This window comes from Caballeronia sp. ATUFL_F2_KS9A (genome assembly GCF_023630765.1).
Taxonomy (GTDB): Bacteria; Pseudomonadota; Gammaproteobacteria; order Burkholderiales; family Burkholderiaceae; genus Caballeronia; species Caballeronia zhejiangensis.
Genome location: NZ_JALQEK010000032.1, coordinates 401,450 through 504,528 on the forward strand (window position 1 = coordinate 401,450; position 103,079 = coordinate 504,528).

Genomic DNA, 103,079 nt, shown 5'->3' on the forward strand with positions numbered 1-103,079 from the left:
GGCTTCGTACGACAAGGTTATCGAGCCGCTCGCCGCGCGCTTTCTGTGAACGCCGAAGCCGCGCACATGCCGCGCGGCTTTGGCGTCGTTCTTCGCATTCCATCGACGAGGTAGGTTCATGCACGACCAGTGCGCGCACGCGGCGCGGCGTCTTTCAGAAGGCTGGCAATGCGTGAGCACGCCAGCGGGTTCATGCGCGATGCCCGCATCGCTCGACACCGTCACGCAATGGATCGACGCGCCCGTGCCGGGCACGATCGCATCCGCATTGCGCGCGCAAGGCGTCAGCGATGAAGCGCTCGCGCAGCCGTTCGCGTATTCCGATCATTGGTATCGCGTGAAGCTCGCGGGCGACGGCAAGCGGCGCTTGCGCTTCAATGGGCTCGCGACCGTCGCCGAAATATGGCTCGACGATCGCAAGCTGCTCGAATCGGATTCGATGTTCGTCGCGCACGATCTCGACGTCGAACTCAACGGCGAGCATACGCTTCATCTGTGCTTCCGTTCGATCGCGCCCGCGCTTGCCGCCAAACGCGGACGTGCGCGCTGGCGTCCGAAGCTCGCGCAACCCGCCACGTTGCGCAACGTTCGCACGACGCTGCTCGGGCATATGTCCGGATGGTGTCCGACGATTCAACCGGCGGGTCCGTGGCGCCCCATCGAATTGATCGGCGAAACGCGCGCGTGCATCGACAACGTGGATCTGCGCACGAGCATCGACGGCAACGATGGCATGCTCGATGTCACCGTGCGCTACTTTCATGCACAGGAACAGGCGCCGGTTCGCATCGAATGTGGCGACGCGCACGCCACGCTGGAATGGCACGACGCGCGCACGCTCAAAGGCCGCGTGCGCGTGCCCGATGTGCGCTTGTGGTATCCGCACACGCATGGCGAGCCATCGCGCTATGCCGTGAAGCTCGGCGATATCGATCTCGGCGAAGTCGGCTTTCGCACGATAGAAGTCGATCGTGGTGTGGACGGCCGAGGCTTTCAGCTCGTCGTGAACGGCGTGCCTGTATTCGCGCGCGGCGCGTGCTGGACATCGGCCGATATCGTCGCGCTCGATGCGCCGCGCGAGAAACTCGAGAACGTCTTCCGCCTGATTCGCGATGCGGGCCTGAACATCATTCGCGTGAGCGGCATCACGCTCTATGAATCCGACACGTTCTACCAACTCGCCGACGAAAACGGCGTGCTCGTGTGGCAGGACTTCGCGTTCGCGAACCTCGATTATCCGGACGACGAAGCATTTCGTGCGAGCGCGCAACGCGAAGCCGAGCAGTTCCTTTCACGCACGCGACGCTTCGCATCGCTTGCGGTGCTGTGTGGCGGAAGCGAAGTGCATCAGCAGGCGGCGATGCTCGGCCTGCCCTTCGACGCGTATCAGCAGCGCCTCTTCACCGAACTCTTGCCGAATGCGATTGCAGCGCAGCGGCCCGACGTCGCGTATGTCGTGAACTCGCCGAGCGCGGCGCCCGGCGACAAGGAGTCGATGCCTTTCGGCACGCGCGGCGGCATTACGCATTACTACGGCGTGCCGGCGTATCAGCGCCCGTTCGACGATGTGCGTCGCGCGCAAGTGCGCTTCGCCTCCGAATGTCTCGCGTTCGCCAACGTTCCCGACGATGTCGCCCTGCGCGCGATACCGAATGCGCGCGCGCACGAACCGCGCTGGAAAGCAGGCGTGCCGCGCGATCCCGGCTCGGCGTGGGATTTCGACGATGTGCGCGAGCATTACATGCGATCGCTCTATCGCATGGACGTGCCGCGTTTGCGCTATGAAAATCCCGAGCGCTATCTGGAACTGTCGCGCGCGGTCGTCGCGGATGTGATCGGCGCGGTGTTCTCGGAATGGCGTCGCGAAGGATCGAGTTGTGCGGGGGGCATCGTATGGAATCTGCTCGATGTGCGTCCGGGCGCGGGCTGGGGCATCATCGACGTTCTCGGCGCACCGAAGAGCGCGCTGCATGGACTCGCGCGCGTGCTTCAACCCGTGCAGGCGTTGATCCTCGATGAAGGTCTCGACGGACTCGACGTTCATCTCGTCAACGATACCGCGCGCGAGATTCGCGCGCGCGTCGAACTGGCGTGCCTGCGTGAAGGCGCGATCAAGGTGGCGAGCGGTTCGCGCGATGTCGTATTGCAACCGCGCAGCGTACAACGTGTGTCTTCGAATGCGCTGATCGGCGCATTCTTCGATATCGCATATGCGTATCGCTTCGGCCCGCGCGCGCACGATGCGACGCATGTCGTTCTGCGCGACGCGGACACGAACGAAGTGCTGTCGGAAGCGTTCCACTTCCCCGATCCGTCGATCGGCGAGCGGCGCGATATCGGCTTGAGCGTCACCGTCGAGAAGGACGACGAGGGCTTCAGTCTCATTGTCGAAACGGCGCAGCTCGCGCGCTGGGTGCATATCGCCGATCCGAACTACTTCGCACGCATCGACTGGTTTCATCTCGCGCCGGGAAGCACGCGTCGCATTCCGCTCGTCGCGCGGCACGGGAACGTGAGCGCCGCGCCCGAGGGCGATGTATTCGCGATCAATGCGATTCGAAGCGCGACGTATCGCGCTTCGTGATGCGCGCGCGTCAGCGGCCGAATGCTTCCGTTTCGATGCGCCGTCCGGTGAGGAATGCATCGGCGACGAGTCGCAGCGGTCGCACATCGACATCGCTCGTTTTCGTTTCGATGAGCGTGTGAAAGTGCTCGTACAGCGCGGGATATTCGCGCTCGGCTTCGACATCGATCTCCTTGCCCGCGATCGACAGACGCTTGCCGCCTTCGCGCATCGAGAGGCGGCCCGCGTCCGTTTCGATGTCGATGTCCCATTCCTCGACGGGACCGTGACGCCAATCGAACACCGCGCGCACCGGCGCGCCGTTCGTCGCGACGCAATCGAGTTCGGCGGCGATCGGCGTGGATGTATCGGCCGGCATCGTGAGCGTGGCGGCGCGCAGCGCGACTTCATGCGGCAGGATGCGCGTGACGATCGATAGCGCGTTGATGCCCGGATCGAATACGCCGAGACCGCCCGGCTCCCAGATCCATTGCTGCCCCGGATGCCAGCGCCGCACGTCTTCCTTCCATCGCACTTCTACCGAGCGAATCGCGCCCGGTTCCTTCGACGCGAGCCAGGCGCGCGCCGGTTCGACTGCGCTCGCCGCGCGCGAATGCCACGAGGCGACGAGCGTGCAGCCGTTCGCGCGTGCAACGTCGCGCAATGCTTCGACTTCGCTCACGCTCGCGCCTGGCGGCTTTTCGAGCATGACGTGCTTGCCTGCGTCGAGTGCGACGAGCGCTTGCGCGTAACGCACTTGAGGCGGCGCGCAGAGCGACACTGCATCGATCGACGGCTCGGCGGCGAGCAGCGCGCCGATATCCGGATAGTTGCGCACGCCTTCGACGCTTGCATTGCGGCTCGCGCACGCGACGAGTTCGAACCCCGGCTGCGCGGCGATCGCGGGCAAGTGCTGATCCCGCGCGATCTTGCCGATGCCGACGACGGCGAGCTTGTGTACGGCTTTCATGCGAATGTCTCCTCCTTTCCGTGGAACCGAATCACGTTCCCGCGTGACCGCGGCCGAACAGCGTGGCCCAAAGCGTTTCATGCTTCGGCTTCGTTATTTCCAGAAATAAACCCTCTACGCAAATCTGCGCCAGATTCTCATCGACCCCGATGCCCGTTCCCGTGACCGTTTGCATCGAACGACGTCTCGATATGCGGCGTTTCCTGAACCGCGCCGCGCAAAGGCAGCGAGCATGCAACCCACTTTTCGGGATTTGTGTAGAGGTCGAACCCCTTGAGACGCTTATCCAAATCTAACACCATCGATAGCGTTCCCGCAGTAATGACATACACCGGCGGATGGATATCGCAGCGCCGGTCGATCTCTTCGCTTAGGTTGACCGTCTTGCGACGGAAGTGGACAAAGCCGCATACTCGATTGCGCAGCGCACAGTGAAGCAATCGCTGTCCCATTGCACTGTCGCACTGGAATCAATATGCGCCGTGGTATGAACGGTGGGCTGCTTCATAGGATGTGTCTGTAAGCGAAGTGAAGAATGGTGTAGTCGCGCTCTCGAACGACGGTAAGCGGCGACTCTATACGCCTCTCGCTTATCGCGATTCGCCCGTCGAGCGCATAGATGCGCGATACGCCCGCGTATTCCTCGCGATAGTCAATGACGGCATCCAGCTCCGCGTCATAGATTGGCTTCGCATTGAAGGGCACGGACGGTGGACGGATTTCGAAGCGACCCACCTCAATCGGCTTCTTTGCAGGCTTGCAATCGAACGACGGCTCGTCTCTGCTATACGGCAACGACGATTGCATATTCTGACTCTCGAACATAGCGAGCCAACAGAATACTTTGCCATCCGAATTGATTCGCCACCTGAAGTTACGGTGACGAATCCGCGATACAGCTTCCGATTCGTCACCTCGCGATACCCTATCGCCCGCTCACGCAGTCGCCGCCACCTCCACCGGCGCGCGATAACTTTCGATCAACCGTTCGCGCTTCTTCGCGACGGCCGCGATGTTGCGCTCCTTCACATGCCCGAAGCCGCGGATTTCATCAGGTAGTTTCGCAAGCTTCAACGCGGCATCGCATCGTTGCGCATCGAGCGTCGCAACGAATTCATCGACGAGCGCAATGTAATCCGCGATCATCCGGCGTTCGGTGCGGCGCTCTTCCGTCTTGCCGAACACATCGAACGATGTGCCGCGCAAACCCTTCATCTTCGCGAGCACGCGAAACGCCGGCAGCATCCACGCACCAAAACGCTGCTTCACGAGATGGCCATGCTCGTCGCGTTTAGCGAAAAGCGGCGGCGCGAGATGGAACATCAGCTTGTAATCGCGGCCCGGTTCGCCCTCGAACTGCTCACGCAGCTTGTCGAGATACGCGGGATCCGCATAGAGACGCGCAACTTCGTACTCGTCCTTATAAGCCATCAGCTTCGCGAGATTCACCGCGACGGCGCGCGTAAGGGGTAACTTCGCGTTCAGCAGTTTTTCCTTCTCGCGAATGCGCTCGACGACATCGCGATACGAACGCGCATACGCTTCGCTCTGATACGCCGCGAGCAACGCTTCGCGCGTCGCGATCACGTTCTCCAGCGACTCCGGCATCTTCACGATGACCGCGTGCTGCGTGGACTTGAGCAGATCGCCGGCGCCGTTCTGCGCAACGAAGCGGCCCCAGTTGAACGCGAGCACGTTCTTGTCGACGGCCACGCCGTTCAGTTCGATCGCGCGCGTGAGGCTCGCGAGTTCGAGCGGCAACCAGCCCTTCTGCCACGCGAAACCAAGCAGCAGCGGATTCGAATAGATCGTGTCGCCGAGCAGTTTCAACGCGAGCGCATTGGCATCGACGAACTCGCATCCCGCGCCGATGCTCTCCGACAACGCCTGCTCCGTCTGCGCAGCGGGAAAGGTCCATTGCGCATTCGTGACGAACTCGGCGGTCGGCGTCGCGCCGCTGTTGATCGCCGCGTGCGTGATGCCGTGACGCGTGCGCGACAGCACATCGTTCGATGCTGACACGATCGCATCGCAACCGATGACGAGCCGCGCTTCGCCCGTTGCGATGCGTGTCGCATGCAGCGCTTGCGGCTTCGGCGCGATCTGCACGTGACTCAGCACCGCGCCGCCCTTCTGCGCGAGACCCGCCATATCGAGCACGGTCACGCCCTTGCGTTCGATATGCGCGGCCATGCCGATCAATCCGCCGATCGTCACCACGCCCGTGCCGCCGACGCCCGTCACGAGAATGCCGTAAGGCTTCGACAAGCCAGGCAACGAAGGGATCGGCAGATCATCGAAGTCCGGCTTCACGCCTGCGGCCGCCTTGGGCTTGCGAACCTGCGCGCCTTCAGCGGTGACGAAACTCGGGCAAAAGCCCTTCACGCACGAGAAATCCTTGTTGCACGAAGACTGGTTGATCTTGCGCTTCGTGCCGAGCGGCGTGTCCATCGGCTCGACCGACAGGCAGTTCGATTGCACCGAGCAATCGCCGCAGCCTTCGCAAACCGCATCGTTGATGAACGCGCGACGCGCCGGATCGGGATACGTGCCACGCTTGCGGCGACGGCGCTTCTCCGTCGCGCAAGTCTGGTCGTAGATGAGGATGGTCGTACCTTGCGTATCGCGCAACTCGCGCTGAATGTGATCGAGCTCATCGCGATGATGCACGTTCACGCCCTGGGGCAACGCAACGTTCGCATCGTATTTCTGCGGCTCGTCGGTCACGATGACGATGCGCTTCGCTCCTTCCGCATAGACCTGATGCGCGATCTGCGGCACCGTCAATACGCCGTCGACGGGCTGGCCGCCTGTCATAGCAACCGCATCGTTATAGAGAATCTTGTACGTGATGTTCGCGTTCGCCGCAATCGCCGCGCGCACCGCGAGCAGGCCCGAATGGAAGTATGTGCCGTCGCCGAGATTGACGAAGACGTGTTTATCGCCGGAGAAATGCATCTGGCCGATCCACGCGACGCCCTCGCCGCCCATCTGGCTGAACGTCTCGGTCTTGCGGTCCATCCACATCGACATGTAATGGCAGCCGATGCCCGCGAGCGCGCGCGATCCTTCGGGCACGCGCGTCGATGTGTTATGCGGACATCCCGAGCAGAACCATGGCTTGCGCTCGACATCGACGCGCGGCTTGGTCGCCTCGCGCTCTTTCGCTTCGATCGTTTCGACGCGCGACAACATGCGCGCACGCACGTCTTCGGGAACATCCGCGCGCGCGAGACGACGCGCGATAGCCTTCGCGATCAACGCGGGCGATAGCTCGTAATGCGCCGGCAGCAACCAGTCGCCGCGCGGCACGGACCATTCGCCGCCTTCGTTGTCGCGCTCGTCGAACTTGCCGTAGATGCGCGGGCGCACGTCTTCACGCCAGTTATAAAGCTCTTCTTTCAGCGCGTATTCGAGAATCTGCCGCTTCTCTTCCACGACGAGAATCTCTTCGAGACCGGTCGCGAACGCGCGTGCGTCCTGCGCATCGAGTGGCCACACGCAGCCCACTTTCAGCACGCGCAGGCCGATCTGCGCGCAGGTGTCATCATCGAGACCGAGATCGACGAGCGCCTGACGCACATCGAGATACGCCTTGCCCGCCGTGATGATGCCGAAGCGCGGCTTGTCCGAATCGATGACGACGCGATTGAGCTTGTTCGCACGCACGTAGGCCAGCGCCGCGTACCACTTCTCGTCGAGCAGACGCGCTTCCTGCGCGAGCGGCAAATCTGGCCAGCGAATGTTGAGGCCGCCTTCGGGCATCGCGTAGTCGTCCGGCGTGACGATCTCCACGCGATCCGGATCGAGATCGATCGATGCCGTCGATTCGACCACATCGGTCACGCATTTCATCGCGACCCACAGGCCCGAATAGCGGCTCATCGCCCATCCGTGCAGACCGTAGTCGAGATACTCCTGCACGTTCGACGGATACAGCACCGGAATGCCCGCCGCGATGAACGCATGATCCGACTGATGCGCGACCGAGGACGACTTCGCCGCGTGATCGTCGCCAGCGAGGACAAGCACGCCGCCATGCTTGTCGGTGCCTGCGGAATTCGCGTGCTTGAAAACATCGCCGGTGCGATCGACGCCCGGTCCCTTGCCGTACCACATGCCGAACACGCCATCGCGTGTCGCGCCCGGCCACAGATTGATCTGCTGCGTGCCCCAGATCGACGTCGCCGCGAGATCCTCGTTCACGCCCGGCTGAAACACGATGTCGTTATTCTTCAGATGCGCCTTCGCCTTCCATAGCGACTGATCGAGCGCACCGAGCGGCGATCCGCGATAGCCCGAAACGAAGCCCGCCGTGTTCAGCCCCGCCTTGCGGTCTCGCGCTTTCTGCAACATCGGCAGACGCACGAGCGCCTGCGTGCCGCTGATATAGACGCGGCCTTTCTCCAGCGTGTATTTATCGTCGAGCGTTACGGTTGCAGCGGCTAGTGCGGCGCGATCGGGTGCGTTCATGAGGGCATGTCTCCGGAATTCGGGAATTAGTTTTTTTGCCGAGTATAGGAAGCCGATTTGCGATCGTAAAATCGCGAATACACAACTCCGGTATCTGAAAATCAGATGGCGTTCGATCTCACGCTCAGGCAGTTGCGCTACTTCGTCGCCGCCGCGCAAACGGGCCAGTTCTCGATGGCGGCGGCCAACGAACACGTATCGCAGTCGGCGATCACGAATGCGGTGCTCGCGCTCGAAAGCGCGCTCGGCACGAAGCTGTTCGAGCGCCTGCCGCAAGGCGTCGCGCTGACGCCCGACGGTCAGGATTTTCATAACCATGCGCGCCGCGTGCTCGACGCCGCGCGCGATGCGATGCACATGCCGCCGTTTCGCGCGCACGACATGCGCGGCGTCGCGCGAATCGCGGCGTCCTATACGGTGCTCGGGTATTTTTTGCCGGAACTGCTCGCGCGCTTTCGTGCGACGTATCCGTTCATCGATTTCGATCTGCGTGACATGGAGCGGCCGCAAATCGAAGAAGCAGTCGCGAATGGCGATGTCGATATCGGCGTGGTGCTGCTATCGAATCTGCAGCGTCCGAATCGTTTCGACAGCCAGGTCTTGATGCGTTCGCGCCGGCAACTGTGGGTCGCGCCGATGCATCCGCTCGCGCAGCAGCACGCGGTATCGTTGAAGGATATCGCCGTGCATCCCTACATTCTGATTACCGTCGATGAAGGCGAGCAATCGACGATGCGCTACTGGCACAAGAAGCGCATCGAACCGAACATCGCGTTTCGCACGAGTTCGATGGAAGCGCTGCGCGGACTCGTGGCGCATGGCTTCGGCGTCACGGTGCTATCGGATATGGTGTTTCGGCCGTGGTCGCTCGAAGGCAAGCGCATCGAGGCGCGGCCCGTCAACGACGCGATTCCTCATATGGAAGCAGGCATGATCTGGCGCAAGGGCGCGACGTTGAGCGCCCCGTCGACCGCCGTGCAGCAGTTCCTGATTCATGCCTGTGGTGCTTAGTTCGAACTCAATGCGAAATGCTTTCGAGCGATCGCCCGAGCGTGCGCGGTCCCATCGATCCGATGCAGATCATCACGATCAGCATCGCGCCCGCGATGAAGCCGAACACGCCGGTCACGCCCGCTTCCTTCAGCACGAACGCGATCACGAACGAACTGAACACCGCCGATAGCCGGCTCCACGAATACACGAAGCCGACAGCGCGTGCGCGGATCGTCGTCGGATAAAGCTCTTGCTGATACGTGTGATACGTGAACGAGATGATGTTGCCCGCGAGCGTGAGCAACACGCCGAGCGTGACGATCGTCACCGCCGCCGACGCCTGGCTGAACAGCAGGCCCGCGACGATATTCACGGCCGCCATGAACACGATCACATGCTTGCGTTCGAAACGATCGGCGATCCAGTAGCCGAGCAAGGGACCGATGGGCGCGGCAAGCCCGATCACCGTCGTATAGAGCAGGCTCGACGTGACTGTCACGCCCTGCTTGACGAGCAGTGTCGGCACCCAGTTCGCGAAGCCGTAGAAACCGACCGTCTGACAGATATGAAAGACGATCAGCATGAGCGTGCGCTTGCGATACGGCGGCTTCCACATATCGGCGAACCCGGCCTTTCTTGCAATGGGATCGGAAGGACCCGGCGCGGGCAACGGCTTGCCGTACTGAAGCGCGACCGTGTCTTCGAGACGGCGCAGCACTTCGTCGGCTTCGTCGATGCGGCCTTTGCTCGCGAGCCAGCGCGGGCTTTCCGGCAGATTGCGCCGGAAGTACCAAACGAACAGCGCACTCACGCCCCCCGCCAATGCGACCCAGCGCCAGCCATCGAAGCCGAACGGCGCGCGCGGCACGAGCAGATACGAAAGGAACGCGACCACCGGCACGGCGGAAAAGCCGATCGCCTGACACACGGCGAACGCCCTTCCACGCAGATGTTTCGGCGCAAGCTCGGACATATAAGTACCGATGGTCACGAGTTCCACACCGATGCCGAGCCCCGACACGAAGCGCCAGAAGTTGAGCCACAGTGCCGTGTCCTGAAACGCCATCACGGTATTCGCCGCGACGTACCAGAGCAGCGAATACGTGAAGATCGCGCGACGTCCGTAGCGATCGGCGAGAAAGCCGCACGCGATCGTGCCGATGAACAAGCCGCAGAACAGCGCGGCGATGAAGCTCGCGACGCCCGTCGTGCCGAAGAGACCCGCGGTCGTCGATGTGAGAATGCCGCTCTTCACGAGACCCGGCGCGATATAGCCGGTGAAGAGCAGATCATATAGCTCGAAGAAGAAGCCGAGGCTCAGCAGAAAGACGAGTTTCCACACCGCGCGCGTGGCGGGAAGCCGGTCGAGGCGTGCCGAGATGCCCGCCGTGTCCGCGATGGCGGGCGCGTCCGTGAACGCGCTGCCGGCGGCGTCGTGCAGACGCGAAGTGCCCTGCATGATGGCCATTGCTTGTCTCCTGAATGTATTTTGAAGCCGCATCGATGGCGGCTCTGTCATGCTGCGTGCTTACTGCGTGAAGCGTTCTTGCAACTCCGCGAACGATGCGATGCGGCCGATAATTGCACTTGCAACTACCGTCGGCGGGCTTGCGAGCCATACTTTCCCCGGACCCGAGCGGCCCGGAAAATTGCGATTGATCGCGCTGATGGTGACTTGTTCGGCCTGTGTCGACGAACCTGGTCCGCAGTTCGCGCACGCACCGCACGACGGTTGCAGCAGAATCGCGCCGACGCGCTCGAACGCATCGACATAGCCTTGCGCGATGCAATAGTCGCGCACGTCCTGCGTGCCGAATTGCAAATAGAGCGTCACATTGCCGGGCACGCGCAAGCCGCGCTTCGCCGCCCACGAAAGCACTTCGTGATAGTGATCGAAGTCCTCGCGCTTGCCTGCCGTGCACGAACCGCCATACGCGATATCGATGACCGGCCTTTCATCGAGCGCTTCAAGCGCGATGCCGTTGCCCGGATCGCCGGGCGCGGCGAGCATCGGCGTGAGACCCGAGCAATCGATGGCGATGACATCGGCGTAGCGCGCGCCTTCATCGCTCCGCATCCATGGCTCGATCTTGAAGTCGATGCCGCGCCGCGCCTTCAGAAAGCGCACGGTTTCATCGTCGGGAGCGACGATGCCCGTGAAGCCGCCCAACTCGGCCGTCATGTTGGTGAGCGTCGTGCGCTCATCGGTCGAGAGGCTCGCGATGGCCGTGCCCGCGAACTCGAACACCTTGCCGACGCCCGCGCCCGCGCGTATGCGCGAATCGGCAAGCAAGTGAAGCACGATGTCCTTCGCGGTGACGCCCGCGGGAATCGGTCCCGATAGTTCGATGCGCAACGATTGCGGCACCGTGATGCGAACCGCGCCGGTGACGAATGCGTTCGCCATGTCCGTCGTGCCGACGCCGAACGCGACACATCCGAGCGCGCCGCTATGCGGCGTATGCGAATCGGTTCCGACGATCACGTGGCCGGGCAACGCGTAGCGCTCGGCCATCATTGCGTGCGAGATGCCTTCGGAGCCTTCGTCGAGCTCGCTGTTCGCTTCGCTCAGATAGCCGTGATTGCGCACATCGTAGTCATGCGCGAACGTGCGATGCGCGTCCGATAACTCGCGCACGTTCGGCAGCAGCCCGTTCCCGATATGCAGTTCGCTGCGATGCGAATACGACAGATGATCCTCGAACGCGAGCATGCTGCGCGGTTCGTGCAGCGTCAGCGGGCGGCCGAATGCCGCGTGCAGCATATGCGCGGCCATGCCCGTGTAGTACTCGTGGATGAAGCGCCAGTCCGCGCGCACGAAGATGCCGTTGCCCGCTTCGAGCGATGCGTTGGTCACATCGGTCGTCAATGTGTGACGCGCGAGAATTTTCTCTACGAGCGTGCGCGGCGCTTCATCGTGCGATGCTTCGCCGATGCTGACTCGTTGCATATGCAACTTTCCATAGCGCAACAGTCCGCCGCTCGTAAGGATCGCCGCCGCCAACGGATCGCGATCCGCAACGAGTTCATCGATATCGATAGCCTCGCCGCGCCGGATGCGTTCGATCAGGCCGAAATCCGTCGACGTGAAAAGCCCGAGATTGTCCGCGTTCTGCCGATAGATGCGTTCGAAGCTCCGCGCGATCACGAGCCGTATGCCCGCGTGATATTCGGCGAGCGGGCTATGTTCGCGCGACGAGCCTTTGCCATAGCGATTGCCCGCGACCGTCACCTGAAAGCGGCCCGCGCGCACGGCATCGTGGCCGATCGGATTGCGCCCGTCCGCATGAAACCCGACATACGGGCATTGACCGAGCCGCTCGTCGAAACGCGTGAGCACGCTGATCGGCGTGATTTCGTCGGTGGACACATCGTCGCGCAGTGCGCCCGCTTCATCGAGCGTGAGATCCTCGCCGGCGAGTTGCTGCTCGACCTTCGCGGCGTCCGCGCTCAGAAACAGGATTCGTCCGCTTACATTCAGATTGGCCATCGCATTCTCCTCGACGCCAATCTAGACGCACCCGCGCGCGCGCATGAAGTGTTCGTTCGGCACTGGGGCCATCGCGAGACGCGATGTCCGTGTTAACCCTCGCCGATGAGCGTATCGATCAGCGCCTGCACCGCCTTCAGCCGCGAAGACTTGCGCGGCGCATGAACGCGCAGGCATCGTCCGCTGCCCCACGTTTCGCGCAACGGCACGCGCACGAAATTGCGCGAACCCGCGAACGCCGACGCCGCGCTCGTCGGCACGATGCCGATGCCGAGTCCCGCTTCGACCATGCGGCATTGCGCATCGAAGCTGTTGACGGTGACGGTCACGTTGAGCGGCACGCGCGCGGCATCGGCGTGTTCCTTCAAGGTCTGATCGAGCGAGCCGCCTGCCTGCAACGCGACGAGCGGAAAGCGCGTCACTTCGGCGAAGCTCAGCGCGTCTGCTTGCGCGAGTTCGTGACCGGGCGGCAGGACGACCATCAGCGGATCGTCGACGAAGCGCCATGTATCGAGACCCGCATGCGCCTTCGTGCTCGCCGATATCCCGACATCCGCGCGATCGTCGAGACACGCGCGAATCACTTCATCGCTGATCTGTTCCGTCAACGCGATCTCGACGAGCGGATAGCGCGCCTTGAACGACGTGAGACGTTCAGGCAGAAAGCCGACGATCGCCGACGCATTGGCATAGAGACGCACGACGCCCGCGATCTGGCCGCTCATCGACTGAACTTCGCGCGCCATGCTCTCGAGCTGTCCATGAATGGAACGCGCGCTCGCATAAGCATGCTGCCCCGCTTCGGTCAGTTGCACGCCCGAGGACGAGCGAATGAGCAGCGCGACGCCGATGGCCGCTTCGAGATCGGCGATGCGCCTGCTCAACGCCGACGGCGCGATGTGACTGCGGCTCGCGGCGCGCGCAATCGATCCCTCCTCGACGACCGCGATGAAGAGTTCGAGACTGTAGGGATCGATTCGCATGGCTGTCGTGTTTATCGTCCGCCGGATAACGACGTGATGATTGCATACGCCGCCTTCACACGCTCTTCGTTCGGGATGTTCCTGTTCGCGAGCATCACGATGCCCACGCGCGCTTTCGGCACGAACGCGATATAGGCGCCGAAGCCGTTGGTCGAGCCGGTCTTGTTGATCCACACGTCGTCGCGCGGCGCTTGCGGCGGATCGATGCGCGTGACGGGCGTCGCGTTCAGGATCATCGACGACGAGTTTCCATCGAGCAAAGGCTGTAACGCGACCGGATACGGATACTGTTCCCAGATGAGATCCTGCGTCATCGGGCCGGCCTGGAAATAGCCCGTGTGCGTGGCATCGACGGCGCGCTGAAACGCCGGATCGATACGCACCAGGTTCATGTTGATCTGCAGGAAGCGCGTCATGTCCGCAGCCGTCGATCTCACGCCATAAGCCTCCGGCGAAAGCACGCCGCCTTTCATGCGTATCGGCGCGTCGTCTTTCGTATAGCCTTGCGCGTAATCGCGCTGCTTCGAAGCGGGCACGTTGATGTAACTCTGCTTCAGTCCCAGCGCGGGAAAGAGACGCGTCTCCATCAGCGCTGCGAAGTCCTGCTTCATGCTCTTCGCCGTGATGAGGCCGAGCGTGCCGATGCCGGGATTCGCATACGTGCGGATCGTGCCGGGCGGCCGGGCCGGACGCCATGTTTTGAAGTACTGCATCAGTTGCTCGTTGTCGTGAATCTCGTCGGGCACTTGCAGCGGCAAGCCGCCCGGCGTGTGCGTGCCGAGATTCAGCAACGTCACCTTGCCGAACTCCGTCCCATCGAGCGATGGAAGATACTTGCTCACCGGATCGTTCAAGGAAAGATCGCCTTCGATCTGCGCATACGATGCGAGCGTCGCGGTGAACGTCTTGCTGATCGAGCCGAGTTCGAAGAGCGTATCGCGCGTGACGGGCTGCTTCGTCGCCTTAGACGCCACGCCGTACTCGAACACATAAGGCTTGCCGTCGACGACGACGCCCACGGCCATGCCGTGAATGCCGTGCAGCGCCATCAACGGCTCGATGGTCTGATCGACGGTCGACTTGATGCTCGCTGCATCGTCGGCATAGGCGGCGCCGGACATCGCGCCAAGAGAAAAAATGGCTGCTGCCAAAAGACTCAGCGCGCGAAACTTCATTGTCTTGATCCTTCGTTCTGGTTTGCATGATTGGAACGAAGCGAAATATCCGCTCTTTTTCGCGCCTCGACAATCGAGGATAATTTGCCGCTGGCAATAGAAAAACTTATGCGAGCCATGCGACCTCATCTTCCCCTGAATGCGTTGCGCGCGTTCGAAGCGTCGGCGCGGCATCTGAGTTTCACGCGCGCCGCGCAGGAATTGAACGTCACGCAGGCGGCCGTCAGCCAGCAAGTGCGCGCGCTGGAGGAACGGCTCGGCACGCCGCTTTTCAGACGCCTCCCGCGCGGCCTCAGCGTCACCGACGAAGGGCGCGCGTTACTGCCCGTGTTGAGCGATGCGTTCGGCCGCATCGAAGCCGTGCTCAAGCAGTTCGAAGGGGGCCACTTTCACGAAGTGCTGACGGTGGGCGTGGTCGGCACGTTCGCGGTCGGCTGGCTGATGCCGCGCATGAAGGCGTTTCGCGAGACGCATCCGTTCGTCGAGTTGCGGCTCTTCACGCATAACAATCTCGTCGATCCCGCGTCCGAAGGGCTCGACTTCGCCATCCGCTTCGGCGCGGGCGTCTGGCCGGCGACGCATAACGCGCTGCTGCTCGATGCGCCGCTCGCCGCGCTGTGCGCGCCCGACATCGCGCGGCGTCTTTACACGCCATCCGATCTCGTCAATGAAGTGTTGCTGCGCTCCTATCGCGCGGACGACTGGAGCGACTGGTTCGACGCCGCGGGCCTCGACGCATGGACGATGAACGGTCCCGTCTTCGATTCGTCGCGCCTGATGGTGGAAGCCGCCGTGCAAGGCGCGGGCGTCGCGCTCGCGCCGCCGCGCATGTTCGTGCGCGAGTTGCAGGCCGGGCTGCTCGTGCGTCCGTTCGATGTCGAAGTGAGAACCGGCAGCTACTGGCTCACGTGGCTCAAGTCACGGCGTCTTTCGCACGGCATGAAGCTCTTTCGCGACTGGCTCGTCAGGGAGGCGGCCGAGGCCGTTTAGCGGCGCAGGCGGCGTCTGCCTGCCGCGAGATCGTCCGCGAGCGGCACGGACGAGAACAGCAGCAGCAACGCGGCGAGCGGCACGGTCGTCGCGAAGCCGAGATGCGCGAAGCCGATCGCGCCCGCGAAACCGCCGAGCATGAACATCGCGAAGAGCGAACTCAGCAGCGCGAGACGCGCGTGATTCGCGCGCACATAAGAGGCATCGTCGCGCGCGACGCCGCGGTTCCAGTAAAGGCTCTTGCCGATCTCGATGCCGATGTCCGTCACGAGACCCGTCACATGCGTCGTGCGGATCTCCGCCTTCGATATCTTCGTGATCATCGCGTTTTGCAGGCCCATCACGAAGCAAAGCAGCGCGACGGTCAACGGCACATCCCACACGCGATGCATCTCCAGATTGGCGCCGAGCATGCCGAACACGAGCAGAAGCGCCGCTTCGAGCAAAAGCGGCGTTGCGAACACGCTATGCGCGCGCCGCTGCCGTCCCCAGTTGATGAGCACCGCGGAAGTCGCCGCGCCGCCGAGGAACGCGCCGACCGCGCCGATCGCGGAAAAGACCAAGGCGATCTGGCCGAGCACGAGGTTATCGGCGATCGATGAAACGAGCCCCGACATATGGGACGTGTATTGTCCGACCGCGAGAAAGCCGCCCGCGTTCGCGGCGCCCGCGACGAAGGCGAGCGCGCAGCCCAGACGCCGGTTGGCGGAATCGGTGCGGCTGGGCGAAGTCAAGCCACGGATATAGGCAATCGGCATGGCGGCTCGGGCAGGATGATCGAGCCGAAAAGATAGCACGCCAATTTGCCTCTCCGGCATGCCTACCGTACGCAATCTGAAAGAAAAAACATAAGTCGATAGCATGCTAACGAATAGAGTTCTCGCTATAATCCCGCCGCATGACTCATCTCGACTTTCTGCGCCGCTCCGTGAGCAGCACGCTCGTGCTTGCCGCGCGACGCTGGCGCCGCACGAGCCACGGCGTGCTCGCCTCGTACGGCGTGTCGGAAGCATGCGCCGTGCCGCTGCTCACGGCCAACCGGCTCGGCGAGGCGGTGCGTCAGGTGACGCTCGCGGAGCATGTCGGCATCGAAGGGCCATCGCTCGTGCGGCTGCTCGATCAGCTTTGCGCGGCCGGACTCGTGCGCCGTGACGAAGATCCCGAAGACAAGCGCGCCAAGACCATCACGCTTACCGACGAAGGCCGCGCCGTCACCGCGCGCATGGAAGAGCGTCTCGTCACGCTGCGCGCGCGGTTATTGAAGGGCGTGAGCCGCGAAGACCTGGAAACGACATTGCGCGTGCTGAACGTATTCAGCGCGTCGCCGGATGCGAAGCTGCTCGCGGCACTCGAAGCCGGCGATCAAACCGCAAAGCCGGCGCGGTCCGCCGCAAAGCGCGGAGCATAGCGCCATGTCCTTTCCATCCGCGCGCGAGTGGCTCTTTTCCGCCAAGACCTTCGCCGCCGCGATGATCGCGCTCTACATCGGCCTCAGACTCGAATTGCCGCGTCCTTATTGGGCGATGGCGACCGTCTATATCGTGTCGAATCCGTTCGTCGGCGCGACGCGCTCGAAGGCGCTGTATCGCGCGCTCGGCACCATGATCGGCGCGGCGGGCGCGGTGTTGATCGTGCCGCCGTTCGTCGAATCGCCGTATCTGTTCAGCGTGATCGTCGCGTTGTGGACGGGCACGCTGCTCTTTCTCTCGATGTTCGACCGCAGCGCGCGCAGCTATGTGTTTCTGCTCGCGGGCTACACGCTGCCGCTGATCGCGCTGCCCGCCGTCACGAATCCGACGGCCGTCTTCGATCTCGCGATCACGCGCACCGAAGAGATCCTGCTCGGCATCGTGGTGGCGAGCGTCGTCGGCAGCGTGGTGTTTCCGAGCCGCCTCGCGCCGACGCTCATCGAACGAACGGACGCATGGTTCCGCGACGCCGCCTTCTACGCGAGCGAAACGCTCTCGGGGCATATCGCGGGCGCCTCCATATCGGCGGCGCGGCAGCGGCTCGCGGCGACCGTCAACGGACTCGAATTCCTGCTGAGCCAATTGACCTACGATCACACGCGGCCCGACATCATCCGGCGTGCGCGCGCGTTGCAGGGACGCATGCAGATCTTTCTGCCGCTCATTTCATCGATGGCCGATCCGCTCATCGAACTGATCGGGAAGCACGGCAAGCATCCTGAAGGGCTCGAAGCGCTGTTGAAGGACGTCGCCGCGTGGGTCGGCTCGCCCACGCCGCGCGCCAAAGAAGATGTCGCAAACGACCGCGCGCCCGATGCCTTCCGCGAGCGCATCAATGCGATGCGTCCGCCCGTCGAAGCGCTCGCGAGCGCGGACGGCGCGCTGCTCTCGAATGCGCTGTGGCGTCTCGGTCAGGTCATCGACGTATGGCAGGACATTCGCGCGTTGCGTGCGGCCATTCTCAACGAGACGAGCGAATGGCGTCCGCACTTCCGTCACTGGCGTTTGGGCGGCACCGCGCGCTTTTTCGATCGCGGCATGATGCTCTTTTCGACCGGCGTCGCGGTGAGCGCGATCATCGTTGCATGCGGGTTGTGGATCGAATCGGGATGGAACGACGGCGCGGCCGCCGTGACGCTCGCCGCCGTCGCGTGCTGCTTCTTCGCCGCGCTCGACGAGCCCGCGCCGCAAGTGTTCACGTTCTTTCTCGCGACGTGTCTGAGCGTCGTGCTCGCCGGACTCTACGTGTTCGCCGTCTTGCCGCACGTACACGATTTCCCGATGCTCGTCGTGATTTTCGCGGTGCCGTTCCTTATTATCGGCACGCTGATTCCGCGCCCGCGCTTCACGCTCGTCACGATGCTCACGGCCGTGAACACCGCAACCTTCATCAGCATCCAGAGCGCCTACGAAGCGGACTTCTTCGTGTTCGCCAACAGCAATCTCGCGGGCGTCGCGGGCCTGCTCTTCGCATTCATCTGGACGCGCATGACGCGTCCGTTCGGCGCCGAACTCGCGGCCGCGCGTCTCACGCGCTCGGCGTGGGCCGATATCGTGCTGAGCGCGTCGCCTTCGGTGCTGATCGCGGATCAGCGCAATCTCTACGCACGCATGCTCGACCGTCTGATGCAGCTCTTGCCGCGTCATGCCGCGACGGACTCGCATCGTCATCCATCGATCGAAAGCTTTCGCGATTTTCGTGTCGCGCTCAACGCACTCGATCTGCGCCGCACGCGCCGCAAGCTGCCGCTGGACATACAGACATCCGTCGACGATACGCTCGACGCACTGCGCCGTTACTTCGAATCCTGCATCGCGCGGCGCGCACGACAGCCGGTGCCGCCCGAGCTGATTCGCAGCATCGATGTGACGAGCGCTCAGGTCACGTCGCGCGCGCTCGAGCAGTCGCAGAATGCGGCCGCGGAAAGATGGCTGCGCGACACGCTGCACGCGCTCGTCGGCATGCGGCTCTCATTGCATCCGCCCGCGACGCAGGAAGAGCCGGCATGATCTTCGTCACTCATTCTTCATCGGAACGCCATACATGATCGGCGAAATCGACATTCTCGGCGTCTTCGTGCCGGCCGTGCTCGTGCTGATGTTCATCGCCTATCTGTTGAATCTGGCGATTCGCAACGTGCTCGCGCGCGTCGGCTTTTATCGTTTCGTGTGGCACCGTTCCATCTTCGATCTCGGCATCTATGTTCTGGTGCTGGGCGTTGTCGTCATCGTTTCGCAGCGGCTCATCTCGTGAAAAAAACCTGGTTCTCTCTCGGACAGATTCTGCTTACGCTCATCGTCGTCGCGATTGCGTGCGTCGTGTTGTGGAAGCTCGTCGATTACTACATGTTCGCGCCGTGGACGCGCGACGGCCACGTGCGCGCCGATGTCATTCAAGTCGCGCCCGACGTGTCCGGCCTTATCACCGACGTGAAGGTCGCCGACAATCAGCAGGTGAAGAAAGGCGACGTGCTCTTCGTGATCGATCAGGCGCGCTACACGCTCGCGCTGCGCAATGCGCAGGCGACCGCGCAGCAACGCCGCGCCACGCTCGATCAGGCGCGTCGCGAAGATGCGCGCAATCGCGCGCTCGGCAATCTCGTCGCGCGCGAAGTCGTCGAGGAAACGCATTCGCGCGTCGAGCAGGCGACAGCCGCCCTCGCCGATGCCGAAGTCGCCATCGATACCGCGCGCCTGAATCTGCAGCGCACGGAGATCGTGAGTCCCGTCGACGGTTATCTCAACGATCGCGCGCCGCGCACCGGCGAATTCGTGTCGGCGGGACGCGCGGTGCTGTCGGTGGTGGACATGCAATCGTTCCGCGTCGAGGGTTACTTCGAAGAAACGAAGCTCGGCGGCATCGATATCGGCCAGCCCGTCGATATCAAGGTCATGGGCGAAGCCAACATTTTGCGCGGTCATGTGCAGAGCATCGTCGCGGCGATCGAAGACCGCGACCGTCAGCAAAGCCCGAGTCTCCTGCCGAACGTGAACCCCGCGTTCAGTTGGGTACGTCTCGCGCAGCGCATTCCGGTACGCGTCACGCTCGATGAGATCCCCGCCGACTTCCGCATGATCGCGGGACGCACGGCGACGGTTTCGGTGCGGGGCATCGGGCCGAAGATCGGCAAGCGCGCGGCGTCGGAGACGTCGCCCGCATCGGCGCCCGCGCCGACTTCGAGCACGTCGGGCACATCGCGATGAACCGCACGCGCATCATGAAAGCGATCGCCATCGCGGCTTCGTCGGCCTTCGCGCTCTTCGGCTGCACGACCCTCGGACCGAACTACACGCTGCCCGATAACGCCGCGATCAAGGCGCCCTACGCGAACGCGGCCATCGACGGCGCGGATCGCGCGCCCGTCACGCAAGGCGAAGTGCCCGCGAAATGGTGGCGTCTCTATGACGATCCCGTCGTCGATCAGCTCGTCACGCAGGCGCTCGCATCGAATACGGATTTGCGCATCGCCGCCGCGAATCTCGCGCGTTCGCGCGCCGAAGTCGAGTTCGCGAACAAGCAAGGCGGATTCTCCGGCAAGACCTCGGCCGCGTTTCAGCGCGCGCAGGAATCGGCCGAGCAATATCTGTTGTCGGAGAAGCTTCCGGTCGTCAACGAAGGCGCGCTCGATCTGTCCATTTCCTACGAGATCGATCTCTTCGGCAAGCTGAAGCGCGGTGTCGAAGCAGCGAACGCGGACGATGAAGCCGTCGAGGCCGCGCAGGATCTCGCGCGCATCACGGTGGTCGCGGATGTCGTGCGCGCGTATGTCGAATCGTGCTCCGCGGGCGAAGAGCTGGAGATCGCGCAGAAGTCGTTCAACCTGCAGAAAGAGCGCGTGAAGCTCACGCAGCGTTTGCGCGACGCGGGCCGCGGCAATCAGTCGGAAGTCACGCGCGGACAGACTCAGGCCGATACGCTCGCCGCCGACATTCCGCGCTTCGTCGCGCGCCGCCGCGTCGCGCAGTATCGGCTCGCGATGCTGCTCGCGCGCGCGCCGTCCGACTTGCCCAAAGCCGCGCTCGCCTGCAAGAAGCTGCCGAAGCTGCGCGCGCCGATTCCGGTCGGCGATGGCGCTGCGCTGCTGAAGCGCCGTCCCGATGTGCGTCAGGCCGAACGGCAGCTCGCGTCGTCGACGGCGCGCATCGGCGTCGCGACGGCGGCGCTGTATCCGTCGGTGAGTCTCGGCGCATCGGTGGGTTCCGTCGGCATTGCGGAAGACTTGTTCGGCGCGAACACGAACCGCTGGGCGTTCGGGCCGCTCATCAGCTGGAGCTTTCCGATCAACGGTCAGCGCGCGCGCGTGACGCAGGCGGAAGCATCGGCGAGCGGCGCGCTCGCGCATTTCGACGGCGTCGTGCTGAAGGCGCTGCAGGAAACGCAAAGCAGCCTCGCGACCTACGCATCCGACACCACGCGCGCTGATGCATTGCGCACCGCGTATAAATCGGCGATCGAATCCGCCGATGAGACGAATCGCCTGTATCGCGCGGGACGCGAGTCCTTCCTCAACGATCTCGATGCGACGCGCACGCTCACCGGCGTCGCGGCGCAGGTCGCGGCCGCCGAAGGTCAGGTCGCGATCGATCAGGTCAACCTCTTTCGCGCGCTCGGCGGCGGCTGGGAAACCGACGAAGCCATCGCGCAGAATTCAAAGGGCAAATAGCGCGCGCGAGCCACGGCTAAGGGTCGCATAAGTTTCGCCGAATACGATCGGCCGGATCATCGTAACCAGCGAAACTGCCGCATGAATGCACTCGAAGCGCTCAACCGCGCGTGGTTCCTTGCGATCAACGCGCGAGCCGCCACGCCGCTATGGCAAATCGACGTTGCCATCGCCATCGCCGAAGATCTCGTTTATCTCATTCCCGCGCTGCTCGCGTTCATGTGGCTCTTCGGCGGCCGCCTTCAACGCGGCGCGGCCGTGCGCGCGTGCTGCGTCACGTTCCTCGCGCTCGGGCTCAATCAGCTGATCGGCATGCTGTGGATGCATCCGCGGCCGTTCATGATCGGCCTCGGCCATACGTTCATCGAGCATGTGCCCGATTCGTCGTTTCCGAGCGATCACGGGACGCTCTTCGCCAGCGTCGCGCTGACATTGCTGCTTGCGCGTCTCTGGCATGACGGCCTGCTTGCCGCGCTCGCGGGCGTCGCGGTCGCGTGGGCGCGAGTCCGCATCGGCGTGCATTTTCCGCTCGATATGGCGGGCGCAATCGGTGTCGCGTGCATCGCGTATGCGCTCGTCGCGCCGCTCTGGGCGCGTGCCGGAGAAGCGCTGATGCGCTTGCTGATTGCGCTCTATCGCAAGGCCGCGTCGTGGCCGATTCGCCGTGGCTGGCTCGCGCCTTGAGTTTCAAAAGCGCGGACGCGCGTTCGTCTTGATCGCGTAGCCCGCGCGGAAGGCCCGCGCATCGCTCATCGACGTTCGCCAACCATGACAAGCCTTCAAGGTAGCCCCATGCGATTCGATCTCGCCAGCTTCACCGATCCGGGCGGTCGCAACAGCAACGAAGACCGGCTCGTGCTGGTCGCGCATCGCCGGCTGATCGCGGGCATCGTCGCCGATGGCGCGGGCGGTCTCGGCGGCGGCGACGTCGCGGCGCAACTCGTCGTCGACACCATGCGCGACGTGCTGCGCGATTGCGCGACGCGCGGCGAGAGCGTCGAAACGGGACAACTCGCCGATGCGATGCTCGCCGCGAACCGCGCGATCGTCGATGCGCAATCGGCCGGCGGCACGCGCGAACGCATGCGCTCGACCGCCGCGATCCTCACGATCGACCCGCAAGGCGCACACGCGAACTGGGCGCATTGCGGCGACACGCACATCTACTGTTTCAGGAACGGACGCATCGTCCTGCAGACGCTCGATCAGGGCAGCGCGCAGCCATACCGGCTGCGCAGCGTGATGCACACGGCGCTCGGCACCGACGACGAACTGAAGATCGAAGCCGCGCGCGTGCCCTTTCCGATCGAGGATGGCGACGCGTTTCTCGTCTGCAGCGACGGCTTCTGGGAACATCTCGACGAAGCGTCGATGATCGATTCGATCGACGATGCCGGCGACGCCGCAAGCTGGCTCGCCGCGCTCGCGGCTCGTGCGCGCCGCAACGCGCCCGCCGGCGCGGACAATCTGAGCGCGATCGCGTTGTGGGCGGGCGCGCCGCGCGTCAGCCGATAGGCGCGGCGCAGGCGCGGCCGGACGCGACGATCCGTCCCGCCATGCTGCTCAAGAAGCCCGGAAGTTCCGCCGCGGGCATCGGCCGGCTCAGCAGAAAACCCTGCATCTGATCGCATTCGAGTTCGCCGAGCGTGCGGAATTGCGACTGCGTTTCGACGCCTTCCGCGACGACCTCGATCTGCAACGCGCGCGCGAGCGTCACGACCGCCGACAGCAACGCGCTGCCGCGCTGCCCGGACGAATCGAGATCGCGCACGAATGAGCCGTCGATCTTGATCTGATCGAAACGAAAGCGCTGCAGATAACAGAGGCTCGAATACCCGGTGCCGAAATCGTCGATGGCCACGGCGTAGCCGCGCGCTTGCAGCGCCTCGATCGTGCGGCTCGTCCGTTCGATGTTCTGCATCGCCGTCGATTCGGTGATCTCGAACATGAGGCGCGACGGATCGACGCCGGACGCGGCGATCAGCGCATCGACGCGCGCGACGAGATCGGGCACGTTGAACTGGATCGGCGACAGATTCACCGAGACCGAGATCGCCGGCAGGCCGTCCGCGTCCCATCGCGCGATGTTGCGGCACACTTCGCGCAACACCCAGTCGCCGATTTCGACGATGAGGCCGGAGCGCTCGGCGATCGGAATGAATTCGAGCGGCGCGATTTCGCCGAGCTCCGGATGACGCCAACGAATCAGCGCCTCGACGCCCGTCACCGATTGCGACGCGACGCTGAACTTCGGCTGAAACGACAGGCTCAACTGGTCGTCGCTCAACGCGCGATGCAGGTCACGTTGCAGGATCAGCGACCTGAGCGCCGTGTGATTCATCTGCGGCTCGAACACGCGGACCGTATTGCGCCCGCTCTGCTTCGCGGCGTACATGGCGGCGTCGGCGCTGTGGAGCAGTTCGTCGGCGTTCGCGCCGTCGCGCGGATGAAACGCAATGCCGATGCTCGCGCTCACGCGCAGCGGCAAGCCGTTGACGACGATCTCCTGCGAGAGACGCCCCAGCACGCCATTGGCGACCGTCATTGCCGCCGAGGTGTCCGCCGCGTTCCCGACCACGATCACGAATTCGTCGCCGCCGAGCCGCGCGACCATGTCGGTATGGCGCAAATCCTCGCGCAGACGCTCGGCGCATACCTGCAGCAGATCGTCGCCGACGCCATGACCGAGCGAATCGTTGATCGACTTGAAGCCGTCGAGATCGATGAAGAGCACCGCGAACGGCGACGCGCGGCGCGCGCCGTCTTCGATCGCCTGCGCGATGCGCAGCGTGAGTTGCTGGCGGTTCGGCAACCTCGTGAGCGCGTCGTGCGTGCCGAGATAGCGCAGTTGCCGGTTCGCGCGCTTCAGCGAGATCGACAGGCTGCTCGTGTGGAGCGCGAACAGCGCGAGCGTGCCGACGAGCACGGTGAACGACATCGCCGTGACGACGAGCGCGAGCCAGTTCGCGTCGAGTTTGGCATCGGCGAGGCAGAGGCTGCCCGGCGCGAAATTGGCCGCGTCCATGCCCAGATAGTGCATGCCGGTGATGGCGACCGCCATGATGATCGCCGCGCCGAGCCGCTTGACGACGCGGTTCTCCACGTTCGACGCGCGCAGCGTGAACGCGAGCCAGAGCGCGGCCATCGACGCGAAGATCGCGACCGCGACCGACAGCGCCACTTTCCAGACCGTGTAGTCGATTCCCGGCGACATCTCCATCGCGCGCATGCCGGTGAAGTGCATCGCCGCGACGCCGACGCCCATGATCGTGCCGCCGACGACGAGGCGCGGCCACGATAGCGCGCCCCGGCTCGCGGTGGCGAGCGCGATGAACGACACGCCGATCGCGAGCACGAGCGACGCCGCCGTGATGGACACGTCGTAGCCGACGGGAATCGGCAGCGAGAACGCGAGCATGCCGATGAAGTGCATCGACCAGATGCCGACGCCCATCGACACCGCGCCGCCGGCAAGCCAGGCGGGGCGGCGTTTCGCGCTCGCAAGCGCATTCAGGCCGCCGGACAGCTCCATCGCCGTGTAGGACGCGAGGAACGCGACCACCAGCGACAGGCAGACCAGCAGCGGATTGTAGACACCAGTCATCGGCCCTCTCTCGTTTCTTGTCAGTCTTTTGCGACTGCTTTTTCTTGCGGTTCGACCGCCTCAGGCCCACGCCGAGATGACGCCCGGCGCTCGATTCCTCATGCGCTATCGGCCGGTCAGCCGAGAACTTTATGGCCATCCCCTTTCTACGACTTTCGATGTAGGCCATCCAGCCGATTTTGCGCGCGCCCCGCCGTGACTAATTTGAAAGCGCCGGCTCGCAGGAACGGCTGAAAAGCCGACACGCCTCGGGCCACGCGCCGGGCGGCGCAGCAAACGCAGGAGGGGCCATGTTCACGCACAGAGGATTCAGGGGAACGGGAGCGTCATCATGGACGCGCTGACTCATCGCGACGCAAGCGCCTTCGCGCTCGAAACGTCGACGCTCGCCGAACTGTGGCATCGCCGGACGAGTCTCTCCGACAGCGAAATCGGCCAGATCTACAAGCTGGTGTTGGCGGCGCTGCGCGGCTATTACCCGTCGGAGTTGCGCGGACTGCCCGAGGACAAGGAGGAGCTGATCTCGCAATTCTTCTTCTCGCGCGTGTTGCGGCTCGACTTCGAGCAGCGTCCGTCGCACGCGTCGCCGGAGAGCGCGCCGTCCACGGCGCATGCGCTGTGCGCGTACTTTCGCCGCTTCCTGATCGACTGTCTGCGCAGCGCGAGCCTGCAGCGCAATCTGTCGATCGAGATCGACGGCGTGCAGGCCGAAGTCGATTCGCGCGCGCACGCTCCCGACGATCCGGTGGCAGCCGCGCTCGCCGAATTCGGTCTGAGCGAGGCGGACGTGCGCGGTCTCGCGCGCGCGTTCGTCGCGGCGCTCGATGCGCCGGACCGGATCGTCCTCGCGGGGAGTCTCGGCGCGTGCGGCGAACGCAAGGGCGGGCTCAAGGCCGTCGCGGACCGGTACGAGGTGCCGTCGTATCACTATCGCGCCCGCAAGCTCGGCGTGACGATGAAGAAGAAAGCGACGCCGAAATCCTTCGCCGCGACGAAAATCGGCCGCTGGATGGAGGACACGCTCGGCATCGCGATCGCGCCGGAGAACCGCGACGCGATCCTGATCGTGCTGAATCTGCTCGCGCTAGAAGCGCACGAATGAGCGGGCGTCAGCGGTCTTCGATGTCCGTCGGCGGCGTTTTCACGATGCCCGCGCCGACGTTGCCCTGCGACACGCGCCGGCCCCGCTCGTCCGCGTCGAGCTTGCGGCCTTGCTCGGTGACGCCGGCGGACGTGATCGTCTGCAACGTCGCCTTGTTGCGCGTGTCTTGACGGGGCGTCGTCGAAAAGGTGGCGCCCTGGGGCGGCGACACCGCGATCTTGCGCAGGATTTGCGGCGCGGCGGCGCTCGTGCCCTCGAACGCAAGCGCCGAGCCGCTGCGCGTGCCCGCCGCCATCACGCCTTTGCGGATGATCGAGCGATCCGATACGGCGGCCACGTCGGGCCCGGCGCGATCGGGCGGCTTGCCCGCGCGGTCGAAGCCCGACGAGGAGTAAGGCGCGGTGGCCAGGTCCTGCTTGCGATAGCCCCCGACGACGCACGTCTGAAAGCCCGTCGCGATCGAACTGAGCGTGCCCTCGCGACGGATCCAGCTCGGCGGATCGGGGCCGTCGTAGTCCTGCGGCGCGGTGTATTTGTCGAAGCGCACGTAAGCATCGTCGTCGAAGCGGGACTGGCGTCCGCGTACGGGGAAGCCGAAGGGCGTCTCGTTGCGCTGCACCCAGGCTTGGACTTCGATGTCACTGTTCTGGTTGGCATTCTTCAGCTCGATCATCCAGTCGCCGCTCGGCGCGGGACGCCGGTTCGGGTCGCGCGTCATCGTCGGCGCGAGCGCGACGAGAATCATCGGCGGTTTGCCGCGCGCGCCGCGGCCGAGATGCACGACCGTGCACAGGCGCTCGCTGCCGAGCGTCCAGGCGGCGACGCTGCCGGGCTGGATTCCCGCGCTCGCGCCGCCGCCGGGCGGCCGCACCGCGACTTCGATGTTCGAATCTCCTATATCGGGCAGCCAGATTTCGACGAAACTCGGCGTCAGACACTCGGGCAACACGCGCCAGCGCAGTTCTTCTGTCGCGTCCTTTGCGATGGACAGCGTGCCGTGACAGCGGTCGAGATTGCTGTTGCCCGCCGGGAGCGTGATCGAGCAGGCTTGCGTTTGCGAGAGCTCGTCCATCGCGCATTCGAGCATCGACGTGCCGTCGTGCGGACCGGCGAAATAGCCATAGCTCATATTGATGAACGCGCGGCTCACATCGCCGGCAATGTCCCGCGTGCGCGCGATGATGTAGCGCAACGCATCGAGCGCCTTCGCGTCGAGCCAGAGACCGGACGTGTCGCGCACGGTCCGGCCCGGCTGACGGAATTGCACGGCGACCAGTTCGGGCGGCGGATCCGGCGCTCCATTCGGATTCGGCGCCGAAAGATCGGGCCGCCGCAAATCGACGCCCGCGGCGAGGTCCAGCGTCGCGGTGCCGTGCGTCCATCCGCGGGCGAGCGCCGTCGCGCCCGCATCGCGATAGAGCGCCTCTTCGTCGATGACGCCGTCGCGCCGCACGTCGTTCATCCGCTTGTGAATGTCCGCCGAGAGGAACTCGCGCCCATATCCGAGCCCTTGCGCGTCGTTGGCCGGATCGTCCTGATTCCAGAAACAGCGCACGCGCGAGTCCGTGCCGGCCGCATCGGCGTAGAAGTGCGCGTGCGCGAACGCGATGGCGTCGTCGCATGCGCCGACCACGACGACCTTGGGCGCGCCATGGCGACGCGGCGCGTGAGCGAGCTTGTCCTGATTCGTGACCGGCACGGGATCGCTGCGCGGCGGCTCGCCGGCCAGCACCGGCATCGCGAGCGTGAAGCGCTCGATCATGCCGGCGAGATCGGTCTTCAGATGATCGAGAAACGCCGCCGTCACGAATGCGGTGCAAAAGCGCGTGTTTTCGAGACCCGCGGCCGGATGACGATAGAGCGCCGACATCCATATCCCGCTCTTGCCCTGCACCGTCTCGGCGAGCTTGCGCGCCGTCGTGCCCTGCGCCGTCTCGATGGCGATCGGCACGAAGCCCGGCGGCGGGCCGCCCAGGTCTGCGAATCGCGTGAGAACGGCCCACACGAGGTATGGATCGGCGCGCGTTACGCCCAGCACGCCGGCTTCGGTTTCGTCCAGCAGCGGCGTGGCATCCGAATGGACCTGCCAGATCGCGTTCATGTCGGCACGCGATTTCCGCTCAAGCCCTTGCCGTTCCACTCGTTCTTCGCCTCGTTCCATAGCCAGGCGAGAATCGGCGAGCCTGCGCCCGTCGGCTTCGGCTTGCCGAGCCAGATATGCGGGTAATCGGGGGACACCATCGTCGGCGGATCGGTCTGCTGCGCGGCGGTGGCGTTGGCGGGCCAGAGGAGCGGCTCCTGATCGTTGAAGTCCTCTTCGCCGTCGAACTGGTCGCCCCGGAACGTGCGCGGCGTGAAGGTGCCCCGATCGCCGTCGATCTTGCAGCGATGCACGAAATACTCCGCGAGCGTCGTCCCGAGCAGATGCCCCGCCGCCGTGTCCACCGGGAAGTGCACGCCCGCGATCGTGCGGTTGAGCGCGACGCGCCGCGCCTGCGCGTAAAGCTGCGTGTGCAGCGCCGTCGACGGCTGCGCGCCGGTCGCCATCGGCGCGTTGCGTAAATCTCGGAAGAAATCGTTCATCACGCCCGCGACGATGTACGCCTGCGTCGAATGTCCGCTCGGCAGCGAGCCGTGGCCGGGCGTCGGGATCATCGGCTGAACTTGCGGCGAATAGTCGATCGCGCGGCTGCACGCGAGCGCGTGCTTGAAACGCATTTCCACGGCGATCGCGAAACGCACCGCCGTCCCGAGCAGTTCGAGCGTCTTCGGCGTGCGCTGCGGACTCAGGAAAAGAATCGAGCTCCAGAAGGCTGCTTGCGGTCCCATCTGCAGCAGCGTTTCATTGGCCCGTTCGGCGCGCAGGTCGGAGTAGCGATCCATGAACGTGAGCTGCTTGACGAACACGTCCTTGCCCGGCCGATGCATCTGAACGATCAGCTTGGGCGGATCGAACTTGGGCGCGGTGTCGTTCGGGTCGATCCTGAAACCGCGATCCCACAGCGTCACGCCGGTCCCGCCAGCCTCCTCTTCCGCATCCTTTGGCGAGAGCGTGAAGGCGAGATTCGACACCAGTTCGAAGTCGAACACGCTCGCCCGCACCCAGTCGTCCCAGCGCCAGAGCTGGCCGTTGTCGTCGAGATTGCGAACGGGATTGCCGTTCGCGTCCGTCCGGAATTCGTCCTCTTCGGGATTGATCCCAAACGGCTGACCCGGCTGCCACGGCCCGCAGATGCCGTCGCGATGGCCGATGAGACCCATCGTCTGCGATTCGGCGCCGCCGAGCATGTCGGCGCTGCCGACTCCGCCGACGCCTCCCACTCCCCCGACGCCGCCCACGCCACCGACGCCGCCCACGCCACCGACACCACCTACGCCGCCCACTCCGCCGAGAGTCGCCATTTGTTCACCTCTTTGCTTCGTCAGGAATGCCTGCGGGCTACTGCAACGGCAAACCCGCGCGCCGCAGCGCGTCCGACCAGATGCGGCCCGTCTCGAACGCCGCGCTCGGCGAACGCTCCAGAAAGCCGCGCACGGTGAGATGCGGCTCGATCGCGAGCACCTTGCGGATCGTGAGCCGCGCATCGTCGACGAGACCGAGTTCCGCCTGCGCGATCGCGAGCGCGCGCAAGGTCGACGTGTTATTCGGCCCGTTGCGCAGCGAATGCTCCGCGAGTTCGATCACGCGCTCGTACTGGCGCGCGGAAAGCGCCGCCGTCGCGCAGAGCGACTCGTAGAAACTCTTCAGCGGGTCGAGCGGCGAGAGCGCGAGCGCATGTCCCGTCGCCGCGACGGCTTCGTCGCCCTCGCCCTTGAATGCATGAAGCGTTCCCTTGAGCAGCCACGCGAGCGAATCGTTGGGATTCGCCTCCAGCGCGCGCTCGTAGCAATCCTCGCCGGCATCGAGCTGCTTGAGCAGATTCGTGCGGACGAAACCTTCGACCGCGAGCGCCATCGACGAGCGCGAATCGGCGTCGAGCGCGCGCCGCGAGCAGGCGAGCGCGGAATGCGCCTCGCCGACGCGGTCCGTCGTCCAGCCGCGATTGAAGCGCAGCACGTGCCATTTTGCGAGCCATGCGTAAGGCGTCGCCTGGCCGCGCGCGCGTTCCGCGAGCACGTCGAGCATCTGGCCGGCGCGCTCGAATTCGTCGCGCACGCCGCGATGCATCAGCGCAATCGAGCCGAGCAGCAAGGTCGAGCTTTCGAGCGTCGGCAGCGACTGGCTGCGCGTGCGTTCGAGCTCGTGCGCCACGATCCGCGTGCCAACCGACGTATGAATGTGCGCGACGAGCGTGCTTTCGCCCGCGATGACGGCGTCGATGCTGTCGGTGAGCGTTTCGCCCCAGACGACGCAAGCGAGTTTGGTATCGGCGAGTTCGACGGCGAGCACGATCTTGCCGCCATGCGTGCGATACGCGCCCGACAGCACGTAGCGCGCATCGAGCAGCGCGCCCGCCTGCGACGCGTTCGCGCTCCGGTCGCGCAACGCGCTCGTGGATAGCCGAGAGATCACGCGCAGTTCGTCGCTGCCCGAGAGACCGATGATGATGTCGTCGGCGAGAATCTCCCCGAGCACGTCATGGCTCGCGTCGAGGCAGCGCGACGCGAACGGAATCACCGCGATCGAAGGCCGCAGCACCGCCGCGCCGATGGCGTTCGGCGCGATCACCGGACGCGGCCCCGGTCCGCCGAGACGGAACGCGTGCACCGGATGCGCCAGATGCCGCAGATGACACTCGCCGAGATCCTCGATGCACGCGTCGAAAACGCCCGCGAGCCGCGCCTGCACGCAATCCGACATCACGATTTCGCCGGGTCCGGCGAGGTTGTAGAGACGCGCGGCCAGATTCACGCCGCGTCCGTAGACGTCGCGCTCGTCCGCGAAAAGCTCGGTCTCGTGCAGACTCTCGCGCAACATGAGCGGCTCGGCCGCGGCGTTGCCGTCGCCGCGATCGGCCGCGCTCGCCCTGCACGCCGCCTGAATGTCGAGCGCGCAACGCGCCGCCGGCAACGCGTGCTCGAACAGCATCATGAGGCCGTCGCCTTCGGTGCGGATCAGCCGCCCCTGATGCTCCGGCACGATGCGGTTTTCAATGACCGCGCGCAGATTGCGCCAGCGCGCGGCCGTTCCCGCTTCGTCCGCTTCGGCGAGCCGGCACGACTCGACGAGATCGGCGAACAGGATCGTACGCACGACGCGTTGCAACACATTGGCCGTACCGGCAAGTTCCGCGTTCATACTTTCAAGACCGATCGACGGCGCGTCCGTTCGATAACGGATGGCCCATGCTCTCACCGAGGGATCGCATCAAGCGCAGCAGGACGGCAGACGCGGGTCTCGCGCGGTGTTTGATGATGATTTGAATGGCCGCGACGCCCGGCATCTTTTACTCGCGTCCGATGTTTCGGGTCACGAAATGTCTGCCGCACACCATAACGTAGTCATTGCATCGGTGAATAGCAAGGCGCCTTTTCCGCACTATGTACGGAAGCGTTCCTAAGCGCCTCGATCCTTGTCGGCCTGTAGCCGGCTCGCGATGAGCTGGACCAGATAAAGCGCGAATTCGGGCTCCTGATAGTAGAGCCGAATGGCATCGGCGGCGGAAACGGTTCGCATCTCGCAGTCCGTCTTGCAGATCACCGTCGACGTGCGCCGATGCTCCGGCGAAAAGAGCCCGATTTCGCCGAGCACCGTGCCCGCGCCCAGTTCGATGCCGAGCTCCGAAAGCCGCACCGTGCCCTTCTCGACGTAGAACATCTGGCCGCTCGGATCGCCTTTGCGAAACAGCACTTCGCCGGGCCGGAAACGCTGGCTTTCCATTCTGGCGAGCAGGCGCGCGACCGGAAGCTGACCGCTGATGGCGTGATCGACCTGCGTCTCGCGGATCTTCGCCATGCGCGCCGCAACCGCGCTCGCTTCGCCACGGCTCGATACGTTCAGCGCCTTGAATATCGTCGTGAGATGCGTCTTGACCGTGGCCTCGGCGACATCGAGTTCGCGCGCGATCGTCTTGTTGGAGCGTCCGCGAGCGAGCAGCGCGAGCACTTCGAGCTGACGCGGCGTCAGATGCAGGTTCGGGTCCGGCGCGACGTTTCCGGACGGCATGCGCAATTCGCTTCTCTCCGACGAAAGCAGCGAGCGCGGCAGCGAAACGCCGCCTGCCAGCACGAGGCCGATCGCACCAAAAAGAAGCTCTGCCGAAGCGGATTTCTCGACACATCCCGCGACGCCCGTCGCGATCAGTTCATCGACTTGCTCGCGCGTGGCCATGCTCAACAGCACGATCACGGGCGTCGTTCCGACACGTTCGCGCGCGGCGTCGAGTTGCGCGCGGACATCGTTCAGACGATCGCCGTCCATGACGATGCAATCGGGCTTGCGTTCGTCCGGCCATCGATCGCGAAGACGGTCGGCCGCGTGCACTTCGGCATCCTGCGCGAATCCCCGCAGGAGCGCCGCGACGCCCTCGCGAAACAGCCCCGCCGGACCGGTCAACAGTATCTTCATGCGATGCATGCTATACCGACTCGCGCGCTCATGCGCGATGGTCGAACGTTCGTCATGCGAAGCGCGCAGGCCGTGCGCAAATTGTAAGAGCGTGCTGCGCTGCCTATACTGCATTCGCCATCGGCACACTGCGAGGCCACGCATATGACAGGCAAAAGCAAGCACGCATGGCGGGCGATTCATGCGCTGCTGGTCGCGCAAGCCTGCATCGCCGATTTCGCCGCCGCGCAGCAGCGCGTGCCCGACAAAAGCCTCGTGTACTGCTCCGAAGCCAGCCCCGCCGGATTCGACGATGCGCAATTCACGTCGTCGATCGAAGCGAGCGCGGCGGGCTATACCGTCTACAACCGGCTCGTGGAGTTCGATCGGGAAAACGGCGATATCGAGCCGGGGCTCGCGCAGTCGTGGGAACGCTCGCCGGATGGCCTTCAATACACGTTTTATCTGCGCCACGGCGTCAAGTTTCATACGACTGGCTACTTCACGCCGGCGCGCGAATTCAACGCCGACGACGTCGTGTTCACGTTCGAGCGCATGCGCGATGCACAGCATCCGTTTCGCCGCGCTTATCCCGTGTCGTTTCCGTATTTCCGCGACCTCGGTCTCGCGACGAACATCGAGCGCATCGACGCGCCCGATCCCTATACGGTGCGCTTCACGCTCGCACGAATCGATGCGCCTTTCCTGCAGAAAATGGCGATGCCCTTCGCGTCGATACTCTCGCGCGAATACGCCGACAAGCTGCTCGCCGCGGGCCGCGCGAGCGACATCAACTGGCATCCGGTCGGCACCGGTCCTTTCGTGTTTATCGACTACGCGAAAGACGCGACGATCCGCTTCGCGGGCAACACGCAATACTGGAAGGCGAACATCGTCCGGCTGAAATCGCTGACGTTTTCGATCACCACCGATCCGATGGTGCGCCTGCAAAAGCTCAGGCAGGGCGAATGTCAGGTGATGAGCTATCCGCGTCCCGCCGACATCGCGTCGATCAGGAAAGACGCGCGCCTGCAAGACGTGAATCAGCCGGGCTTCAATCTGGGCTATCTCGCCTACAACACGTCCAGAGCGCCGCTCGACGACGTGACCGTGCGCCGCGCGCTCGACATGTCGATCGACAAGCACGCGATACTCGACGCCGTCTATCAAGGCACCGCGCGCGCCGCAACCAATCCGATGCCGCCGATGCAATGGGGCTACGACTTCGGCATTCGCGACGCGCCGTACGATCCGGCACGCGCGAAAGCGTTGCTCGCGCAAGCGGGTCACGCGAACGGACTCAAACTCAGGCTATGGGCGATGCCGGTGCAACGCGCGTACAACCCGAACGCGCGGCTCATGGCGGAGATGATTCAGGCGGACTGGGCGAAGATCGGCGTGCAGGCGGAGATCGTCACGTACGAAATGGGCGAGTACGTACGCCGTGCGCGCGCCGGCGAGCATGACGCGCTACTCATCGGATGGAGCGGCAACTATGGCGATCCGGACGACTGGCTCGGCGTGCTCCTCGGCTGCGACGCCGTGAAGGGCGGCAACTTCGCGAAGTGGTGCTACAAGCCCTACGACGATCTCATCAAGGAAGCGCGGGCCACGCTCGATATCGATGCACGCACCGCGCGCTATCAGCAAGCGCAGAGAATCTTCAAGGAACAGGTTCCGTTCACGCCGATTGCGCACGCGACCGTTTATCAGCCGGTCGCGCGCAATGTGACGGGCTTCAGGATCGATCGATTCGGCATGACGCGTTTCTGGGGCGTCGGCATCGACTGATTTCGTCTGACGAGTTCAGGACGGTGTCAGCTCATCGAGCACCGACGCGAGAATCATCGCGCCCGCATTGCCCGGAACCGGACGCGGATTCGGCGCATAAACACGATCGCCGCGACGAATCTCGACGCCGCTCATCGCGCATACGCCGACGGTGCGCGCGCGCATCGCACGCCACACCTGATCGCCATAACAGCAGCGCGTCGAGTCGCGCCATTCGATCGTCGCCGTCGTGCTCGATGGCCGCTCGATCAGCTTCACCGCGACGCGTTGATCGCCGCCTTGCGCAAAAGGACGCCTCGGCGAAGGCGCTTCGAAGCTCGCGCCATCACTCAACGATGTCAGCAGGAAGATCGTTCGCGCCCACGGATCGAGGGCGAGTGCAGCTTCAGCCATGTTCGGCTCCTTGTCGAAGAAATGCGTGGAATCGGCATCGCCACTCCAAGGTAATGAAACCGAAATCGCGCGCCAACTGCCCGATGGTTGCGCCGGCCTATATCAAGGTTTAATGCGCGCGGCGGCTGCGCCCGCGAAAGCTAACACCTTCGTATGAGTGCATCAGACAGACGGCTGGATTCACGGCGCGCACGCCACGCGAACGTTTAATCGATGCATCGAAGGTTGGTGCACGCACGCTCCTTCGTAGGTGTAGTCGAGTCGTTCCGTGGCCGATACAGTGTCGTCAAGGTCGAAACGCGAACGCAGACCAACGGCCTTATCGAGGGAAACCGAAGAACATCGTTATTTCGGATACCCGATCAATCGCATCACTCAATCTACCTTGGAGTCGATCATGAACAAGTACCTCGTCAGCCTCTCTCTCGTTGTCGCCACGCTCGCCGCGCCCGCGATCGCATTCGCGCAATCGAACGGCCCCGTTACGCGCGCTCAAGTCCGTGCCGATCTCGTCGCCGTCGAGCAAGCCGGCTATAACCCCGCGATTGCGAGCGATCCGTATTACCCCGCGGACATTCAGGCAGCGGAAGGCAAAATCGCCGCGCAACACACCGACGCATCGCAAGCCTATGGCGGCGTACGGACCGGCACGAGCGCATCGGCAGCGAGCCCGTCGAAGCATGCCGCGATGAACAACGCGTGCGTCGGTCCGGCCGACTTCTGCCAGCCGTTCTTCGGCAGCTGATCCATCGTTCGCACTAGCGGAGTCTTTCATGAAGCGAATTTTGCAAGTCGCGTCGGCACTGGCGTTATCGGCTGGCGTGTTGGCATCGGCGAATGTATCCGCGCAAACGCATGCGCCGATCAAGAACATCGTCCTCGTGCATGGCGCATGGGTCGACGGCTCGGGATGGAAGCCGGTCTACGACATCCTGACGCGCGACGGCTATCACGTCACGATGGTGCAGGAGCCACTCACCTCGCTCGACGCGGACGTCGCCGCGACCAAGCGCGTGCTCGACCTGCAGAACGGTCCGACGATTCTCGTCGGTCATAGTTACGGCGGGTCGGTCATCACGGAAGCGGGCGTGCATCCGAACGTCGCCGGGCTCGTCTATGTCGCGGCGCATGCGCCGAACGTCGGCGAGGACGAAGGCGCGCTCGGCAAGAAGACGCCGAGCTTCCTCGCGAAGCAGACGAACGCCGTCGAAAAGACCGCGGACGGCTACACGTATCTGAATCCCGCCGTCTTCCCGAAAGACTTCGCCGCCGATCTTCCGCTCAGGCAAGCGACGTTCGAATCGCGCTCGCAGATCCTGACTGCGGCGCAAGTCTTCACGACGCCGCTCTCCGCCGCGGCGTGGACGACGAAACCGAGTTGGGGCATCGTGGCGGGCGGCGACAAGATCATCAATCCGGATCTCGAACGCTGGTACTACGAACGCGCGCACAGTCACATCACGGTCATTCCGGGCGCGAGCCATTCCGTGTACGAATCGAAGCCGCAGCAGGTCGCGGCCGTGATCGAAGATGCCGCGAAGCATGCGGTGCAGTAGGTGAAAATCGCGCGGCGTCGTGCAGCACGCATGACGCCGCGCGCATTCGTCTGGGGTTTGCGCTTCTTGCCGTATCCGCCGTCCATGGCTTATATAGTGTGTGGCCGCGCGTGTCGCGCACGAGGCGTCGAATGACCAGACGGAGGAAGCGATGGTTCGGCTCGTGATGATTCTTCTCGGCGTCGACTATCTGCGCACGCGCTGGCGCTCGGTGATGACGCTCGGCCTGCTCAGCATCGCGCTCGGCGGCGTCATCTTCATCGACGCGCTCGACGGTTCCCTGTACTTTCCCATCGTCCCCTTCGTGCTGCTGATGCTGCTCGAAGGCCTCGCCACGCTGGCCGTCGCGTGGACCGGCATGGGCGGCCAGCGCAAGCTGCGCTACGTGAAGGGCGCGACTTTCTGCCTCTCGGCGCTGCTCGTGCTGTTCGGCGGCGAGCACGGCAATTTCGTGCTGTCGCTCATCTTCGGCACGCTTTTTCTCGTCGATGGCGCGCTCCAGATCATTTCCGCGCGCGTGGTCCGCTTTCGCAAATGGCGTATCGCGATGGCGGGCGGCGTGCTCGAGATCGCCATCGCGATCTTCTTCTATCAGCCGTATCCGGATCACTATGCGGGCACGGTCGCGTATTGCGTCGCGTTCGGGCTTTTCTTCGGCGGCTGGAACATGATCCTGCTCGCAGCGCGCGTGCGGCGCATGGCGGCGAATCCCGCCGTCGATGACGGTGCAACCAACTCCGCTCACGACGACGCGAAGCCCGCCGCGCCATCGTTCGCAGGCGCGGTCTGGGACGGCCCGCCCGCGCCCGGCGAAGCCGCGCTGACGGTGCATGTGTGGACGCCCGTCGGCACGGCGAAGTCGCAACCGCGCAGGCAATTGATCATCGATCGCTATATCGCCGCCGTCGACAGGAACGGCACGATCTCGACCGGCCATGCGGCGCTGGAGACGCCCGAGGGCGTGTACATCAGCCTCTATCCGGCGGTCGAAATCGACCGGTCGCCGGACGAATTCTCACGCACGTTGCGCGCGACGCGCGAGAACGACGTGCCCGGCCTCTTTCAGCCGGACTACGAAACGGAATCGAAGGCGTGGTGTCCGTCGACGCAGCAGGTGCGTATCCGCAATTACGATCCGGCGCGGCTCGCGCGCTTCTGGCAGGAGTATCGGCGCGACACGACGTACAACCTCACGTACCGCAACTGTTCGAGTTCCGTGGCGCGGGCGCTGGAAGCGGCGATCGAAGGCGCGTCGGCGCGCGTGTGGGGCAAAGGCGGCGGATGGAAGCCGCTCGTGCGTATCATGACGACGCCCGAGTTGTGGGTCGCCGCGCAAGTTCGCAAACGCGCTGCGACGATGGCCTGGACGCCCGGCCTCACGCTCGACTATGCGCGCGCGCTCAGCATGCTCGCGGACCCGCGTCACTCGGGCTGGGTGAAGATGGCGCGCATCGCGGTCGCGACGATGTATCGCTCGCGGCAGCGCTGGCGCGCCGAAGAGCACGCCGCCGTGCGCGTTCAAGAGCAAGATGCGTCGGCGACGGCGGAGCAGCGTACCGGCTGACGCGCCGTGGCATCACGATTCGACCGGCTTGTCGGCAGTCTTGCGCGAGCGGTTGCCCCGCGCTGACGGCTTGCGCGATGGCTTCTCCGCCTTCGCTTCGGCATCGGGCTCGGCGACGGGCGCGGCGCTTTCATGCGGCACGTCGGCGGCGGCGCTTCGTTTCGCCGCGGTCTTGCGCGACCGGCGCGGCGCGGCGGGCTTTTTCGGTGCAGGCTCGGGAGCGGACGCGTGTTCCTGCGACGGCTCGGGCGTTTCGACCTCGACGGGCGCCGGCGCTTCTTCGACGACGAACACAGGTTCGGGCGCCGCCACGCGTGCAGACTTTCTCCCGCCGCGTTTCTCCTTGCGCCGGCCGTTCGCCGCTCCCTCGTGTTCTTTAGCGGGCGCGACCGCTGGCGGTTCGCTCGGTCTCACGTCCATCGGCGCGACCTGAGCCGTGTGAGCAGAACGAAACACGAACGCGCCGGATTTATCGTCGCGGCCGACTTCAAGCAGACCGCGAGATTGCGCTTCGTCGAGCAGATTGCCGAACGCGCGAAAGCCGTATTGCGTCTCGCTGAAACCCGGCTTGCGGCGCTTGATGGCGCTCTTCAGCACCGATGCCCAGATCTTGCCGCTCTCGCCGCGTTCCGATGCGAGCGCCTCGAAGGTCTCGACGGTAATCGCGATCGCGTGCGACTTGCGCGATTCCATCTCCTGCTTCGGTTGCCGCTCTTCGTCGGACGCGCGCTTCGCATCGCGCTGTTCGCGCTTGGCGATGGCGCGTTGCTGCTCGCGCACGAGGTCGTCGTAGAAGATGAACTCGTCGCAGTTCGCGACGAGCAGATCCGACGTCGATTGCTTCACGCCCACGCCGATGACTTTCTTCGCGTTCTCACGCAGTTTCGACACGAGCGGCGAGAAGTCCGAATCGCCGCTGATGATGACGAACGTATCGACGTGCGCTTTCGTGTAGCAGAGATCGAGTGCATCGACGACGAGACGGATATCGGCGGAATTCTTGCCGGACTGACGCACGTGCGGAATCTCGATCATCTCGAAGCTGGCCTCGTGCATCGCCGATTTGAAGCCCTTGTAGCGGTCCCAGTCGCAATAAGCCTTTTTGACGACGATGCTTCCCTTCAGCAGCAGGCGTTCGAGCACGGGTCTGATATCGAATTTTTCGTACTTCGCATCGCGAACGCCGAGCGCGACGTTCTCGAAGTCGCAGAACAACGCCATGCTGACGCTTTCCTGAGGTCCAGCCATATGGTTCTCCAGCCCGTGCGGCATGTTTGGAATGACCACATGATAGCTTGCCGGCGTTGACTGGAAGGGATACGCGAAAATCAGCGCTTGCCGTAACGGGCCGCAAGCGCGGCGAGATCGCGGCGGACCCAGTCGGCGTCGGCGGCGAATGTGTCATCGGACATGCCGGGCTGGCGGAACAGCGTGAGCGCGATATCGGCGCCCGCGCCGTTCTGATACACGCGCAACGGAACGTAGACCTCGCCGCCATCCGGCAGACCGACGCGATGATCCATGATTCCGAACGCGTTGTGCTCGGTGAAGCGGATCGTCACTTCGCCTGCCGGACCGCGTGCGCGCCAGTGATCGCCCATGTCTTCGAGCGTCGACTGCGCCAGTCCGGACGCCCACGTCGGGAAGACTTCCGGACGCCAGATCGCGTCGTAAAGCTCGCGCCAGTCGCGATCGACGGTGACGGTGAGGGTCCGCGTATGCATCGTCACGCCGATGTCACGTTTCGATCTTCGACATCACCGCCGTGGCCGGATCGTAGCGATAGCCCTTCTGCGCGAGCTGTTGCGCCATCTTGTCGCCGATCAGCTTCTGCTGCGCCTCGCGGAACACGAGCTCGTGATCGGGCTTCAGGCGCTCCAGTTCGACCGCGAGCCGCCGCATCAGCGCGACCTCGCCGGTGCTGCGGGCATCGATGAAAAGGATCTTCTCGTTCGCCACGTCGAGGCGCTGGCGCAAGTCCTTCGCGTACGTGACCCACTGCTCGGCATTGGCGCGAAGGTCCTCGTAGGCCTTCGAATGCGCCTTCGCCTGCGCCGCCACCTGACGCTGCAGCGATGCCAGCTCGGACTCGTCGCCCTGCTCCTTTTCGACGAGACGCTTCGCGAGATCGGTCGCGTTTCTCTCGGCGGCTTCGGCGCGTTCGCGCAACGCGTTGACATCGTTCGATACGCGCGCGAGTTCCGCGCCCTGCTCGGCCTTTTCTTCCATCAGCGCGCTGACCTGCTTGCGGGCTTCGTCCAGCTCGGCGCCGATGCGCTCGGCATGTTCCCGCTGCGCCGAAACTTCCGCGCCGCGCGCAGCCGCGCTTTCGCGCTCCGCTGCCAGTGCGCTGCGCGCGTCGTTCAGTTCCGCTTCCAGCGCGGCGATCCGGGCGAGGTTTTCGCTCGCCTGCGCTTCGGCGGCCTGCGCGCGCGTATGCGCCGCGTTGAGGTCCTGCAACAGGCGCTCGGCTTCCGCCGATTTTTCCTGCGATACGAGGCCAAGCGCTTCATGCTGCTGACGCGCCTGATCGCGCTCCTCGGCGATGCGCGCGAGTTCTTCATCCTTGGCCGCAAGCGACGCGCTCAACTGCTCGTGCTGCTGACGCGCCTGATCGCGCTCTTCCGCGATACGCGCGAGTTCTTCATCCTTGCCCGCGAGCGACGCGCTCAACTGCTCGTGCTGCTGACGCGCCTGATCGCGCTCTTCCGCGATGCGCGCGAGTTCTTCATCCTTGCTCGCAAGCGACGCGCTCAATTGCTCGTGCTGCTGCCGTGCCTGATTGCGCTCCTCAACGATGCGCGCAAGCTCCTCGTCCTTGCCCGCAAGCGACGCATGCAGATTCGCCTGCTGCTCGCGTGCCTGATCGCGCTCTTGCGCGATGCGCGCGATGTCCTCGTCCTTGGCCGCCAGCGCCGCGTTCAGCGCTTCTTTCGCCCGCCGCTCTTCTTCGAGCGATGCGTTCACGGTTTCCAGTTGGGCCCGCTCCGCCGACGCGCGCTGCGCCGCTTCCTCGATGTGCGTCTCGGCGGTCTGCGCGCGTATCGTGGCTGCATCGGCCTCTTCGCGCAGTCGAACGACCGATTCCTCGGACGCCCGCAATGCGCTCAGCATTTCCATCATTTGCTGGCGGTTCTTCGCGGCCTCGTCGCCGGTCTTCTGGAATTCGGCGAGCGCCTCGTCGCGCTCCGCAAGCGCGGTCGTGAGCCGCTGGCTCACGGCGGACAGCCGCTGACCGGACATCCGCTCGGTTTCGTCGCGCGAGACGGTCCAAAGCCGCCGCGCGACATTCACGAGCGTCTCGGCAAGGTCGTCGGGCAGTCCGGTCGGCGCCTGCTGCTGCGGCATGTCCGGGGACCGCGCCTCGCGCCAGCGCTGCAGGCCGGCCGCGATGGCGACGACGGAGCCGTTTCCGGCCTCCGCCCAAACCGTCAAGGGAGAAACCTTGCGACCTTCTTCGGTCAGTCGATCGGCGATCGACGCGATTTGCTCGTCGGTGATGTTGTCTACGTCTGTGGGCATAAGCGCCTCGAAAATCAGTGGCGTCGCACTCAAAACACTGCGATACATTGTTACGTTCGGCTAAATCCGCGCGGGGCGGAGATGGATGATACCCATTTTCCGCGCTCGACCAATCGAAGCACGTCGCATGCCGTCGAAAATAGGATTTTGTAGCGAGAGTGTATCGCCTGCGGGACCTTGAAACCGTGGCGTAATACGTTATTGACAGAAACGCGTCGAGCCCGGACGAGCAATTTCGTCCGGGCTTTCTAATTCGTTAAATCCGTGCGATTACGGCTTCGCGAAAACCGGGCCGAGTCCGATGACATCCGTATCCGCCGAACGCGTGCCCGACGCGACGTTGCCGTTCGCCGGCGCGCCGTATGCCGTCAGGCCCTTCGCGGCGTCCACGCGCGCTTGCGCGGCCTGGATGTTTTGCGGATATTGCGTCTGATCGCTTGCCGGGTCGTAGCCCGCCTTTTCCAGCTCGACGAGTTGCGCACGCACTTCGGCGCGGGTGATCGGCTGATTCGACTGAGCGAACGAAAGAACCGGAAGCGCGACGGCAGCGGCGACGATCAGCGATTGGATGACTTTCATGATTTACCTCCAGTGAATTTTGATGGAAGGCCGTCTTGGCGATTCGCCGTGTGTTGCGAATCGTTCGGCTTGGAGGTATTTGAACTCGCGGACGTATCTGGCTTGTTTCGCGAAAAGCGGATTATGAAACGCCGTGTGTCGGGATTCGGTGCAGATACAGTGCGATACAAAGCGAAACGCCGATTGTCGATGTCATCGGCAATCGGCGCGCTCGTAGCAAAAAGAGAAGCGGACTCAGGCGGCCGCGCTCGCCGCTCGCATCTGCACCTTGCCGCGGCTCACCGCCGCGAGCCCCGCGAGACTGATCACCGCCGTGAACATCATGTAGAAGCTCGGCGCGGCCTTGCTGCCCGTCGCGCTCAGGAGCCAGATGATGATCGCGGGCGTGAAGCCGCCGAACACCGTCACGCCGATGTTGTAGCCGATCGACATGCCCGTCGCGCGCGTCGACACGGGAAAGATCTCCGACATCAACGCCGGCAGCGCGCCGAAATAGATCGCCTTGAGCAGCGCGAGCCACGCGACGAGCGCGAACAGCGACGCCACCGACACATGCGAAACGACATACGCGAACGCCGGATAGCCCGTCACGAAGAGCAGGAGCGCCGCCGTCGACATCTGCTTCACGCGGCCGATCCTGTCCGAGAGATGCCCCGCGAAAGGCGTCACCAGCGTCAGCATCAGGCCCGCGACGGTGCTCGCGGCGAAACCCGTCGATGCATCGAGATGCAGTTCGCGGATCGCGAACGTCGGCACGTATTGCAGCAGATAGTTCACCGCCGTCGATACCGTCAGCGCGCCGATCGAGATGAGCAGCAGCGCCTTTTGCTGCGTGAATACATCGCGCACGGGCGTCGACGTGTGCTCGGCTTCGGTGTAATCGGCCGCGTCTTCGAGATAGCGGCGCAGGAAAAGACCCGCCGGTCCGATCAGCAAGCCGAAGAAGAACGGAATGCGCCAGCCCCATGCGGCAAGCTCGGCGGCGGGCATCAGCTTGGCGAGCGCGAAGCCGAAAATCGACGCGAGCAAGGTCGCGAGCCCCTGCGTCGCGAATTGCCAGCTCGCGAGCAGGCCACGGCGATCCGGCGCGTGCTCGATCAGCATGGCCGTCGACGGCCCGAACTCGCCGCCCGCCGAAAAGCCCTGGATCAGGCGCGCGATGAACACGCCCGCGGGCGCGATCAATCCGATCGACGCATACGGCGGAATCACCGCGATGATCGCCGTGCCGATCATCATCAGCCCGACCGACATCATCAACGCAGCCTTGCGCCCGCGCTTGTCGGCGTATGCGCCGAGCACCATGCCGCCTATCGGCCGCACCAGATACGACGCGCCGAACGAGCCGAACGTGAGCAGCATCGACGCCGTCTCGTTCGCGGCCGGGAAGAAGTTCTTCGCGATATACACCGCGAAAAACGCATAGATCGCGATATCGAACCATTCGAGCGCGTTGCCGACCGAAGTCGCGAGCACGATTTGCGTCAGGCTCAGGGGCTTTTTGTTCATGATGTCAGCGTGTCATGAGTGGCGTTCGATCAATGCGCGTCGCGCGTGGCGACGATCGCCGCGCCCATCTCGCCGAGGTCCCACCAGAGGCCCGCCATCACGCCGAGCGATTCGCGCATGACGGAGCCGAGCACGTGTTCGTTCGGCGCGTGCTGGTTGCACGCGGGATACGAATGCGGCACCCAGAGCGTCGGCAGGCCGAGTGTCTTCGCGAAGACATCGTTGGGCACCGTGCCGCCCAGGTTCGGCAACAGCGCGGGCTTCTTGCCGGTCGTCGCGCGCATCGAATCGAGTGCCCAGTGAACCCACGGATCGTCGAGATCGAGGCGCGTCGCGGGCGTGCCGCGCGTCGCCTTGACGGTCACTTCGGTGAAGCCGTGCTGCGCGAAGTGACGTTCGAGATGCGTCTGCAGGTTCTCCCAATCCGTTCCGACGACGAAGCGCAACTGGCACACCGCTTTCGCGAACGGCGGAATCGCGTTGACGGGTGCATCGGCGTTGCCGGATTTCATCGCGAGCACTTCGAGCGCGTTCCAGCCGATCACGCGTTCGGTCGGCGTCAGGCCCGGCTCGCCCCACGTCGGATCGATCTCGGGTGAGCTTTCGTCGCGGCCCAGTTCGATATCGGCGAGGGCTTCGCGCACCGCATCGGAAATCGGCGGCGGCCGCAATCCTTCGACGACGATGCTGCCGTTGCGGTCGACGAGACTCGCGATCGCATGCGACAGCACGACGGCCGGATTGCGCAGCACGCCGCCCCAGTTGCCGGAGTGATGTCCGCCTTCGCGGAGGTTCACCGTCAGTTCGAACGGCACGCCGCCGCGCGAGCCGAGAAAGAGCGTCGGACGTTCGGCGGATACGCGCGGCCCGTCCGACGCGATGAATACATCCGCCGCGAGCGCATTCTTGTGCGCGGCGCAGACTTCATCGAGACCCGGCGAGCCGACCTCCTCGCCCGTTTCGAAGATCACCTTGACGTTGTAGCCGAGCCTGCCTGCGCGCGCCTGCAACACCGCGGCGAGCGCCGCGAAATTGACCGAATGCTGGCCTTTGTTGTCGGCGGTGCCGCGGCCGTACCAGCGGTCTTCGTCGACGACGATGTCCCACGGCTTCAGGCCCGCGCGCCATTGCTCGTCGTAGCCGCGCACGACGTCGCCATGACCGTAGGTCAGCACCGTCGGCAAGTCGTCGGATTCGTGGCGTTCGGCGATCAAAAACGGCGGGCCGCCCGCGACCGGATTCTCGACGACGCGCGCCGTAAAACCGACGCGCGCGAGCGTGTCGCTGATCTCATCGGTGAGATAGGCATTCAGCGCGGGATTCCGCCCGTTCTGGCTCTCGGTGCGAAACGCGACGCGGCCCTGCAGATCCGCGAAGAACGCGCCCGAATCGAACATCTTGCAAGCGATGGCGATGGCGGCTTCACGACTTTCTTGATGTTTTTTCACGACGTCTCCGGGCAATTGTGGCTACTCATTCCGGCCAGTCTAGAAACGCCAAAAATTCGCGAAAATTTCAAAATTTGCGACTAGCATTGCCAAAAAGGCAACGCTCAGGGAAGGCATCGTGCTGCATGGCATCGCTCTCAAATACTTCGTAGAAGTCGCGCGCTCGGGTTCGCTGGCGGCGGCATCGGAACAGCTTCACGTCGCGGTGTCGGCGATCAGCCGGCAGATCGCGAAGCTGGAGGAACAGGCGGGCACGCCGCTATTCGAGCGCATGCCGCGCGGCATGATCCTGACGGAAGCGGGCGAGTTGCTCGTGCAGCACGCGCGCCGCGCGCTCATGGACGGCGACGCGGTGCTCGCGGAGATATCGGAGATGCATGCGCTCGGGCTCGGGATCGTGCGTATCGGCTGCACGGAGGGTTTCACGCGCTGCTTTTTGCCGAGCGTGATGGCGTCGCACTATCGCGCGCATCCGGGCACGCGTTTCGTGATGCGTTCGGGTACGCCGGGACAGGTCGAGCATTGGGTGGCGAGCGGCGAAGTCGATGTAGGCCTTGCGTTTTCGACATCGACATCTACCGCGCTGAGCGTCGAATACAGCGTGAAGGCGCCGGTCTGCGCGCTGCTGCCACCGACGCATCCGCTGGCGGGCAAGGCGAGCATCACGCTCGATGACGTGCTTCAGTACCCGACCGCCGTGCTCGATCGCGGCACGACGGTGCGCCAGCTGATCGACTGGTGCTGCTCGGCGCGCGGCGTGCATCTCGAGCCGGTTCTGACGAGCAACAACTCGAGCGCGATGCATCATTTCGCCGCGCTCACCGGCGCGATCACGCTCGGCAGCGCGGTCGCGCTCGAAGGCGATCCGGGCCCGCCGACGCTCGTCGCGACGCCCATCGACGAGCCTTTGCTCAACGAGCGCCTGCTGCAGGTCACGGTGATGCGCGAGCGGCGTCTGCCGCCTGCCGTCGATCAGTTTCTCAAGACGCTGACCGATGCGTTGCGCGAAAGTCTCGGTGCGCCGGCCGCGCGCGCGAAGCGAAAAAAGCGCTGACCCGTCATTGCGTCGCGACCCACCACGTCGTTCCGGCGGCATCGCGAAAGCCGCCGCGAAAGTCGTCGTCGTCGCGTTTGCGCGCGGGCGCCTGCACGCTTTGCGCGCCGTGCCGGAGCGCGCGATCGTAGACGGCTTGCGCATCGCGCACGTAGACGTGGATGTGCGGACCCTGCGATTGCTGATCGGTCGCGCCGCCGCCGATCATCACGACGCTATCGTCGATACGCAATTCGGCGTGCATCAGCGAGCCATCGGGACGATCGAAGCGGCGCAGCAGTTGTGCATCGAAGACACGTTCAAGGAATGCGATGATCGCCGGCGCGTTTGCGCAGACGAGATAGGGACTGACGGACGTGTAAGTCGCGGGTTTCCAGTCGGGCATGGCTTGCCTCGCAGGCGTTGTGACGAGGCTAACCAGAGTAATTCAAACGCCGCAACGCTTCAAACGCCTTCGACCACGTCATCCAGTTTGTTCGCCGCCGCCTTCGGCATGTCAGCGGTCGCCTGCGGCGCGGGTTCGTAACGATGCACGTCATGCGTCACGAAGCCGAGATCGTGACTCGGCACCTCGAACCACTCCGGATGTCCGAACGAACGGCGAATGTCTTCCAGACCGCTCGCCCAGTGCTCGTCCATCGTATCGTTGCTGAACTCGTAATCCTTGTAGTGCCCTTCGAAAAACTTGTTCTTGTAGATGAGATGCACGACGTTCACCGCGCCGCCATCCGCGACCTTCTGCGCCTCGCGCAGCAGCGGATGCGAGCGGCGCGTCTTTTCCGGAACATGCTCCAGTAGCTCCTTGATGAGCCGCGCATGCTTCTGGTTATGCGAAACGAAATCGGTGATGGCGCGCGTTCTGCTCGAATACTGAATGTCTTTCGTGCGCTCGCTGACATCGAGAAAATCGCCGGGCAACGTGCCACGCGCGCTCCACAGGTCCACCTGAAACACGAGCGTGTCCTTGTGCTGACTTTCGCGGATGATCTCCGTCAACGGCGTATTCGATACGAGCCCGCCGTCCCAGTAGAACTCGCCGTCGATCTCCACAGCCGGAAAGCCCGGCGGCAACGCACCCGATGCCATGAAGTGCTCGGGCTCGAGCCGCATCTTCGTGTTGTCGAAGTAGACGAGATTGCCCGTGCGTACGTTCACCGCGCCCACCGATACACGCATCGCGCCATCGTTGATGCGGTCGAAATCGGCGAACTGCAGCAGCGTCGCGCGCAACGCGGACGTATCGTAAAAGCTCACGTCGCTTGGGCGCCTGCTCTTCGCAGGCGTCAAAGGCAAATGAACGCGCGGCGAGAAGAAGCCCTTCTGCCCTTCGGTGAGCGCGCGCGCCGCGGCCCACATGCTCGAAAACTTGCGGCCGATATTCGCGAAGCCGAACGCGGCGGGCATGAACGCGCCCACATGCCCGACGAGATCCGCGGGCTGGCAGATCGTGTTCCAGAACCCACGCAGCGCCGCCACGCGATTCTCGGGCGCGTTGCCCGCGATGATCGCGGTATTCAACGCGCCGATCGAAATGCCCGAGGTCCATGTCGGATCCACGCCCACTTCGGCGAGCCCTTCGAACACGCCGGCCTGATACGAACCCAGCGCGCCGCCGCCTTGCAGCACGAGGCAAACGTCATCGTAGTCGGGCAGCGCGACGTGATTCGCCTGCGTGAGTGTGTTGCGTTGACTGCGGCGCATGGATTCTCCTTGTCGTTATTGCATGAACCAGCCGTGACTCACGACGACCGATTGCCCGGTCAGCGCATTCGATTCGAAGCCCGCGAGGAACGCGACGGTGTTCGCGACATCGGCGACCGTGGTGAATTCGCCATCGACCGTTTCCTTCAGCATCACGTTCTTCACGACTTCTTCTTCCGAAATGCCGAGCGCCTTCGCCTGCTCGGGAATCTGCTTTTCGACGAGCTGCGTGCGCACGAAACCGGGACACACGACATTCGCGCGCACGCCGCGCGGACCGCCTTCCTTCGCGACGACGCGCGCGAGCCCGAGCAAGCCATGCTTGGCCGTCACATAGGCCGACTTCAGCTTGGACGCTTCATGCGAATGCACCGATCCCATGTAGATTATCGAGCCGCCCTTGCCCGACGCGTACATATGTTTGATCGCGGCTTTCGTCGTGAGAAACGCGCCGTCGAGATGGATCGCGAGCATCTTCTTCCAGTCGGCGTATGCATACTCTTCGATCGGCGCGACGATCTGAATGCCCGCGTTCGATACCAGCACGTCGATACCGCCGAGCTTCGCCACCGTTTCTTCGATGCCCGCGTTCACGGCATCTTCGCTCGTCACGTCCATCGACACGGCGATCGCCTTGCCGCCCGCTTCGACGATGCTGTCCGCAACCTTCTGCGCATTCGCGAGATTCAGATCGGCGATGACGACCGCCGCGCCATCGGTCGCGAGCTTGCGCGCCGTCTGTTCGCCGATGCCGCTCGCAGCGCCCGTCACGAGCGCGACTTTTCCTTGCAGTGCCATGTGAATACTCCTTTGCCGTTGTTATTGGTTGACCGCGAGCTTGAGTTCATCGGGCGGCGCGAGATAGTCGTATGCGACTTCGCCGATATCGAGCGTGAGATTCGCGATGACATGCCGCGCGCCGACGACCTTGCGCACCGGCAAATCAGCGACCGGCGCGAGCGCATGAGCGTGCAGTTCGAGCGCGGCCGGACCTTCCCATGCACCGATCACGCTCACGTCGCGCAGAAAGAAGCGCACGAGTTCGCACACGCGCGCAGTGCCGTCGACATGCGGCAGCACTTTCAGCAGATAGTTCGGCGTATCCGCGAGCTTCCTGCGTTCGGCTTCGAGATCGAGCGGACGATACTTGTAGCCCATCGTGCCCGTCGCGATGCGTTGCGTGCCGTAGTCGAGCGTGCCGAGCAGCGTGTCCTTGCCATCGACGCCAAGACGCGGCGACGCGAGCTTCTTCGGAAAGCCCCAGATTTCGCGGCCGCCCGCGATCGGACCTTCGTCGTCGAGATACATCGCATGCGTATAGCTGCCCTTCTTGCCATCCGGATCGATGACGGAAATCACCTGGCCGCTTTCGGTGTAATCGCCGAAACCGGATGAATCCGGCATGCGAATGAATTCGTAATGTACGAGACCGTTATCCACTTCGAGCGGCTCCGGAACCACGGCGCGCAGCGCGTCGGGATCGGTCTCGTAGGAAATGATGAAGTACTCGCGATTGAGAAAGCGGAACGGCGGACGCGGATAAGCGGGATTGAGCACAGGCATGGCGAACGCATTCCTGCGGATGTCGTCTTCTTTCACTGGATCGTCCCTGAGTTGAGAACAGGCACGATAGTAGATGCAGTTGATGACATTTGTCGCGGACGGCAGGCAGCGGATCGGCGTTTATGAAAGCAGTGCGAATCGACAAAAATCCCGCTGCTTCAACGCCTTATGCCCGCCCACTGATGAATTGCCTTTTTTTGTGCAATATACTGTTGCCTCAGCGGCGTCGACACGACGAGGAACCGGGCGATGCCGCGCGTCTCTCAAGCGCATGTCGATTCATCTTTCTAAGGCCATCTCCTCCAAGCGAGTCCCCGATGAAAACGTCCTTGAAGAAATCTCTCGTGCTTCTGGTGCTGGCGGCGTTTGCCGCGCCGACGCTGTCGTTCGCGGCCGCGGAGTATCCCGACAACAAGCCGCGGCCCGCCTATAAAAAGAAAGGCCAGAAGCATCATCACAAGAAGTCGGCGACACCGCCCGCTTCGCAGACGCAATAAGACGGCACGGCTCATAAAGGCACGGGCGTCCGTTAAGGACGCCCGTGCCTTTTCATTGGATGACGCGTCTTGTCAGGCCGCTTCGATTCGTTGCGCCACGAGATTCAGCACGCGTTCCAGCACATCGCCATCGACCGGCTTCACGAGATGATCCCGGACCTTCGCTTTCGACGGAAATCGCGCCGCCATGCAATTCGACGAGATGCTTCGCGAGCGCCAGCCCGACGCTATCCATCGAGGCATTACGCGCGGCAACTATTGCGACGTCGATACGAGGCGCGCACGCATCGCATCGAGGCGCGCTGCATCGACATGTCCGCGCGCCGCCATTGCTTCGAGCGCAGCCAGGGCCAATGCCGGGCCGCAAAGCGCGGCGGCTTTCGCATCCGCATCGAGTTCGAAGGCGGCGGCGCGTTTTGCGGCACGCACGCTCCAAATCTTCAGACAGACGAACAAAGTGAACGCGAAGCCGATACCGGGAAAGGTGATGCGCCAGAGATCATCTTCCGATGAAATCGCGAAGACGATGCACGGTACCGATAACAGCATCATCACTGAAAGCACGGTCCATGCGAAATCGAGCAGCATCGTCTTGCGTTGCGTCGCGTGCCCGACTTCGTGCGCCACGACGATACGAAGCAACGGCTCCGGCAACGCGAGCGTGGCGCGATCAAGTTCGATGCGATTGAACAAGGCTTCGTAGCACGGTCCGTTCGACGTATTCACGAAGCGCACGCGCGGCGTTGCAACGTGCAGAAGAGCGGCATCGTCGGCGACGAGCGAGAGTATGCGCTGTTCCTGCGCGGCGAGCCGCTTCATGATCACTGCACCGGGTTATCGGCCCACTGGCTGCGCGCCTGCCATGCGTCGATATCGGCGTTGAGCTTCGCGAGCTTGTTGCGCACGAGTTCGAGTCCGGGGCCGCCGAGCACGAGATGTCCCGGCGGCTCCGGCGACGTGACCGCTTCGATGATGACCTGCGCCGCGCGCGCCGGATCGCCCGGCTGCTTGCCGCTTCGCTCCGCGATCGCCGCGCGTCGCGTGCCCGAAGTCTGCGCGTAATCGTCGATCGGATTGCGCGTCTGCTTCAGCGAGCGGCCCGCCCAGTCCGTGCGAAACGGGCCGGGCTCGACCGCCGTCACCTTGATGCCGAGCCCTTCCGTTTCGCGGCCGAGCGCTTCACCGAGACCTTCGAGCGCGAACTTCGTCGCGGCGTAATACCCGCTGCCCGGATTGCCGACCAGCCCGCCCACGGATGTGATATTGACGACATGTCCCGAGCGGCGCTCGCGCATACGCGGCAATACGGCTCGGATCATCGCGGCCGCGCCGAAGAAGTTCGCTTCGAACATCGCGCGCACTTCGTCTTCCTCGCCCTCTTCGACAGCCGAGAGATAGCCGAAGCCCGCGTTGTTCACGAGCACGTCGATATGATCGAAGGCGGCGTAGGCATCGGCGATTGCAGACTTGATTTCATCGGCACGCGTGACGTCGAGACGCACGGCGATCGCTCGTCCTTCGCCACGCTCGACGAGATCGCCGACGCTGTCCGGATTGCGCGCGGCCACGACAGCGCGCCAGCCCTTGTCGATCACGGCGGAAGCGAGTTCGCGGCCGAAGCCGGTCGAACATCCAGTGATGAACCAGACGGGCGTATCGTGGCTGCCTTTCGAAGCTGTCATTGCGGTTCTCCATGTAAGCGGATCTCGCTACATGTTGAAGCAATTTCAACGCGCGTGCTTGCGGGCTCCTCGTCGAACGGCAGTGACTTATCGCATTGCCGGCATGCGAATGGCGCGATGATTCCGCGGCTCGAACAGAACCGCCTGCTCGACACGCGCCGCGATCTTTTTCCATCCGGCGAGCTCTTCGTCGAGCACGGCAAGCGTCAGAAGAATGCGTTCACGATCGTGATTCGTGCGCGCGAGCGTCGCGCTTTCACGCATCGAGACGAGCGTGGCCTCGCGCTCGGCGATCTGCTTCGCGATTCTTTCCCGCAGGCGTTTCAGCGATTCGTCCATGTTCGTATGACCGGTTGGTGTCGCCGTCATACGCGCAAACTTCGCGCCCGATCATGTTCGTGGATGCTTCATCCCGCATCGCCCGCGCTGATCGCGGTTTGCATGCTCCTCAACAGCTTCGTCAGATAGCGCAATAGGCCGACCGTATCGCCGAATTCGATGAAACCCGGCTTCACACCATCGCTGAAGAGCAACGTTCCGTCGAGCGAGTGATCGACGATCAAGCCGGCGTAAGCAGCGTGCGGCATGTAGTCGTCGCCGGCGAGGCTGAACGTATTGCCGTTCACGGCCGCATCGCGCAGACGCATCAAAAACTGCACTTCGGGCGCGCGCGACGCCGACAAGCGATGGATATCGAAGTATTCGGCGACCGCGAGGATCGCATTCGAGCAAGGCACGGTCAGCGCGAACGCGATGCGCGCATCGGCCGTATCGAACGATGGCCACGACCGCGCGTCTTCCGGCGGCGGGCTTTTGGTGGGCGTGCCGTCCTCGCTGTGCGCGTGCGCTTCCGGATGCGAGCGCTTGCGCGCAAGTAGGGGCTGCGCCTTCGCGAAGTCCGGCGGCGGCGCGCCGCGCTCGATCCAGTCGGACAGCAGGCTTGCGTACGCATGGAGCGCGGTCAATTGCGCGTCGATGAACGCGACGCCCGCTCGGCAGGCGTCATGGTGTTTTTGCTCGGTCATACCGTCTCCCTTGTTTTTTGAGTTCGATCTAAAGACACACCCGCGTTGCTTGCATGATCGCCTGCCCTGCGTTGCAATGCGCGCGCCTGTTCGCAGGCCGTGGTGCGGCGGGATGGACCGTTAGTTGCAGACGGTGCATGGAGAATCGGGTGCCGCTCGTGACGCTGCTGTGGAAGAAACGCTACAAGGCGCTTCGCGGAATTTACCGATACCTGACGACGCGTTATATTCCATCGGCTATAGCGTAAGTCGCCGGCCGAAGGTGCCGAGGCAACGCGACTTGCCTGCGTTCTTGCAACGGGACATCGCCCGTTTCGCCTGACGAAGTGCCCTACCCATCACGAAGCACTCGACCTTTGCGAAATTCCTTCGCGAAGCCGGGATGGCCGCGCTCGCGCTCAACGAATGCGTGGCGGCGATTCCTGAACCGGGCCGCGTCGAGCGGCATCCGCTTCACGCGGACAACACCAAGGAAGAAAGAAGAATGAAGAAGCACATCGTAGCGGCGGCCGTTCTCGGCATGTTCGGCATCGCGGCACACGCGCAAAGCAGCGTCACGCTATACGGGATCATCGATGCGGGCATCACCTATGCGAATAAGGTCGCGACCGCGAGCGGCCACGACAGCCTCGTGAAGTACGGCGACGGCGTCGCGTCGGGTAGCCGCTGGGGCCTGCGCGGCACGGAAGATCTGGGCGGCGGTCTCAAGGCGATCTTCGTGCTCGAAAGCGGCTTCAACAGCGGCGACGGCACGCTCGGGCAGGGCGGCGCGTTGTTCGGCCGTCAGGCGTATGTCGGTCTGGCGAAGACCGATTTCGGCTCGCTGACCTTCGGCCGTCAATACTCGTTCTCGACCGACTATCTCGGCAGCAACTACACGATGGGCAGCCAGACGGCCGCCGGAAATTACGCGTATCACATCAACGATCTGGATCAGCTGACGTCGAGCCGCATCAACAACGCGGTCAAGTTCAGCAGCGCCAATTTCCACGGCGTGACGTTCGGCGCGATGTATGGCTTCTCGAACTCGACGAACTTCGCGGGTTCGCCCACGACGGGAACGGGCACGTCTGCCGTGCAAGGCGCCTCCAGCGCGTACAGCTTCGGTTTGAACTATGCGCAAGGCCCGTTCGGCATCGGCGCGGCGTACACGAACATCCGCTATCCGAATGGGGCGACGCCGGCGTTCAGCGTGAGCATCGCGAACGTGAACACGCAAGGGCTGCGCGATCTGGAAACGTACGGTATCGGCGCGCGTTACACGATCGCCGCCGCGACGATCTGGGCGAATTGGACGCATACGCGCTTCGAGCCGATCACGGCTGCATCGTCGAACCTGAACAACTATGAAATCGGCGGCAAGTACGCGTTCACGCCGGCGCTGAACGCGGGCCTCGGCTACACGTTCTCCGATCTCGGCGGCAACCTCGAAGGCAAGTGGCATCAGATCAACGCCGTGGTCGACTACGCGCTGTCGAAGCGCACCGATGTTTATGCGAGCGGCGCGTATCAGAAGGCGTCGGGCAGCAACAACGGCACGCCGGTGCAAGCGGAGATCGGCTCGTCGGCGTCGTTCATCGGCAGTGCGGGCGCGAACACGCAGTTCGTGACGCGCGTCGGTCTGCGTCACCGGTTCTGATCGAAGGTTGATTCGAAGAAACGCGACGCTGAAAGGCGTCGCGTTTTTTGCGCCCTTTATGATTCGGATAGCGAAGCATTCGGGCCACGCTATAACGAACTTTTGGACTAGCGCGAAAGGAAAAGGGAAACCCGCGCGCGATGCGAACTGCGCGCGGTGTCGCGTCTCGCGTTACTTGGCGGATTCCGCGGACTCTGCGGCTTTCGGAGCGGAAGCGGTGGCCGAAGCCGACGCCGACGCCGACGCCGAGCGCGCCAGTCGATTCGTTTCCAGATAAACGGCGCGTTCCGCATCCGCCGACGATACTTCGCCCGCTTGCGCGCCAGTCAGATCGACTCGCGGCGCACCTTGCACGAGCGCGGTCCAGTAACGGTTGCCGCGGCACCAAACCTTGATCGCCGCACGCAGTTCTCTCTCGTTGAGTCCGAGTTCTTCCGCGTGTTTCATCAGATCTTCGAAAATGCCGACCTTCAGCGGAACCTTAGGCGCGGGATTCTTCGGAAATGCGAGCGGAAAACGCTTCTGCAGCTTACCGATGGTATGCACGACAGGATCAACCGGCTTCGATGGCGCCGCGGCAGGCCTGGACGCGGCCGCCGCGGGTTTGGACGGAGCCGCCGCCTTCGCGCCCGCCGGCGCGGGACGCCGCACGCGCGGCGCCTTCTTCTTCGCTGCGTTGCTGGCAGCAGCCTGTTTTGCGAGTTGCTCTTTCAGTCCGGCGAGTTGTTCGAAGCCCATCACATCGTGCCCGTAGAAAACGTATCGCGATTTTAACAGCCTCCGGTGACGGCCTCGTTGCGGGCGGCTTTTTCGGGCGAGCATCGGTCCGAAAAAACCGCCCTCTCAGCGTCGCGCTTATTGTCCGCCCGAATAGACGTTGCAGAACGGTCGCGGACTGCAATTGCTCTGCGTGCCGCCGGTCCAGTTCGCTGTTCTCCCGCTCCTGCTCTGCCCCGGTGCCACGCCGCCATAGGCCGTGTCGCCGGACGACGCGGCGCCCTGCGCGTTCTGCTGAACGGGTGCGGGGATGGACTGCAGGGTATCGCTCGGCTCTTGCGCCTGAGTGAGGGTGACGAGGGAAAACGCGGCCACGAGCGTGGTCGTAACGAGGACGGTCTTCATGACTTTCTCCTTCGACGAAGGCTTACCGCTGCCCGACGATAAAAACCGCCAGGTGAACGCCGTGCGCAAGAATCCGCGCAGTTTTAGACCCTATACCTTAATCGCGGCGAAATCTGCTTATTCGGGTTCGCGCATGAACGTTCGGCTTCTTCGCGGATGCTGCGTCACCCGTGTTCGGGCGCAGCGCGTTCGTAGCGTGCGAGAAACATGTCGGCGGCGGCTTCGGCCACTTTCTTTTGCTCGCTCTTCGATAACGGCGGCTGGCCCATCGTCACTTGCGGCCAGAACGCGAAACCCTTGACGATGCCATGCAGTTGCTGCCCTGCGAAAACAGGGTCGGTGACTGCGAGCCGGCCATCGGCGGCGGCTTTGCGAATCCAGGCCGTCACGTCTTCCTCGCGTTCGCCGATGCGCGCCACCATATCCCGCGCGCGCTCGGGCGAGTGAATGCCCGCCGCGATCGCCACGCGCGCGAGCGACAGAAACGCCTCATCGTTCATGAGGCGCAGCTTGCGCGTGAGCATCGCGAGCAATTGCGCGCGCAACGGTTCGCTCGCGCTATAAGCCACCGCATCGCCGGTCTCGCTCGTATCCCATAGCCGATGCAGGATCGCGGCGAACAGCGCCTCCTTGCTCTCGAAGTGGTTATAGACCGTGCGTTTGGAAACGCCCGCGCGCGCGGCGATGCGGTCCATGCTGGTGGCGTCGTAGCCCGCGGCGATGAACTCCGCAACGGCCGCGTTCACGATCGCGGCGCGCTTCCGGTCAGTCAGACGCTGGGGAATGTCGTTGATGTCGCTTGAATCCATCCCCACATTTTACACCGATCGGTTTACTTTTCTCTCAAAATTAAACTACACTGTGCAGTCTACTTTCCGCTTCGGGCTCACGTCCCTTCACGTTCATGACTTCGTTCGCCGATCGCATCAGCCGTGCCCTGGGTTTCGCCGCAGCAAAGCGCGGACGCGCGTTGTCGAGCGCATCGCCGCAACATGACGGCGAGCGCTTTCGCAATGTGAAGCCGCGTCCTGTCGAAGGCTTCGGCAAGACGCTGCGCATCATGTGGAACATGCTGCTCCACAAACCGCGCAACACAGTGCCGACGCAAGCGCCGACCGTCGATACCCTCACCCGCGCCGATCTGGATGCCGCGCCCGACCGCAGCCTTTTCCGCCTCGGCCATTCGACGATGCTACTCAAGCTGCGCGGCGAATACTGGCTGACGGACCCGGTGTTCGGCGAGCGCGCGTCGCCGTTCAAGAACGTCGGGCCGAAGCGCTTTCACGCGCCGCCCATCGCGCTTGGCGATCTGCCGCCGTTGCGCGGCGTGGTCCTGTCGCACGATCACTACGATCATCTCGATCGCGAAACCGTGCTTGCGCTTGCCTCGACGACAGCGATCTTTCTCACGCCGCTGGGCGTCGGCGATCGTTTGATCGAATGGGGCATCGATGCCGCAAAAGTGCGTCAGCTCGACTGGTGGCAAAGCGCGCAGATCGACGGCCTGACGTTCACCGCCACGCCCGCGCAGCACTTCTCCGGCCGCAGTCTCTTCGATGGCAACAGCACGCTGTGGGCGTCGTGGGTCATCGTCGACGATGACGTGCGCGTGTTCTTCAGCGGCGACACCGGCTATTTCGACGGCTTCGGGACCATCGGCGAGCGCCTCGGCCCGTTCGACGTCACGCTGATCGAGACCGGCGCATACGATCCGCAATGGCCGTACGTGCACATGCAGCCCGAGGAGACGGTGCAGGCGCACATCGACTTGCGCGGACGCTGGCTCGTGCCGATTCACAACGGCACGTTCGATCTCGCGATGCATCCGTGGCAAGAACCTTTCGAGCGCGTGACGGGCCTGGCGCTCGCGCGAGGCGTCGCGGTGGCGACACCGCGCATGGGCGAGCGGCTCGATCTCGAAGCGCCGCATCGCGGCGAGCGCTGGTGGCGTGATACCGTCGATGCGCCGAAGCCGGCGTCATCGTGGCGGATGTGCGCGTCGCGGGCCGAGGGCGTTCACGATTGACGTCCGACGAGCTTGCGGATCACATCGACGATGGGCGTCTTGCCTTTGACGATATCTTCGCTACGCCCTTCGAAGTCGATCCATCCGTCGTTGAAGCCATCGAGCATCTGAATGCGCGGCATCGGATGCTTCATGCCTTGACTCGCGAACAGTCCTTCCCACGTCTCGCGTTGCACTGCCTGCGCGCGCACCGGCTTGCCGAGCACGGATGAAAACGCAGCCGCGATATCGTTCGGGCTTGTGCGTTGCGGTCCTTCCAGTTCGACGACGCGCATGCCCGTCCATGTTTCCTGCATGAGCTTCGCGGCGAGTTCGCCGATGTCGTCGGTGGCGGTCATCGGAATCGCGCGATCGAGCGGCTGCAGAAACGAATGCACGATGCCTTCGTTGCGCGCCGAATCGACATCCCATGCGCAGTTCTCCATGAACCAGCCCGGCCGCAGAAACGTGACGGGAACAGGCTGCTTGCGAAGCGCTTCTTCGAGCAGCGTGCGCTGCGTCAGAAGATTGATTTGAGCGGCTTGCGCGCCGATCGTCGACAGGCACACGATCCGGCGCGGCCTGGCACGCGCGATGGCCGCGACGATCGCATCGATGACTTCGCGCGCTTCCGGAAAACCCGGCGCGGGATCGAATTCCGGCGGCGGCAGAACGAACACGGCTTGCGCGCCTTCGAAGGCGCGAGCGAGCGCATCGGCATCGGTCATCGTGGCGTGTACGAGTTCGCAGCCGCGCGCCGACCAAACCGCGCCCTTCCTCTCATCGCGCACGACGGCGCGTACGGGCTTGCCCGATTCCAGCAGCGCGTTTGCGAGCGCACCGCCGACTTGTCCTGTGATTCCCGTGACGACATACATGATCCGGCTCCTTTCTCGTGATGCGTTTGACTTCGACGGATCGAATGTTATGGCGCTGCGTCGCGGAGAAAAATGGCCCGCGCGTCATGAGATTGATGACACCACGTCATAGGTTGAACCTATGCCCGGCACATGAAAGCGATATTTCCGCCCCGCCCGATATTTCTCTAAAGTCGTAATTCACCGGCCCCGCCCGGCAATGGAGACGACACAATGAAAACAGAGCGCGCCGTCGATATCGTTGCGCCCACATCCGTCGCGGCCCTCGCGGCCACACTCGATCACGATGCCGCCCCGCATGAAGGCGATGCCCTTCCGCCGTTGTGGCACTGGATCTTCTTCCGGCCCATTGCAAAACAGTCGCTCATCGCGGAAGACGGTCATCCGAAGAAAGGCGGCTTTCTGCCCGATCTCGGTTTGCCGCGCCGCATGTGGGCCGGCGGACGCCTGCGCTTCCCCGCGCCGGTGATCGTCGGTGAACGCATTACGCGCGAATCGACGATTCTCAATGTCAGCGAGAAGCAAGGACGCACCGGCAAGCTCGGCTTCGTGACAGTCAGGCATCGCATTTACCGCGGCGATGCGACCGCGATCGAGGAAGAGCACGACATCGTGTATCGCGAGCCGGCAGCGCCCGGTGCGCCCGCGCCCGCTCCGGTCGCCGCGCCTCGCGATGCGCAATGGCAACGCGACCTCGTTCCCGACGAGACATTGCTGCTGCGCTATTCGGCGCTCACCTTCAACGCGCATCGCATTCACTACGACAAGCCTTATGTGACGCAAGTCGAAGGTTATCCGGGACTTGTCGTGCATGGGCCGCTCATTGCCACCTTATTGATGGACCTGCTGCGCCGCGAGTTGCCCGACGCGACCGTCATCGACTTCGCATTCAAGGCGCAGCGCCCGTGTTTCGCGGGCAATACGCTGCGTCTGCGCGGGCAGCCATCGGCGGATGGCAGGACTGTCGAACTCTGGTCGAAGGATCACGAAGGCTGGCTCGGCATGACGGCGCGCGCCACGCTCGGCTGACGATCTCCACACATCCGCAGGCACATCATGATCGAATCGACATCCGACGCTTATCAGGACATTCGTGAGGCCGTGCGCGATCTCTGCGGCCAGTTCACCGGCGAATACTTTCGCAAGATCGACGAAGCACGCGGTTATCCCGAAGCATTCGTCGATGCCCTCACGAAAGCGGGCTGGCTCGCCGCATTGATTCCGCAGGAATACGGCGGCTCGGGTCTGGGGCTTACCGAAGCGTCCGTCATCATGGAAGAGATCAATCGCTCGGGCGGCAATTCGGGCGCGTGTCATGGGCAGATGTACAACATGGGCACGTTGTTGCGTCACGGTTCGACGGAACAGAAGAAACGCTACTTGCCGAAGATCGCATCGGGCGAGTTACGTCTGCAATCGATGGGCGTGACCGAACCGACCACCGGCACCGACACGACAAAGATCAAGACGACCGCGGAAAGAAAAGGCGATCGTTATGCGATAAACGGCCAGAAGGTGTGGATCTCGCGCGTGCAGCATTCGGATCTGATGATTCTGCTCGCGCGCACGACGCCGATCGCAGACGTGAAGAAGAAGAGCGAAGGCATGTCGATCTTCATCGTCGATTTGCGTGAAGCAATCGGCAATGGCCTCACGGTGCAGCCGATCCTCAACATGGTGAATCACGAAACCAACGAGCTCTTCTTCGACAATCTGGAGATTCCTGCCGAGAATCTCATCGGCGAAGAAGGCATGGGTTTCAAGTACATACTCGATGGCCTAAACGCCGAACGCACGCTGATCGCGGCGGAATGCATCGGCGATGGCTACTGGTTCATCGACAAGGTCACGCAGTATGTGAACGATCGAATCGTGTTCGGGCGTCCCATCGGGCAGAATCAGGGCGTGCAGTTTCCGATTGCGCGCGCGTACGTCAATGTCGAAGCCGCGAACCTGATGCGCTTCAAGGCATGCGAACGCTTCGACGCGCAAAAGCCTTGCGGCGCGCAGGCGAACATGGCGAAGCTGCTCGCCGCCGATGCATCATGGGAAGCGGCCAACGCCTGTCTGCAATTTCACGGCGGCTTTGGCTTCGCGGCGGAATACGATGTCGAACGCAAATTCCGCGAGACGCGTCTGTATCAGGTCGCGCCGATTTCGACCAACCTGATTCTCTCTTACGTCGCCGAGCATATCCTCGGCCTGCCGCGTTCGTTCTGAAGGAGGCCGGTCATGCGCCCGCTGCAAGGCATCAAGGTCGTCACGTTCGAGCATGCAATTGCAGCGCCCTTCTGCACGCGTCAGCTCGCCGATCTCGGCGCGCGCGTCATCAAGATCGAGCGTCCAGGCACAGGTGATTTCGCTCGCAACTATGACGAACGTGTGTCGGGACTCGCATCGCATTTCGTGTGGACGAACCGCTCGAAAGAAAGCGTGACGCTCGACGTCAAGCATCCTGAAGCACTCGATGTCGTGCACAAGCTGCTCGCCGATGCCGATGTATTCGTGCAGAATCTCGCGCCCGGCGCGACGCAACGGCTCGGCCTCGATTACGACGCGTTGAAGGAGCGCTATCCGCGGCTCATCGTGTGCGACATTTCCGGCTATGGTTCCGATGGCCCGATGCGCGACAAGAAAGCGTATGACTTGCTGATTCAAAGCGAAGCGGGTTTTCTGAGCATCACGGGTTTGGAAGGCGCACCGGCGAAAGCAGGCTGCTCGATCGCAGATATCGCCGCCGGCATGTATGGCTACACGAACATACTCGCGGCGCTCATCGAACGCGGACGCACCGGGCGCGGCAAACGCATCGACATTTCGATGCTCGAAAGCATGGTCGAATGGATGGGCTATCCGCTCTATTACGCGATCGACGGTCAGACGCCGCCGCGCAAGGCGGGCGCATCGCACGCGACGATCTTCCCTTACGGCCCTTTCCCCGCAGGCGATGGCAAGACCGTCATGCTCGGCCTGCAAAACGAGCGCGAGTGGAAGAAGTTTTGCGAAATCGTTCTTCGTATGCCCGAGCTTCAGCGCGACGAGCGCTTCTGTGCAAACAGCCTTCGCGCGCAGCATCGCGACGAGTTGATGCGCCTCATCGTCGATGCATTCGCCTCATTGACGGCCGCACAGGTCATCGAACGGCTTGAAGAAGCGGGCATCGCGAATGCGCGGATGAACGACATGCACGATGTCTGGAAGCATGAACAGCTCGAAGCGCGCAATCGTTGGACACAGGTCGATACGCCCGCCGGCAAGATTCCCGCGCTCTATCCGCCGGGACGCTTCAGCGCCGATGAACCGCGCATGGACGCCGTGCCCGCGCTCGGCGAGCACACGGAATCCGTGTTGCGCGAACTGGGGCTGAACAGCGAAGCCATCGAACGCTTGCGCGCGGCGAAGGCGATCTAGGTTCGTCGCATCGTCACGCCTTGCCAGCGATCGCGGTCAATGTGCTCGGCGATCAACTCGATCAACGTCTCGCGCACGGCGACGGTCGCTGAGTTCATCGGCGCATCGTTGGGCCAGCAAATGCTGGCCGGGCGCCTGATGATCGGATCGACGATTCTGCGCATTTTCGGCAGCAACGCCTCGTTCCATTGCACGATCGCGGACGAAGGCAGAATCGTGCAGGCTCTGCCCGAATGCGCGATAAGCAAAAGCGATGGCAACGAGTCGATATCCGCAACGATGTTCAGCTCGACTTTCTCGCTCGCGAACGTGCGCTCGATCAGCAAGCGCAAGCCATTCGATGCGCCGGGCGCGACGAGTTTCACGCCCGCGAGCTTCGCAAGCGGACATGTCGATGCGCGCGGCGAGATGCCGCCGCCCGGCTCGCCCGCAAGATAAAGCGTTTCGTCGAGCACGGGCAACGCGGTGATGCCGGGTGTATCCGATTCACGAAACAGAATCGCGAGGTCGAGCCGGCCATTGGCAAGCAACTCGTTCAGATAGCCGCTCATGCTTTCGAAGAACTGCAGGCGTATGCCGGGATACCGGTCCTGGATGCGCTCGAACAGGGGCACGGCGAGAACGGATGCCATCGTCGTCGGCAGGCCGACCGCCACGGTGCCGGATTCCGCGCCCGCGCCCTTCGTCACTTCCTGCTTGAGCTGCTCCATTTGCCGCAGCACGACGCGTGCATGCCGATAGAGCGCGTCGCCCTCGGCCGTGGGGGTGACGCCATGATTGCTGCGCAGAAGGAGCGTGACGCCGAGTTCCTCTTCGAGCCGCGCCATTTGCTGGCTGAGCGAAGGCTGTGCCACGTAGAGCTTTTCCGCTGCTTTGCCGAGACTGCCGTAATCGACGATGCTGACGAAGTAGCGAAGCTGGCGAACATCCATATGAGGGTGCGAGGATCGAAGTCAGGGCGCGCTCGTGAGCGTCTGGCGCCGGTCGCCTATTCTATAGCTCGCATCGTCATACGAATCGATTCGCTTCGCTCAGGGCGCATCAATGCCCCGGTCCGTTCGGTTCGATGCAGCTCGACACGAGCGTGCTGTTTGTGCCGGCTTCCGATGCCCGCTATCGCGCAAGCCGATTAAAGCTCATGGCATGCGTAGCCGCCCTGTTCCTGCCCATGGCGTCCTCCTTCTGCGCTATTCGAAAACGCACGCCGGATAACTTCGATAGCACGCCCGCGACGATTTTAGCCCGGCGATCGCTTGAGACGCATCGACACCGAAAAGCGCTCTGCGGGATGCACCGTCACCGATATCTCGAACGTCGCGCCGCTCGCGTCGAGATAGCGGCGCACGATTTCCAGCGCCGCCGTTCCCGCCTCGACGCGCAGGCGTCTCGCCATCTCCGCCGATACGGCAATGGCACGCACGTCCTGCTGAATCTCGTCGATGCAGCGTCCGTAACGCGCTTCGATCAGCGCGCTGATGAGCGTATCCGGGTTCTCCTTCGCGGCTTGCGCGACGTCCTCGTATTCCGGATCGATATACACATCGGTCCAGCCAACGGGCGGACTGTCCTTGTCGCCGTCGATACGCACGCTCGATATGCGCAGCCACGGCGTGCCCTGTGCGCAGCGCAGCGTCTTCGCGAGCTTCGCGGAGGTTTCGATGTGCTGCGTCGACTGCACGACGCTCGATCTCGTTTCGGAAGTGCTGTTCTCGTTCATCAACCTCGTGATGAAGCTCGCGCCGCTCGGCACGTTCGGCGCGGTCGCGTATCCGGTGGGCAGCAACGGCACGGCAGTGCTGATCGCGCTGGCGCAGCTCGTCGTGAGTTTCTATGCGGTGGTCGTTCTCTTCATCGTCGTCGTCATGGGCATCATGCGAAGCTCGCGGGCTTCAGCCTGTGGCGCTTTCTGCGCTACATCAAGGACGAGATCTTCATCGTGCTCGGTACTGCTTCGTCGGAAAGCGCACTGCCGCGTCTTCTGATCAAGCTCGAACGGCTCGGCTGCGCGAAGCAGACGGTCGGACTCGTGCTGCCCGCAGGCTATGCGTTCAATCTCGATGGCACGTCGATCTTCATGTCGATGGGCGTCATGTTCATCGCGCATGCTTATGGCGTGCAGATCACGCTGGAACATCAGATCGGCATTCTGCTGCTGATGCTGCTGACGTCCAAAGGCGCAGCCACGGTTTCCGGCGGATCGTTCGTGGTGTTCGCAGCGACCGTCACGTCGACGGGCATCCTTCCCGTCGAAGGACTCGCGTTGATCTTTGGCGTGTACCGCTTCATGTCGATGGCAATCGCGACGTGCAACACCATCGGCAACAGCCTTGCGACGGTCGTCATCGCGAAGTGGTCGCGCACGTTCGATGCGGCCGTCAGCGAACGGCATCTTTATCCGGAGCGCTATCCGGAGATCGCCGAAGCAGACCGGCGGCTCGCGGACGGCAATCTTCTCCCCGAAGACATGAACGACGCGAATCCTCATCCGGACGGTATCCCGCTAAAAACGGCGCGATGATTCTCGCAGCGCGGCAATCGCCGCGCTTTTTTTCACTTCGCTTATCATCGGAAAACCGCGCATCGAACGTGCTGGATGAGCAACCGCAACGGAGGTCGCATGCCACCGCTACGCGCAATCCATCTGCTGCAAACGAAGGAAGGCTCCCGTCTGCATGGCGCCGGGCTCGACCGGTGGCGCCGCTGGGGCCCGTATCTGAGCGAGCGTCAATGGGGCACCGTTCGCGAGGATTACAGCGAATACGGCACGGCGTGGGACTACTTTCCGCACGACCATGCGCGCAGCCGCATGTATCGATGGGGCGAGGACGGTATCGCGGGATTCGGCAACGACCCGCTCGACTGGTGCGTGTCGCTCGCGTTGTGGAACGGCCGCGATCCGATCATCAAGGAGCGGCTTTTCGGTCTCACGAACGAGCAAGGCAATCACGGCGAAGACGTAAAGGAACTGTACTTCTATCTCGACGGCACGCCGACGCATTCGTACATGAAGATGCTGTACAAGTATCCGCACGATGCGTATCCGTATCAGCAACTCATCGACGAGAACAAACGGCGCGGTCCCGATCAGCCCGAATACGAACTGCCCGACACGGGCGTATTCGATTGCGACCGTTACTTCGATGTCTATGTCGAATACGCGAAGCACGCGCCCGATGACATCGTGATGCGCGTGACCGTCGAGAATCGCGCGGACGAAGCCGCGACGCTTCATCTCTTGCCGCAATTCTGGGCGCGCAACCGGTGGGCGTGGTCGAGCAAATGGGGCAAGCCGTCGCTGAAGCTCGAACACGATGCGCGCGAAGGTGCCCGCGTCATCGCGCACAATCCGTCGCATGGCGAGATGGATGTCACGGCTTCTGCGCAAGCGCCGGTCGAATGGATTTTCTGCGAGAACGAGACGAACGTTCGTCGCATATACGGCATCGAAGGCGCGGGGCCGTTCAAGGATGGCTTCAACGACTATCTCGTCGAAGGCGACGAACAGGCGATACGCCGCGATCGCGGCACGCGTTGCGCCGCGCATGTGCATCTGCAACTCTCACCGCATGAAAGTTCCGTGATGTACTTGCGCTGGCGCCCGGCATCGGTTTCGAACGATCCGCCGCTCGACCTGGCCCAGCTTTTCGCGCGTCGCGAAGCGGAAGCCGACGAGTTCTATGCGACGCTGCAACACGATATCGACGATGCCGACGCGCGTCTCGTGCAACGCCAGGCGCTCGCCGGCATGCTATGGACGAAGCAGTATTATCAGTTCGACGTCACGCGCTGGCACGACGGCGATCCGGGCCAGCCCACGCCGCCGAAAGAACGGCGACATGGCCGCAATGCTGACTGGCGGCACATGTGCAACGGCGACATCGTATCGATGCCGGACAAGTGGGAGTATCCGTGGTACGCATCGTGGGACCTTGCGTTCCATGCGGTCGCGTTCGCGACGATCGATCCCGACTTCGCGAAGAAGCAATTGCTGTTGCTCGTGAAAGAACGCTACATGCATCCGAACGGGCAATTGCCCGCTTATGAATGGGCATTCGGCGATGCGAACCCACCCGTTCACGCATGGGCGACATGGCGCGTGTTCGAGCTCGATCGCGAGATGACCGGCATCGGCGATCACGCGTTCCTCGAGGTCATGTTCCACAAGCTGCTGCTCAACTTCGCGTGGTGGGTCAACCGCAAGGACGCCGACGACCGCAATATCTTTCAGGGCGGATTTCTCGGCCTCGACAACATCGGCATCTTCGATCGCTCGCAGCCGCTGCCGACCGGCGGACGTATCGATCAGGCCGACGGCACCGCATGGATGGCATCCTACGCGCTCGACCTCATGCAGATCGGCCTCGAACTCGCGATGACGAACGAATCGTATGTCGAGATCGCGGTGAAGTTCTTCGAGCACTTCCTCTATATCGCGGAAGCCGTGAGCTGCGGCGAAGTCTGCAATACCGGCCTATGGGACGGCAGCGACGAATTCTTCTACGACGTACTGCATCTGCCGAACGGCGCGCGCGTGCCCATGCGCATTCGATCGATCGTCGGACTGATTCCGCTCTTCGCCGTTCATGTGCTCGAGGAAAGCGTGTACGGCGACTTGCCCGGACTGCGTGAACGCCTCGTATGGTTTCTCGATCATCGGCCGAACCTTGCGAAGCTCGTATCGCGCTGGACCGAGCCTGGCAAAGGCAACACGACTTTGCTTTCGCTCTTGCGCGGACATCGCATGAAAGCGCTGTTGCGCCGCACGCTCGATCAAGCGGAGTTCCTGTCGGACTATGGCGTACGCGCGTTATCCCGCGTGCATTGCGACAAGCCTTATGTGTTCGATCATGATGGCGTGAACGTCTGCATCCGGTACTTGCCCGCGGAATCGGATTCGCGCGTATTCGGCGGCAATTCGAACTGGCGCGGGCCGATCTGGATGCCGGTCAATTACTTGTTGATCGAATCACTTTACGAGTTTCATCGCTACTACGGCGATGATTTTCGCGTCGAGCATCCGACGGGATCGGGCAAGTTTCATTCGCTGAGCGAAATCGCCGACGATCTCTCACGGCGCATCAGCATGCTCTTTTTGAAAGACGAAGAAGGCAAGCGTCCTGTGATGGCCGCGTATCCGATGCTGCAAGCCGATCCGCGCTCGCAGGATCTCATTCTCTTCCACGAGTACTTTCATGGCGACAACGGGCGCGGTGTCGGTGCGTCGCATCAGACTGGATGGAGCGGGCTCGTTGCGCTGCTGCTGCAACCGCGTCTGATGAAGTTATCGCACGTGGGGCCGGAAGCGCCCGTCATGGCCGTGCGTCTGCATGAAGAAGCGAGCGCCGAGATGGGACGCTAGCGCGTCATGAAGCAATCGACTTCGAATGCGTAGCTGCCGAAACAGAAGCCGCCTGTCCGTCGCTTTCGATGACACATTTTTCTGGTGCGCGGGGTACCGCCGGAACGTTTGTACCATGCGGATGCGGACGATGAAAACATTCTCGTGGATCTGATTTTCGCGCTGGAAATCCTGGCGCTCGCCTATACTTGAATCGTCGGTTCGCGTGCTTCTTTCATGTCCCCAGAGAACCGGAGGACGTCATCATGTTCAACCATCTGCTGGTTCCCACTGACGGGTCCGCGCTCTCCGAAGCGGCTGTCCGCATGGCGGTCTCGCTCGCCAAAGAGAACAGTGCGCGCATCACCGGTCTTTATATGGTGCGGCCATTTCATATGACCGTTTATAGCGCCGAGATGGTCGGCGCGAGTCAGGATGAGGCGCACGCCGCGGATCAGGCCCGCGCGCGGCAATATCTCGAGAATCTGCGAAGTATCGCCGCCCAGGCCGGCGTCGCTTGCGATACAGAAGCGCCGACGGGAGCGCATCCGTATGAGGCGATTCTCGATACGGCGAAAGCGCGGCACTGCGATCTCATCGTGATGGCGTCGCATGGGCACGGCGGAATTCGCGGGCTATTGCTCGGGAGTGAAACGCAGAAAGTGCTTACACATAGTCATTTGCCGATTCTGGTGGTGAGGCCGCCGGAGTGATGCGTCCGCCGTCCTACCGCTCCAGATTCCCGAAACAGACATACTTCGCTTCGAGATACTCCTCGACTCCCGACGATGCCCCTTCGCGCCCCATGCCCGATTCCTTGATCCCGCCGAAGGGCGCAACTTCGTTGAACACGAGGCTGTCATTCACGCCGACGACGCCGCATTCGAGCGCTTCCATGACGCGGAATGCGCGGCTGATATCGGCGGTATAGAAGTACGCCGCGAGCCCCGTGCGCGTATCGTTCGCGAGCGTGACGACGTCGTCCTCGTCCCTGAACGGCAGCACGCTGGCAATCGGGCCGAGCACTTCGTCGCCGCATACGCTCATCGACGGATCGACGTTCGTCAGCACCGTCGGCCTGAAGAAGTTCGATCCCGGCGCGACGCGTGAGCCGCCCGCTGCGATCTTCGCGCCGAGCCTGACCGCTTCGTCGACGAGACTTTCGATGCGCGTCACCGCCGCATCGCCGATAAGCGGGCCGATCTGCGCGCCCTCGTCCAGCCCGTCGCTCACTTTCAGCAACGCGACCTTGGACACGAGCTTGGCGACGAAAGTCTCGTACACGTCCTCATGCACGAAGAAGCGGTTCGCGCACATCGCCGCCTGCCCCGAATGACGAAACCGCGCATCGAGCGCGCCCTTCACGGCGAGGTCGATGTCCGCGTCGTCGAACACGATAAACGGACAGTTCGCCCCCAGTTCGAGCGACATCTTCTTCACGGTAGGCGCGCATAAAGTCATCAGCCGCTTGCCTTCCTCAATGGAACCGGTGAACGATACTTTCCTCACGTCGGGGCTCGCAAGCAGCGTGCTGCGAACCGGTTCGCCCTCGCCCGTCAACACGGAGAGCACGCCGCGCGGCAAGCCCGCGTTCTCGCCGAGCACGCACAGCGCGAGCGCGGAGAATGGCGTCTGCGGATCGGGGTGATGGATGACCGTGCAGCCCGCCGCGAGCGCAGCGCCGACGCGTCGCGCAACCATCGACGAAGGAAAGGTCCATGACGTGATTGCGCCGCACACGCCAATCGGCTGATGCAGCACACGTATGCGTTGATTGCGTCGCGGCGCGGGAATGTTGTCGCCGTAAATGCGGCGCGCTTCCTCGGCGAACCAGTCGAGATAATTCGCGGCCTGCGTGATTTCGGAGCGCGCTTCGTGCAGCGGCTTGCCTTGTTCGCGGCAGAGGATGATGGCGAGATCGTCGCGATGATGTTCGACGAGGCGCGCCCACTCTCTCAGCACCGACGCGCGCTCGCGACTGCTCCAGCTGCGCCAGTCCTGCAGCGCCGCGTGCGCGCACTGGATGGCCTCCGTCACCTGCTCGTCCGTGACCTGCGGCACCGAGCCGATGATTTCTTTAGTGGATGGATTGATGACAGACACGCGCGGCAGCGAAGTATTGTCGATCCACGCGCCGCCGATATACGCCGATTGTTCGAAAAGACTGGGGCACTGCAGTTCCATGGCTCGCTCCAATGCGTTGGCGCTTCGTGCAATCAGGTGCATCGAGCTTAACGCATTTTCCACTCGCCATTCGGACGCGCGCGGCATCCCGGGTATACGAATACTGCGCGCGCCGCTCACTCAACATTACATCAATGGCTCGCGCCCTCCACCGCGCCGATGCCCGTTTCGGAGCGCACGGTCTGCGCTTCGAAGCCTGCTTTATCGACACGCGCACGCGCCGATTTATCGGTTACGGAGAAGAGCCAGATGCCGATGAAACCGATCGCCATCGAGAACAGCGCAGGCGATGCATACGGGAACGGCGCATCCGCGTAGTGGAACACATCGACCCATACGGCTTTGGACAGGACCGTCATCACGACCGCCGAAAGCAGGCCGAGAAAGCCGCCGATTGCCGCGCCGCGCGTCGTGCAGCCGCGCCACAGGACCGACATGAAGAGCACCGGAAAGTTGGCGGACGCCGCGACCGCGAACGCGAGCGACACCATGAACGCGATGTTCTGCTTCTCGAACACGATGCCGAGCACGACCGCGACGATGCCGAGCACGATCGTCGTGATGCGCGACACCTTCAGTTCGCTCTTGCTGGACGCCTTGCCCTTCTTGAACACGGTCGCATAGAGATCGTGCGACACCGCCGATGCACCCGCGAGCGTCAGGCCCGCCACCACTGCGAGGATAGTTGCAAACGCAACTGCCGAGATGAAGCCGAGGAACACGTTGCCGCCGACCGCGCTCGCGAGATGCACCGCCGCCATGTTCGTGCCGCCGAGCAGCTTGCCGCCCGCATCCTTGAACATCGGATTGGTGCTCACCAGCACGATCGCGCCGAAGCCGATGATGAACGTGAGTATGTAGAAGTAGCCGATCCACGTCGTCGCCCAGAACACCGACTTGCGCGCTTCCTTCGCGTTGGGCACGGTGAAGAAACGCATCAAGATATGCGGCAGACCGGCCGTACCGAACATGAGCGCGATGCCGAACGAGATCGCCGAAATCGGATCCTTGATGAAGTTGCCCGGACCCATGATCGACGCCTTCTTCTCGTGCACGTCGACGGCCTTCGCGAAGAGCGCCTCGGGGCTGAAGTGGAATTGCCACAGCACCATGAACGCCATGAACGAAGCACCCGCAAGCAGCAAACACGCCTTGATGATCTGCACCCACGTCGTCGCGGTCATGCCGCCGAAGAGCACGTACACCATCATCAGCGCGCCGACGATCACGACCGCGATCCAGTATTCGAGCCCGAACAGCAGCTTGATGAGCTGTCCCGCGCCGACCATCTGCGCGATCAGATAGAACGCGACGACGACGAGCGTGCCCGATGCAGCGAACGCGCGAATCGGCGTCTGCTTGAAGCGATACGCGGCGACATCGGCGAAGGTGAAGCGGCCGAGATTGCGCAGACGCTCCGCCATCAGGAACGTGATGATCGGCCAGCCGACGAGAAAGCCGATCGAATAGATCAGCCCGTCATAGCCATTGCTATAAACCGCCGCCGAAATGCCGAGAAACGACGCCGCCGACATGAAGTCGCCCGCGATCGCAAGACCGTTCTGAAAGCCCGTGATGCCGCCGCCCGCCGTGTAGAACTCGGCCGCGGAACGCGTCTTCTTCGCGGCCCATTTGGTGATGAAGAGCGTCGCGATCACGAACGCGATGAACATGCAGATCGCGGTCCAGTTGGTCGCCTGCTTGACCGCCTGACCGAGATCGCCGCCTGCTGCAAATGAACTCGCGGACGCCGCGAAAAGCGCGCCCGCCGTGACGATGCGTTGCGGCTTCATGCGGCCTCCCGCTTGATCTTGTCGGTGAGTTCGTCGTACGTGCTGTTGGCGTGGCGCACATACAGCCCCGTGATGACGACCGTGAACACGATCACGAACAGGCCGATCGGCATGCCCCATGTCATGACGCCCGCGCCCATCTTCGCGGCGAGCAGATCCTTGTTGAATGCGATGAGCAGCACATAGCCGTAATAGACGATCAGCACGAGTGCCGTCAGCGTCCAGCCGAGCTTCGAGCGCTTTCGCACCAGTTCGCCGTAAGCGGCGCTCGACTTTATTTTCTCTACGATCTTCAGATCCATTTCCGTCGTCTCCTGCATGAATGCCTCGTTTACGATGCGCTGGAGACTAAGGTAAAAGCGTCCGCTTACCCGTTTCTTACGTGAAGCGTTTTCTTTCGACGGGGTTTACGCGAAGCATCGTCCATTGCTATGCACCCGATAGGCGATCCATCGTTCGCCCGGGCAGCGTCGTCGCGCTGTCGTCTTTGAGGCTCACGCCCGTCAGCTTGCGCGTGCGCGCTTCGTTCAGCAGCCACGCGAGCTTGAACGCGGCCGCGTCGTAAGCAAGTCCTTCAGGACGCACGTTCGATATGCAGTTGCGCTCCGCATCGCTGCGGCCCTGCACGGGATCGTAAGTCACATACACGCCGAGGCTCGCGGGCGAACTGAGCCCCGGCCTCTCACCGATCAGCACCGCGACGATGCGCGCCCTCAATATCGCGCCGATGCAATCGCCGAGCGCGACGCGCGCCTGAGTCGCGACGACGACCGGACCGATGCGCCATCCGTCGAGCCGCGCGATCGTTCTTTCGATGAGCGGTATCGCGTGCGTCGCCGCTGCGTTCGACGACAGTCCATCGGCGATGACGAACACGACATCCGCGTCCGTCGCGTGGGTCGCGAGACTCGCGGCGCTGTCGTCGCTCAGCATGCGGCCAAGATCCGGACGACGGAGATAAACATCGCGTGCCGAAGCGGCGCTGCATACCGAAGCACATGCGAATCGCTTCGAAGCCAGTTCTTCCAGCAACGACGAGACATCGAGCGGCCGATGCACCGCATCGCGCGCCTGCGCATGCGCGAGATTGAACGCGAGCAGCGGCGCGGTCGGCACGCTATTGCCCGCGCGTCCCAGCGCGATGCGCGCATCGGTGAAACGGCGCAGCGCTTTCCACGGATTCTGGCTGACGCTCATCACGCCCTCATCCAGTCGTTCAGCGCGGGCCACTCGGCGCGCGTCTGAAGCATGCCGCGCGCATTCGTGATCTGAATCGCGCGCAGCCACGCTTCGAACTCCGGCGCGCGCTTCAGACCGAGCACGTCGCGCACATACAGCGCGTCATGAAACGACGTGCTCTGATAGTTCAGCATGACATCGTCTGCGCCGGGCACGCCCATGATGAAGTTCACGTTGGCCGCGCCGAGCAGCGTGAGCAGATTGTCCATGTCGTCCTGATCGGCTTCGGCGTGATTCGTGTAGCAGACGTCGCAACCCATCGGCACGCCGAGCAGCTTCGCGCAGAAATGATCTTCGAGTCCGGCGCGAGTGATCTGCTTGCCGTCGTACAGGTATTCCGGACCGATGAAGCCGACCACGGTATTCACGAGAAACGGATCGAACTTGCGCGCGACCGCATAGGCGCGCGCTTCGCAAGTCTGCTGATCGACGCCATGATGCGCGTTCGCCGACAACGCGCTGCCCTGTCCCGTCTCGAAGTACATCAGGTTCTCGCCGACCGTCCCGCGCTTCAGCGACAAACCCGCTTCATACGCTTCCTGCAACAACGCGAGCGAGATGCCGAACGACGCATTCGCCTTTTGGGTGCCCGCGATCGACTGGAACACGAGATCGACCGGTGCGCCGTGTTCGATCGCCGCAAGCGTGTTGGTCACGTGTGTCAGCACGCAGGTTTGCGTCGGCACGTCGTAGCGTTCGCGGAACGCGTCCATCATCGCGAGCAATTTGCCGATGGCCTGCGGCGAGTCGGATGCGGGATTGATGCCGATCATCGCGTCGCCGCAGCCGTACATGAGGCCATCGATCATCGAAGCGGCGATGCCTTGCACATCGTCGGTCGGATGATTCGGCTGCAGGCGCACCGACATGTGCCCCGGCAATCCCACGGTATTCCTGAAACGCGTGACGACCGGACGTTTCTTCGCCGCGAGAATGAGATCCTGATTGCGCATCAGCTTCGATACGGCCGCGACCATCTCGGGCGTCAATCCTTGCGATACGGCGACGAGCGCGGCGGTATCGGTCGTATCGGCGAGCAGCCATTCGCGGAACTCGCCGACCGTCAGATGCGACACGACGGCGAACGCCTCCCGCGAATGTTCATCGATGATGAGGCGCGTCACTTCATCGTCCTCGTACGGAATCAACGCTTCTTCGATGAACGCGCGCAACGGCACCCTCGACAGCGCCAACTTCGCCGCCGCGCGCTCTTCTTCCGTCGCGGCGGCGATGCCCGCGAGTTCGTCGCCGGAACGTCGCGAACTCGCTTTCGCCAATAGCGTCTTGAGATCGTCGAAACGATACGTCCGAACGCCTACGGTTTCGCTGAAGCTCATACGCCGCTTCCGCCGACCGTCCTCAAACTCTTCCATTGCCCTTGCTCGACCTGAAAGAGCGTGTATGGAGGCTTGATGAGATCGCCATATGGATCGAACGAAATCTTGCCGGTCACGCCAGTGACGTTGACCTTCGCGAGCGCATCCACGATCTTGCCGCGATCGAGCGAGTTCGCATCGTGAATGGCCTTGATCATCGCGAGCGCAGCATCGTAGGCGAATGGCGCATATAGTTCGACATCCTGATTGAAGCGTGCCTTGTAGCGCTTGCCGAACTCCTGCGCGGAAGGCAGCTTGTCGAGCGCGGGACCGGGCTCGAGGTCCTGCGTGCCGTTGCCCGATGTGCCCGCGATCTGCAGGAACGCGTTGCTCTTCAGTGCGCCCGCGCCGAAGAGCTGCGTCGTCATGCCGAGCGAGCGCATCTGCTTGACGAGCATCGCGCCTTGTTCATCGAGTCCGCCGAAGAAGATCAGATCGACGTTCTGGCTCTTCATCGTCGTGAGAATCGCGCGGAAATCGACGGCCTTGTCGTTCGTGTATTCGCGCGCGACGACCTTGCCGTTGGCTTCCTTCACGCCCTTCTCGAAGGCATCGGCGAGACCTTGCCCGAACGCCGTGCGATCGTCGATGATGCCGATGCGCTTCGGCTTCATCTGCTCGACGACGAAGCGCCCCGCCACCACGCCGCCCACGCCATCGTGGCCCATCGTGCGGAACACGTTCTTGAAGCCCTGTTTCGTGAGTTGCGGATTCGTCGAGCCGGGCGTGATCATCGCGACATTCGCCTGGTGATAGACGGTCGATGCCGGAATGCTGCATCCCGAGTTGTAATGCCCGATCACGCCGACGATGCCGCTATCCACCGCTTTCTGCGCGACCTGAATCGCGACGCGCGGATCGGCCTGATCGTCGTACACCTCCAGTTCGAACTTGACGGGCTTGCCGCCGACGATGGGATGCTTCGCGTTCTCTTCGTCGATCGCGAGTTGCGCGCCGTACTGCAAGTCCTTGCCGACGCGCGCAACCGGCCCGGTCAACGGTCCGACGAACGCGATCTTCACGACCTCGGGATCGGCGGCCCACGACATCGGCATGTACGCGGCAAGCACGCCCGCGGTCACGCCCGAAAGAAAGATACGGCGATTCATGTTCATGCTCCTCAGTGAAAACGCGACGCGCGATAACTCGCGAGATCGAGTGGCGGCGAACGTCGCGCGATGAGATCGGCGACGATGCGTCCGCTCACGCCCGCGAGCGTCAAGCCAAGATGCTGATGCCCGAACGCATACACGACGCGCTCGCTCGCCTTCGATGCGCCGATGACCGGCACGCCGTCCGGCAGCGTCGGACGAAAGCCGAGCCATTCGCGATCGGGCGTGCCGAGCGCGGGCAACGCGCGCTTCGACGATACGGTGACGAGATCGAGCAGCGCGCGATTGCGCTCCTCGATGAAACCGGCGAGTTCGACGGTGCCCGCGACGCGAATGCCATCGCTCATCGGCGTCATATAGAAGCCGCGCTCCGCCCAGCCGCACGGCCGCGATATGAGGTTCGATGCCGACGCATAACGGATGTGGTAGCCGCGCTCGGTATCGAGCGGCACGCGATCGCCACATTGCTGCGCGAACTCGCGCGAACGCGCGCCCGTCGCGACGACGACATGATCGAAGCGGCGCGCATCGCCCTCGACGCGCAACGCGACGTCCTGCACGCCCGGCTCGATCGCGTCGACCTTCTTGCGTTCGAGTTGCGCGCCACGCGCGGCGAGCCGCTCGTGCAAGGCCTGAAGAAAGCCCGCCGGATCGCTGAAATGCCAGCTATCGCGAAACAGCACGCCGCGCGCGAAAATCGGCGCGAGGTGCGGTTCGAGTTCGCGGATCGCGCCGCTGTCGAGCACATCGAAGCCGACGCCAAGCCTCTCGCGCAATGCCAGCGAATCGCGCGACGCGTCGAACGAAGCCGCGCTCGAATACAGATAAAGGCATTCGCGCGGCTTGACGAAGCGCTTCAAGGCATCGTCGTCGAGCAAGGGTGCATAGCCTTCCTGCGCACGCGACAACAACGCGGCCAGCGCCTGTGCGCTCGCTTCGAAATTCTTTTGTCGCGAGCTCATCAGAAAGCGCGCGAGCCACGGCGCGAGTTGCGGCAGATAACGCCAGCGCAATCTGAACGGACTATCGTTCGAGAAGAGAAAGCGCGGAATATCGCGGAATACGGACGGATTGTTCACCGGCACGCATCCGTATGGCGCGAACGTGCCCGCGTTGCCGAACGACGCGCCCTGCGCCACGCCCGACGGATCGAACAGCGTCACGCTGTGACCGTCGCGCGTAAGCCAGGCCGCGCTCGCCATGCCGATGAACCCCGCGCCGATGATCGCCACGTTCGACATCAGTCCTGCCCCTTCCATGCGAGCCGATTGTCTTGCGACAGGAAGCCCGTCGCCGATTCGCTCTCTTCATGACGATGATGATGCTTCGCGGCGAAGAAGTACGCCGCCGATGCGGCCGCGAGGCTCGCGAGACTCGCCATCAGTTGCGGACGCAGTTCGTGGTCCGCGCCCATGGCCGCAAGCACACCGACGATCGCGATCACGACGGCATACGACAGCCACGGGAAGAGCCACATCTTCAGCGTGAGACGCTCGGGCGCTTCGCGTTGAATGCGTCGGCGAATGCGGATTTGCGCCAGCGCCGTTGCGAGATAGACGAACAGCATCACCGCGCCCGATGCGTTCACGAGAAACAGGAACACGCCCTGCGGCGACACGATCGCGGCGACGATCGCCACATAACCGACGACGCTCGACAGCACCACCGCGAGACGCGGCACCTTGTTCGGCGTGAGCTCGAGCAGCGACTTCGGCGCATCGCCGCGTTCCGCGAGACGGAACAGAATGCGCGACGACACGTACAGGCCCGAGTTCAGCGCGGACAGCACGGCGACGAGCACGATCGCGTTCATGATGTCGGCGGCGTAGGGAATGCGCATCGTCTCCAGCGCGGCGACGAACGGCGAGTGGCCCGTCACGATGCTGCCCCACGGCACGATGCACGCGATCAGGAACAGCGAGCCGACATAGAACGTGATGACGCGCAGGATGACCGAGCGCGTCATCGCGGCGACGCTTTTCGCGGGATCGTCGGATTCGGCCGCGGCGATGGTCGCGATTTCCGCGCCGCCGACCGCGAAGATGACGGTCGGCACGGCGGCGAACACGGACATCGCGCCGAACGGCAGGAAGCCGCGATTGCCGGTGAGATGCGCCACGGCGCTGCCCGCGTGCCCGAAGCCGAGCAGATAGCCCGCGCCGATGGCGAGGAACACGATGATCGCCGCGACCTTGATCGACGCGAACCAGAACTCGAATTCGCCGTACGACTTGACCGAAAGCAGATTGATGACGGTCATCACGGACAGCAGCACGAGGCCGATGACCCAAACCGGCGCGGGTATCCAGCGCTGCAATATCGCCGCGCCGGCGACCGCTTCGACCGCGACGACGATCACCCAGAAATACCAGTACAGCCAGCCGCTCGTGAAGCCGGCCCAGTTGCCGAGGCCGATGCGCGCATATTCGGTGAACGAGCCGACGCCGGGCACGGCGAGCGCCATTTCGCCGAGCATGCGCATGACCATCAGCACCACGATGCCGGCGACGAGATACGACACGCACGCCGCCGGACCGACGGTCGCGAGCGTCGCGCTGCTGCCGACGAACAGCCCCGCGCCGATGATGCCGCCGAGCGCGATCATCGTGACGTGCCGCTGACGCAGCGCGGAGCCTAGCTTGGGCTGCGAGGTTTCAGGCAAGGACATCGGGGAATCTCCTGCGGACAAAGATCGGATGAATCGGGAAGCGCGGGATGAGACACGCACCAGACAAACTCTGATCCTAGAATCACACAATATTTTTTTGTGTGCAATTAAAAGCGCGGTTGTATGGTGCCGGTATTTTCCCTGAGGGGAGGATGGAGCGGCTCTTGCAGAGGCGTTTCAGTCCTTATACGGCCACTGCGTCGGCCATGCGCTGGGTTAGAATCGGCAGACTTCCGCACAAATCGCGGACAAAGCAATGTTTGTATGGAGACACAGATTCATGGCTTCCGACAAGGATCAGACGTTGAGCGCAAACGGCGAAGCCGACGGCACGACGAAGCGATCGACCTATATCGAGGTGTCGAGCTCCATCGAGAAGGAAATCCGCAGCGGCATGTATCCGCCGGGCAGCCGTCTGCCGCCGCAGCGGCAACTGGCGAGCGAACTGGGCATCAACGTGTCGACGGTGTCGCGCGCGTACAAGGAGTTGCAGCTGCGCGGCCTCGTGATCGGCAGCAAGCGGCGCGGCTCGCTCGTCACGGGCGGCGCGATGCCGAGCGTCGAGATGCCGCCCGCGAGCACGGGCAGCTCGGTCATCGATCTGACGGTGAACCGGCCCGCGACCGGCGAATTCCTCGCGTGCCTCGCGCGCACGATGGGCGAACTGCCGCGCGATCCGCGCTTTGCGCAATTGCAGGAATATCAGCCGCCGCAGGGGCCGTCATGGGCCCGCGCGGCCGGTGCGCGCTGGATGAGCGCGCCGGGTTTCGCGCCGACGGCGGATCAGGTCGTCGTGACGAGCGGCGCGCAGCACGGGCTGTATGCGGTCCTCAACAGTCTGATCGGCACGGACGGCGTGATTCTCGCGGATCAGCTCACGTATTACGGGCTGAAGGCGCTCGCGCCCGTCTTCCAGTTCGAGATCGTGGGCATTCCGAGCGACCGCGACGGCTTGCTGATCGACGAGGTCGAGCGCGTGTGCAGGCGCGTGCCGGTGAAGGCGATTTTCACGGTGCCGAATCTGCAGAATCCCACGGTCACGACGATGAGCCTGGAACGGCGCATGGCGCTCGTCGATGTCGCGCGGCGGCATGGCGTCGCGATCATCGAGGACGACGTGTACGGGCCGCTCGTCGCGCAGCGTCTGCCGACGCTCGCGAGTCTGTGCCCCGAACTGACGTATCACATCTCGGCGACGTCGAAGATCCTCGCGCCCGGCTTGCGGCTCGGTTATCTGCTGAGCCCGCAGGACAACGCCGCGCTATGCGCGGAGGCGGTGCGTACGACGGCGTGGATGCCCGCGCCGCTGTCGATGCTGATCGCGACCGTCTGGATCGAGGACGGCACCGCGCAGCACATCATGAATGCGCAGCTCGCGGAAATCCGCGCGCGGCATGATCTCGCGCGCGAGTTGCTGCCGCAGGAATTCCTGCAATCGGATCCGGCGTGCATGTTCGTGTGGTTGAAGCTGCCGCTGCCGTGGCGCGCGGACGATTTCGCCGCGAATGCGAAGGCGCGCGGCGTCGTGGTGATGCCCTCGTCGGCGTTCGCGGTCGACCGGTCGGAAATCGAGCATGGGGTGCGCGTGAATCTCGCGTGCGCGGAAAGCCGGGATCAGCTCGTCAGCGGATTGCGGATGCTGGCGGGAACGTTGAGGGACCGGCCGCGGGCGCTGTTCGGGCATTTGTGATTCCGACTCGCCGCCGGAAAGCGCACGGCGGCGGCGTCACGGCGCCCAAGTCAGGACATCGACATTTCGGTTCGGCGTTGCATTTATCGTCACGATGAATCCGACGGCTCGCTAAGCCATCCATACCTTCCCCGCCGATTCAGCACGCCAGTTCAGTAATTGCTGCGCATCCCGATCCACACCATTCAGTCAAAATGCCGATAAACGCTATGGCGTTTTCATCCGAGTTCAGCTATTAGTAGACTCGTCACGCACGTCACGCCACTCGGTGGCGAACCAAGAGCATCTCTCTGGCTATAACTCGACCGTCAAAACCGGAGGCAGCTACGCCACATTACAAGCATCAGGCTCGCGCTCGCTGACGTCGCCCTAAGTCCTGTCCCGCGCGATTTCATCGCATGGCGCAGGCGCACCGGACATGCGCACGCTTTCCGGGCGCATCCGCCTAAACGCACACCGCGAGCATTGTCGTGGCGAGGCGCTCTGTTGGCGCGTTCGCTCATCAACGATCGGCCATCCCAACGGGGGAGGCGCCCATGGCGTTCGTGTCGGAACACGTACTGGACTGCTGCTCGTTCGCTCCACCTTCGCGCTCCATGCGCGCGCTGCGCGTGGCCGCGATCGCCGCGCTCGCGTCGCTCTCGCTCGCGGCGTGCAAGAAGCCGGCGCCGCCAGCGCAGAAGCCCGCCGTCGATGTCACCGCCGTGACTGTCACGGCGCAATCGACGCCCGTCGACTTCGAATTCACCGCGCAGACGCAAAGCTCGCGCGAGGTCGAAATCCGCGCGCGCGTCGACGGCTTCCTCGAAAAGCGCATGTACACCGAAGGCGCGCTCGTCTCGGCCAACCAGGTCATGTTCCTCATGGACAAACGGCCGTTCGAGGCCGCGCTGCAGACGGCCAAAGGCTCGCTCGCGCAACAGCAGGCGCGGCTGCTCGTCACGCAGCAGAATCTCGCGCGCGTGAAGCCGCTCGCCGCGATGAACGCATTGAGCAAGAAGGATCTCGATGACGCCATCGGCAACGAAAAGAGCGCCGAGGCCGCCGTCATCGCCGCGAAAGGCGAAGTGCAGACCGCCGAACTGAATCTCAGCTACACGACGATCCGCTCGCCGCTCAAGGGCCTGTCCAGTTTCGCGCGCATCCAGGAAGGCAGTTACGTGACGCCGACGCAGGGCGGCCTGCTCACCTACGTCTACCAGCTCGATCCGATGTGGGTGAACTTCAGCATCTCGGAGAACGAACTGCTGGGCTATCGCGAGCAGATCAAGAAAGGCGAACTGCGCTTTCCGCCCGACAACAAGTTCGATGTGACCGTCATCCAGGCCGACGGCTCCGTCTTTCCGCAAACCGGTCGCATCGACTTCACGAATCCGGCGTTCAGCACGGAGACGGGCACGTTCCTCGTGCGCGCGGTGTTCGCGAATCCGCAAGGCACGTTGCGACCGGGACAGTTCGTCAAGGCGCGCGTGGCGGGCGCGGTGCGACCCAACGCGATTCTCGTGCCGCAACGCGCCGTGCTGCAGGGCGCGAAGAGTCACTTCGTGTGGGTGCTCGACGAACAGTCGAAGCCGCATCAGCGCGTCGTCGAAGTCGGCGAATGGCACGGCGACGACTGGTTCATCACGAACGGCCTGAAGGCGGGCGAACGCGTCATCGTCGATGGCGCAATACGCGTCGGCGCGGATACGCAGGTTCGCGTCGTCGCCGCACCGGCCGCGGGCGGCGCGGCGGCATCGGGCGCGCAGGAGGCGTCGCTCGGAGACGCGAAGAACGCAAGCGGCGGGACCGAAAAGTGAAGTGATTTGATCTGACGACAAGCACGTCGCGCGGAAGAGGCCAATGAACATTTCACATTTCTGCATTGACCGTCCGATTTTCGCGTCGGTCATTTCGATCATCATCACGCTGGGCGGCGCGCTGACCATGCTCGCGCTGCCCACCGCGCAGTATCCCGACATCACGCCGCCGCAGATCACGATCTCCGCGACTTATCCGGGCGCGAGCGCGGATGTGGTCGCGAACAACGTCGCCGCGCCGATCGAGCAGCAGGTCAACGGCGCGGACAACATGATCTACATGAGCTCGTCCAGCTCGTCGACGGGCAATCTCACGATCAACGCGTACTTCCAGATCGGCACGAATCCGGAACTCGCACAGGTCGACGTGCAGAACCGCGTGAACCTCGCGCTGCCGCAGCTGCCGCAGTCGGTGACGGCGCAGGGCGTGCAGGTGCAGAAGAAGTCGCAGGCGTTCATGATGGTCATCGCCATCTATTCGCCCGACGAGCGCTATGACGCGACGTATATCGCGAACTACGCGAACGTGTACGTCCTCGACGCGTTGAAGCGCATTCCGGGCGCGAACCAGAGCGCGATCTTCGGCACGCCCGATTACGCGATGCGCATCTGGCTCAAGCCCGACCGCATGGCGCAGCTCGGCATCACCGCCGCCGACGTGCAACGCGCCGTCGCCAATCAGAACCAGCAGTTCGCGGTCGGCCGTCTCGGGCAATCGCCGACTGGCGCGCCCGTCGAACAGTCCTTCGCGGTGACGACGACGGGCCGCCTCACCGAGCCTGCCGAGTTCGAGAACATCATCATCCGCGCGCAATCGGGCGGCGCGGCGATCGTGCGTCTGAAAGACGTGGGACGCGCGGAGCTCGGACAAAAAGACTATTCGATCCGCAGCCGCTTTCAGGGCAAATCGGCGACGGTGCTCGCGGTGTATCAGCAGCCTGGCGCGAACGCGCTCGATGTGTCCAAGCAGGTGCGCGCGTCGCTCGCGGAAATGAAGAAGACGTTCCCGCAGGGCATCGACTACGAAATCGCGATGGACACGACGGAGTTCACGCGCGCGTCCATCTCCGATGTGGTGCATACGTTCTTCGAAGCGGTCGTGCTGGTCGTGATCGTCGTGTTCGTGTTCCTGCAAAGCCTGCGCGCGACGCTCATTCCGGTGCTCGCGGTGCCGGTGTCGATTGTCGGCACGTTCATGGGCATGGAAGCGCTCGGCTTCTCCATCAACATGTTGACGCTGTTCGGCATGGTGCTTGCCATCGGCATTGTCGTGGACGATGCGATCGTCGTGATCGAGAACGTCGAGCGCAACATGACGGTGCACAAGCTCGATCCGAAGACCGCCGCGAAGAAGGCGATGGACGAAGTGGCCGGGCCGGTCGTCGCCATCGTGCTCGTGCTGTGCGCGGTGTTCGTGCCGGTGGCGTTCCTCTCCGGCATCACGGGGCAGATGTACAAGCAGTTCGCCATCACGATCGCGATATCGGTGGTGATATCGGGCCTCGTCGCGCTGACCTTGTCGCCCGCCCTCGCCTCCTTGCTGCTCAAGCCGGGACATCACGAGAAAAAGGGCTTTTTCCGCTGGTTCGACAATCAATTCGCGCGCATGACGCGGGGCTACACGCACCTCGTGCGGCTCGTCATCAAGCGTTTCGCGATCGCGCTGCTGCTCTTTGTCGGCATGATCGCGCTCGCCGTCATGATGATGCGCGACATTCCGACGGCGTTCCTGCCGCCCGAGGATCAGGGCTATCTGCTCGGCGCCGTCATCATGCCCGATGCCGCGTCGCTCGACCGCACCGGCGCCGTGTCCGACCGCGTGACCGAATACTTCATGAAACAGCCGGCGGTCGGCAGCATCACGACGGTCGATGGCTTCTCCATTCTCGACAGCCAGAACAAGAACAATTCGTCGACGTTCTTCGTCGGCTTCAAGAGTTTCGAGGATCGCTATACGTCGGCGAATATCCGCACGCAGAACGCGCGCGCCGTGCTCGTCGATGCTTACAAGCATCTCTCGCAGATTCGGGAGGGCATCGTCGTGCCGCTGAATCCGCCGTCGATTCCGGGCCTCGGCACGACGGGCGGCACCGAAATGTGGATTCAGAGCAAGGGCGACGCGACCATCGCGCAGTTCGCCGGAATCGTCGACGATTTCGTCGCGAAGGCGAAAGCGCGGCCGGAGCTGACGGGCGTGACGAGCACGTTCAACGCGTCGTCGCAGCAACTGCTCGCCAACGTCGACCGCGACAAGGCCGAAACGCTCGGCGTGCCCGTCGAGGACGTCTACAGCGCGATGCAGACGATGTTCGGCTCGCTGTACGTGTCGCAGTTCAATCGATCGAGCCGCCTGTGGCAGGTGATTCTCCAAGCGGAGCCGCAGTATCGGCTGAAGCCCGACGATCTGACGCAGATTTTCGTGAAGAGCAAGAGCGGCGAGATGGTGCCGCTCAAGTCCGTGGTCGATACGAAGTACGTGACCGGTCCCGATCTCATCACGCGCTTCAACAACTTCCCCGCGGTGAAGATCACGGCGAACGCCGCGCCGGGCTACGCGTCGGGGCAAGTGATCGCGGCGCTGGAAGACATCGCGAAGGACTTGCCGAGCGATTACGGCATCGGCTGGAGCGGCGAGGCTTACGAGGCGAAACAGTCGGGCAGTTCGTCGGCGCTCGTGTTCATATTCGGCCTCATCATGGTCTTCCTGATTCTCGCCGCGCAGTACGAAAAGTGGAGCCTGCCGTTCGGCGTGCTGATGGCGGTGCCGTTCGCGATCTTCGGCGCGCTGCTCGCGATCCTCTTGCGCGGCCTGAACAACGACGTGTACTTCCAGATCGGTTTGACGATGCTCGTCGCGCTCGCCGCGAAGAACGCGATTCTCATCTTCGAGTTCGCCGTGCTGAATCGCGAGGCGGGCGCGTCGGTCTACGACGCCGCGATGACCGCCGCCGAAGAGCGCCTGCGCCCGATCGTGATGACTTCGCTCGCGTTCATTCTCGGCTGCGTGCCGCTCGCGATCGCGACGGGCGCATCGGCGAACAGCCGGCATTCGATCGGCACGGGCGTGATCGGCGGGATGCTCGGCGCGACGGTCATCGCCGTGTTCTTCATCCCGATGTTCTTCTGGGGACTCGAAACGATGTCCTCCCGCTCGAAGAAGAAGAAAGGCGCCGAAGCGAGCGCGCCGGATGCCAAGCAGACGCACGGCGGAAGCGGCCAGAACGCGTCGCCGTCCGCTCCGGACAAGGGAGACTGACATGCGGCGCGCCAGCCTCGTTCACTCGTTTTCGGGCATCGCCGCGGCGCTGTCGCTGTCCGGCTGCCTGCTCGGCCCGAACTACTCGCGTCAGCCGGTCGAAACCCCGGCGACGTACCGCTTCGCCGCGCCCGAAGTCGCCGACGCCGCGAACTCGGAATGGTGGCGTCAGTTTCAGGATCCGGTTCTCGACGAGCTGATCTCGACGGCGCTCGCGAACAACAAGGACGTCAAGATCGCGGCGGCGCGCGTCGATCAGTTCATGGGCCAGTTCGTCACGACGCGTTCCTTGCTGTTCCCGCAGATATCGGCGGGCGCGACGGCCTCGCGGCAGCGCGCGTCGGCGGCGGGACCGCAACCGCTCAACGGCTTCGGGCCGGTCTACAACGACTTCCAGGCGTCGATCGCCGCGTCGTGGGAGCTCGATCTCTTCGGCCGCACCCGGCGTCTGACCGAAGCCGCGCGTGCGAATCTGCTGTCGAGCGAAGAAGGACGGCGCGCGACGATCCTGTCGCTGGTGGCGTCGGTGGCGTCGTCGTATCTGAATTTGCGCAGTCTCGACAAGCAGCTCGAAATCGCGAAGGCGACGACGCAAAGCCGCGCCGAATCGGTGCATGTGTTCACGCTGCGCTTCGAAGGCGGCGAAGTCTCGCAGATGGAACTCGCGCAAAGCCAGTCCGAATACGAAGCCTCGCTCGCGACGATTCCGCAGCTCGAAACGCAGATCGCGCAGCAGGAAGACGCGCTGTCTATCCTGCTCGGCGCGAATCCCGGGCCGATCGTGCGCGGCCGAACGCTCGGCGAGATGGCGACGCCCGTTATCCCCGCCGGCCTGCCTTCGGACTTGCTGGAGCGCCGGCCCGATCTGCTGCAGGCGGAACAGGATTTGATCGCGGCGAACGCGCTGATCGGCGCGGCGCGCGCGCTCTATTTCCCGCAGATTTCGCTGACGGGCCTGCTCGGCACCGCGAGCGGCCAGTTCTCGTCGCTGTTCACGGGGCCGTCGCGCATCTGGTCGTTCGCGGGACAGGTCACGCAGCCGATCTTCACGGCGGGCAATATCTCGGGTCAGGTGCAGTCCGCCGAAGCGCAGCAGCAGGCGGCGCTGCTCACGTATCAGAAGGCGATCCAGGTCGCGTTCCAGGAAGTCGACGACGCGCTCATCGCCTCGCAGAAACTGCACGAACAGCTCGAAGTGCAGGGCCGCCAGGTCACGGCGCTCGCGACCTACTCGCGCCTTGCGCGGGCGCGCTACGAAGGCGGTTATACGAGTTACATCGAAGTGCTCGACGCCGAGCGCAGCCTCTTCAACGCGCAGTTGTCGGCGACGCAGACGCAGGCCGCCGCGCTCGTGTCGTTCGTCACGCTCTACAAGGTGATGGGCGGCGGCTGGGTCGTCGCAGCCGACAAGATGACGACGCAACAGCAGTCGGCCACGCCTTCCGCCGATTCGCCCAAACCGGGCCAGCCCGCTTCGCAGACGGTGCAATGAACACGGTCACATCGGAGGATCGCGACGCGCGGCCGCTGATCGCGTGTCACGAATGCGATCTGATGCAGCGCGAGTGCGACGTGCCGCCCGGCGGCACGCTGCGCTGCTGCCGCTGCCGCGCCGTGCTGTACCGGCGCCGCGGGCGCGGCTTCGATCGCGCGCTCGCGTACGCGCTCGCCGCCTGCGTGCTGTGGCTGATCTCGAATGCGTTTCCGATCGTCGGTCTCGCGGTGAACGGCGATCTCGTCGAGACGACGCTCTTCGGCGCCGTGCGCGTGCTCTATCGCGACGGCATGTGGCCGCTCGCCGCCCTCATCTTCTTCACGACGATCCTGATGCCCGCCGTGCAGGCGCTCGGCATGGTGTGGCTGCTGCTGCCGCTTTATCTGGAGCGCCGGCCGTGGCGCGCCGACACCGTGTATCGCCTGCTGCGCGTCGCGCGCAACTGGGGCATGACCGAAGTGCTGATGCTCGGCTTGCTCGTCGCGGTCGTGAAGCTCGCGCATATCGCATCGGTGGTGACGGGGCCGGCGCTGTGGTCGCTCGCCGCGCTGATGCTGCTGCTCGTCGCGGCGTCATCGTCGTTCGATGAACGCGCCATGTGGCAGCGCGTCGAAGGCGCGCCGCCCGGCATGCCCGCCGACACGCCGCTCAAAGGGCGCACGGCGGCGGAAAGCGGCATCTGCGTATGTCACGATTGCGGCCTTTCCACGCGCGGCATGCAGCACCGCGGCCATCTGTGCTGTCCGCGCTGCGGCGCGCATTTGCATCTGCGCAAGCCCGCGAGCCTTTCGCGAACCTGGGCGTATCTGATTTCGGCGGCGATCCTGTATATCCCGGCGAACATCCTGCCGGTGATGAACACGAGCTCGCTCTTCGGCGCGCAGAAAGACACGATCATGAGCGGCGTCGCGTATCTGTGGACGTCCGGCTCGCCGCCGCTCGCGGTGCTCGTGTTCATCGCGAGCATCGCCGTGCCGATGCTGAAGATTCTCGCCATCGGTTATCTCGCCACGAGCGCGAATCTGCGCATGACGCAGCAGAGCGCGTTTCGCGCGCGCGTCTACCGTATCGTCGAATTCGTGGGACGCTGGTCGATGCTCGATATCTACGTGATCGCCGTGCTCGTCGCGCTCGTGCAGTTCAGCGCGATGGCGACGATCGAGGCCGGGCCGGCGGCGATCGCGTTCGGCGCGGTCGTCGTGCTGACGATGTTCGCGGCGATGTCGTTCGATCCGCGCCTGATCTGGGATTTCTCGCCGACTCGGGAAGGTACGCGATGAACACGCCCGATGCCGAAGTCGTGCCGAAGAGGCGCTGGCGCATTCCGTGGGTCTGGATCGTGCCGCTGGTCGCCGTGGCGATCGGCATCTGGCTCGCGGCGCAGGCCGTGCTGGAGAAAGGGCCGACCGTCACCATCAGCTTCAAGACCGGCGAAGGCCTCGAAGCCGGCAAGACGAAGATCAAGTTCAAGAACGTCGACATCGGCCTCGTCAAGACAGTCGCGCTGTCGAAGGATTACACGCGCGTGATCGCGACGGCCGAGCTGACGCGCGACGCGACCAACATGCTCGTCGACGACACGCGCTTCTGGGTCGTGCGGCCGCGCGTGGCGGGCGGCTCGGTGTCGGGCATCAGTACGCTGCTGTCGGGCGCGTATATCGGCATGGACATCGGCCGCTCGAAGCAGGACCGGCGCGATTACACTGGCCTCGAAACGCCGCCGATCTTCGCGAGCGACGTGCCGGGGCGGCAGTTCATCCTGAAGGCGACCGATCTCGGCTCGGTCGATGTCGGCACGCCGATTTATTTTCGCCGTCTGCAGGTGGGCCAGGTGACGGCGTTCGAACTCGACAAGGACGGCAGCGGCGTCACGCTGCACGTATTCGTCAACGCGCCCTACGACCGTTACGTGAACGCCGATTCGCGCTTCTGGCAGGCGGGCGGCATCGACGTGACGCTCGGCACCGACGGCCTCAAGGTCAATACGCAGTCGCTCGTGTCGATCCTCATCGGCGGACTCGCGTTCGAGACGCCCGCCGTGTCGCTCAGTTGGGCGGAAGCGCCGCGCGACACCGTGTTCACGCTGCATCCGACACGCGCCGATGCGCTGCGCGTGCGCGAAAGCATCGTCGATAAATATGTCTTCGCGTTCGATGGTTCCGTGCGCGGCCTCGCGGTCGGCGCGCCGGTCGAATTCCGCGGCATTCAGATCGGCGAGGTGTCGGCGATTTATACGCGCTTCGATCCGGTGACGAAGCGCATCAGCATACCGGTCGAGGTGAATCTGTATCCGGAGCGTTTCACGTCGCGCTTCGCCAACGTGCCGAAGGGCGGCCGCCTCACGAACGACCGCAAGGAACTCGCGGACGTGCTCGTCGCGCGCGGCATGCGCGGGCAGTTGCGCACCGGGAGCCTGCTGACGGGCCAGTTATATGTGTCGATCGACTTCTTCCCGGCTGCGAAGAAAGCGAGCATCGACTGGAGCCGCACGCCGCCCGAAATGCCGACGACGCCAAGCGGCCTCGACTCGTTGCAGGATTCGGTCAACCGCATCATGACGCGCATCGACAAGCTGCCGATCGAGGAGCTGACCGCGAGCGCGCGGCAGACGCTCGACAGCACTACGCGGCTGATGCAGGGCCTCAACACGGAAGTCGTGCCGCAGGCCGCGACGACGCTCGCCGCGGCGCGCGCCGCGCTCGATGCCGCGCATTCCACGCTGATGCCGGATTCCGGGCTGCAGCAGGACACGGCCGAAGCGATCCGCGAACTGACGCGCACGGCGGTCTCGTTCCGCAGTCTCGCGGATTATCTGCAGCAGCATCCGGAAGCGTTGCTGCGCGGCAAGCCGGAGGACAAGAAGTGATGCGGCCCGTACTCGTGTCTCTCGTTCTTTCGATGGCGATGCTCGCCGGATGCGCCTCGCCGAGCGCGAGCTTTTATCGCTTGAGCGCCGATCCGTCGCTGACCCCGGCGACCGCGCGCGCCGCATCGAGGCCGGTGATCGTCGGACCGGTGACGGTGCCCGATCTCGTCGACCGGCCGCAGATCGTCACGCGCAGCACCGACAACGAAGTCACGTTGAACGAATACGCGCGCTGGGGCGAGCCGCTCAAGAGCAGCATCGCGGATGCCATCGCGGGCGATCTCGCGCTGCTGCTCGCATCGGATCAGGTCGCGCCTGCATCGCGCGCCATCGCGGATGCGAACGCGTGGCGCGTGCGCGTCGATATCCAGCAGTTCGAATCCGTTCCCGGCGATGCCGTCGCGATCGACGCGCACTGGTCCGTGCGCCGCTTCGGCGACGACAACGCGCTGACCGGCCGTTCGCTCGTGCGCGAGCCGGTCAGCGGAAGCGGCTGGGATGCGCTCGTGGCCGCGCACAGCCGCGCGCTCGCGAGCGTGAGCAGGGATATCGCGGGGGCGATCGGGGGTAGTGTGAAATGATTCCTTGAAGTAATCGCAACCGCCGCTCGCCGCTATTTTCGAGACGCGTCCGGGAAGTCGAGTCTGCCTGCCGCTAGGATCAGCAGTCCTGCTGAAATATGGAGGCGACATGCCGTTTCCCGGATGGGGCTACTCCTGCAATGCGCTTTACGTCCCGTTGACCGGCGGCTGGCATTGCGCGTTGATGCCGGCTCGCGAAGTGCAGGAAGTCGATCGCACTTGGCGTTTGCCGTTCGACGTGCGCAAGCAAAAGAGAAAAGAACAGCAAGAGCAGATCGAGCAAGACCGAAAGGACTTCGACCGCCTGTTCAGAGTACGGATCGACCGGCGCGACGCGCTCTCGCGTCACGACTTTCGCGAGTATGTGGACTTCATCATCCGAACGCTGCGGGTTTCAACCTGGGACAGGCCAGTTGACGGCGCTGGCATTACGCGCGTTCTGCGTCGTGCTGCCCGAGAGCGCCAGCTTATTCCTGTGATTGCGCGCAATTGGCACGGTGGACAGCGCGTTTTCAGGTATTACGCGCCACAGAGCTGGTCGGCTGCGGGCAGCGGAGCGCACGCCACGCGCGAGGTTCTCGGTTGGCGCGAATTCGCGGCCCTCAAACGAGCCAACGGAGAATGGCCGTCGCTGAAAGCCGTCGCAAATCGCGCAAGCCTGAGTGCCGTGCGTGACGTTGCGTCGAGCGCGAGCGATGACGACAGCGGCTTGAACTGGATGAGCGTCATCGAAGCGGCGGACGGTGCAATTGCCGGTATTGCGCGAGACGCCTCGCGTGCCGACAGCGGCAGCGACTCGATGCTCGAACGCCTCGATGATTCGAACGCCGGCAGATCTTTGCTCGGTGACGCGCCGCCGTTCGACTATCAGCCGGATGCGATGAACGGCGAAAGTTTCGAAGTCGCGGCGCGCGGCGTGAAGATGTCGGGAAATGAACCGGGAGGCTTTCGCCTCAATCCGAATGGCCTCGATACCGACTTCTTCGATGCCAATGGAAATCTGAGCGCGCAGTATCACGAAAGCCACGGCGACGCGCATGGGCATAATTTCCATAACGGATCGCGTGATCCCGCCCATTTGCCGATGTCGCCAATACCCCGGCGCTAGCTTTCTGAAAAGGATGAATATGAATGAAAAAACATTTGGCTGGGAGTTGGCAAAAAATGGCTTTTTGCTTGTCGAAGCCTTGGGGAAATATCCATCGTTCCACGATGCAGCAGTGCAATCGTTCTTCATGCAGCGAACGAGATCGTCGAACACGAATGACAACGGCGAGCCACTGATGCCCGGTTGCGAGCGTGATCTGGTCGACCTTACGCTTGCAATTCTTCATAACCGATACGGTCCGCGCCATGCCGACGGTGCCGACGACTATCGGGTAACGATCAAACTGTTGGAAATAAAAGCCGCAAACATCGACATTAACTCGATGCTCGGAGAGGCGTGGATCAGAGACATCACCTTGAGTGATGAATCGAATGGTCTGGTCAAGTTCGATCTCAACCCCAATATCGGCCTTGACATCGTGCTGACGTGTCGCGAAGTCATCGTCGAATCGATCGAGCCATATCATCGTTGAGCATGGCTTGCGCCCCTCACAGCACCAGCTTCGCCGCCTCATCGAACGCCGCGCCCGCGGGCGGCACATCGCGCCGCGCGATCCGCACGATCTCCACCGCGCGCGTCTGCGGCGGCTGCGTCGGCAAGTGCGCAAGCTCAATCGCGATGTCGGCGTGCGGCTCGTCGCAGCGCGTTTCCATCAGCAGGTTCATCTGATTCAGACACAGCTCGCGGTGCGTGACGGAAATCAGCGCCGCCGGCTCGGCGAGCAATTCGACGATGGTCTGAAGCTGCATCTCGATGGAATCGGCGAGCGAGCCGAGTGCCGAGAGCGCGGCTTCGTTCTCCTCGAAATCGCGCTGCAGCCGCGTGGCGTCGCCGGCCAGATCCGTCGATGCAATCAGGCCGCTCATGCCCGCGCCGCGCCGGCCGAGCATCTGCATGCGCGCGGTCAGCAACGCGCGATGTTCCTGCAGCGCGTCGCGCCGCGCGTCGTTGTGCGCGACGCGCGACATCGCTTCCAGCACGAACTGCTCGACGATCCGCTGCACGAGATCGCGTCTGAGCGCTTCGTCCGTTCCGTTGCAAAAGCGCATGCGCTTGTCGTCGAAGCTGACCGCCGTGCGCGCGACGTCCGAACGCAACGCGCCGCCCTCCACCGCCGCGACGAGCACCTTCCGCTCGACGAGCGTCGCGCCCAGCACCGCGAACCCATGATCGGCGGCAATGTTGCCGTCGAACCAGCCGCGCACATCGTGCGATTCGCCGATCACGCGCGCGACGTCGTCCGGCGTCGCGAACTTCGCGCGCAGATACGGATCGTCCGCCCATGCCGCCGGTGTCGCGTCGCGCGGCGCGGGCAGCGCCGCGACGAGTTCCCGCGCGTGATCCAGCGTCTTGCCGACGACCGGCGCGAGCCGCGACTCATAACGGCTCGCGAGGCGCACCTGAGGCGCGACCGCGACGATGCGGCCGAGCGCCTCCTTGACATCCTCGCGCGAGCTCGCGTTATCGCGCCGGAACAGCCAGTTGAACATGCTTATCCCATGATATGCACGCCGCCGTCCACGTACAGCGTCTCGCCGGACATGCGCCGGGCGAAAGGCGTCGCGAGGAACGCGCAGGTAAAGCCGACGTCCATGATGTCGACCAGCTCGCCGAGCGGCGCGCGCTGTGCGGCTTCGGTCAGGAGCAGGTCGAAGTCCTTGAGTCCCGATGCCGCGCGTGTCTTGAGCGGCCCCGGCGAAATAGCATGCACGCGAATGCCCTGCGGACCGAGCTCGTAGGCGAGATAGCGCGCGCACGCTTCGAGCGCGGCCTTCACCGGGCCCATTACGTTGTAGTTCGCGACGACCTTGTTCGCGCCGTGATAGCTCATCGTGAACATCGCGCCGCCGTCTTTCATCAGCGGCGCCGCGAGCCGCGCCATGCGGACGAACGAATGGCAGGAAATGTCCATCGCCTTCGCGAAGCCTTCGGCGGAACAGTTCAGCAGGCCGCCCTGCAGATCGTCCTTCGGCGCCCACGCGATCGAGTGCACGAGAATATCGAGCTTGCCCCACTCGCTCGCGATACGCTCGAACACCGCTTCCAGTTCCTCCTGGCTCGACGCGTTCAGCGGCATGAAGATCGGCGCTTCGAGGGCTTGCGCGTGCGGCTCGACGTAAGGCCGCGCTTTCTCGTCGGCATACGTGATGGCGAGATCGGCGCCCAGTTCGCGGAACGCTTTCGCGCAACCATAGGCGATCGAATGCTCGTTGGCGATGCCGGTGACGAGCGCCTTCGCGCCCTTCAGCACGGGCTGCGGGACATTCAATGTCATGCGGATGCTCCTTCGCGTTTGTCATCGATCAGCGCGAGCGTGTGGCGCGCGATCATGAGTTCTTCGTTGGTCGGAATCACCCATGCGCTCACCTTGCTCGACGCCGTGCTGATGCGCGGGCCGCCGCTCGCATTGGCTTCTGTATCGAGTTCGATGCCCCACCACGCCGCTTCTTCGCACACGCGTTGTCGTATCTCCTTCGAATGCTCGCCGATGCCCGCCGTGAACACGATCGCGTCGAGCCCGCGCAGCGCCGCGCTCATCGAGCCGAGCTCCCGGCCGATGCGATGCACGTAAAGATCGATCGCGAAGCGCGCGCGTTCGTCGCTGCTCGCGAGCAGCGCGCGCATGTCGCCCGACACGCCCGACACGCCGAGCAATCCCGACTGGCGATACAGCATGTCTTCGATCTCGCGCGCGTTCATGCCGAGCTCGTCGAGCATGTAAAGAACCACGCCCGGATCGAGATTGCCGCAGCGCGTGCCCATCATGAGACCGTCGACGGCGGTGAAGCCCATCGTGCTGGCGACGCTCTTGCCCGCGTGCATCGCGCACAGGCTCGCGCCGTTGCCCAGATGCGCGACGACCGTGCGCCCGCGCGCGGCATCGGGTGCAACATCCGGCAGGGCACTCGCGATGTATTCGTACGAGAGACCATGAAAGCCGTAGCGCCGCACGCCGTTCTTCGTGATCGATTCGGGCAGCGCGAACGCCTGCGCGAGCGGCGCCTGCGTCGAATGAAAGGCCGTGTCGAAGCACGCGACCTGCGGCAGGCCCGGATTGCGCTCGGCGACGATGCGTATCGGCCTCAAGTTATGCGGCTGATGCAGCGGCGCGAGCGGTGTGAGCTTGTCGAGTTCGTCGAGCACTTCGGGGCTCGTCAGTACGGGCTTCGTGAAACGCGCGCCGCCGTGCACCACGCGATGCCCCACGCCGACCAGACGATGCCCCGCGCCATGCCCGCGCAGATACGCGCCCAGATGCGCGATCGCTTCGGCATGTTGCAGCTTCGCGCCCTCGCCCCATGAATGCTCCGCGGACTTCTCGCCTCGCCTGTCGTAAGCGACGAAATGCGGCGCGCTGAACAGCGCTTCAACCTGTCCGTGCGTGACGAGTTCGAGCGCGTCGCCTTCGACATCGAACGCGCTGAACTTGATGCTCGACGAGCCCGCATTGAGAACCAGAATCACATCGGCCATGAAATCACCCCACTACTTGCGCTTCTTCGCGGCGCTTCGACGCCACGAGCGATGCGATCGCGCACGATGCGAGCCGCGATTGCAGCGAATCGGCGCGGCTCGTCAGAATGATCGGCACGCGCGCGCCGAGCACGATGCCGGCCGCATCCGCATTCGCGAGAAAAGACAGACTCTTCGCGAGCATGTTGCCCGCTTCGAGGTCCGGCACGATCAGCACGTTCGCGCGACCCGCGACGGGCGAATCGATCTTCTTCGTATGCGCCGCTTCGAGGTCGATGGCATTGTCGAGCGCGAGCGGCCCGTCGACGAGCGCGCCCGTGATCTGATGACGATCGACCATCTTGCAGAGCGCGGCGGCCTCCAGCGTCGACGGCACCTTCGGGTTCACCGTTTCCATCGCCGAGAGAATCGCGACGCGCACTTCCGCGAAACGCAGCGCGTGGCCGAGATCGATCGCGTTTTGCAGGATGTCGACTTTATCGGCGAGCGTCGGCGCGATGTTGATGGCCGCGTCGCTGATGATGAGCACGTCGTCGTGCCCCGGCACATCCATGATGAAGCAATGCGACACGCGCCGCGACGTGCGCAGTCCGCCTTCGCGCTTCACGACCGCGGCCATGACTTCGTCGGTGTGCAGGCTGCCTTTCATGAGCGCTTCGGCCTTCGCCTCGCGCACGAGTTCCACCGCCTTTTCGGCAGCGGCGTGGCTGTGCGGCGCATCGACGATCGGAAAGCCCGCGATGTTGAGGCCGCATTCTTCCGCCACCTCGCGAATGCGATCGCGTGGCCCGACGAGTTGCGGCGCGATCAGACCCATCTCGTGCGCCTTCACCGCGCTTTCGAGCGATGTCCGGTCGCAGGGATGCACGACCGCCACCGCGAGCGGCGGCAACGCCCGGCAAACCTCGATGAGCCGTACATATTTTTCGCGCGGCTGATTCATTTCACCCTCCGTAGTTACGTGTGATGCAACGCCCGAACATCAGTGCGCGGGCGCGGAACGTCTTGGCGCGCGCGCAGCCTTGACCGGCAGCGCCGCGCGGATGCGCGCGAGCATGTCGTGCTGCGCGGCCGTCGGCTCGAAGCCCTGCATGCGGCTGTCGTCGTGCAGCTTGTCGAAGAGCGTGAGGAGCTTCTTGCGGTCGTCGCTGTCGTCGAGCAGACCGGGCAACGACGCGAGCGCCTGCTCGGGCTCGTAGCGCACGATGATTTCCTGTTCGCCGCGAATGCGCCGCCATTCGTCGCGCGGCATCTGCGGCAAATACTCCGCATAGTCGGCCGCGAGTTCCTGACGCAGCACCATGCGCGTGAGCGGCAACGGCTCGTCGTGACGCATGAGCAGGCACGCGACGCGCGCGACGGCTTCCGCGTATCCGCCGTGCGCAACCGACGCGAGCGCTTCCTGAACGAACGGCAGATCGCGCGGATCGGTCCGATTTTCTTGCGTCTCGCGTTCCTGCACGCGCTGTGCCGGCAGCAGGTTGCCGTACACGGAGAAGAACATCGCTTCGGTCGTGGCGTCGCGCATCGCACGATAGAAGTCGAGGCTCGCGCTGATCATGTCGGAGCCGCAATGCTCCGCACGGCGCAACGCGTCGCGTTCGGTGTCGGGCTTGCGCGTGGCCTTCACCGCTTCCGCCGCCGGGCCGAGCCATGCAAGCCACGGATTCAGATCGGAGAACATCCAGCGCTGCGCGCGCAACGGATGGAACGCGCGCAGCATCGTCGCGGTCGCGTCGTTGGCCATTGCCTGAACGAAGGGTTGCGCGAACAGTTCGTACGCACGCTGATTGAAATCCGATACCTGTTTCACCGCTTCGAACGGCAGTTCGTCGATACGCTCGAAACGGTTGAAGCGCGCGGTCACGTCTTCGAGACGTCGCTCGTGAAAGCTCACGTCGTATTCGGTCTTGCCGTTCGCGTTCTTGCGTTCGGCGATCTCCATGCCGTACAGCCCCGGCGGAAACGATTCGATCGCTTCCAGCACCGATGCGATCTGCGTGTATTCCTTCTTCGCGACCTTGCCGCTCACGAAGATGCCGAGATGCCCGATGCTCTTGTGCATCAGTCCGACGATCACCTGCCCGCGTGCCTTGATCTCGTCGGTGCTGCCGTAGATATCCGCGACCCAGTTGAAGGCCTGTTGCGGCGGCGTGATGTTGTCGCCCATCGAAGCGAAGAGAATGATCGGCGATTTGATCGCGCGCAGATCGAACGATGCGCCCGACGCGCCGCGCACTTCGCCCGACCACAGCTTGTTGCCGACGAAAAGATTGCGCGTGATCCATTCGATCTCTTCGCGGTTCATCAGGTAATAGCCGCCCCACCAGCGCTCGAAGTCCAGAAAGCGCGGCGGTTCGGTGTCGATCTTGTCGAACAGCGTGTAGTACTTGTCCCAGAAACTATTCGCCGGATTCAGGTTCTCGAAGTTCTCGACGAGATACGCGCCGTCGAACTTGCCGTTGCCGAGATCGGCCGTCAGCGAAGCGAGCCACGTCCCGCCGAGCATGCCGCCCGAGTAGCGCATCGGGTTGTCGCCCTCGCCTTCGCTCCACGCGCCGCTCCAGTAGGACATCGGCGCGCCGTTGATGACGAGCGGACCGGTATCGTCGGGCTGCGAGCTCGCGAGCATCATCGCGGCCCAGCCGCCCTGGCAATTGCCGACGATAGCGGGCTTCGGGCTGTCCGGATGCATCTCGCGCACATGCTTCACGAACTGCTGCTCGGCCGCGCATACGTCGAGCAGCGTCTGGCCGGGCTGCGGGTCGCGAAAGAACGTGACGAAGTACACCGGATGACCCGCGCGCAACGCGACGCCGACTTGCGAATCGTCCTTGAATCCGCCGATGCCCGGACCATGCCCCGCACGCGGATCGATGATGAGATACGGCCGCTTCAGCGGATCGATGACTACGCCTTCGGGCGGCACGATACGCAACAGCGCATAGTTCACCGGCCGCGCGAACGTGCGTCCGTCGAGCAGCATTTCATGCGCGAAATGCAGCACCGGTTCGAGACCGCGCTTCGCCTGCTCGATGAAGTTGTTGCCGCGCTGACGCAGCGTGTCCCAGAAGAGCACCGTGCGCTGCATGACATCGACCGCATAGTCGAAGCCGTTGAAACGATCAGCCTCGCCGTTGCCGAGGACACGCACGCCTGCTTCGCGCGCGCGCTCGCTGAATTGATGCTGCGCAAGCTCCGCGCGCTTCTGATAAACGCGTGTGACCTTTTCCGCGATTTTCTGGCTGCGCGCTAGTTGATCTGCATACGTCATGACGTGATCTCCGCGAGGGAACGTGCAAGGGACAACGCAGGAAGCAGATGCATCGGCGGCCATGATGAACGCATGGTCCGATGACTTGGATACCATCATCAAAATATATGCGCAATGTGCGACAAGCAGGTGGCAAAAATTCGCGACTCAACGACGCGCGACTTCATCGCCATTGCGCGAAACAATCTCCTGATACTTCGCGACGACATGTTCGAGGTTATAGAACATGCGCGCTTCGCCGAGCCGCGCGCCGAGCGGCGAGCGCCGCACCGCCGCGAGCACGCCCGGATTCAGGCCCGCGAGCCAGAGCGTGGTGCCGTTCGCGGCGAGGCGCGCTTCGGCTTCGATCATCATCTTGAGCGCGGTGTATTCGACATCGAAGACGCGGCTCAGATCCAGCACGACGATCTTCGCGTCGGAATCGCGCACGAGCGGGCGGATCTTTTCGGCGACACGTTGCGCATTCGCGAAGAATATCCGCCCTTCGGGACGCAGCAGCAATAAGCCGGGAAACGCTTCGTCGTCCGGATGCCGCGACGAAGCGCGCCGGAACACGTTGGTTCCCGGTATCCGCTTCAATGCGTACACAGGCGGATTGGACACCTGATGCGCGAGCGCGAAGAGCGACACGACGATCGCCACCACGATGCCTTCCAGCGTTCCGAACAGCACGACGCCCGCGCATGCCGTGAGCGCCCACACGAATTCGGTGCGGCGAATCTTCAGGATCGCGCGGAATTCGGCGGGGCTGAAAAGCCCGATCGAATAGAACACGACGACGGCCGCGAGCGTCGCGTGCGGCATCAGCGCCATGAGCGGCGCGAACAGCAGCATGACGGCGAGCGCGAGCGCCGCGGTCACGAGTCCCGCGAGTTGCGTGCGCGCGCCCGCCTGCCGGTTGACGGCCGTCTGGCTCGTTCCGCCGCCTGAGACCATCGCGCCGAAAAGCGCGCCGGCCGCGTTCGCGAGGCCGGTCGCGAGCAGTTCGCGGTTCGCATCGGGCGCGGGTTCGTCGTTGCGTGCGAACGCCCGCGCCGCCGCGATGCTTTCTGTGAAGCTCATCAACGCGATGCCGAGCGCGTCCGGCCACAGCTTCAATGCAAGCGACAGATCCGGCCGTGTCCACGACGGCAATCCCGCCGGCACCGCGCCGACCGTTTCGACGCCGTGCGCGCGCAGACCGAACGCGGCCACCGCGACGATCGCCGCCGCGACGACGAACAACGGCGCGGGCGCGCGCGGTGCGAAGCGTTCGAGCGCGATGAGCGCGGCGAGCGTCGCCAACGCGAGCGCGAGCGTGCTCGCCGACAGATGCGGCAAGCCCGCGACGAACGCGCCGACGTTGTGAAAGAACGATCCCTTCGGATAGTGAATGCCGAAGAGCTTCGGCAACTGATCCACGACGATGACGATCGCCACGCCCGCCTTGAAACCGACGAGCACCGGCTCGGAAATGAAGTTCGCGACGAACCCGAGACGCAGGCACGCCCCCGCGACGAGCATGATGCCGACGAGCATCGTCAGCGTCGCGTTGGCGACGGCGAGCGCGTGCGGATCGCCATTCGCGACGGTCGCGCCGAGCGCGTTCGCCGCGAGAATCGCGAGCGTGGTCGTCGTGCTGACGGACAGCGCGCGCGACGTGCCGACGAACGCGTAGACGATCATCGGCACGCAGGCCGTGTAGAGGCCGACCTGAACCGGCAGGCCCGCGATGGTCGCGTACGCGAGCGCCTTCGGTATGACGACCGCCCCCGCCGTCAGGCCCGCGACGATATCGGCGCGCGCCCACGGCTTCTCGTAACGAAACAGCCATTCGGGCGCGATGGACGCGCGATGCGGCATGACGATCCCGCGTTCCGAAGTCGCGCTAAAAACGCTCGGGCACGTAGCGCAGCGGCCGATCGCTTTCGCGATAACCCTCCGCCTTCTGGCGCTTCGGCAACTTCACCTTTTCGCGCGGCACGGCCTTGTACGGGATATTCGCGAGCAGATGGCTGATGAGATTCAGGCGCGCGCGGCGCTTGTCGTCGGAACGCACGACGTACCACGGCGCCTGTTCCGTGTCGGTGGCCTCGAACATGTCGTCGCGAGCGCGCGAGTAGTCGTACCAGCGGCTGTAGGAACGCAGGTCCATCGGCGAGAGCTTCCAGATCTTGCGTTCGTCGTGGATGCGTTCCTCGAGACGCCGCGTCTGCTCTTCCTGACCGACCTCGAGCCAGTACTTGAGCAGAATCACGCCCGAATCGATGATCGCGCGCTCCACGAGCGGCACGCCTTTCAGAAAGGTTTTCGCCTGGTCCTCGGTACAGAAGCCCATCACGCGTTCGACGCCCGCGCGGTTGTACCAGCTTCGGTCGAAAAGCGTGATCTCGCCCGCGGCGGGCAGATGCGGCAGATAGCGCTGCACGTACATCTGCGTCTTCTCGCGCTCGGTGGGCGCGGGCAGCGCAACCACGCGGAAGATGCGCGGGCTCACCCGCTCGGTGATCGCCTTGATCGTGCCGCCCTTGCCCGCGCCGTCGCGTCCCTCGAACACGACGCAGACTTTCGCGCCCGTGTAGACGGCCCATTCCTGCAGCTTCACGAGTTCCACATGCAGGCGCGCAAGCTCTTTTTCGTACTGTTTCCTGTTCAGGCGCTCATGCACGCCCGCGCCTTCACGCACGCCTCTCGATTCGCCGACAGCCCTCTCTTCGTTCATTGCTGTCTCCCGATATTTTTGGATGCCATCCGCGCGGACGAACCGAGTCCGCCGTCGCGACGATGCGCGCGGCACATGGTCGCGGACCCGTCATGACGCCGTCAGGTTTCGTTGCGCTCGGGCACGACCTGCACCACGAGCGTGCGGTTCTTCCAGAACATGTTGTGGATGCGCGGCTGAAAGGTGCGCAGCACGTGCGGCTCGATCGAATCGAAGGTGACGACCGCGGCCGGATGCTCGCCGGTGCCCGTCACGCGCTGAATCGAATCGTAGGGTGGAAAGCCGTAGCGGCAGAGAAATTCCCTGATTTCGTCGTCGGTCGTGGACTCTTCCACGTTGCCTATCCAGAGATCGCCCATTGCAAGATTCTCCGTTGAGTTGTGCGACGTTTCTTCGACTAATACACCAACGGACGGCTCAGGTCGACCCATCTCGCTTGGCCGATTTGCGCTGCGCGAGCGGATTCAGCGCGACGACGAAAGTCACGATCCCGATGCCGAGCGCCCACATGCCGTAACGGAATTCGAGTTTCATGTCGTACAGAAGGCCGTGGATCGTGAAATACAGCCCGGCGAGCCAGATGAACACGCCAATCGAGGCAACCACCATGCGCGGCTCGTTCAGTCTCATCGATGTCTCCCGGAAGCGGTGCGCGAGATAGCTTCAGTTTAGGAAAACTTCCGTCGTCCTGTGAACACACTCGTGTGCAATGACCTTGGCGCGCCGCGATCGTTAGGCTACATTTCCCGCGTATGGCGGAGCAGCAAATGCAACGCATGACCAACTAAACCAATTAACGTTCTGACGCGCCCCGCAGATGCAAAAGCCAACCCCTTTCCCGACCAGGTTGCGAAATTTCGTGATGCTCTTCGTCCTCGCTGCCGCGCCCTGCGCCGCGCTGGCGCAGGGCGCGCCGGACCGCGCGGTCGTCGGCGCAAACGTCAAGCAGTATGCGAATTCCGTGCTCGCGATCATGTCGTACACCGCGGTGCCGGATGTCACGACAAGTTCACTGTCGATCAATAGCGGCACGACCGGCAATCCGGGCTTCGGTCAGACGCAACTCGGCGGCGGCTTTACCCTCAGCAATTCGTTTCCGCTCTACCTCGAAGGCACGCTCGCGTACAGCCGCTACGATCCGACCTTCATCGCGACCGACGGCGACCAGCAGCGCGCGGTGCCTGCGAAATGGAACACGTTCAGCACGACGGTTGGCGTCGGCTGGGACTTCCCGATCACGAGCGAGCTGAAATTTCGCCCGATCATCAACGGCATGATCGGCCGCGTCGCGAGCGATGCGCGCATCGCGCAGACGGTGTTCAATCACGTCGCCAACACCAATCTGCAGTTCCTCGAGGACGGCGCGCTCAATGCGTACGGCGTCGGCGGCTCGCTGATGCTCGATCTGGAGCATTATCGCGAGCACTACGAGGTCGATGTCGAACTGCGCGCAACCGATATTTATCTACGCAGCTTCGGCAGTTCCTCGGAAGCGGTGCAAGGCTCCGCGACCGCGCAGCAGTTCAGCCTGTGGGCGCGCTGGCGTGCGCCCACAGGCTTCGCCGCGCTCGACAGGCCGGTGCGCTACGTGCTCGAAACCGCGTACTCGCATTACTTCGGCGACAGCGCGGGCGTGCTCGGCTTCAACGATCTGACATCGCTCGGCGTCGGGCTCGAACTGGACAGCAGCAAATATCCTGTCGTCATCACGCGCACGCGCGCGATGGTGCGCTACGTGTTCGGCCACAACGTGCACGGCGTGTCGTTCGGTCTCGCCGTCAGCTTCTAGCGCGCGCCGTTCAAAGCACGTTGCGCTGGCTCGGATCGTATTTTGGATCGGGCTGCTTCTGCGTCTGCCGGAGCACGCCCTGAGCGTCGAAATAGAAATGGAACAGCATGTGGTCGATGTTGTTCTCCAGGTATCGATACGTCCACACCTCGCGATCCATCCGCTTGAAATAGGCCGTCTCGAACGGGCGTCCGAACGCGATCATCACGTCGTTGCGCGTCCACTTGTTGACCTCGGCGCGGTAGAACTCGTTTTCCTGAAGCACTTGCCGAACACTGACCGTATTGCCCGACGCATCGAGATCGACGGCCGTGGTCGTCGATCCCATCGGCTGCGTGGGCCACATCAGACGCTTGCCGCCGTTCGGCAGGTCGTAGGTTTCCTTCGGCGGCCCGAGCCTGGCGACGATCGCCTGCTGATCCATGCCGGGCTGCACGCGCTGTTCCGGCTGCGCGCAACCGGCGAGCGCGAGCGCGACGGCGCACGCGCCGTGCGTCAGCGCGAATGCAAAGCGTTTTTTCATGGGTCTCTCCCGCGTCCGCCACGGTTCGTGGCGCCTTATTTTGTCATGGCGGGTTCCACGGATATGGCGAACGCTTCCGTATAAACGGCCTTCACCTGATCGCCCTTCTTGACGCGCTTCAGGCGCTCGGGATCCTGAACGTGCAGATCGACCGTCTCGCCGCGCGGCCCGCGCAGCGTCACGGTCTTCGCATGACGATCGACGGCGATCACATCGGCGATGATCGTCACTTCGCGCCCGACCTCGCCGCCCGGCTTCGCGCCCGGCGCCGCGCGCTCGGCCGAGTCGCTCTCGGAACGCGACGGCTGCGTCTTCTTGTCGAGCAGGCTCAGCGTCAACGACTCGCGGTACTGCGCGGTGACGACATCGCCGACTGCGAGCTGATCGAAGTTGCGCGCTTCGTTCGTGACTTCCAGTTCCATCACCTTGCCGGCGTTCGTTTTCAGCGTGACGGTGCGCGTCGCCGGATCGATGCCGACGATCGTCGCCGTCACCTTCGCGACGCCCTGCACCGTCGCGCCGTCCGGGTTTCGCACGACGCTGACGTCGGCCTGAGGATCGGCGGTGGGATCGGCTGCAAAGGCGCTTGCGGATAGCGCAAGGCATGACAAGACAACGAGGCTGACGCGTTTCATGTTCGCGCTCCTTTTGTTCTATCGATACCGCGATGACGTTACTGGATCGTGTAACCGCGTCCCTGCATGCACGCCGACCACGCGCGATAGTACGTCTGCATCGCGCCCTGGCTCTGCGCCTGCGCGTTGGATTCCTGCGCCCGCTTGTTCTGCCGTGCGCGCATGCCGCCGGCCATCGTGCCCGTCGCCGCGCCGATGGCCGCGCCCTTGCCCGCATCGCCCGCGATCGCACCGATCACCGCGCCGCCCGCCGCGCCGCGCGCCGCGCCGCCGACG

General features: G+C 63.7%; 90 protein-coding genes and 1 pseudogene (1 of these 91 cut by a window edge). 36 read left to right on the forward strand and 55 right to left on the reverse strand.

The window, feature by feature from the left end; genetic code table 11:
- Window positions 1–49 carry the end of a DUF1839 family protein gene (locus NCS67_RS22650; RefSeq protein ID WP_008348339.1) on the forward strand. The gene continues 956 nt to the left of window position 1, outside the view, so 49 of the gene's 1,005 nt are visible here — the last part of the coding sequence; its start codon lies beyond the left edge, outside the window; the stop codon is at window positions 47–49.
- Between the two features lie 69 nt (window positions 50–118).
- Window positions 119–2,584, forward strand: a complete 2,466-nt coding sequence (locus NCS67_RS22655; protein ID WP_250436686.1) for a glycosyl hydrolase 2 galactose-binding domain-containing protein — start codon at window positions 119–121, stop codon at window positions 2,582–2,584.
- A gap of 10 nt (window positions 2,585–2,594) precedes the next feature.
- On the opposite strand, the gene NCS67_RS22660 is transcribed toward NCS67_RS22655, so the two are convergent.
- The 4 genes from NCS67_RS22660 to NCS67_RS22675 form a co-directional block, all read right to left on the reverse strand.
- Window positions 2,595–3,533: a Gfo/Idh/MocA family protein gene (locus NCS67_RS22660; protein WP_250436688.1), complete on the reverse strand. Its 939-nt coding sequence runs from the start codon at window positions 3,531–3,533 to the stop codon at window positions 2,595–2,597.
- 137 nt (window positions 3,534–3,670) lie between these two features.
- On the reverse strand, window positions 3,671–3,985 hold the full coding sequence (locus NCS67_RS22665) for a hypothetical protein (RefSeq protein WP_250436689.1): 315 nt from the start codon (window positions 3,983–3,985) through the stop codon (window positions 3,671–3,673).
- 52 nt (window positions 3,986–4,037) lie between these two features.
- Window positions 4,038–4,340, reverse strand: a complete 303-nt coding sequence (locus tag NCS67_RS22670) for a hypothetical protein (RefSeq protein WP_250436690.1) — start codon at window positions 4,338–4,340, stop codon at window positions 4,038–4,040.
- A 129-nt stretch (window positions 4,341–4,469) separates the two neighbouring features.
- The gene (locus NCS67_RS22675) at window positions 4,470–8,006 is read right to left on the reverse strand and encodes an indolepyruvate ferredoxin oxidoreductase family protein (protein WP_250436691.1); all 3,537 of its coding nucleotides are present in this window, start codon (window positions 8,004–8,006) and stop codon (window positions 4,470–4,472) included.
- A gap of 105 nt (window positions 8,007–8,111) precedes the next feature.
- Here NCS67_RS22675 and NCS67_RS22680 point away from each other — a divergent pair, with 105 nt between their 5' ends.
- A complete protein-coding gene (locus tag NCS67_RS22680) occupies window positions 8,112–9,017 on the forward strand; it encodes a LysR family transcriptional regulator (protein ID WP_008348350.1) in 906 nt (301 codons plus the stop codon).
- Between the two features lie 7 nt (window positions 9,018–9,024).
- Here the strand turns inward: NCS67_RS22680 and NCS67_RS22685 are convergent, their stop codons facing one another.
- The 4 genes from NCS67_RS22685 to ampC form a co-directional block, all read right to left on the reverse strand.
- Window positions 9,025–10,467 carry an MFS transporter gene (locus NCS67_RS22685; protein ID WP_250436692.1) on the reverse strand — a complete coding sequence of 481 codons (1,443 nt, stop codon included), beginning with the start codon at window positions 10,465–10,467 and terminating at the stop codon, window positions 9,025–9,027.
- 60 nt (window positions 10,468–10,527) lie between these two features.
- The gene (locus NCS67_RS22690; RefSeq protein WP_250436693.1) at window positions 10,528–12,489 is read right to left on the reverse strand and encodes an aconitase family protein; all 1,962 of its coding nucleotides are present in this window, start codon (window positions 12,487–12,489) and stop codon (window positions 10,528–10,530) included.
- 92 nt (window positions 12,490–12,581) lie between these two features.
- Window positions 12,582–13,472, reverse strand: a complete 891-nt coding sequence (locus NCS67_RS22695) for a LysR family transcriptional regulator (protein WP_250436694.1) — start codon at window positions 13,470–13,472, stop codon at window positions 12,582–12,584.
- Window positions 13,473–13,483: 11 nt separating this feature from the next.
- Window positions 13,484–14,647 (reverse strand): class C beta-lactamase, encoded by a 1,164-nt coding sequence (ampC, locus tag NCS67_RS22700; protein WP_250436695.1) that lies wholly within the window; start codon window positions 14,645–14,647, stop codon window positions 13,484–13,486.
- Between the two features lie 108 nt (window positions 14,648–14,755).
- Here ampC and NCS67_RS22705 point away from each other — a divergent pair, with 108 nt between their 5' ends.
- Window positions 14,756–15,637 carry a LysR family transcriptional regulator gene (locus NCS67_RS22705; protein WP_284504130.1) on the forward strand — a complete coding sequence of 294 codons (882 nt, stop codon included), beginning with the start codon at window positions 14,756–14,758 and terminating at the stop codon, window positions 15,635–15,637.
- Here the strand turns inward: NCS67_RS22705 and NCS67_RS22710 are convergent.
- Window positions 15,634–16,395, reverse strand: a complete 762-nt coding sequence (locus NCS67_RS22710; RefSeq protein ID WP_250436700.1) for a YoaK family protein — start codon at window positions 16,393–16,395, stop codon at window positions 15,634–15,636. The genes NCS67_RS22705 and NCS67_RS22710 overlap by 4 nt on opposite strands.
- A 140-nt stretch (window positions 16,396–16,535) precedes the next feature.
- Here NCS67_RS22710 and NCS67_RS22715 point away from each other — a divergent pair, with 140 nt between their 5' ends.
- The 7 genes from NCS67_RS22715 (at window position 16,536) to NCS67_RS22745 (ending at window position 23,285) form a co-directional block, all read left to right on the forward strand.
- The gene (locus NCS67_RS22715) at window positions 16,536–17,045 is read left to right on the forward strand and encodes a MarR family winged helix-turn-helix transcriptional regulator (RefSeq protein ID WP_175981107.1); all 510 of its coding nucleotides are present in this window, start codon (window positions 16,536–16,538) and stop codon (window positions 17,043–17,045) included.
- Window positions 17,046–17,049: 4 nt separating this feature from the next.
- Entirely contained in the window at window positions 17,050–19,116 is a 2,067-nt protein-coding gene (locus tag NCS67_RS22720; protein ID WP_250436703.1) for an FUSC family protein, read from the forward strand.
- A gap of 34 nt (window positions 19,117–19,150) precedes the next feature.
- Entirely contained in the window at window positions 19,151–19,360 is a 210-nt protein-coding gene (locus NCS67_RS22725; RefSeq protein ID WP_008348368.1) for a DUF1656 domain-containing protein, read from the forward strand.
- Complete coding sequence (locus NCS67_RS22730; RefSeq protein WP_008348371.1) at window positions 19,357–20,310, forward strand: efflux RND transporter periplasmic adaptor subunit; 954 nt, start codon at window positions 19,357–19,359, stop codon at window positions 20,308–20,310. The genes NCS67_RS22725 and NCS67_RS22730 overlap by 4 nt, the downstream gene beginning before the upstream one ends.
- Before the next feature lie 14 nt (window positions 20,311–20,324).
- On the forward strand, window positions 20,325–21,770 hold the full coding sequence (locus NCS67_RS22735; protein WP_409014138.1) for an efflux transporter outer membrane subunit: 1,446 nt from the start codon (window positions 20,325–20,327) through the stop codon (window positions 21,768–21,770).
- Window positions 21,771–21,851: 81 nt separating this feature from the next.
- The gene (locus NCS67_RS22740) at window positions 21,852–22,454 is read left to right on the forward strand and encodes a phosphatase PAP2 family protein (protein WP_175981113.1); all 603 of its coding nucleotides are present in this window, start codon (window positions 21,852–21,854) and stop codon (window positions 22,452–22,454) included.
- Window positions 22,455–22,562: 108 nt separating this feature from the next.
- Window positions 22,563–23,285, forward strand: coding sequence for a PP2C family protein-serine/threonine phosphatase (locus tag NCS67_RS22745; RefSeq protein ID WP_008348376.1), 723 nt, complete (start codon window positions 22,563–22,565; stop codon window positions 23,283–23,285).
- Here NCS67_RS22745 and NCS67_RS22750 read toward each other — a convergent pair.
- Window positions 23,275–25,374 carry a putative bifunctional diguanylate cyclase/phosphodiesterase gene (locus tag NCS67_RS22750; protein ID WP_175981115.1) on the reverse strand — a complete coding sequence of 700 codons (2,100 nt, stop codon included), beginning with the start codon at window positions 25,372–25,374 and terminating at the stop codon, window positions 23,275–23,277. The two genes, NCS67_RS22745 and NCS67_RS22750, sit on opposite strands and share 11 nt — an antisense overlap.
- A 331-nt stretch (window positions 25,375–25,705) precedes the next feature.
- Between NCS67_RS22750 and NCS67_RS22755 the strand changes: the two genes are divergently transcribed.
- The gene (locus NCS67_RS22755) at window positions 25,706–26,476 is read left to right on the forward strand and encodes a hypothetical protein (RefSeq protein ID WP_008348380.1); all 771 of its coding nucleotides are present in this window, start codon (window positions 25,706–25,708) and stop codon (window positions 26,474–26,476) included.
- Window positions 26,477–26,483: 7 nt separating this feature from the next.
- Here the strand turns inward: NCS67_RS22755 and NCS67_RS22760 are convergent, their stop codons facing one another.
- From NCS67_RS22760 to NCS67_RS22775, 4 genes are all read right to left on the reverse strand, one after another.
- Window positions 26,484–28,577, reverse strand: a complete 2,094-nt coding sequence (locus NCS67_RS22760; RefSeq protein ID WP_250436706.1) for a S8/S53 family peptidase — start codon at window positions 28,575–28,577, stop codon at window positions 26,484–26,486.
- On the reverse strand, window positions 28,574–29,878 hold the full coding sequence (locus NCS67_RS22765; protein WP_250436708.1) for a phosphatase PAP2 family protein: 1,305 nt from the start codon (window positions 29,876–29,878) through the stop codon (window positions 28,574–28,576). Before NCS67_RS22765 ends, NCS67_RS22760 begins: the two co-directional genes overlap by 4 nt.
- Before the next feature lie 37 nt (window positions 29,879–29,915).
- Window positions 29,916–31,715 (reverse strand): adenylate/guanylate cyclase domain-containing protein, encoded by a 1,800-nt coding sequence (locus NCS67_RS22770; RefSeq protein ID WP_250436710.1) that lies wholly within the window; start codon window positions 31,713–31,715, stop codon window positions 29,916–29,918.
- 258 nt (window positions 31,716–31,973) lie between these two features.
- Entirely contained in the window at window positions 31,974–32,984 is a 1,011-nt protein-coding gene (locus NCS67_RS22775) for a LuxR C-terminal-related transcriptional regulator (protein WP_250436713.1), read from the reverse strand.
- Between the two features lie 144 nt (window positions 32,985–33,128).
- Here NCS67_RS22775 and NCS67_RS22780 point away from each other — a divergent pair, with 144 nt between their 5' ends.
- Window positions 33,129–34,754, forward strand: coding sequence for an ABC transporter substrate-binding protein (locus NCS67_RS22780; protein ID WP_250436714.1), 1,626 nt, complete (start codon window positions 33,129–33,131; stop codon window positions 34,752–34,754).
- 15 nt (window positions 34,755–34,769) lie between these two features.
- Here NCS67_RS22780 and NCS67_RS22785 read toward each other — a convergent pair whose 3' ends face one another.
- Window positions 34,770–35,147 (reverse strand): DUF3331 domain-containing protein, encoded by a 378-nt coding sequence (locus tag NCS67_RS22785; RefSeq protein WP_008348391.1) that lies wholly within the window; start codon window positions 35,145–35,147, stop codon window positions 34,770–34,772.
- 397 nt (window positions 35,148–35,544) lie between these two features.
- On the opposite strand from NCS67_RS22785, the gene NCS67_RS22790 reads away from it, so the two are divergent.
- The 3 genes from NCS67_RS22790 (at window position 35,545) to NCS67_RS22800 (ending at window position 38,267) form a co-directional block, all read left to right on the forward strand.
- Window positions 35,545–35,892, forward strand: a complete 348-nt coding sequence (locus tag NCS67_RS22790; RefSeq protein ID WP_250436716.1) for a DUF4148 domain-containing protein — start codon at window positions 35,545–35,547, stop codon at window positions 35,890–35,892.
- 28 nt (window positions 35,893–35,920) lie between these two features.
- The gene (locus NCS67_RS22795) at window positions 35,921–36,703 is read left to right on the forward strand and encodes an alpha/beta hydrolase (RefSeq protein ID WP_175981129.1); all 783 of its coding nucleotides are present in this window, start codon (window positions 35,921–35,923) and stop codon (window positions 36,701–36,703) included.
- Window positions 36,704–36,854: 151 nt separating this feature from the next.
- A complete protein-coding gene (locus NCS67_RS22800; RefSeq protein ID WP_250436718.1) occupies window positions 36,855–38,267 on the forward strand; it encodes an HdeD family acid-resistance protein in 1,413 nt (470 codons plus the stop codon).
- Window positions 38,268–38,279: 12 nt separating this feature from the next.
- Here the strand turns inward: NCS67_RS22800 and NCS67_RS22805 are convergent, their stop codons facing one another.
- The 6 genes from NCS67_RS22805 to NCS67_RS22830 all read right to left on the reverse strand — a co-directional run bounded on the left by NCS67_RS22805 (window position 38,280) and on the right by NCS67_RS22830 (window position 45,274).
- The gene (locus NCS67_RS22805; RefSeq protein ID WP_250436721.1) at window positions 38,280–39,515 is read right to left on the reverse strand and encodes an NYN domain-containing protein; all 1,236 of its coding nucleotides are present in this window, start codon (window positions 39,513–39,515) and stop codon (window positions 38,280–38,282) included.
- Window positions 39,516–39,595: 80 nt separating this feature from the next.
- A complete protein-coding gene (locus tag NCS67_RS22810) occupies window positions 39,596–39,991 on the reverse strand; it encodes an SRPBCC family protein (protein ID WP_008348401.1) in 396 nt (131 codons plus the stop codon).
- 13 nt (window positions 39,992–40,004) lie between these two features.
- Window positions 40,005–41,789: a DNA-binding protein gene (locus NCS67_RS22815; RefSeq protein ID WP_250436723.1), complete on the reverse strand. Its 1,785-nt coding sequence runs from the start codon at window positions 41,787–41,789 to the stop codon at window positions 40,005–40,007.
- A 270-nt stretch (window positions 41,790–42,059) separates the two neighbouring features.
- A complete protein-coding gene (locus NCS67_RS22820) occupies window positions 42,060–42,368 on the reverse strand; it encodes a DUF4148 domain-containing protein (protein WP_008348405.1) in 309 nt (102 codons plus the stop codon).
- Between the two features lie 234 nt (window positions 42,369–42,602).
- The gene (locus tag NCS67_RS22825) at window positions 42,603–43,880 is read right to left on the reverse strand and encodes an MFS transporter (protein WP_250436794.1); all 1,278 of its coding nucleotides are present in this window, start codon (window positions 43,878–43,880) and stop codon (window positions 42,603–42,605) included.
- Between the two features lie 26 nt (window positions 43,881–43,906).
- A complete protein-coding gene (locus NCS67_RS22830) occupies window positions 43,907–45,274 on the reverse strand; it encodes a M20 family metallopeptidase (protein WP_284504143.1) in 1,368 nt (455 codons plus the stop codon).
- 169 nt (window positions 45,275–45,443) lie between these two features.
- On the opposite strand from NCS67_RS22830, the gene NCS67_RS22835 reads away from it, so the two are divergent.
- Entirely contained in the window at window positions 45,444–46,379 is a 936-nt protein-coding gene (locus NCS67_RS22835; protein WP_034473156.1) for a LysR family transcriptional regulator, read from the forward strand.
- A 4-nt stretch (window positions 46,380–46,383) separates the two neighbouring features.
- On the opposite strand, the gene NCS67_RS22840 is transcribed toward NCS67_RS22835, so the two are convergent.
- The 4 genes from NCS67_RS22840 to NCS67_RS22855 are packed head-to-tail and all read right to left on the reverse strand — an operon-like array spanning window position 46,384 to window position 49,679.
- Window positions 46,384–46,764, reverse strand: coding sequence for a VOC family protein (locus NCS67_RS22840; protein ID WP_250436726.1), 381 nt, complete (start codon window positions 46,762–46,764; stop codon window positions 46,384–46,386).
- A 59-nt stretch (window positions 46,765–46,823) separates the two neighbouring features.
- Entirely contained in the window at window positions 46,824–48,080 is a 1,257-nt protein-coding gene (locus NCS67_RS22845; protein ID WP_250436728.1) for a DUF3734 domain-containing protein, read from the reverse strand.
- 15 nt (window positions 48,081–48,095) lie between these two features.
- On the reverse strand, window positions 48,096–48,878 hold the full coding sequence (locus tag NCS67_RS22850) for a 3-hydroxybutyrate dehydrogenase (protein WP_250436730.1): 783 nt from the start codon (window positions 48,876–48,878) through the stop codon (window positions 48,096–48,098).
- A gap of 21 nt (window positions 48,879–48,899) precedes the next feature.
- A complete protein-coding gene (locus tag NCS67_RS22855; RefSeq protein WP_034473154.1) occupies window positions 48,900–49,679 on the reverse strand; it encodes an acetoacetate decarboxylase in 780 nt (259 codons plus the stop codon).
- A 281-nt stretch (window positions 49,680–49,960) separates the two neighbouring features.
- Here NCS67_RS22855 and NCS67_RS22860 point away from each other — a divergent pair, with 281 nt between their 5' ends.
- Window positions 49,961–50,140, forward strand: coding sequence for a hypothetical protein (locus NCS67_RS22860; protein WP_033536228.1), 180 nt, complete (start codon window positions 49,961–49,963; stop codon window positions 50,138–50,140).
- Window positions 50,141–50,395: 255 nt separating this feature from the next.
- On the opposite strand, the gene NCS67_RS22865 is transcribed toward NCS67_RS22860, so the two are convergent.
- The 4 genes from NCS67_RS22865 to NCS67_RS22880 form a co-directional block, all read right to left on the reverse strand.
- Window positions 50,396–50,959 carry a M48 family metalloprotease gene (locus NCS67_RS22865; protein ID WP_033536229.1) on the reverse strand — a complete coding sequence of 188 codons (564 nt, stop codon included), beginning with the start codon at window positions 50,957–50,959 and terminating at the stop codon, window positions 50,396–50,398.
- A 2-nt stretch (window positions 50,960–50,961) separates the two neighbouring features.
- A complete protein-coding gene (locus NCS67_RS22870) occupies window positions 50,962–51,822 on the reverse strand; it encodes an oxidoreductase (protein ID WP_008348423.1) in 861 nt (286 codons plus the stop codon).
- An 87-nt stretch (window positions 51,823–51,909) separates the two neighbouring features.
- On the reverse strand, window positions 51,910–52,191 hold the full coding sequence (locus tag NCS67_RS22875; RefSeq protein WP_235366229.1) for a hypothetical protein: 282 nt from the start codon (window positions 52,189–52,191) through the stop codon (window positions 51,910–51,912).
- Window positions 52,192–52,229: 38 nt separating this feature from the next.
- Window positions 52,230–52,847 carry a hypothetical protein gene (locus tag NCS67_RS22880; protein ID WP_250436732.1) on the reverse strand — a complete coding sequence of 206 codons (618 nt, stop codon included), beginning with the start codon at window positions 52,845–52,847 and terminating at the stop codon, window positions 52,230–52,232.
- Between the two features lie 484 nt (window positions 52,848–53,331).
- Between NCS67_RS22880 and NCS67_RS22885 the strand changes: the two genes are divergently transcribed.
- A complete protein-coding gene (locus NCS67_RS22885) occupies window positions 53,332–54,486 on the forward strand; it encodes a porin (protein ID WP_008348428.1) in 1,155 nt (384 codons plus the stop codon).
- Between the two features lie 171 nt (window positions 54,487–54,657).
- On the opposite strand, the gene NCS67_RS22890 is transcribed toward NCS67_RS22885, so the two are convergent.
- The 3 genes from NCS67_RS22890 to NCS67_RS22900 all read right to left on the reverse strand — a co-directional run bounded on the left by NCS67_RS22890 (window position 54,658) and on the right by NCS67_RS22900 (window position 56,417).
- Window positions 54,658–55,224, reverse strand: a complete 567-nt coding sequence (locus tag NCS67_RS22890; RefSeq protein ID WP_250436733.1) for a ProQ/FinO family protein — start codon at window positions 55,222–55,224, stop codon at window positions 54,658–54,660.
- A gap of 117 nt (window positions 55,225–55,341) precedes the next feature.
- The gene (locus tag NCS67_RS22895; RefSeq protein WP_250436735.1) at window positions 55,342–55,608 is read right to left on the reverse strand and encodes a hypothetical protein; all 267 of its coding nucleotides are present in this window, start codon (window positions 55,606–55,608) and stop codon (window positions 55,342–55,344) included.
- Between the two features lie 164 nt (window positions 55,609–55,772).
- Entirely contained in the window at window positions 55,773–56,417 is a 645-nt protein-coding gene (locus tag NCS67_RS22900) for a TetR/AcrR family transcriptional regulator (RefSeq protein ID WP_250436737.1), read from the reverse strand.
- A gap of 95 nt (window positions 56,418–56,512) precedes the next feature.
- Here NCS67_RS22900 and NCS67_RS22905 point away from each other — a divergent pair, with 95 nt between their 5' ends.
- Window positions 56,513–57,634, forward strand: coding sequence for an MBL fold metallo-hydrolase (locus tag NCS67_RS22905; protein WP_175981151.1), 1,122 nt, complete (start codon window positions 56,513–56,515; stop codon window positions 57,632–57,634).
- On the opposite strand, the gene NCS67_RS22910 is transcribed toward NCS67_RS22905, so the two are convergent.
- On the reverse strand, window positions 57,625–58,491 hold the full coding sequence (locus tag NCS67_RS22910; protein WP_250436740.1) for an NmrA family NAD(P)-binding protein: 867 nt from the start codon (window positions 58,489–58,491) through the stop codon (window positions 57,625–57,627). The genes NCS67_RS22905 and NCS67_RS22910 overlap by 10 nt on opposite strands.
- A 213-nt stretch (window positions 58,492–58,704) precedes the next feature.
- On the opposite strand from NCS67_RS22910, the gene NCS67_RS22915 reads away from it, so the two are divergent.
- From NCS67_RS22915 to NCS67_RS22925, 3 genes are read left to right on the forward strand one after another with little or no spacing between them, the layout of a single operon-like run.
- Window positions 58,705–59,520 (forward strand): HTD2 family dehydratase, encoded by an 816-nt coding sequence (locus tag NCS67_RS22915; protein WP_250436743.1) that lies wholly within the window; start codon window positions 58,705–58,707, stop codon window positions 59,518–59,520.
- Between the two features lie 27 nt (window positions 59,521–59,547).
- Entirely contained in the window at window positions 59,548–60,711 is a 1,164-nt protein-coding gene (locus NCS67_RS22920; RefSeq protein ID WP_250436746.1) for an acyl-CoA dehydrogenase family protein, read from the forward strand.
- Between the two features lie 12 nt (window positions 60,712–60,723).
- Window positions 60,724–61,902, forward strand: a complete 1,179-nt coding sequence (locus NCS67_RS22925) for a CaiB/BaiF CoA transferase family protein (protein WP_250436749.1) — start codon at window positions 60,724–60,726, stop codon at window positions 61,900–61,902.
- On the opposite strand, the gene NCS67_RS22930 is transcribed toward NCS67_RS22925, so the two are convergent.
- Both NCS67_RS22930 and NCS67_RS22935 read right to left on the reverse strand, forming a co-directional pair.
- Window positions 61,899–62,834, reverse strand: coding sequence for a LysR substrate-binding domain-containing protein (locus tag NCS67_RS22930; protein WP_008348449.1), 936 nt, complete (start codon window positions 62,832–62,834; stop codon window positions 61,899–61,901). The genes NCS67_RS22925 and NCS67_RS22930 overlap by 4 nt on opposite strands.
- A gap of 305 nt (window positions 62,835–63,139) precedes the next feature.
- Window positions 63,140–63,580, reverse strand: a complete 441-nt coding sequence (locus tag NCS67_RS22935; protein ID WP_250436752.1) for a GntR family transcriptional regulator — start codon at window positions 63,578–63,580, stop codon at window positions 63,140–63,142.
- Between the two features lie 4 nt (window positions 63,581–63,584).
- Between NCS67_RS22935 and NCS67_RS22940 the strand changes: the two are divergent.
- From NCS67_RS22940 to NCS67_RS22950, 3 genes and pseudogenes are all read left to right on the forward strand, one after another.
- Window positions 63,585–64,420 (forward strand): annotated as a pseudogene (locus NCS67_RS22940) (cation:dicarboxylate symporter family transporter); the annotation flags it as partial.
- A gap of 99 nt (window positions 64,421–64,519) precedes the next feature.
- Entirely contained in the window at window positions 64,520–67,261 is a 2,742-nt protein-coding gene (locus NCS67_RS22945; protein ID WP_250436754.1) for an MGH1-like glycoside hydrolase domain-containing protein, read from the forward strand.
- A gap of 245 nt (window positions 67,262–67,506) precedes the next feature.
- Entirely contained in the window at window positions 67,507–67,953 is a 447-nt protein-coding gene (locus tag NCS67_RS22950) for a universal stress protein (protein ID WP_008348456.1), read from the forward strand.
- A gap of 13 nt (window positions 67,954–67,966) precedes the next feature.
- Here NCS67_RS22950 and NCS67_RS22955 read toward each other — a convergent pair whose 3' ends face one another.
- The 8 genes from NCS67_RS22955 to NCS67_RS22990 all read right to left on the reverse strand — a co-directional run bounded on the left by NCS67_RS22955 (window position 67,967) and on the right by NCS67_RS22990 (window position 77,612).
- Complete coding sequence (locus NCS67_RS22955; protein ID WP_008348458.1) at window positions 67,967–69,424, reverse strand: NAD-dependent succinate-semialdehyde dehydrogenase; 1,458 nt, start codon at window positions 69,422–69,424, stop codon at window positions 67,967–67,969.
- 131 nt (window positions 69,425–69,555) lie between these two features.
- Complete coding sequence (locus tag NCS67_RS22960; protein WP_250436757.1) at window positions 69,556–71,217, reverse strand: cation acetate symporter; 1,662 nt, start codon at window positions 71,215–71,217, stop codon at window positions 69,556–69,558.
- Window positions 71,214–71,519: a DUF485 domain-containing protein gene (locus tag NCS67_RS22965; RefSeq protein WP_086969236.1), complete on the reverse strand. Its 306-nt coding sequence runs from the start codon at window positions 71,517–71,519 to the stop codon at window positions 71,214–71,216. Before NCS67_RS22965 ends, NCS67_RS22960 begins: the two co-directional genes overlap by 4 nt.
- A gap of 127 nt (window positions 71,520–71,646) precedes the next feature.
- Window positions 71,647–72,414 (reverse strand): ethanolamine ammonia-lyase subunit EutC, encoded by a 768-nt coding sequence (gene eutC, locus NCS67_RS22970; protein WP_250436758.1) that lies wholly within the window; start codon window positions 72,412–72,414, stop codon window positions 71,647–71,649.
- Window positions 72,414–73,793 (reverse strand): ethanolamine ammonia-lyase subunit EutB, encoded by a 1,380-nt coding sequence (locus NCS67_RS22975; protein ID WP_175981164.1) that lies wholly within the window; start codon window positions 73,791–73,793, stop codon window positions 72,414–72,416. The genes eutC and NCS67_RS22975 overlap by 1 nt, the downstream gene beginning before the upstream one ends.
- Entirely contained in the window at window positions 73,790–74,941 is a 1,152-nt protein-coding gene (locus NCS67_RS22980; protein ID WP_008348467.1) for a branched-chain amino acid ABC transporter substrate-binding protein, read from the reverse strand. The genes NCS67_RS22975 and NCS67_RS22980 overlap by 4 nt, the downstream gene beginning before the upstream one ends.
- Before the next feature lie 11 nt (window positions 74,942–74,952).
- The gene (locus NCS67_RS22985; RefSeq protein ID WP_250436796.1) at window positions 74,953–76,185 is read right to left on the reverse strand and encodes an NAD(P)/FAD-dependent oxidoreductase; all 1,233 of its coding nucleotides are present in this window, start codon (window positions 76,183–76,185) and stop codon (window positions 74,953–74,955) included.
- Window positions 76,185–77,612, reverse strand: coding sequence for an amino acid permease (locus NCS67_RS22990; protein WP_008348471.1), 1,428 nt, complete (start codon window positions 77,610–77,612; stop codon window positions 76,185–76,187). The genes NCS67_RS22985 and NCS67_RS22990 overlap by 1 nt, the downstream gene beginning before the upstream one ends.
- A gap of 280 nt (window positions 77,613–77,892) precedes the next feature.
- On the opposite strand from NCS67_RS22990, the gene NCS67_RS22995 reads away from it, so the two are divergent.
- From NCS67_RS22995 to NCS67_RS23035, 9 genes are all read left to right on the forward strand, one after another.
- Window positions 77,893–79,302 carry an aminotransferase-like domain-containing protein gene (locus tag NCS67_RS22995; RefSeq protein WP_250436761.1) on the forward strand — a complete coding sequence of 470 codons (1,410 nt, stop codon included), beginning with the start codon at window positions 77,893–77,895 and terminating at the stop codon, window positions 79,300–79,302.
- 536 nt (window positions 79,303–79,838) lie between these two features.
- Entirely contained in the window at window positions 79,839–81,101 is a 1,263-nt protein-coding gene (locus NCS67_RS23000; protein WP_250436763.1) for an efflux RND transporter periplasmic adaptor subunit, read from the forward strand.
- Between the two features lie 43 nt (window positions 81,102–81,144).
- The gene (locus tag NCS67_RS23005) at window positions 81,145–84,357 is read left to right on the forward strand and encodes an efflux RND transporter permease subunit (protein ID WP_250436765.1); all 3,213 of its coding nucleotides are present in this window, start codon (window positions 81,145–81,147) and stop codon (window positions 84,355–84,357) included.
- Between the two features lies 1 nt (window position 84,358).
- Window positions 84,359–85,849, forward strand: coding sequence for an efflux transporter outer membrane subunit (locus NCS67_RS23010; protein WP_008348477.1), 1,491 nt, complete (start codon window positions 84,359–84,361; stop codon window positions 85,847–85,849).
- Window positions 85,846–87,132 (forward strand): paraquat-inducible protein A, encoded by a 1,287-nt coding sequence (locus NCS67_RS23015; protein ID WP_008348479.1) that lies wholly within the window; start codon window positions 85,846–85,848, stop codon window positions 87,130–87,132. The genes NCS67_RS23010 and NCS67_RS23015 overlap by 4 nt, the downstream gene beginning before the upstream one ends.
- Window positions 87,129–88,718: a PqiB family protein gene (locus NCS67_RS23020; RefSeq protein WP_008348480.1), complete on the forward strand. Its 1,590-nt coding sequence runs from the start codon at window positions 87,129–87,131 to the stop codon at window positions 88,716–88,718. The genes NCS67_RS23015 and NCS67_RS23020 overlap by 4 nt, the downstream gene beginning before the upstream one ends.
- Window positions 88,718–89,299: a PqiC family protein gene (locus tag NCS67_RS23025; protein ID WP_250436798.1), complete on the forward strand. Its 582-nt coding sequence runs from the start codon at window positions 88,718–88,720 to the stop codon at window positions 89,297–89,299. Before NCS67_RS23020 ends, NCS67_RS23025 begins: the two co-directional genes overlap by 1 nt.
- 109 nt (window positions 89,300–89,408) lie before the next feature.
- Window positions 89,409–90,407: a hypothetical protein gene (locus tag NCS67_RS23030; protein ID WP_250436768.1), complete on the forward strand. Its 999-nt coding sequence runs from the start codon at window positions 89,409–89,411 to the stop codon at window positions 90,405–90,407.
- A 19-nt stretch (window positions 90,408–90,426) separates the two neighbouring features.
- On the forward strand, window positions 90,427–90,879 hold the full coding sequence (locus NCS67_RS23035) for an Imm50 family immunity protein (protein WP_250436771.1): 453 nt from the start codon (window positions 90,427–90,429) through the stop codon (window positions 90,877–90,879).
- 16 nt (window positions 90,880–90,895) lie between these two features.
- On the opposite strand, the gene NCS67_RS23040 is transcribed toward NCS67_RS23035, so the two are convergent.
- The 9 genes from NCS67_RS23040 to NCS67_RS23080 all read right to left on the reverse strand — a co-directional run bounded on the left by NCS67_RS23040 (window position 90,896) and on the right by NCS67_RS23080 (window position 100,486).
- A complete protein-coding gene (locus tag NCS67_RS23040; RefSeq protein ID WP_250436773.1) occupies window positions 90,896–91,897 on the reverse strand; it encodes a hypothetical protein in 1,002 nt (333 codons plus the stop codon).
- 2 nt (window positions 91,898–91,899) lie between these two features.
- Window positions 91,900–92,682 (reverse strand): enoyl-ACP reductase FabI, encoded by a 783-nt coding sequence (gene fabI, locus NCS67_RS23045; protein WP_175981176.1) that lies wholly within the window; start codon window positions 92,680–92,682, stop codon window positions 91,900–91,902.
- The gene (locus tag NCS67_RS23050; RefSeq protein ID WP_250436777.1) at window positions 92,679–93,881 is read right to left on the reverse strand and encodes an acetate/propionate family kinase; all 1,203 of its coding nucleotides are present in this window, start codon (window positions 93,879–93,881) and stop codon (window positions 92,679–92,681) included. Before NCS67_RS23050 ends, fabI begins: the two co-directional genes overlap by 4 nt.
- A 4-nt stretch (window positions 93,882–93,885) precedes the next feature.
- Entirely contained in the window at window positions 93,886–94,824 is a 939-nt protein-coding gene (locus tag NCS67_RS23055) for a phosphate acetyltransferase (RefSeq protein WP_250436780.1), read from the reverse strand.
- Window positions 94,825–94,863: 39 nt separating this feature from the next.
- Complete coding sequence (locus tag NCS67_RS23060) at window positions 94,864–97,155, reverse strand: DUF3141 domain-containing protein (RefSeq protein WP_250436782.1); 2,292 nt, start codon at window positions 97,153–97,155, stop codon at window positions 94,864–94,866.
- A 147-nt stretch (window positions 97,156–97,302) separates the two neighbouring features.
- Window positions 97,303–98,997 carry a SulP family inorganic anion transporter gene (locus NCS67_RS23065; protein WP_175981178.1) on the reverse strand — a complete coding sequence of 565 codons (1,695 nt, stop codon included), beginning with the start codon at window positions 98,995–98,997 and terminating at the stop codon, window positions 97,303–97,305.
- A gap of 25 nt (window positions 98,998–99,022) precedes the next feature.
- Window positions 99,023–99,856, reverse strand: a complete 834-nt coding sequence (gene ppk2, locus NCS67_RS23070) for a polyphosphate kinase 2 (RefSeq protein ID WP_008348496.1) — start codon at window positions 99,854–99,856, stop codon at window positions 99,023–99,025.
- A 101-nt stretch (window positions 99,857–99,957) separates the two neighbouring features.
- Window positions 99,958–100,215: an RNA recognition motif domain-containing protein gene (locus NCS67_RS23075; protein WP_008348497.1), complete on the reverse strand. Its 258-nt coding sequence runs from the start codon at window positions 100,213–100,215 to the stop codon at window positions 99,958–99,960.
- 58 nt (window positions 100,216–100,273) lie between these two features.
- Window positions 100,274–100,486, reverse strand: a complete 213-nt coding sequence (locus tag NCS67_RS23080) for a DUF2964 family protein (protein WP_033536232.1) — start codon at window positions 100,484–100,486, stop codon at window positions 100,274–100,276.
- A 232-nt stretch (window positions 100,487–100,718) separates the two neighbouring features.
- On the opposite strand from NCS67_RS23080, the gene NCS67_RS23085 reads away from it, so the two are divergent.
- Window positions 100,719–101,645: a hypothetical protein gene (locus NCS67_RS23085; RefSeq protein ID WP_008348502.1), complete on the forward strand. Its 927-nt coding sequence runs from the start codon at window positions 100,719–100,721 to the stop codon at window positions 101,643–101,645.
- Between the two features lie 10 nt (window positions 101,646–101,655).
- Here the strand turns inward: NCS67_RS23085 and NCS67_RS23090 are convergent, their stop codons facing one another.
- From NCS67_RS23090 to NCS67_RS23100, 3 genes are all read right to left on the reverse strand, one after another.
- Window positions 101,656–102,168 (reverse strand): hypothetical protein, encoded by a 513-nt coding sequence (locus tag NCS67_RS23090; RefSeq protein WP_008348503.1) that lies wholly within the window; start codon window positions 102,166–102,168, stop codon window positions 101,656–101,658.
- A 35-nt stretch (window positions 102,169–102,203) separates the two neighbouring features.
- Window positions 102,204–102,803, reverse strand: coding sequence for a hypothetical protein (locus NCS67_RS23095; protein WP_008348505.1), 600 nt, complete (start codon window positions 102,801–102,803; stop codon window positions 102,204–102,206).
- A gap of 38 nt (window positions 102,804–102,841) precedes the next feature.
- On the reverse strand, window positions 102,842–103,079 hold a 238-nt coding region (locus NCS67_RS23100; RefSeq protein ID WP_250436785.1), incomplete at its 5' end, for a glycine zipper family protein.

What these genes read in the sequence shown, in the direction of transcription:
- NCS67_RS22890 (WP_250436733.1), bottom strand. Translation starts at nt 55,224, where the DNA reads ATGGGCTTCGAACAACTCGCCGGACTGAAAGAGCAACTCGCAAAACAG.
- NCS67_RS23090 (WP_008348503.1), bottom strand. Translation starts at nt 102,168, where the DNA reads ATGAAAAAACGCTTTGCATTCGCGCTGACGCACGGCGCGTGCGCCGTC.
- NCS67_RS22695 (WP_250436694.1), bottom strand. Translation starts at nt 13,472, where the DNA reads ATGCGAATCGATCCCTACAGTCTCGAACTCTTCATCGCGGTCGTCGAG.
- NCS67_RS22925 (WP_250436749.1), top strand. Translation starts at nt 60,724, where the DNA reads ATGCGCCCGCTGCAAGGCATCAAGGTCGTCACGTTCGAGCATGCAATT.
- NCS67_RS23030 (WP_250436768.1), top strand. Translation starts at nt 89,409, where the DNA reads ATGCCGTTTCCCGGATGGGGCTACTCCTGCAATGCGCTTTACGTCCCG.
- NCS67_RS23015 (WP_008348479.1), top strand. Translation starts at nt 85,846, where the DNA reads ATGAACACGGTCACATCGGAGGATCGCGACGCGCGGCCGCTGATCGCG.
- NCS67_RS22690 (WP_250436693.1), bottom strand. Translation starts at nt 12,489, where the DNA reads ATGGCCAATCTGAATGTAAGCGGACGAATCCTGTTTCTGAGCGCGGAC.
- NCS67_RS22725 (WP_008348368.1), top strand. Translation starts at nt 19,151, where the DNA reads ATGATCGGCGAAATCGACATTCTCGGCGTCTTCGTGCCGGCCGTGCTC.
- NCS67_RS23035 (WP_250436771.1), top strand. Translation starts at nt 90,427, where the DNA reads ATGAATGAAAAAACATTTGGCTGGGAGTTGGCAAAAAATGGCTTTTTG.
- NCS67_RS22885 (WP_008348428.1), top strand. Translation starts at nt 53,332, where the DNA reads ATGAAGAAGCACATCGTAGCGGCGGCCGTTCTCGGCATGTTCGGCATC.
- NCS67_RS22980 (WP_008348467.1), bottom strand. Translation starts at nt 74,941, where the DNA reads ATGAATCGCCGTATCTTTCTTTCGGGCGTGACCGCGGGCGTGCTTGCC.
- NCS67_RS22920 (WP_250436746.1), top strand. Translation starts at nt 59,548, where the DNA reads ATGATCGAATCGACATCCGACGCTTATCAGGACATTCGTGAGGCCGTG.
- NCS67_RS22830 (WP_284504143.1), bottom strand. Translation starts at nt 45,274, where the DNA reads ATGTTCGATTCGGGCGCGTTCTTCGCGGATCTGCAGGGCCGCGTCGCG.
- NCS67_RS22805 (WP_250436721.1), bottom strand. Translation starts at nt 39,515, where the DNA reads ATGGCTGGACCTCAGGAAAGCGTCAGCATGGCGTTGTTCTGCGACTTC.
- NCS67_RS23055 (WP_250436780.1), bottom strand. Translation starts at nt 94,824, where the DNA reads ATGAATCAGCCGCGCGAAAAATATGTACGGCTCATCGAGGTTTGCCGG.
- NCS67_RS22840 (WP_250436726.1), bottom strand. Translation starts at nt 46,764, where the DNA reads ATGCCCGACTGGAAACCCGCGACTTACACGTCCGTCAGTCCCTATCTC.
- NCS67_RS22875 (WP_235366229.1), bottom strand. Translation starts at nt 52,191, where the DNA reads ATGACGGCGACACCAACCGGTCATACGAACATGGACGAATCGCTGAAA.
- NCS67_RS22685 (WP_250436692.1), bottom strand. Translation starts at nt 10,467, where the DNA reads ATGGCCATCATGCAGGGCACTTCGCGTCTGCACGACGCCGCCGGCAGC.
- NCS67_RS22710 (WP_250436700.1), bottom strand. Translation starts at nt 16,395, where the DNA reads ATGCCGATTGCCTATATCCGTGGCTTGACTTCGCCCAGCCGCACCGAT.
- eutC (WP_250436758.1), bottom strand. Translation starts at nt 72,414, where the DNA reads ATGAGCGTCAGCCAGAATCCGTGGAAAGCGCTGCGCCGTTTCACCGAT.
- NCS67_RS23085 (WP_008348502.1), top strand. Translation starts at nt 100,719, where the DNA reads ATGCTCTTCGTCCTCGCTGCCGCGCCCTGCGCCGCGCTGGCGCAGGGC.
- NCS67_RS22845 (WP_250436728.1), bottom strand. Translation starts at nt 48,080, where the DNA reads ATGCGCCGCAGTCAACGCAACACACTCACGCAGGCGAATCACGTCGCG.
- NCS67_RS22790 (WP_250436716.1), top strand. Translation starts at nt 35,545, where the DNA reads ATGAACAAGTACCTCGTCAGCCTCTCTCTCGTTGTCGCCACGCTCGCC.
- NCS67_RS22655 (WP_250436686.1), top strand. Translation starts at nt 119, where the DNA reads ATGCACGACCAGTGCGCGCACGCGGCGCGGCGTCTTTCAGAAGGCTGG.
- NCS67_RS22950 (WP_008348456.1), top strand. Translation starts at nt 67,507, where the DNA reads ATGTTCAACCATCTGCTGGTTCCCACTGACGGGTCCGCGCTCTCCGAA.
- NCS67_RS22715 (WP_175981107.1), top strand. Translation starts at nt 16,536, where the DNA reads ATGACTCATCTCGACTTTCTGCGCCGCTCCGTGAGCAGCACGCTCGTG.
- NCS67_RS22735 (WP_409014138.1), top strand. Translation starts at nt 20,325, where the DNA reads ATGAAAGCGATCGCCATCGCGGCTTCGTCGGCCTTCGCGCTCTTCGGC.
- NCS67_RS23060 (WP_250436782.1), bottom strand. Translation starts at nt 97,155, where the DNA reads ATGACGTATGCAGATCAACTAGCGCGCAGCCAGAAAATCGCGGAAAAG.
- NCS67_RS22795 (WP_175981129.1), top strand. Translation starts at nt 35,921, where the DNA reads ATGAAGCGAATTTTGCAAGTCGCGTCGGCACTGGCGTTATCGGCTGGC.
- NCS67_RS22745 (WP_008348376.1), top strand. Translation starts at nt 22,563, where the DNA reads ATGCGATTCGATCTCGCCAGCTTCACCGATCCGGGCGGTCGCAACAGC.
- NCS67_RS22900 (WP_250436737.1), bottom strand. Translation starts at nt 56,417, where the DNA reads ATGGATTCAAGCGACATCAACGACATTCCCCAGCGTCTGACTGACCGG.
- NCS67_RS22665 (WP_250436689.1), bottom strand. Translation starts at nt 3,985, where the DNA reads ATGGGACAGCGATTGCTTCACTGTGCGCTGCGCAATCGAGTATGCGGC.
- NCS67_RS22780 (WP_250436714.1), top strand. Translation starts at nt 33,129, where the DNA reads ATGACAGGCAAAAGCAAGCACGCATGGCGGGCGATTCATGCGCTGCTG.
- NCS67_RS22985 (WP_250436796.1), bottom strand. Translation starts at nt 76,185, where the DNA reads ATGTCGAACGTGGCGATCATCGGCGCGGGGTTCATCGGCATGGCGAGC.
- NCS67_RS23025 (WP_250436798.1), top strand. Translation starts at nt 88,718, where the DNA reads ATGCGGCCCGTACTCGTGTCTCTCGTTCTTTCGATGGCGATGCTCGCC.
- NCS67_RS22800 (WP_250436718.1), top strand. Translation starts at nt 36,855, where the DNA reads ATGGTTCGGCTCGTGATGATTCTTCTCGGCGTCGACTATCTGCGCACG.
- NCS67_RS22705 (WP_284504130.1), top strand. Translation starts at nt 14,756, where the DNA reads ATGCGAGCCATGCGACCTCATCTTCCCCTGAATGCGTTGCGCGCGTTC.
- NCS67_RS22670 (WP_250436690.1), bottom strand. Translation starts at nt 4,340, where the DNA reads ATGCAATCGTCGTTGCCGTATAGCAGAGACGAGCCGTCGTTCGATTGC.
- NCS67_RS23075 (WP_008348497.1), bottom strand. Translation starts at nt 100,215, where the DNA reads ATGGGCGATCTCTGGATAGGCAACGTGGAAGAGTCCACGACCGACGAC.
- NCS67_RS23010 (WP_008348477.1), top strand. Translation starts at nt 84,359, where the DNA reads ATGCGGCGCGCCAGCCTCGTTCACTCGTTTTCGGGCATCGCCGCGGCG.
- NCS67_RS22765 (WP_250436708.1), bottom strand. Translation starts at nt 29,878, where the DNA reads ATGGCGACTCTCGGCGGAGTGGGCGGCGTAGGTGGTGTCGGTGGCGTG.
- NCS67_RS22965 (WP_086969236.1), bottom strand. Translation starts at nt 71,519, where the DNA reads ATGGATCTGAAGATCGTAGAGAAAATAAAGTCGAGCGCCGCTTACGGC.
- NCS67_RS22860 (WP_033536228.1), top strand. Translation starts at nt 49,961, where the DNA reads ATGAAAACGTCCTTGAAGAAATCTCTCGTGCTTCTGGTGCTGGCGGCG.
- fabI (WP_175981176.1), bottom strand. Translation starts at nt 92,682, where the DNA reads ATGACATTGAATGTCCCGCAGCCCGTGCTGAAGGGCGCGAAGGCGCTC.
- NCS67_RS22880 (WP_250436732.1), bottom strand. Translation starts at nt 52,847, where the DNA reads ATGACCGAGCAAAAACACCATGACGCCTGCCGAGCGGGCGTCGCGTTC.
- NCS67_RS23065 (WP_175981178.1), bottom strand. Translation starts at nt 98,997, where the DNA reads ATGCCGCATCGCGCGTCCATCGCGCCCGAATGGCTGTTTCGTTACGAG.
- NCS67_RS22720 (WP_250436703.1), top strand. Translation starts at nt 17,050, where the DNA reads ATGTCCTTTCCATCCGCGCGCGAGTGGCTCTTTTCCGCCAAGACCTTC.
- ampC (WP_250436695.1), bottom strand. Translation starts at nt 14,647, where the DNA reads ATGAAGTTTCGCGCGCTGAGTCTTTTGGCAGCAGCCATTTTTTCTCTT.
- NCS67_RS23095 (WP_008348505.1), bottom strand. Translation starts at nt 102,803, where the DNA reads ATGAAACGCGTCAGCCTCGTTGTCTTGTCATGCCTTGCGCTATCCGCA.
- ppk2 (WP_008348496.1), bottom strand. Translation starts at nt 99,856, where the DNA reads ATGAACGAAGAGAGGGCTGTCGGCGAATCGAGAGGCGTGCGTGAAGGC.
- NCS67_RS22990 (WP_008348471.1), bottom strand. Translation starts at nt 77,612, where the DNA reads ATGTCCTTGCCTGAAACCTCGCAGCCCAAGCTAGGCTCCGCGCTGCGT.
- NCS67_RS22870 (WP_008348423.1), bottom strand. Translation starts at nt 51,822, where the DNA reads ATGACAGCTTCGAAAGGCAGCCACGATACGCCCGTCTGGTTCATCACT.
- NCS67_RS22850 (WP_250436730.1), bottom strand. Translation starts at nt 48,878, where the DNA reads ATGGCACTGCAAGGAAAAGTCGCGCTCGTGACGGGCGCTGCGAGCGGC.
- NCS67_RS22995 (WP_250436761.1), top strand. Translation starts at nt 77,893, where the DNA reads ATGGCTTCCGACAAGGATCAGACGTTGAGCGCAAACGGCGAAGCCGAC.
- NCS67_RS22770 (WP_250436710.1), bottom strand. Translation starts at nt 31,715, where the DNA reads ATGAACGCGGAACTTGCCGGTACGGCCAATGTGTTGCAACGCGTCGTG.
- NCS67_RS23080 (WP_033536232.1), bottom strand. Translation starts at nt 100,486, where the DNA reads ATGAGACTGAACGAGCCGCGCATGGTGGTTGCCTCGATTGGCGTGTTC.
- NCS67_RS22930 (WP_008348449.1), bottom strand. Translation starts at nt 62,834, where the DNA reads ATGGATGTTCGCCAGCTTCGCTACTTCGTCAGCATCGTCGATTACGGC.
- NCS67_RS23005 (WP_250436765.1), top strand. Translation starts at nt 81,145, where the DNA reads ATGAACATTTCACATTTCTGCATTGACCGTCCGATTTTCGCGTCGGTC.
- NCS67_RS23050 (WP_250436777.1), bottom strand. Translation starts at nt 93,881, where the DNA reads ATGGCCGATGTGATTCTGGTTCTCAATGCGGGCTCGTCGAGCATCAAG.
- NCS67_RS22915 (WP_250436743.1), top strand. Translation starts at nt 58,705, where the DNA reads ATGAAAACAGAGCGCGCCGTCGATATCGTTGCGCCCACATCCGTCGCG.
- NCS67_RS22740 (WP_175981113.1), top strand. Translation starts at nt 21,852, where the DNA reads ATGAATGCACTCGAAGCGCTCAACCGCGCGTGGTTCCTTGCGATCAAC.
- NCS67_RS22785 (WP_008348391.1), bottom strand. Translation starts at nt 35,147, where the DNA reads ATGGCTGAAGCTGCACTCGCCCTCGATCCGTGGGCGCGAACGATCTTC.
- NCS67_RS22675 (WP_250436691.1), bottom strand. Translation starts at nt 8,006, where the DNA reads ATGAACGCACCCGATCGCGCCGCACTAGCCGCTGCAACCGTAACGCTC.
- NCS67_RS22755 (WP_008348380.1), top strand. Translation starts at nt 25,706, where the DNA reads ATGGACGCGCTGACTCATCGCGACGCAAGCGCCTTCGCGCTCGAAACG.
- NCS67_RS22975 (WP_175981164.1), bottom strand. Translation starts at nt 73,793, where the DNA reads ATGAGCTTCAGCGAAACCGTAGGCGTTCGGACGTATCGTTTCGACGAT.
- NCS67_RS23040 (WP_250436773.1), bottom strand. Translation starts at nt 91,897, where the DNA reads ATGTTCAACTGGCTGTTCCGGCGCGATAACGCGAGCTCGCGCGAGGAT.
- NCS67_RS23020 (WP_008348480.1), top strand. Translation starts at nt 87,129, where the DNA reads ATGAACACGCCCGATGCCGAAGTCGTGCCGAAGAGGCGCTGGCGCATT.
- NCS67_RS22865 (WP_033536229.1), bottom strand. Translation starts at nt 50,959, where the DNA reads ATGAAGCGGCTCGCCGCGCAGGAACAGCGCATACTCTCGCTCGTCGCC.
- NCS67_RS22820 (WP_008348405.1), bottom strand. Translation starts at nt 42,368, where the DNA reads ATGAAAGTCATCCAATCGCTGATCGTCGCCGCTGCCGTCGCGCTTCCG.
- NCS67_RS23000 (WP_250436763.1), top strand. Translation starts at nt 79,839, where the DNA reads ATGGCGTTCGTGTCGGAACACGTACTGGACTGCTGCTCGTTCGCTCCA.
- NCS67_RS22910 (WP_250436740.1), bottom strand. Translation starts at nt 58,491, where the DNA reads ATGTATGTCGTCACGGGAATCACAGGACAAGTCGGCGGTGCGCTCGCA.
- NCS67_RS22775 (WP_250436713.1), bottom strand. Translation starts at nt 32,984, where the DNA reads ATGAAGATACTGTTGACCGGTCCGGCGGGGCTGTTTCGCGAGGGCGTC.
- NCS67_RS22660 (WP_250436688.1), bottom strand. Translation starts at nt 3,533, where the DNA reads ATGAAAGCCGTACACAAGCTCGCCGTCGTCGGCATCGGCAAGATCGCG.
- NCS67_RS22955 (WP_008348458.1), bottom strand. Translation starts at nt 69,424, where the DNA reads ATGGAACTGCAGTGCCCCAGTCTTTTCGAACAATCGGCGTATATCGGC.
- NCS67_RS22815 (WP_250436723.1), bottom strand. Translation starts at nt 41,789, where the DNA reads ATGCCCACAGACGTAGACAACATCACCGACGAGCAAATCGCGTCGATC.
- NCS67_RS22750 (WP_175981115.1), bottom strand. Translation starts at nt 25,374, where the DNA reads ATGACTGGTGTCTACAATCCGCTGCTGGTCTGCCTGTCGCTGGTGGTC.
- NCS67_RS22960 (WP_250436757.1), bottom strand. Translation starts at nt 71,217, where the DNA reads ATGAAGCCGCAACGCATCGTCACGGCGGGCGCGCTTTTCGCGGCGTCC.
- NCS67_RS22895 (WP_250436735.1), bottom strand. Translation starts at nt 55,608, where the DNA reads ATGAAGACCGTCCTCGTTACGACCACGCTCGTGGCCGCGTTTTCCCTC.
- NCS67_RS22810 (WP_008348401.1), bottom strand. Translation starts at nt 39,991, where the DNA reads ATGCATACGCGGACCCTCACCGTCACCGTCGATCGCGACTGGCGCGAG.
- NCS67_RS22905 (WP_175981151.1), top strand. Translation starts at nt 56,513, where the DNA reads ATGACTTCGTTCGCCGATCGCATCAGCCGTGCCCTGGGTTTCGCCGCA.
- NCS67_RS22760 (WP_250436706.1), bottom strand. Translation starts at nt 28,577, where the DNA reads ATGAACGCGATCTGGCAGGTCCATTCGGATGCCACGCCGCTGCTGGAC.
- NCS67_RS22945 (WP_250436754.1), top strand. Translation starts at nt 64,520, where the DNA reads ATGCCACCGCTACGCGCAATCCATCTGCTGCAAACGAAGGAAGGCTCC.
- NCS67_RS22680 (WP_008348350.1), top strand. Translation starts at nt 8,112, where the DNA reads ATGGCGTTCGATCTCACGCTCAGGCAGTTGCGCTACTTCGTCGCCGCC.